Source organism: Citrobacter sp. RHBSTW-00881, assembly GCF_013728515.1.
Taxonomy (GTDB): domain Bacteria; phylum Pseudomonadota; class Gammaproteobacteria; order Enterobacterales; family Enterobacteriaceae; genus Citrobacter; species Citrobacter braakii.
Map to the genome: position 1 here is coordinate 3108434 of NZ_CP056269.1, position 114954 is coordinate 3223387.

General features: G+C 50.3%; 119 protein-coding genes, 1 tRNA gene and 1 pseudogene (2 of these 121 only partly in view). 43 read left to right on the forward strand and 78 right to left on the reverse strand.

The annotated features are described in order from the left end of the window. The 6 genes and pseudogenes from HV311_RS15060 to HV311_RS15085 form a co-directional block, all read right to left on the reverse strand. Positions 1 to 432, reverse strand: the 5' portion of a protein-coding gene (locus HV311_RS15060; protein WP_182279900.1) for a hypothetical protein. 183 nt of this gene lie to the left of the window's left edge; only the first 432 of its 615 coding nucleotides appear in the window; the start codon lies at positions 430 to 432; the stop codon falls past the left edge of the window. A gap of 71 nt (positions 433 to 503) precedes the next feature. Further along, positions 504 to 1154 (reverse strand): DUF3275 family protein, encoded by a 651-nt coding sequence (locus tag HV311_RS15065; protein WP_046481309.1) that lies wholly within the window; start codon positions 1152 to 1154, stop codon positions 504 to 506. Positions 1155 to 1229: 75 nt separating this feature from the next. Next, a complete protein-coding gene (locus HV311_RS15070) occupies positions 1230 to 1643 on the reverse strand; it encodes a DUF3577 domain-containing protein (protein ID WP_046481310.1) in 414 nt (137 codons plus the stop codon). A gap of 365 nt (positions 1644 to 2008) precedes the next feature. Next, positions 2009 to 2377, reverse strand: a complete 369-nt coding sequence (locus HV311_RS15075) for a DUF3085 domain-containing protein (RefSeq protein ID WP_049106069.1) — start codon at positions 2375 to 2377, stop codon at positions 2009 to 2011. 21 nt (positions 2378 to 2398) lie between these two features. Next, a complete protein-coding gene (locus tag HV311_RS15080) occupies positions 2399 to 2620 on the reverse strand; it encodes a hypothetical protein (protein ID WP_046481311.1) in 222 nt (73 codons plus the stop codon). A gap of 217 nt (positions 2621 to 2837) precedes the next feature. Then, positions 2838 to 3419: pseudogene (locus HV311_RS15085) on the reverse strand (phosphoadenosine phosphosulfate reductase domain-containing protein); the annotation flags it as partial. A 68-nt stretch (positions 3420 to 3487) separates the two neighbouring features. Here HV311_RS15085 and HV311_RS15090 point away from each other — a divergent pair. Beyond that, a complete protein-coding gene (locus HV311_RS15090; protein ID WP_064349473.1) occupies positions 3488 to 4468 on the forward strand; it encodes an IS5-like element IS5 family transposase in 981 nt (326 codons plus the stop codon). Positions 4469 to 4576: 108 nt separating this feature from the next. On the opposite strand, the gene HV311_RS15095 is transcribed toward HV311_RS15090, so the two are convergent. The 9 genes from HV311_RS15095 to HV311_RS15135 form a co-directional block, all read right to left on the reverse strand. Further along, positions 4577 to 5044 carry a phosphoadenosine phosphosulfate reductase domain-containing protein gene (locus HV311_RS15095; protein WP_191220133.1) on the reverse strand — a complete coding sequence of 156 codons (468 nt, stop codon included), beginning with the start codon at positions 5042 to 5044 and terminating at the stop codon, positions 4577 to 4579. Positions 5045 to 5189: 145 nt separating this feature from the next. Beyond that, a complete protein-coding gene (ssb, locus tag HV311_RS15100; RefSeq protein ID WP_046481313.1) occupies positions 5190 to 5588 on the reverse strand; it encodes a single-stranded DNA-binding protein in 399 nt (132 codons plus the stop codon). 20 nt (positions 5589 to 5608) lie between these two features. Then, entirely contained in the window at positions 5609 to 6100 is a 492-nt protein-coding gene (locus tag HV311_RS15105) for a DUF3158 family protein (protein WP_049106066.1), read from the reverse strand. Beyond that, entirely contained in the window at positions 6081 to 6899 is an 819-nt protein-coding gene (locus HV311_RS15110) for a PFL_4669 family integrating conjugative element protein (protein WP_046481314.1), read from the reverse strand. Before HV311_RS15110 ends, HV311_RS15105 begins: the two co-directional genes overlap by 20 nt. A 292-nt stretch (positions 6900 to 7191) precedes the next feature. Continuing rightward, positions 7192 to 7404, reverse strand: coding sequence for a TraR/DksA family transcriptional regulator (locus tag HV311_RS15115; protein WP_046498025.1), 213 nt, complete (start codon positions 7402 to 7404; stop codon positions 7192 to 7194). Then, on the reverse strand, positions 7394 to 7978 hold the full coding sequence (locus tag HV311_RS15120) for a DUF2857 domain-containing protein (protein WP_077259937.1): 585 nt from the start codon (positions 7976 to 7978) through the stop codon (positions 7394 to 7396). The genes HV311_RS15115 and HV311_RS15120 overlap by 11 nt, the downstream gene beginning before the upstream one ends. Next, complete coding sequence (locus HV311_RS15125) at positions 7975 to 9444, reverse strand: ParB family protein (RefSeq protein ID WP_052746915.1); 1470 nt, start codon at positions 9442 to 9444, stop codon at positions 7975 to 7977. The genes HV311_RS15120 and HV311_RS15125 overlap by 4 nt, the downstream gene beginning before the upstream one ends. A 40-nt stretch (positions 9445 to 9484) precedes the next feature. Next, positions 9485 to 9670, reverse strand: a complete 186-nt coding sequence (locus HV311_RS15130; protein WP_046481316.1) for an AlpA family transcriptional regulator — start codon at positions 9668 to 9670, stop codon at positions 9485 to 9487. A gap of 298 nt (positions 9671 to 9968) precedes the next feature. Further along, on the reverse strand, positions 9969 to 10676 hold the full coding sequence (locus HV311_RS15135) for a hypothetical protein (RefSeq protein WP_191220134.1): 708 nt from the start codon (positions 10674 to 10676) through the stop codon (positions 9969 to 9971). Between the two features lie 594 nt (positions 10677 to 11270). Between HV311_RS15135 and HV311_RS15140 the strand changes: the two genes are divergently transcribed. The 3 genes from HV311_RS15140 to HV311_RS15150 all read left to right on the forward strand — a co-directional run bounded on the left by HV311_RS15140 (position 11271) and on the right by HV311_RS15150 (position 15793). Further along, the gene (locus tag HV311_RS15140) at positions 11271 to 12854 is read left to right on the forward strand and encodes a GMC family oxidoreductase (RefSeq protein WP_182279898.1); all 1584 of its coding nucleotides are present in this window, start codon (positions 11271 to 11273) and stop codon (positions 12852 to 12854) included. Between the two features lie 17 nt (positions 12855 to 12871). After that, positions 12872 to 14305 (forward strand): aldehyde dehydrogenase family protein, encoded by a 1434-nt coding sequence (locus HV311_RS15145; protein WP_182279897.1) that lies wholly within the window; start codon positions 12872 to 12874, stop codon positions 14303 to 14305. 75 nt (positions 14306 to 14380) lie between these two features. Beyond that, entirely contained in the window at positions 14381 to 15793 is a 1413-nt protein-coding gene (locus HV311_RS15150; RefSeq protein ID WP_182279896.1) for a sugar porter family MFS transporter, read from the forward strand. A gap of 51 nt (positions 15794 to 15844) precedes the next feature. On the opposite strand, the gene HV311_RS15155 is transcribed toward HV311_RS15150, so the two are convergent. The 13 genes from HV311_RS15155 to yidA form a co-directional block, all read right to left on the reverse strand. Next, a complete protein-coding gene (locus tag HV311_RS15155) occupies positions 15845 to 16624 on the reverse strand; it encodes a YdcF family protein (protein ID WP_226991639.1) in 780 nt (259 codons plus the stop codon). 67 nt (positions 16625 to 16691) lie between these two features. Continuing rightward, positions 16692 to 18698 (reverse strand): transketolase, encoded by a 2007-nt coding sequence (gene tkt, locus HV311_RS15160; protein ID WP_182279895.1) that lies wholly within the window; start codon positions 18696 to 18698, stop codon positions 16692 to 16694. 18 nt (positions 18699 to 18716) lie between these two features. After that, entirely contained in the window at positions 18717 to 19667 is a 951-nt protein-coding gene (gene tal, locus HV311_RS15165) for a transaldolase (protein ID WP_182279894.1), read from the reverse strand. Positions 19668 to 19731: 64 nt separating this feature from the next. After that, a complete protein-coding gene (deoC, locus tag HV311_RS15170; protein WP_182279893.1) occupies positions 19732 to 20475 on the reverse strand; it encodes a deoxyribose-phosphate aldolase in 744 nt (247 codons plus the stop codon). A gap of 211 nt (positions 20476 to 20686) precedes the next feature. Then, entirely contained in the window at positions 20687 to 21505 is an 819-nt protein-coding gene (locus HV311_RS15175) for a GntR family transcriptional regulator (protein WP_046481323.1), read from the reverse strand. A 121-nt stretch (positions 21506 to 21626) separates the two neighbouring features. Further along, complete coding sequence (gene adhP / locus HV311_RS15180) at positions 21627 to 22637, reverse strand: alcohol dehydrogenase AdhP (protein ID WP_191220135.1); 1011 nt, start codon at positions 22635 to 22637, stop codon at positions 21627 to 21629. Between the two features lie 81 nt (positions 22638 to 22718). Continuing rightward, positions 22719 to 25148, reverse strand: coding sequence for a glycyl radical protein (locus HV311_RS15185; RefSeq protein ID WP_182280069.1), 2430 nt, complete (start codon positions 25146 to 25148; stop codon positions 22719 to 22721). A gap of 19 nt (positions 25149 to 25167) precedes the next feature. Continuing rightward, on the reverse strand, positions 25168 to 25998 hold the full coding sequence (locus tag HV311_RS15190) for a glycyl-radical enzyme activating protein (RefSeq protein ID WP_046498033.1): 831 nt from the start codon (positions 25996 to 25998) through the stop codon (positions 25168 to 25170). Positions 25999 to 26028: 30 nt separating this feature from the next. Continuing rightward, positions 26029 to 26886, reverse strand: a complete 858-nt coding sequence (locus tag HV311_RS15195; protein WP_046498035.1) for a PTS system mannose/fructose/sorbose family transporter subunit IID — start codon at positions 26884 to 26886, stop codon at positions 26029 to 26031. Positions 26887 to 26930: 44 nt separating this feature from the next. Then, positions 26931 to 27770, reverse strand: a complete 840-nt coding sequence (locus HV311_RS15200) for a PTS sugar transporter subunit IIC (protein ID WP_046481326.1) — start codon at positions 27768 to 27770, stop codon at positions 26931 to 26933. Positions 27771 to 27794: 24 nt separating this feature from the next. Next, positions 27795 to 28289, reverse strand: coding sequence for a PTS system mannose/fructose/N-acetylgalactosamine-transporter subunit IIB (locus tag HV311_RS15205; protein WP_046481327.1), 495 nt, complete (start codon positions 28287 to 28289; stop codon positions 27795 to 27797). A 13-nt stretch (positions 28290 to 28302) separates the two neighbouring features. Further along, positions 28303 to 28749: a PTS sugar transporter subunit IIA gene (locus HV311_RS15210; protein ID WP_046481328.1), complete on the reverse strand. Its 447-nt coding sequence runs from the start codon at positions 28747 to 28749 to the stop codon at positions 28303 to 28305. A 358-nt stretch (positions 28750 to 29107) separates the two neighbouring features. Beyond that, entirely contained in the window at positions 29108 to 29941 is an 834-nt protein-coding gene (gene yidA, locus HV311_RS15215) for a sugar-phosphatase (RefSeq protein WP_049106049.1), read from the reverse strand. Positions 29942 to 30088: 147 nt separating this feature from the next. Here yidA and HV311_RS15220 point away from each other — a divergent pair, with 147 nt between their 5' ends. From HV311_RS15220 to HV311_RS15230, 3 genes are all read left to right on the forward strand, one after another. Beyond that, entirely contained in the window at positions 30089 to 31648 is a 1560-nt protein-coding gene (locus HV311_RS15220) for an acyl CoA:acetate/3-ketoacid CoA transferase (protein ID WP_046481330.1), read from the forward strand. 1 nt (position 31649) lies between these two features. Next, positions 31650 to 32405, forward strand: a complete 756-nt coding sequence (locus HV311_RS15225) for an enoyl-CoA hydratase/isomerase family protein (RefSeq protein WP_046481331.1) — start codon at positions 31650 to 31652, stop codon at positions 32403 to 32405. 76 nt (positions 32406 to 32481) lie between these two features. Further along, positions 32482 to 33759, forward strand: coding sequence for an MFS transporter (locus HV311_RS15230; RefSeq protein WP_046481332.1), 1278 nt, complete (start codon positions 32482 to 32484; stop codon positions 33757 to 33759). A gap of 371 nt (positions 33760 to 34130) precedes the next feature. Here HV311_RS15230 and HV311_RS15235 read toward each other — a convergent pair whose 3' ends face one another. Next, a complete protein-coding gene (locus tag HV311_RS15235; protein WP_046481333.1) occupies positions 34131 to 35192 on the reverse strand; it encodes a glycoside hydrolase family 88 protein in 1062 nt (353 codons plus the stop codon). Between the two features lie 187 nt (positions 35193 to 35379). Here HV311_RS15235 and HV311_RS15240 point away from each other — a divergent pair, with 187 nt between their 5' ends. Both HV311_RS15240 and HV311_RS15245 read left to right on the forward strand, forming a co-directional pair. Beyond that, entirely contained in the window at positions 35380 to 36144 is a 765-nt protein-coding gene (locus HV311_RS15240) for a GntR family transcriptional regulator (RefSeq protein ID WP_046481334.1), read from the forward strand. Next, complete coding sequence (locus tag HV311_RS15245) at positions 36137 to 36994, forward strand: HAD-IIB family hydrolase (RefSeq protein ID WP_049106042.1); 858 nt, start codon at positions 36137 to 36139, stop codon at positions 36992 to 36994. Before HV311_RS15240 ends, HV311_RS15245 begins: the two co-directional genes overlap by 8 nt. A gap of 175 nt (positions 36995 to 37169) precedes the next feature. On the opposite strand, the gene HV311_RS15250 is transcribed toward HV311_RS15245, so the two are convergent. Together HV311_RS15250 and HV311_RS15255 are read right to left on the reverse strand one after the other, a co-directional pair. Beyond that, the gene (locus HV311_RS15250) at positions 37170 to 37391 is read right to left on the reverse strand and encodes a helix-turn-helix domain-containing protein (protein ID WP_052746916.1); all 222 of its coding nucleotides are present in this window, start codon (positions 37389 to 37391) and stop codon (positions 37170 to 37172) included. Continuing rightward, the gene (locus tag HV311_RS15255; RefSeq protein ID WP_046481335.1) at positions 37388 to 37849 is read right to left on the reverse strand and encodes a hypothetical protein; all 462 of its coding nucleotides are present in this window, start codon (positions 37847 to 37849) and stop codon (positions 37388 to 37390) included. Before HV311_RS15255 ends, HV311_RS15250 begins: the two co-directional genes overlap by 4 nt. 858 nt (positions 37850 to 38707) lie before the next feature. Here HV311_RS15255 and shiA point away from each other — a divergent pair. The 3 genes from shiA (at position 38708) to HV311_RS15270 (ending at position 43391) form a co-directional block, all read left to right on the forward strand. Then, positions 38708 to 40024 carry a shikimate transporter gene (gene shiA / locus HV311_RS15260; protein WP_016156198.1) on the forward strand — a complete coding sequence of 439 codons (1317 nt, stop codon included), beginning with the start codon at positions 38708 to 38710 and terminating at the stop codon, positions 40022 to 40024. 118 nt (positions 40025 to 40142) lie between these two features. Next, the gene (locus HV311_RS15265; protein WP_016152657.1) at positions 40143 to 41597 is read left to right on the forward strand and encodes an AMP nucleosidase; all 1455 of its coding nucleotides are present in this window, start codon (positions 40143 to 40145) and stop codon (positions 41595 to 41597) included. 15 nt (positions 41598 to 41612) lie between these two features. Further along, on the forward strand, positions 41613 to 43391 hold the full coding sequence (locus tag HV311_RS15270; RefSeq protein ID WP_191220136.1) for an aminopeptidase P family protein: 1779 nt from the start codon (positions 41613 to 41615) through the stop codon (positions 43389 to 43391). A gap of 55 nt (positions 43392 to 43446) precedes the next feature. On the opposite strand, the gene ptsG is transcribed toward HV311_RS15270, so the two are convergent. The 6 genes from ptsG to pabC form a co-directional block, all read right to left on the reverse strand. Beyond that, on the reverse strand, positions 43447 to 44880 hold the full coding sequence (ptsG, locus tag HV311_RS15275; protein ID WP_016152655.1) for a PTS glucose transporter subunit IIBC: 1434 nt from the start codon (positions 44878 to 44880) through the stop codon (positions 43447 to 43449). Between the two features lie 293 nt (positions 44881 to 45173). Then, entirely contained in the window at positions 45174 to 45971 is a 798-nt protein-coding gene (locus HV311_RS15280; RefSeq protein WP_016156196.1) for a metal-dependent hydrolase, read from the reverse strand. Between the two features lie 10 nt (positions 45972 to 45981). After that, positions 45982 to 46986, reverse strand: a complete 1005-nt coding sequence (holB, locus tag HV311_RS15285; protein ID WP_016152653.1) for a DNA polymerase III subunit delta' — start codon at positions 46984 to 46986, stop codon at positions 45982 to 45984. Beyond that, the gene (gene tmk, locus HV311_RS15290; protein WP_016156195.1) at positions 46983 to 47624 is read right to left on the reverse strand and encodes a dTMP kinase; all 642 of its coding nucleotides are present in this window, start codon (positions 47622 to 47624) and stop codon (positions 46983 to 46985) included. Before tmk ends, holB begins: the two co-directional genes overlap by 4 nt. Then, positions 47614 to 48636: a cell division protein YceG gene (yceG, locus tag HV311_RS15295; RefSeq protein ID WP_191220137.1), complete on the reverse strand. Its 1023-nt coding sequence runs from the start codon at positions 48634 to 48636 to the stop codon at positions 47614 to 47616. The genes tmk and yceG overlap by 11 nt, the downstream gene beginning before the upstream one ends. 1 nt (position 48637) lies before the next feature. Then, the gene (gene pabC / locus HV311_RS15300) at positions 48638 to 49447 is read right to left on the reverse strand and encodes an aminodeoxychorismate lyase (protein WP_191220138.1); all 810 of its coding nucleotides are present in this window, start codon (positions 49445 to 49447) and stop codon (positions 48638 to 48640) included. A gap of 540 nt (positions 49448 to 49987) precedes the next feature. On the opposite strand from pabC, the gene HV311_RS15305 reads away from it, so the two are divergent. The 7 genes from HV311_RS15305 to HV311_RS15335 all read left to right on the forward strand — a co-directional run bounded on the left by HV311_RS15305 (position 49988) and on the right by HV311_RS15335 (position 56796). Then, positions 49988 to 50563: a fimbrial protein gene (locus HV311_RS15305; protein WP_181598345.1), complete on the forward strand. Its 576-nt coding sequence runs from the start codon at positions 49988 to 49990 to the stop codon at positions 50561 to 50563. A gap of 111 nt (positions 50564 to 50674) precedes the next feature. Next, entirely contained in the window at positions 50675 to 51373 is a 699-nt protein-coding gene (locus HV311_RS15310; protein WP_181598346.1) for a fimbria/pilus periplasmic chaperone, read from the forward strand. Beyond that, positions 51370 to 53919, forward strand: a complete 2550-nt coding sequence (locus HV311_RS15315) for a fimbria/pilus outer membrane usher protein (protein WP_181598347.1) — start codon at positions 51370 to 51372, stop codon at positions 53917 to 53919. Before HV311_RS15310 ends, HV311_RS15315 begins: the two co-directional genes overlap by 4 nt. Then, positions 53919 to 54998, forward strand: coding sequence for a fimbrial protein (locus tag HV311_RS15320; protein ID WP_181626232.1), 1080 nt, complete (start codon positions 53919 to 53921; stop codon positions 54996 to 54998). The genes HV311_RS15315 and HV311_RS15320 overlap by 1 nt, the downstream gene beginning before the upstream one ends. A 14-nt stretch (positions 54999 to 55012) precedes the next feature. Continuing rightward, complete coding sequence (locus HV311_RS15325; protein WP_181626235.1) at positions 55013 to 55558, forward strand: fimbrial protein; 546 nt, start codon at positions 55013 to 55015, stop codon at positions 55556 to 55558. Between the two features lie 3 nt (positions 55559 to 55561). Further along, positions 55562 to 56086, forward strand: coding sequence for a fimbrial protein (locus tag HV311_RS15330; RefSeq protein WP_181598350.1), 525 nt, complete (start codon positions 55562 to 55564; stop codon positions 56084 to 56086). Between the two features lie 2 nt (positions 56087 to 56088). After that, complete coding sequence (locus tag HV311_RS15335) at positions 56089 to 56796, forward strand: fimbrial biogenesis chaperone (protein WP_191220139.1); 708 nt, start codon at positions 56089 to 56091, stop codon at positions 56794 to 56796. Positions 56797 to 56837: 41 nt separating this feature from the next. Here HV311_RS15335 and fabF read toward each other — a convergent pair whose 3' ends face one another. From fabF to yceD, 8 genes are all read right to left on the reverse strand, one after another. Beyond that, positions 56838 to 58079 (reverse strand): beta-ketoacyl-ACP synthase II, encoded by a 1242-nt coding sequence (gene fabF / locus HV311_RS15340; protein WP_016152642.1) that lies wholly within the window; start codon positions 58077 to 58079, stop codon positions 56838 to 56840. 85 nt (positions 58080 to 58164) lie between these two features. Continuing rightward, positions 58165 to 58401, reverse strand: coding sequence for an acyl carrier protein (gene acpP / locus HV311_RS15345; protein ID WP_000103754.1), 237 nt, complete (start codon positions 58399 to 58401; stop codon positions 58165 to 58167). A gap of 155 nt (positions 58402 to 58556) precedes the next feature. After that, positions 58557 to 59291: a 3-oxoacyl-ACP reductase FabG gene (fabG, locus tag HV311_RS15350; RefSeq protein ID WP_191220140.1), complete on the reverse strand. Its 735-nt coding sequence runs from the start codon at positions 59289 to 59291 to the stop codon at positions 58557 to 58559. A gap of 12 nt (positions 59292 to 59303) precedes the next feature. Further along, complete coding sequence (gene fabD / locus HV311_RS15355; protein WP_019076478.1) at positions 59304 to 60233, reverse strand: ACP S-malonyltransferase; 930 nt, start codon at positions 60231 to 60233, stop codon at positions 59304 to 59306. A 15-nt stretch (positions 60234 to 60248) separates the two neighbouring features. Then, positions 60249 to 61202: a beta-ketoacyl-ACP synthase III gene (gene fabH / locus HV311_RS15360; RefSeq protein WP_191220141.1), complete on the reverse strand. Its 954-nt coding sequence runs from the start codon at positions 61200 to 61202 to the stop codon at positions 60249 to 60251. A gap of 77 nt (positions 61203 to 61279) precedes the next feature. Beyond that, complete coding sequence (gene plsX, locus HV311_RS15365) at positions 61280 to 62359, reverse strand: phosphate acyltransferase PlsX (protein WP_071601761.1); 1080 nt, start codon at positions 62357 to 62359, stop codon at positions 61280 to 61282. A gap of 122 nt (positions 62360 to 62481) precedes the next feature. Next, complete coding sequence (rpmF, locus tag HV311_RS15370) at positions 62482 to 62655, reverse strand: 50S ribosomal protein L32 (protein WP_003036242.1); 174 nt, start codon at positions 62653 to 62655, stop codon at positions 62482 to 62484. A 16-nt stretch (positions 62656 to 62671) separates the two neighbouring features. Next, a complete protein-coding gene (gene yceD, locus HV311_RS15375; protein WP_003036239.1) occupies positions 62672 to 63193 on the reverse strand; it encodes a 23S rRNA accumulation protein YceD in 522 nt (173 codons plus the stop codon). A 197-nt stretch (positions 63194 to 63390) separates the two neighbouring features. Between yceD and HV311_RS15380 the strand changes: the two genes are divergently transcribed. Next, a complete protein-coding gene (locus HV311_RS15380; protein ID WP_016152637.1) occupies positions 63391 to 63975 on the forward strand; it encodes a Maf family protein in 585 nt (194 codons plus the stop codon). A 91-nt stretch (positions 63976 to 64066) separates the two neighbouring features. Here the strand turns inward: HV311_RS15380 and rluC are convergent, their stop codons facing one another. Then, the gene (gene rluC, locus HV311_RS15385) at positions 64067 to 65020 is read right to left on the reverse strand and encodes a 23S rRNA pseudouridine(955/2504/2580) synthase RluC (protein WP_049259723.1); all 954 of its coding nucleotides are present in this window, start codon (positions 65018 to 65020) and stop codon (positions 64067 to 64069) included. 698 nt (positions 65021 to 65718) lie between these two features. On the opposite strand from rluC, the gene rne reads away from it, so the two are divergent. Further along, positions 65719 to 68967: a ribonuclease E gene (gene rne, locus HV311_RS15390; protein WP_191220142.1), complete on the forward strand. Its 3249-nt coding sequence runs from the start codon at positions 65719 to 65721 to the stop codon at positions 68965 to 68967. A 242-nt stretch (positions 68968 to 69209) separates the two neighbouring features. On the opposite strand, the gene flgL is transcribed toward rne, so the two are convergent. From flgL to flgB, 11 genes are all read right to left on the reverse strand, one after another. Beyond that, positions 69210 to 70163 carry a flagellar hook-associated protein FlgL gene (gene flgL, locus HV311_RS15395; RefSeq protein ID WP_094761485.1) on the reverse strand — a complete coding sequence of 318 codons (954 nt, stop codon included), beginning with the start codon at positions 70161 to 70163 and terminating at the stop codon, positions 69210 to 69212. A gap of 14 nt (positions 70164 to 70177) precedes the next feature. Further along, positions 70178 to 71836 carry a flagellar hook-associated protein FlgK gene (flgK, locus tag HV311_RS15400; RefSeq protein ID WP_046274758.1) on the reverse strand — a complete coding sequence of 553 codons (1659 nt, stop codon included), beginning with the start codon at positions 71834 to 71836 and terminating at the stop codon, positions 70178 to 70180. A gap of 64 nt (positions 71837 to 71900) precedes the next feature. Next, a complete protein-coding gene (gene flgJ, locus HV311_RS15405; protein WP_016152632.1) occupies positions 71901 to 72851 on the reverse strand; it encodes a flagellar assembly peptidoglycan hydrolase FlgJ in 951 nt (316 codons plus the stop codon). After that, a complete protein-coding gene (locus HV311_RS15410) occupies positions 72851 to 73927 on the reverse strand; it encodes a flagellar basal body P-ring protein FlgI (RefSeq protein WP_019076467.1) in 1077 nt (358 codons plus the stop codon). Before HV311_RS15410 ends, flgJ begins: the two co-directional genes overlap by 1 nt. Positions 73928 to 73960: 33 nt before the next feature. Beyond that, on the reverse strand, positions 73961 to 74659 hold the full coding sequence (gene flgH, locus HV311_RS15415) for a flagellar basal body L-ring protein FlgH (protein WP_016152630.1): 699 nt from the start codon (positions 74657 to 74659) through the stop codon (positions 73961 to 73963). Between the two features lie 57 nt (positions 74660 to 74716). Next, positions 74717 to 75499 carry a flagellar basal-body rod protein FlgG gene (gene flgG / locus HV311_RS15420; RefSeq protein ID WP_003036202.1) on the reverse strand — a complete coding sequence of 261 codons (783 nt, stop codon included), beginning with the start codon at positions 75497 to 75499 and terminating at the stop codon, positions 74717 to 74719. Between the two features lie 13 nt (positions 75500 to 75512). Next, entirely contained in the window at positions 75513 to 76268 is a 756-nt protein-coding gene (locus tag HV311_RS15425) for a flagellar basal body rod protein FlgF (protein WP_016156188.1), read from the reverse strand. Positions 76269 to 76288: 20 nt separating this feature from the next. Continuing rightward, on the reverse strand, positions 76289 to 77542 hold the full coding sequence (gene flgE / locus HV311_RS15430) for a flagellar hook protein FlgE (protein WP_016152628.1): 1254 nt from the start codon (positions 77540 to 77542) through the stop codon (positions 76289 to 76291). Between the two features lie 26 nt (positions 77543 to 77568). Next, the gene (gene flgD / locus HV311_RS15435; protein ID WP_016152627.1) at positions 77569 to 78267 is read right to left on the reverse strand and encodes a flagellar hook assembly protein FlgD; all 699 of its coding nucleotides are present in this window, start codon (positions 78265 to 78267) and stop codon (positions 77569 to 77571) included. Positions 78268 to 78279: 12 nt separating this feature from the next. Continuing rightward, positions 78280 to 78684, reverse strand: a complete 405-nt coding sequence (gene flgC / locus HV311_RS15440; protein ID WP_006685091.1) for a flagellar basal body rod protein FlgC — start codon at positions 78682 to 78684, stop codon at positions 78280 to 78282. A 3-nt stretch (positions 78685 to 78687) separates the two neighbouring features. Then, a complete protein-coding gene (flgB, locus tag HV311_RS15445; protein ID WP_016152626.1) occupies positions 78688 to 79104 on the reverse strand; it encodes a flagellar basal body rod protein FlgB in 417 nt (138 codons plus the stop codon). A gap of 157 nt (positions 79105 to 79261) precedes the next feature. On the opposite strand from flgB, the gene flgA reads away from it, so the two are divergent. From flgA to flgN, 3 genes are all read left to right on the forward strand, one after another. Then, on the forward strand, positions 79262 to 79921 hold the full coding sequence (gene flgA / locus HV311_RS15450; protein WP_016156187.1) for a flagellar basal body P-ring formation chaperone FlgA: 660 nt from the start codon (positions 79262 to 79264) through the stop codon (positions 79919 to 79921). 93 nt (positions 79922 to 80014) lie between these two features. Further along, complete coding sequence (gene flgM / locus HV311_RS15455) at positions 80015 to 80308, forward strand: flagellar biosynthesis anti-sigma factor FlgM (RefSeq protein ID WP_016152624.1); 294 nt, start codon at positions 80015 to 80017, stop codon at positions 80306 to 80308. Positions 80309 to 80311: 3 nt separating this feature from the next. Continuing rightward, on the forward strand, positions 80312 to 80734 hold the full coding sequence (gene flgN, locus HV311_RS15460; protein WP_016152623.1) for a flagella biosynthesis chaperone FlgN: 423 nt from the start codon (positions 80312 to 80314) through the stop codon (positions 80732 to 80734). A gap of 84 nt (positions 80735 to 80818) precedes the next feature. Here the strand turns inward: flgN and murJ are convergent, their stop codons facing one another. The 4 genes from murJ to rimJ form a co-directional block, all read right to left on the reverse strand. Beyond that, positions 80819 to 82354 (reverse strand): murein biosynthesis integral membrane protein MurJ, encoded by a 1536-nt coding sequence (murJ, locus tag HV311_RS15465; protein WP_016152622.1) that lies wholly within the window; start codon positions 82352 to 82354, stop codon positions 80819 to 80821. A 223-nt stretch (positions 82355 to 82577) separates the two neighbouring features. Beyond that, positions 82578 to 83501: a Gfo/Idh/MocA family protein gene (locus HV311_RS15470; protein ID WP_191220143.1), complete on the reverse strand. Its 924-nt coding sequence runs from the start codon at positions 83499 to 83501 to the stop codon at positions 82578 to 82580. Between the two features lies 1 nt (position 83502). After that, entirely contained in the window at positions 83503 to 84150 is a 648-nt protein-coding gene (locus HV311_RS15475) for a YceH family protein (protein ID WP_131405800.1), read from the reverse strand. A 34-nt stretch (positions 84151 to 84184) separates the two neighbouring features. Next, positions 84185 to 84769, reverse strand: coding sequence for a ribosomal protein S5-alanine N-acetyltransferase (gene rimJ, locus HV311_RS15480; RefSeq protein ID WP_191220144.1), 585 nt, complete (start codon positions 84767 to 84769; stop codon positions 84185 to 84187). Positions 84770 to 85028: 259 nt separating this feature from the next. Between rimJ and mdtH the strand changes: the two genes are divergently transcribed. The 9 genes from mdtH (at position 85029) to HV311_RS15525 (ending at position 91774) form a co-directional block, all read left to right on the forward strand. Then, positions 85029 to 86237: a multidrug efflux MFS transporter MdtH gene (gene mdtH / locus HV311_RS15485; protein WP_191220145.1), complete on the forward strand. Its 1209-nt coding sequence runs from the start codon at positions 85029 to 85031 to the stop codon at positions 86235 to 86237. A gap of 114 nt (positions 86238 to 86351) precedes the next feature. Beyond that, positions 86352 to 86912 carry a lipoprotein gene (locus HV311_RS15490; protein ID WP_016152618.1) on the forward strand — a complete coding sequence of 187 codons (561 nt, stop codon included), beginning with the start codon at positions 86352 to 86354 and terminating at the stop codon, positions 86910 to 86912. 105 nt (positions 86913 to 87017) lie between these two features. Then, positions 87018 to 88064: a dihydroorotase gene (gene pyrC / locus HV311_RS15495; RefSeq protein ID WP_049259720.1), complete on the forward strand. Its 1047-nt coding sequence runs from the start codon at positions 87018 to 87020 to the stop codon at positions 88062 to 88064. Between the two features lie 65 nt (positions 88065 to 88129). Continuing rightward, the gene (dinI, locus tag HV311_RS15500) at positions 88130 to 88375 is read left to right on the forward strand and encodes a DNA damage-inducible protein I (RefSeq protein WP_003036157.1); all 246 of its coding nucleotides are present in this window, start codon (positions 88130 to 88132) and stop codon (positions 88373 to 88375) included. A 339-nt stretch (positions 88376 to 88714) separates the two neighbouring features. Next, a complete protein-coding gene (bssS, locus tag HV311_RS15505; protein ID WP_003036154.1) occupies positions 88715 to 88969 on the forward strand; it encodes a biofilm formation regulator BssS in 255 nt (84 codons plus the stop codon). Positions 88970 to 89083: 114 nt separating this feature from the next. Beyond that, the gene (solA, locus tag HV311_RS15510) at positions 89084 to 90202 is read left to right on the forward strand and encodes an N-methyl-L-tryptophan oxidase (RefSeq protein ID WP_191220146.1); all 1119 of its coding nucleotides are present in this window, start codon (positions 89084 to 89086) and stop codon (positions 90200 to 90202) included. Positions 90203 to 90254: 52 nt separating this feature from the next. Continuing rightward, on the forward strand, positions 90255 to 90368 hold the full coding sequence (locus HV311_RS15515; protein WP_003036148.1) for a YceO family protein: 114 nt from the start codon (positions 90255 to 90257) through the stop codon (positions 90366 to 90368). Positions 90369 to 90630: 262 nt separating this feature from the next. After that, a complete protein-coding gene (locus HV311_RS15520) occupies positions 90631 to 91197 on the forward strand; it encodes a cytochrome b (protein WP_131405797.1) in 567 nt (188 codons plus the stop codon). A gap of 1 nt (position 91198) precedes the next feature. Next, positions 91199 to 91774: a YceI family protein gene (locus HV311_RS15525; protein ID WP_191220147.1), complete on the forward strand. Its 576-nt coding sequence runs from the start codon at positions 91199 to 91201 to the stop codon at positions 91772 to 91774. Between the two features lie 46 nt (positions 91775 to 91820). On the opposite strand, the gene trhO is transcribed toward HV311_RS15525, so the two are convergent. Continuing rightward, positions 91821 to 92873 (reverse strand): oxygen-dependent tRNA uridine(34) hydroxylase TrhO, encoded by a 1053-nt coding sequence (gene trhO, locus HV311_RS15530; protein WP_016156181.1) that lies wholly within the window; start codon positions 92871 to 92873, stop codon positions 91821 to 91823. Between the two features lie 220 nt (positions 92874 to 93093). Between trhO and HV311_RS15535 the strand changes: the two genes are divergently transcribed. From HV311_RS15535 to HV311_RS15545, 3 genes are all read left to right on the forward strand, one after another. Then, positions 93094 to 94014 (forward strand): Kdo(2)-lipid IV(A) acyltransferase, encoded by a 921-nt coding sequence (locus HV311_RS15535; protein WP_191220148.1) that lies wholly within the window; start codon positions 93094 to 93096, stop codon positions 94012 to 94014. 155 nt (positions 94015 to 94169) lie between these two features. Next, positions 94170 to 95390 carry a multidrug efflux MFS transporter MdtG gene (gene mdtG / locus HV311_RS15540; protein ID WP_046274768.1) on the forward strand — a complete coding sequence of 407 codons (1221 nt, stop codon included), beginning with the start codon at positions 94170 to 94172 and terminating at the stop codon, positions 95388 to 95390. 81 nt (positions 95391 to 95471) lie between these two features. Then, positions 95472 to 95849, forward strand: coding sequence for a MysB family protein (locus HV311_RS15545; RefSeq protein ID WP_016152610.1), 378 nt, complete (start codon positions 95472 to 95474; stop codon positions 95847 to 95849). 1 nt (position 95850) lies between these two features. On the opposite strand, the gene HV311_RS15550 is transcribed toward HV311_RS15545, so the two are convergent. The 3 genes from HV311_RS15550 to mdoG all read right to left on the reverse strand — a co-directional run bounded on the left by HV311_RS15550 (position 95851) and on the right by mdoG (position 100210). Then, positions 95851 to 96054 carry a YceK/YidQ family lipoprotein gene (locus HV311_RS15550; RefSeq protein ID WP_153647167.1) on the reverse strand — a complete coding sequence of 68 codons (204 nt, stop codon included), beginning with the start codon at positions 96052 to 96054 and terminating at the stop codon, positions 95851 to 95853. A 99-nt stretch (positions 96055 to 96153) separates the two neighbouring features. After that, positions 96154 to 98682 carry a glucans biosynthesis glucosyltransferase MdoH gene (gene mdoH / locus HV311_RS15555; protein WP_019076449.1) on the reverse strand — a complete coding sequence of 843 codons (2529 nt, stop codon included), beginning with the start codon at positions 98680 to 98682 and terminating at the stop codon, positions 96154 to 96156. Next, positions 98675 to 100210 carry a glucans biosynthesis protein MdoG gene (gene mdoG / locus HV311_RS15560; RefSeq protein WP_085951042.1) on the reverse strand — a complete coding sequence of 512 codons (1536 nt, stop codon included), beginning with the start codon at positions 100208 to 100210 and terminating at the stop codon, positions 98675 to 98677. Before mdoG ends, mdoH begins: the two co-directional genes overlap by 8 nt. A 271-nt stretch (positions 100211 to 100481) precedes the next feature. Between mdoG and mdoC the strand changes: the two genes are divergently transcribed. After that, on the forward strand, positions 100482 to 101642 hold the full coding sequence (mdoC, locus tag HV311_RS15565; protein ID WP_191220149.1) for a glucans biosynthesis protein MdoC: 1161 nt from the start codon (positions 100482 to 100484) through the stop codon (positions 101640 to 101642). A 24-nt stretch (positions 101643 to 101666) separates the two neighbouring features. On the opposite strand, the gene HV311_RS15570 is transcribed toward mdoC, so the two are convergent. The 6 genes from HV311_RS15570 to csgB all read right to left on the reverse strand — a co-directional run bounded on the left by HV311_RS15570 (position 101667) and on the right by csgB (position 105544). Then, complete coding sequence (locus HV311_RS15570) at positions 101667 to 103106, reverse strand: phospholipase D family protein (RefSeq protein WP_275972525.1); 1440 nt, start codon at positions 103104 to 103106, stop codon at positions 101667 to 101669. Beyond that, a complete protein-coding gene (ymdB, locus tag HV311_RS15575) occupies positions 103090 to 103632 on the reverse strand; it encodes an O-acetyl-ADP-ribose deacetylase (RefSeq protein ID WP_137379501.1) in 543 nt (180 codons plus the stop codon). The genes HV311_RS15570 and ymdB overlap by 17 nt, the downstream gene beginning before the upstream one ends. Before the next feature lie 100 nt (positions 103633 to 103732). After that, on the reverse strand, positions 103733 to 104053 hold the full coding sequence (locus HV311_RS15580; protein ID WP_016152603.1) for a type 1 fimbrial protein: 321 nt from the start codon (positions 104051 to 104053) through the stop codon (positions 103733 to 103735). Positions 104054 to 104204: 151 nt separating this feature from the next. Next, complete coding sequence (gene csgC, locus HV311_RS15585) at positions 104205 to 104537, reverse strand: curli assembly chaperone CsgC (RefSeq protein ID WP_016152602.1); 333 nt, start codon at positions 104535 to 104537, stop codon at positions 104205 to 104207. A gap of 61 nt (positions 104538 to 104598) precedes the next feature. Then, positions 104599 to 105048, reverse strand: coding sequence for a curli major subunit CsgA (gene csgA, locus HV311_RS15590; RefSeq protein ID WP_016156176.1), 450 nt, complete (start codon positions 105046 to 105048; stop codon positions 104599 to 104601). A gap of 40 nt (positions 105049 to 105088) precedes the next feature. Continuing rightward, positions 105089 to 105544, reverse strand: a complete 456-nt coding sequence (gene csgB / locus HV311_RS15595; protein ID WP_019076446.1) for a curli minor subunit CsgB — start codon at positions 105542 to 105544, stop codon at positions 105089 to 105091. Between the two features lie 759 nt (positions 105545 to 106303). On the opposite strand from csgB, the gene csgD reads away from it, so the two are divergent. Genes csgD through csgG form a run of 4 tightly spaced genes read left to right on the forward strand, consistent with a single transcriptional unit; the run spans position 106304 to position 108649 of the window. Beyond that, positions 106304 to 106954, forward strand: a complete 651-nt coding sequence (gene csgD / locus HV311_RS15600) for a biofilm master transcriptional regulator CsgD (protein ID WP_003036091.1) — start codon at positions 106304 to 106306, stop codon at positions 106952 to 106954. Positions 106955 to 106958: 4 nt separating this feature from the next. Continuing rightward, entirely contained in the window at positions 106959 to 107351 is a 393-nt protein-coding gene (gene csgE / locus HV311_RS15605) for a curli production assembly/transport protein CsgE (protein ID WP_016152600.1), read from the forward strand. Positions 107352 to 107376: 25 nt separating this feature from the next. Then, positions 107377 to 107790, forward strand: a complete 414-nt coding sequence (csgF, locus tag HV311_RS15610) for a curli production assembly/transport protein CsgF (protein WP_016152599.1) — start codon at positions 107377 to 107379, stop codon at positions 107788 to 107790. A gap of 25 nt (positions 107791 to 107815) precedes the next feature. Further along, the gene (gene csgG, locus HV311_RS15615; protein WP_016152598.1) at positions 107816 to 108649 is read left to right on the forward strand and encodes a curli production assembly/transport protein CsgG; all 834 of its coding nucleotides are present in this window, start codon (positions 107816 to 107818) and stop codon (positions 108647 to 108649) included. Positions 108650 to 108697: 48 nt separating this feature from the next. On the opposite strand, the gene HV311_RS15620 is transcribed toward csgG, so the two are convergent. The 4 genes from HV311_RS15620 to ghrA form a co-directional block, all read right to left on the reverse strand. Beyond that, on the reverse strand, positions 108698 to 109180 hold the full coding sequence (locus tag HV311_RS15620; protein ID WP_141195425.1) for a DUF1097 domain-containing protein: 483 nt from the start codon (positions 109178 to 109180) through the stop codon (positions 108698 to 108700). A 101-nt stretch (positions 109181 to 109281) separates the two neighbouring features. After that, positions 109282 to 109836 (reverse strand): TorD/DmsD family molecular chaperone, encoded by a 555-nt coding sequence (locus tag HV311_RS15625; protein WP_016152596.1) that lies wholly within the window; start codon positions 109834 to 109836, stop codon positions 109282 to 109284. Positions 109837 to 109859: 23 nt separating this feature from the next. Then, on the reverse strand, positions 109860 to 110597 hold the full coding sequence (locus HV311_RS15630; protein WP_016156173.1) for a phosphatase: 738 nt from the start codon (positions 110595 to 110597) through the stop codon (positions 109860 to 109862). An 86-nt stretch (positions 110598 to 110683) separates the two neighbouring features. Further along, positions 110684 to 111622 carry a glyoxylate/hydroxypyruvate reductase GhrA gene (gene ghrA, locus HV311_RS15635; protein WP_181626248.1) on the reverse strand — a complete coding sequence of 313 codons (939 nt, stop codon included), beginning with the start codon at positions 111620 to 111622 and terminating at the stop codon, positions 110684 to 110686. Positions 111623 to 111857: 235 nt separating this feature from the next. Between ghrA and HV311_RS15640 the strand changes: the two genes are divergently transcribed. Both HV311_RS15640 and HV311_RS15645 read left to right on the forward strand, forming a co-directional pair. Continuing rightward, positions 111858 to 111945 (forward strand) — tRNA-Ser (locus HV311_RS15640). A gap of 624 nt (positions 111946 to 112569) precedes the next feature. After that, positions 112570 to 112938 carry a hypothetical protein gene (locus HV311_RS15645; protein ID WP_046274772.1) on the forward strand — a complete coding sequence of 123 codons (369 nt, stop codon included), beginning with the start codon at positions 112570 to 112572 and terminating at the stop codon, positions 112936 to 112938. A gap of 57 nt (positions 112939 to 112995) precedes the next feature. On the opposite strand, the gene phoH is transcribed toward HV311_RS15645, so the two are convergent. From phoH to efeB, 3 genes are all read right to left on the reverse strand, one after another. Next, positions 112996 to 113784 carry a phosphate starvation-inducible protein PhoH gene (gene phoH, locus HV311_RS15650; RefSeq protein ID WP_016152592.1) on the reverse strand — a complete coding sequence of 263 codons (789 nt, stop codon included), beginning with the start codon at positions 113782 to 113784 and terminating at the stop codon, positions 112996 to 112998. Beyond that, complete coding sequence (locus tag HV311_RS15655) at positions 113763 to 114059, reverse strand: hypothetical protein (protein WP_016152591.1); 297 nt, start codon at positions 114057 to 114059, stop codon at positions 113763 to 113765. Before HV311_RS15655 ends, phoH begins: the two co-directional genes overlap by 22 nt. A gap of 246 nt (positions 114060 to 114305) precedes the next feature. Next, positions 114306 to 114954: the 3' portion of an iron uptake transporter deferrochelatase/peroxidase subunit gene (gene efeB / locus HV311_RS15660; protein ID WP_191220150.1), read on the reverse strand. 635 nt of this gene lie beyond the right edge of the window; only the last 649 of its 1284 coding nucleotides appear in the window; the start codon falls outside the window, past its right edge; it ends in the stop codon at positions 114306 to 114308.

Here is a 114954-nt window from a genome sequence, read left to right on the forward strand (position 1 = left end):
ATCCCGCCAGTGTTCCAGTAAAGGCAGCGTGGTGGTTTCATTCAATAACGTCCAGACACGTTCACGCCAGTACGGATCATCACGCTTAAGCAGCAGGAATGCCTGACCATTCGCCCTGTCAGGTATCAGACAGCGCTTATCGAATAACCAGGCATGAACCAGCGTTCCGAAGCGAGTTTGCTGATGGCGGGAAGAACGTTTGTCGAAATTATCGTTATTGCCGGGGAAAAGAATGTGCTCGTTGATTGAAGCGTCTGTCAGGGTGAACTGCGTCAGCGCATCTTCGTTTTTCAGCGTCATACGGGCCAGCAGTTCCTGCACGGAAGTATCTCTGCCCCAGACGGAAAGAAAAAGCAAAGAGCGCCGCTCATCGCAGATATAACCATCAGACATAATATGAGGTACTTCGCTAAGCTGAAGCAGTGAGGGCATGGAAAACTCCTTAAATTAACGGGGCTTTCCCTGTCGGGAAAACCCGACAGTGGGGTAATAATCGGTGAAGATCAGTACTGCGCGGCAACAGCCGGTACGCCTGATTTGATAAAATGTTGCTCCTGCGCGGAAAAGTCGTAGCCCAGTTGTGTCAGGCGTGCTTTTTGTTGGCGCAGAATCTGACGAGGTACCGTAGCATCAAGTTTCACGATATTTGCCAGAGGCCAGAGTGGACCAAACAGCGTCTGATCACCGGACTCCTGCTCGGCGGGTGTCGGTAAGGTGAACTGCAGACGTTTTTTCCCCTTAGTTTCCGGGGCTTTTGCTGCTGGCGCTGATTTCGTTTTTTCCGGAAACGGTCGTTCTGATACAGGTTCTTTCGGTGTTTCTTCCTCCAACGGATCGTTAACCGGAGGAAGAAGCTTCCGCTCTTCATCCGGCGTCAGTTCAGTGTTGCTGGCAATATTCATAGCATCGAGACGGACGCGAATTTCAGAACCCGAGTTTGCTCCATAACTCCATGAATGCATGAAAATTCTGCCAATGACAAACTGACCTTCATAAGTCCCGGCGCTGTATTGTTCCAGCTCCCTGTCTTTGACCGAGAAACTACCAATGTCTGTTTCCAACAGTCCAACGTTAAAGGCACCATTGCGGCCATTAATTGTTCTCACAACCAGTTTTCCGGTCACAATAACCGGGGAGTGTTGAGCGGTATTCATTGTTCGATTCCTGATGAGGTATAAGATGGGATGGAGAATAAAAGCCACAAGGACTTCCATTCTCCGTGAATAATATCAGGCATCCACAGGCTGATTTTCAGCCGCGTTTTCCCGGTAAAATTCATGCCCGTCAATCTTCAGCGTGGTAATTTTAATCAGGCGACCTTTAATACCACAGCCGCACTGACCTTTTTTCTCACCCTTCTCATAGGTAAAACATTCGGGGTAAATATCGCCAACGCTGAAAGAAATCAGTACCTTCTGTTTTTTACTCAGCGCATCCTGACAGCTTTCCAGAAGTTCAACGGCTTTCTCGTTATAAACGCGCACATCAATATAAGTATATTCAGGAGAATCAGTTGTTCCCCGTAATGCGGCAATAGTACAGGCCAGAAAAGGATTCCCTTTTTTGGGTGTAACCTGACGCAGACGATTAACATAGCCAATACCACGAGTATGCAGGTCAAAATATTTACGTTCAGTATTCATGAGATATCTCCACAAAAAAATAAGCGGAGACAGTCCCAACGGGATTGTCTCCCGCAGGATGAGTGTATAAATGAATGGTCAATAATAACGACACTATACCGGAGGTACATTGCCTGTTTGCAGTCGTATCAGGCATTAAAGGGCAGGCATGACACTGAGACTCAGTGCGACAGCTTACAGCCTGGCTGTCAAAAGGCCCATCACAGGGATGGAAAGTGCAGGCTCAGTAAATAACAGGCCAGGTAGTTTCGCAAAGAGAAAACTGTTTTCATAATATAATTAAAAACAGCACCAGCCTGATGAAATCAGTATTTCATGAAATGTTCATTAAAAAAATCCTCTGCCATATGACAGAGGATTTGAGGTTAATAATTAACAGTATGGTATCTGAACTGAGTAGGTGTAAACGAAACTTCCAGGTCAGCGCTGTGACGGATAACCTCCTGAAGAACGTTATCCGTCACCGGCAATGTTTCACAAAAATCATCACCACCACAGACATCCCTGAGTTCATAGTACCAGTCGTCAAACTCAGCCAGGTCAGGATTGAAACCTTCTGCATAAGAAAGCGTTAATACTCTTCCAGTTTTTGGGTCAGACATACCGTTTTCCGGCATCATATACAGACCATGATCCTTAACAAGAAAAACAGCACATTGATTTTTCATCGCTTCCTGAATAACCGGAATTAACGTTTCAGCTTTAAAAATAACGCTACGGGCACCTTTCATCATAATCAGTTCCTTTGTTAGATTTCAGTCCGAGAAGACAAGATCCAGTTCATATATTTGTTGATGCAGCGTGGAACAGGATATTTCGGCAATACGTAATGTTTGCCCGGCAAGACCATGAACCAGACTGTCACTGTCCCAGCGGTACTTTTGCTCCAGTAACTTTATTCGCTGATGCAACTCATTCACATCATTCGCCAGCCGGGCAATATCCATTCGCAACTCTTCATTACCAGGGTAATTCATGATTTATTCTCCGGGAGGAATTTAACGACAGCACGGCATCAACCGGACACCTGTTTTCAGTCGCTGGCAGGTGTAAAGGGCTCGGGCGTCGCATAACTGCGGATAACTTTCAGCCCTGTTACCTGGGCGCCATAAAGGCAATCAAGCCTGTTCATTACACGCGAAGATGGAGGAAGCGAGCAGTGAAAACTCTGTTTTGCCCCATCAGAAATAATCGCTATTCACAGATACCGGTATAAATACCGTAGCAGGGCTGGCTGTCATTAATGGCCGCAATTTCATCGAATAACTTTCCACCGTGAAGGGAAAACGCCCATCGCCGATAGGTTTCAATACCGTGACTGTCCAGACTGATTTTGTTGATATCTTGTTCGGCTTTTAACGGGTCGCGGGTTGAAGGAAAAAAGGTGGAATTCCCGCGCGTGGAGCACGCAGCAACAATCCGCTCCCATTCTGCAACGCGCTGTATCTGCTCCGGGAAGCGCCGGAATATCACGCCCAGCTCTTTTTTCCGCGCATGAATACAGGGCATACAGCCGACGCGTGAACATCCCTGCTGATACAGCGGATTGGGCGGAATACCGTGACGTTTCGCCAGCGCAAAAACATCATCATGCGTCCACTGCAATAAAGGCCGGTAAACATGCAGGCCAGGCTGATTATCCGCATCCAACTCCAGTTCCGGCAAACGGGCACGTGACGCTGATTCCTGAGCTCGCACTCCTTGCCAGCTCACCACATCATCATACTGTCCCAGCAGCGGCTGAATTATCTGTTCATCAATCGGACGGTGCTTTAGGGAAGGTGCGAACAAGTCCCTGATATGAGATCATGTTTGTCATCTGGAGCCATGGAACAGGGTTCATCATGAGTCATCAACTTACCTTCGCCGACAGTGAATTCAGCAGTAAGCGCCGTCAGACCAGAAAAGAGATTTTCTTGTCCCGTATGGAGCAGATTCTGCCATGGCAAAACATGGTGGAAGTCATCGAGCCGTTTTACCCCAAGGCTGGTAATGGCCGGCGACCTTATCCGCTGGAAACCATGCTACGCATTCACTGCATGCAGCATTGGTACAACCTGAGCGATGGCGCGATGGAAGATGCTCTGTACGAAATCGCCTCCATGCGTCGGTTTGCCCGGTTATCCCTGGATAGCGCCTTGCCTGACCGCACCACCATCATGAATTTCCGCCACCTGCTGGAGCAGCATCAACTGGCCCGCCAATTGTTCAAGACCATCAATCGCTGGCTGGCCGAAGCAGGCGTCATGATGACTCAAGGCACCTTGGTCGATGCCACCATCATTGAGGCACCCAGCTCGACCAAGAACAAAGAGCAGCAACGCGATCCGGAGATGCATCAGACCAAGAAAGGCAATCAGTGGCACTTTGGCATGAAGGCCCACATTGGTGTCGATGCCAAGAGTGGCCTGACCCACAGCCTAGTCACCACCGCGGCCAACGAGCATGACCTCAATCAGCTGGGTAATCTGCTGCATGGAGAGGAGCAATTTGTCTCAGCCGATGCCGGCTACCAAGGGGCGCCACAGCGCGAGGAGCTGGCCGAGGTGGATGTGGACTGGCTGATCGCCGAGCGCCCCGGCAAGGTAAGAACCTTGAAACAGCATCCACGCAAGAACAAAACGGCCATCAACATCGAATACATGAAAGCCAGCATCCGTGCCAGGGTGGAGCACCCATTTCGCATCATCAAGCGACAGTTCGGCTTCGTGAAAGCCAGATACAAGGGGTTGCTGAAAAACGATAACCAACTGGCGATGTTATTCACGCTGGCCAACCTGTTTCGGGCGGACCAAATGATACGTCAGTGGGAGAGATCTCACTAAAAACTGGGGATAACGCCTTAAATGGCGAAGAAACGGTCTAAATAGGCTGATTCAAGGCATTTACGGGAGAAAAAATCGGCTCAAACATGAAGAAATGAAATGACTGAGTCAGCCGAGAAGAATTTCCCCGCTTATTCGCACCTTCCTTAGCTCAAACGTGCAGAACCGGGCGCGGGTGCTGGGAAAACGGCCTTTCCAGATACATAAATCCAGGAAGGGAATGCCACGGGGGTACATCTGTTCCAGCGTTTCAGCGACACGTTGTTCTGCACCCTGCGGCGTATAACCATATTTTTCAACAAGCTTAATGGGCCAGATATTCTGGATATAATTTCGCTTATTTATAATTCGCTGACTGAAATCTGCACGAACACGAATAACCGGTCCCAATTTCTGCTCCAGCAGGGAAATATATTCATACGTCAGGGGATGTTCGTGCCCGGTGTCAGCAAATATCACGACTGAATCAATATCCCACTCGCGGGATAATAACCAGAGTGCCAGTGAGTCTTTCCCACCCGACAAACTAATAACATGCCGGACTGCACCATCGGAAATTTTATTTTCTGGAAACATGACAGCAACCTCATTGTGATAAATGAAGTTGCTAATTAATGCTCAGATAAACCAACTGTCCTTACAGAAACAAATATGTATAAACAGAAGAATGACGCCATATTTCGACGTCATTCTTAATTATGACAACCAGCAGAAAAAGATATTACTCGCCCGCATTATCCGATGAATGATCACCCGGCGCTTTATCCGGTTCAGGTTTACCCAGCATCTGTAACATCCCGTTGATATCGACCACGATTTCAGTGGACTGGCGTTCTGCACCGATACTGTCCAGCCATTTCCTGACCTGTAATCGTCCCTCAAGATACACCTGGGTGCCCTTCTTAAGATGTGCGGCAGCTATTTCCGCAAGTTTGTTATACACTACAATCCGGTGCCACTGCGTCCGTTCTTTCGTTTCCCCGGTCTCTTTATCTTTCCATGAATCGCCCGTCGCCACGGAAAATACTGCCACAGGTTGTTTATCCGCAGTATAACGAACTTCCGGGTCTTGCCCTAAATATCCAATCAGGCAAACTTTATTCAGTCCTCTCTGGGCCATAATTTCATTTCTCCGGTTATTTATTTTGTTGCAGAGAAAACAGATGCTGAAATATTTCCCGCATCCATCATTTTTACTGAGCACTCACGTATCTGGCGCAGGATAAAAGTCAAAACAGACATCTGCATATTAAACACAATACGATCCCGCTCAATAGCAAGGAGTGCATCGCGCACCGTTTGTGGGACCGAGGGCTCCTGCACCAGTGCCTGCCATGCCGCAGTACCTGAACGATTATTCTGCTGGTTGCGCCAGCGCAGGAAATCTGCACCAGAACGGGCTGGCCCACGACATAACATTAAGGGTAAATACTGTAACGGCCAGCGCCACGCCCGGTGCAGTACAAGAGTCTGTATCTGGTGCAGGTTCGCCTTCGCGTCTGTCGCGTACCGCGCCAGCCTCTCCGGCTCTCTTACCCTTAAAAGATCCTTTGTACAGCTTTCGTAAGCAAGCCAGTCAGAACCCGTGAGCGCCCGATATTCCGTGACAGCATCAGGTCTCTGACTCATCATCTTCTGCCTCTGTTGCAGAATCCGACGAACGGGTTGATGCCGTTTCGGCGTCATCATGCGGATCTGGCGCAGTTACCGAAGTTTCGTCCACCTGAACAGGTACCGATGGTTGTTCATCAACAGCCTGGCGCAGCGGTGGTGCATACACTGAACGGCTGGAACCGCTGAATACCTCATCTGGCACCGGCCCGACCTGCTCTTCTGCTGCAATCGCTCTGGCATTATGATCACGGATATCCTGACGGGTGACCGGAATACGGCGGTATTTCTGGGCCAGTACCAGAATACTGCGAATCAGATTGCCGCCCTTCTGGCGCAGAGCGTTCATCTCCACACGATTAATCAGAGCCATATGCTGGGCCAGCAAAGCTTTACGCATCAGTTCATCAAAATCTGTCAGTAAATAGACTGCAATAAAGCCAAGTTGCGAGCTGGCAAAAACCGGGAATCGTGCAGGCTGGATACTGGCGCAACCCTCAACGGTCATCATTTCCGGTAACTGACTGAATACCACCTTCATGTTGTCGATAAGCGTGTTCATTTCAGCGCGGGCAAACAGAAGGCGTTCCTCCAGGCGCAGCATCCACAAATCGGCATAAGGGTTATCCGCCTGAGAATCCAGACGGATGATATTCATGATATTAAGGAAGCGTGGTATACCGATAATGCCGTGGATCTGCTCTGCGGGATCAGGTTGTCGGCCAGTCCAGGTTCGGGTCGCAAGGTGGGTATGCAGTTCGATAGTCACAGTGCTGCGTAAGGGGCCAGTGGTCAGCTGGACAGGGGTCATATCACTCATGGTGTTCACTCCGGCTGTGGTACGGGGAGTAATGAGAATGAAGCAGGACCATGTGGTGAACAACGAAAAACCAGAACCAGTAAACCGCAAGTATCTGAAGGCAACTTGGGAACATTACAATTGATTTTATCTACTGTTTCTCCGCATATTGATAGGGAAGCGCCCATCGATATTTGAGGTCAAATATCGATGGGCGCTTCCCTATCAATTATAGCTTTTTAATTGTCAATTTCTATAATATGAACTCACGCTTGTATACACCACAAAGATGTCATTTCCTGACAGGCTGATATCAGACGTGATATTTACGCTCGAGCTCTGTCTGGCACTCGATACACAACGATACTCCCGATATAAGTAATCGCCGTTTCTCTGGGATCGCCTCGCCACATTTACGACAGAAATACAATGATGAAGAGCCACTGGCAGCTATGCGTGAACGTGCGATCATGTTTTCAAGCTGCAGCTCATTAAATTCCTGGTCGCGATCTATCTCATCCATTATGTAATGCTCCCTGCGTCTCTTTTTCACACAACGTAATGCGGTTCCAGACAACAGTAAGTGAGAGGGAATCTCCCGCAGCCTCGCCGGAAAAAGATTCAGTTATATCCATCATCACATCCAGCGCATCCATAGACAGCAGGTTATCCGGGCGACGAGGTTTCCACAGCCGCCAGATCCTGGCATCCATATCCTCATCCGGTATTCGCGTTCTGCCTTGTGAAATACTAATTCCAATAAACCGGCGTCTTGCACTGATTTCAGCGGATGACAGGCCAAAAAAATCGCCGAGTAACTCAATCGAACCACCCAACGCGATAGCCCGGTTTATCCTTTGTTGTAGCTGAATTTCCTGCCTTGTCTGGGCAAGAAGCTGGCGCAGGACTTCATGATGAATAGTGACATTTAGAAACTGGGCAGAGGCACGACTCAGAATAAAAAGTTCATCCACAGATAAATTATTAATGGCTTCCAATTCGTTATAGGTAAAACCAAGCGATTCACAATGACGGATATTTCCTTCTTTCAACGCATGTAATGCATCTGTCAAAACGGCATAATTTAATGACGGGATCATAATAATTCTCCCTGACGTTGTTTATCGTATAAATGGCGGATATGGAGTGTTAGCTGGAAAATTTTGATCAATGTTTCCTCACTAATTCCCGCAGAAATATCAGGAGAGCCAGTTAACATTTTTCGCCAGATAACAGCACTACCAGGCAACTTCCCGGCAAGAAAAGATAATATTTGCCAGTAAATTTTACCTTCGTTTGACAACTCACCTTCCGGGGAAGCAATATCAAATATCCCATCAGAAGCAGGTGAAATAAGGAACTCCAGTCCGGCGTTACCTGCTAGTTCCCAGGCCATCTGATCAATTAGCGCCGATAACGCCTCCTGAGTATCAAATTGCCGATCCCTGCCAAGAAATAACTCATCAGTCGGTAGTGCAGAGGTAACCTGGTGATCAGATAAAAATCCCGGTTCAGAATAATGAGTGTTGGATGCAGGAGTAGTCACCCTATCAGAGCTAATTGTTTCCCTTTCTCCAAAATCAGAAAGTGACTGATCTGACGGAGTATCTGTTTCACTGTGATCCCGACCTTGAGAAGATTCTTCGGGCGATATTCTATCCCGGTATTTTTGCTCCACCCAGCGCTGTTCGCTGATATCGGGGAGTTCAGGAACAGGTTCACTACCAAGAATAGTATTACATTTTTGTGCTCTGGCATCGGTCACCAGTGCAACAGTATTATAATCAATATTCAGCGTCTGGCTTACCAGACCAGTCAGTTCATCCTGAATATGTTCAAGCGAGAAATCTGCTGTCGGTTCATTAAACGATGTCAATGCCATTGCAAAAATATCATCAAATAAAGGAACCTGATGTGCCGACGCCGGAAGAAATTCCTGGCAATATTTATCCCAGAACCGTTCCGTATTAGAGCGCAATGTCAGCAACCTCTCAGTATTCTTTCTTGACATCCCACTATAAAGTAGCTCAGGAATATAAGGAAGAAGATACTGGATAGTCGATGACATAATACTCAACTGGGTCTGTGAAACAGAATAACCGGCCTGACTCAGCATGCTAACCAAATCCCGCTGATAGCATTCACTATTTAATTTCTTGTATATTTCGACAGCATTTTGAACGCCAAGCGCCCGCTCAATAAAAGTCAGCGCCCCTCGCTTATCATTTTCTACAAGATGCCCCAACAGGCAATCAAGATTACCTTCTTCAATACTCCTGTCTGTATGCCATTCGCGATAATGGCAGATTATATTCCAGTATTTTTTGTCATGAGTTTCCAGCCAAAGCTCATTGAGTATCGCCAGACGCGTATTGCCGCCGCTGGCGATAATATAAAAATCCTCGCCAGGTCGACGGGTAATTTGTGGTAACTGTTCAAGTCCGCGATGACGGATAGATTCTTTAATTTCATCATAGTTCGGGTTACGGGTAATACGCGGATTTAAATCAAATGCCCGCAATTGTTCCAGTTCAACAGGCATAAGTATGCCCTGATCATTTTTCATTGATATGATCCTGAATAAGTCAATTAGTGATGGAAATAATTTAACGTTTATTTACTTTCGCATTAATCCAATCATCAATCTCGGATTCAAGCCATGCTACGCTGGCTGGGCCAATCTTGATGGACTTAGGGAATCCTTCTGTTTTCATGTAAGTGTAAACCTGAGAACGTTTCAGACCTGTTTTATCCATTACCTGTTTCAAACGCAAGAATCGGTAGGTTGTCATGATGTACCCCGTAGTGGTTTATCGGATAAGGTTACAACACCATGCTTTTCTTACGAAGAATAGCAGCAGCATCCGCATTACGGGTTCTCGTTACAGTAACGATGATTTATTAAAATGGGGCCCCCCTCTTTAAGGCTTTTTTTAGAGTATCACCACTTAACCGATCGGTAATGCCATCACACCTAGCCCATTCTTCAAAAATTGAGATTAACTTATAAGGATGATTGATTAATGTTCCCGTGATGTCATTGTGCTTACAGGCAAGCCATAGAAGTCGCGAGAGGGGGGTAGAAATTTGTTAAGAAGGCTTACTTACGATGGGGAAAAAAGTGTCTGTAAATTTTTCCAGATTATCTCTTTTCACCACAAAGTAGGCATCTCGCGGAAAATCATAAACAGGGAAATAATTTACCTCATTCATTATTAAACTATCCATATCAATCTCAGCACGATAACTGCCAACTTGATTCTCTGGAATGCAGTTTAATCTTTGAGAGATTCTTTGTCCTAAAGTTGTATATTCTAATATCTGAAAAATGTTAGTTTTATCTTTGACCAAAACACCACAGCACGTATTAAACTGTCCTTTTTCAGGGAGAGGAAACCCTAAAGATCGAGCCAGGAAATTTTGAGCGACCAAGCACTCATACCCTATTAATGGGGTATCCATGACATGGCAATGTGGGCGAATTATTTCATTTTCCGCTTTTAATTTCCAGCTCCACCCTGACTGTAAGCAATCATTACTTAGAAAACATAACTTGCTTATAATACCTTTCTTCTCCTCCACTAAGAAAAGTTTATTTTTTTCAGACTTAATTTTTTGGACTATAATCGGGGACTGAAAATATATTGATAGTGTTAGATACCCATAGAATGCATAGCGCCATACATCGCTACTGGTAATTGCAACACTACATTTTTTATTTATTATATTTGCGGCCTCATTTATTGTAACCCAAACTGGCATAGAGATATTTCTACTACAATATGGTAAAGCTTTCATTTTGTTTCCTCCTTTTATATTTAACAAACGCAAATAAAACAGATAACAGCACTTTAGGCCAATGAAAAACTAATTATAGGTATTAGACTTTTATTTCATTTGTAGCCACAAAACAATAAACTCATTAAAATCATAGAAATGCCAACTTAGATCTGGGTTGTTATATATATTCAAACTGGTAAGGTATTAATAAGTCTATTTTCTGATAAAATATTTTTATGACGAACACAAACACTCTTCAGAAAAGAGCTTTTTACTAATAAAAATTCATAAGTTAATTTAAAAAACTCTTATCTCTAAATGCCTCTGTTAAAGTCATATGGCAAACTAATCAAAAATGTGATCAAAGACTCATTTTGAGTGTGAAATCATTTATAAACGTAATTTTTTTGTCGTGATCCTCATCACAACAACAACACACAAATTTAATTAAACACATATATATCAATACGTTATTTATTTTACGTTATGAAAAACAAGCAATTGATCTCATAATGTTATTAGTTTATAACATCATATCATTGATTGTTAAGTTAGCTTAAGGCTTTCAGGTAGGCCAACTTATTCCCTGTTTCTTAATATGTTGGAGACTATATGGATTATGATTTTATTATCGTTGGAGCTGGCTCGGCAGGTTGCGTGTTGGCCAACCGATTGAGTGAAGATCCTGCGGTCAAGGTTCTGCTATTAGAAGCCGGTTCAAAAGATAATAATCTGATGATCCACATCCCCGGCGGCGTTGGGAAACTCTTTGGGCCAAAAGTTAACTGGCGTTTTCATACCGAGGAGCAGGAACATCTTGATAACCGTCGCATCTGGTATCCCCAGGGTAAAACGTTGGGCGGTTCCAGCTCCATCAACGCCATGATCTATATTCGTGGCCAGCGTGATGATTACAATCATTGGGCGTCACTGGGCAACGAAGGCTGGGATTATGACAGTGTACTGCCTTACTTCCGTAAAGCAGAAGATAACGAGCGTTTCTCTGACCATTACCACGGAACGGGCGGCCCGCTATGGGTATCCGATCAACCTACGCCACACGTGCTCTCTAAATCCTTTGTTCGCTCAATGCAGACATGGGGCCTGCCGTTTAACCATGATTTCAACGGCGATACCATGCACGGCTGCGGTTTCTATCAGGTCACCTGCCGAAGCGGACGTCGCCGTTCTGCAGCAGTGTCATACCTGAACCCTGTTAAGCAACGCAATAACCTCACAATAATGACTGGCGCGCGAGTCACACGCATTGTCACTCAAAACGGTCGCGCCACCGGGATTGAAGTTGCAGAGGGTAGGCAAAGGATTGTCTATCGTGCTACCACTGAAATCGTCCTCTCCTCGGGGGCAATCAATTCTCCGCGTTTATTGATGCTTTCAGGTATTGGTGACCCGCTAGATCTTCAAGCTGTTGGCATCCAGACGGTCCACGACCTGCCGGGTGTGGGTAAAAATCTTCAAGATCACCTATGCACTAATCTTCATGTGGGAATTAAGGACCCTATCAGCTATGACCGGCAGGACCGTTATCCACAGGCGCTGGGGCATGGTTTACAGTGGCTACTCTACAAAGGTGGCCCTGCAGCCGCTTGTATTGTTGAGGGCGGCGGGTTCGCTACGGTAGCAGGGGCAACGAGGCCGAATTTGCAAATTCATATGGCTCCCGCTTTTGTGGTTCGCGGTGGTCAAACGGCAATGCCCGGCCACGGTTTTACCATCAATTCAACGTATCTGCGCCCTCGCAGTCGTGGGTATGTAAAGCTGCGCTCATCAAACTTCATCGATGAACCGATGATTAATCCACGTTATCACAGCGATCCTCGCGACCGTGAAATGTCTCTGGAATCCATTAAGACTATCCGCGAGATCCTTTGCCAGCCTGATATCGCTAAATACATCGATAAAGAAGTACTGCCCGGGCCTCAGGCAAAAACAGATAAAGAAATAATGGATTACGTCAGGCAATACGCCTGCTGTGACTACCACCCCGTGGGCACTTGCAAAATGGGCCTCGATAACATGGCAGTGGTCGATTCCCGACTCAAGGTCAGAGGTCTTGAAGGGCTGCGTGTGGTGGATGCCTCCATCATGCCCAAGCTCATCAGTGGCAACACTAATGCTCCGGCCATGATGATTGGCGAGAAAGGAGCGGACATGATCAAACAGGATCATTGTTAATTTTGAATGAGGTCAACATGAGAAAGTACATACAACATTACCAGGGATTTGAAGCTACCGGTGCGCTGGAATACATTCAGCGTAAGAGTCCGGACGGGAAAACAGTTCACGCTGAATTTGTAGCTGGCACCCGTGAGCACGCTGAGCAGGCTATTGCATGCGCTGTTGAGGCTTTTACTGCCTGGTCAGAACTGCCTGGTACTCAGCGTGGCCTTATACTTAATCGCTGGGCCGATCGTGTAGAGGCGCATGCTGAGCAACTCGCCATCATTGATGCCGAAGAGGTACGAAAACCTATACGCCTCTCCCGTGGTGATATGAACGCCGCAGTATCCCTGATCCGTTATGCGGCATCTCTGGCAAGCCAGTTGGAAGGTGAAGCCTTTACGGATGCAGGCCCAGATAAAATGGGGATCACTATTCGCGAAGCGATTGGCGTTGTAGGCGCAATCCTGCCGTGGAACTTCCCGGGATTGATTTTTTGTCAGAAGGTTCCCTTCGCACTGGCTGCCGGATGCACGGTTGTGGTGAAACCGTCTGAGTTTACCTCAAGTTCTGCACTTGAACTGGCTAAACTGGCTGAAGAAAGCGGCGTACCTGCCGGTGTCATTACTGTAGTGACCGGTTACGGCGCTCCTGTGGCCGAAACTATCACCCGCCATCCGGACGTAAAACTCGTGACGTTTACCGGCTCAACGCAGACCGGACAAAAAATCATTGAAAGCTCTGCCAGCACCATTAAACCGTTATCTCTGGAACTGGGAGGAAAAGCAGCAAGTATTGTGTTTGAGGATGCTGATTTGCAAAAAGCAGCAGAGAAAGTTGCGTTCGCAGCCTTCTTTAACCAAGGAGAATGCTGCGTGGCCCAGTCGCGTCTTCTTGTCCAGCGTGGTGTGGCCGATCGATTCACAGAAATGGTTGTTGCTGAAACGCGGAAAATTATCAGCGGCGACCTGTTAAATCCAGAAACGGAAATCGGTTCGCTAATCCACAATGGCCATTTTGAGAAAGTGAAAGAAATGGTAGCGAAGGGCGAATCCCACGGTGCGCAGGTTATTACCGGTGGTAACGCCGACGCCAATGCGGAACAGGATTATTACCCCCCTACCATTCTGAACAATGTTGCGGCAAATAATCCGGCATTTCTCGAAGAAATTTTCGGACCAGTACTGACCGTAACGCCTTTTGATACCCTGGAAGAAGCGGCATATCTGGCGAACCTGCCGGGATATGGCCTGTCCAACAGCATCTGGTCGCAGGACATCACCACCTGTCTGCGTCTGGGTAAAAAGCTTCTCAGCGGTACTGTATATGTCAATACGGCTATTGATGGCCAGCCGCAGTTTGCATTTGGCGGTTATAACAAGAGCGGCTATGGCCGTGAAATGGGTAAGCATGGATTCGAAGAATTCACGCAGGTTAAAACCCTTTCAATCGATATCACACGTTAATTACCTGCCGTTAGACACTCCCCCGAATTCCGTCGGGGGATATAAAAAATAATCTCTGATCCTGAGGGGACTGCTATGAGTCAAACCCTGAGTAGTACAGTTGCGCCTAAAAATCGCTACGTGCAAATTACTGGCTTTCTTGCAGCATTAGGAGGCCTTTTATTCGGCCTTGATGTCGGCGTTATTGCCGGGGCTTTACCCTTTATAGAGAAGGAGTTTCTTGTTAGCGATCACACGCTTGAATGGATAGTCAGCGCATTGCTGGGCGGAGCGGCCATTGGCGCATTGCTTGCTGGTTGTTTCTCACCCGCTTTGGGTCGCAAAAAAGTATTGCTCTTCTCAGCAGTCATTTTTCTGCTCGGCGCTCTCTTCTGCGCGTTCGCCTGGTCTCCCGGTTCACTGATTTTAGCCCGATTCGTGCTAGGGCTCGCCGTCGGTGGGGCATCATTTACGGCTCCCGTGTACATATCAGAAGTCGCCCCCCGTCAGTATCGGGGCGCCATGATTTCCGTTTATCAGTTAATGGTCACCATCGGCATTCTCTGCGCATTTTTGTCTAATACCGCCCTGAGCTATTCTGGAAGCTGGCGATGGATGCTGGGTGTTATCGCTATCCCAGCAGCATTGTTCCTGATAGGCACCGCTCTATTACCTGAAAGTCCACGCTGGCTACTGATGCGCAAGCGAGAGGTAGAAGCGAAATTGATCCTGCTTAAGCTTCGCAACAGTGAGAGTATTGTTGCAGATGAAATCAGTGAAATTAACGAGCAACTACGCGTTCCACAGCAGGGCTGGTCGCTATTCAAGTCAAACAGCAATTTCCGCCGTTCGGTATGTCTGGGTATTCTGCTACAGGTCATGCAGCAGCTTACCGGAATCAATGTCATCATCTATTATGCACCGCGCGTATTCGAGCTTGCAGGATATAGCGACACCACCATGCAAATGTGGGGGACGGTCATTGTAGGTGTTACTAACGTGCTTGCAACGTTTATAGCGGTAGGTTTTATCGATCGCTGGGGCAGAAAACCTATTCTTTATATCGGTTTCCTGGTAATGGCAGCGGGTCTGGGTATTCTTGGTTATCTCTTTGAATCCGGTCACACTGTAAGCGGTGCAATTATCCTGAGTGCGCTGGAGCAAAAGGTGGCAGTGCTGAGCCTTCTGGGCTTTATTGTTGGTTTTGCCATGTCGGCAGGACCTTTGGTATGGACGCTTTGCGCCGAAATCCAACCTATAAAAGGCCGTGATTTTGGTATCACTATCTCAACGATTACCAACTGGGTAGTTAACATGATGGTTGGTGCAACCTTCCTGACCTTACTTAATACGCTGGGCGGCGGTCAGACATTTATGCTTTATGCCGCAATGAATCTGTTCTTTATCATTCTGGTGGCGCTCTATGTCCCGGAAACAAAAGGCGAGTCGCTGGAAAATATTGAAAAACGGTTACTCGATGGCGTTGCGCTAAGAAAGCTAGGACGTTAACCACACCACAGGCACGCTACGCTGACTGCGTGCCTGTGATTTTCCATGCGCTTAACGGACTATCCCAGCCAGATTAGTACAATACGTGAGTCGCTGCCACGCCTCTTCCACTGCGTCTGGAACCGTAACATGACCAATAAAACCGGCTCCTTTCGGCCCATATCCACCAGCATCATCACGCAATCGCTTCACTTCGCCCAGGGTCATGGATATATAGCGATTGAGATCCCAAACGCCTGGAAGCTGGCCCCCAGTAATCATATACCGCCCATTGACCTGTTTCAGTTTCGGCTTAAAGACCGGCCAGTTAATAAAATTTGCTGACAGATTTTGCTGTTGCCAGCAAAAGCGAAAAGACTCATAAGTACGCCGCTGCATCAATGGGTCCTGGACTAGTATGACATTCTGTGCCGTTAATTTTTCTTTCAAAATGAGATTACGTGTGAATAAAGCATTGAGGCCACAATTAGTTGATTTATCCTCAAGATAAATTTTATCCGCACCAATACCAAAAACCATCTTCGCAATGTCAGCCAGAATTTTAGCTTCACTGTCATTTAACGAATATTTCAATGAGGCTGAGATATAAGCATTGCATTTTACCGCCTCTTTCAGTAATTCGGTTGAATGCCCTATTCCGCCACTAAAGATCACCGGAATATCAGCATTAGCGGCAAAATTCACCGCACCAACAATATTAGGCATGATCGCATGACCAGCAAGAATAAGCATCTCGGGTTGAAGATTATCCTGGGAGGAAAAGTCATCAATGGAAAGCCAGTCAGAAATTGTATTCAAGTCCTTTACCGTAGGATCGGTTAGCTTCATCATTTATTTTCGCTCGAATCACTAATGCAGCCATAGTCTATGGCTGCATTATTATTGAATAGCTAATTCATTAATTCAGCAATGTTTTAGCCTGGGAATAAACATTCTCTACGGTAATATTGAAATGCTTATACAGCTGGTCGGCCGGTGCTGATTCACCAAAGGTGGTCATGCCAACAATAGCGCCGCTCAGGCCCACATATTTGAACCAGTAGTCCGCGATGCCCGCTTCCACTGCTACGCGAGCAGAGACTGCTTTCGGCAGCACGGCTTCACGGTAAGCCGCATCCTGCTTGTCGAATGCGTCGGTGGACGGCATGGAAACCACGCGCGCCTTCACGCCTTCGGCAGTCAGTTTTTCGTAAGCGGCAACTGCCAGCTCCACTTCAGAACCGGTGGCGATGAAGATTAGCTCCGGCTGCCCCGCACAATCTTTCAGCACGTAACCTCCGCGTACGATGTTTGCCAGTTGCTCTGGAGTACGATCCTGCTGCGCCAGGTTCTGACGGGACAAGATCAGCGCGGTCGGTCCGTCCTGACGCTCGACGCCATATTTCCAGGCCACCGCAGACTCCACCTGGTCACACGGACGCCATGTGGACATGTTAGGGGTCACACGCAGAGAAGCAACCTGCTCAACCGGCTGGTGAGTCGGGCCGTCTTCGCCCAGACCAATGGAGTCGTGGGTATACACCATCACCTGACGCTGCTTCATGAGAGCCGCCATACGCACCGCGTTACGCGCGTATTCCACAAACATCAGGAAGGTGGAGGTGTACGGCAGGAAGCCGCCGTGCAGCGCGATACCGTTAGCGATCGCAGTCATACCGAATTCACGCACGCCATAGTGGATGTAGTTACCGGCAGTGTCTTCGTTAATCGGCTTAGAACCGGACCACAGGGTCAGGTTGGACGGCGCCAGGTCAGCAGAACCGCCGAGGAATTCCGGCAGCAGCGGGCCAAACGCTTCAATCGCGTTCTGCGATGCTTTACGGCTGGCGATTTTCGCCGGATTCGCCTGCAGCTTAGCGATGAACTCATTCGCTTTCGCATCGAAGTCAGACGGCATATCGCCTTTCATACGACGGATGAATTCTGCCGCTTCCTGCGGGAAGGCTTTGGCGTAGGCCGCGAACTTCTCGTTCCAGGAGGCTTCTTTCGCCTGACCAGCTTCTTTCGCATCCCATTGAGCATAGATATCAGACGGGATTTCAAAGGGCGGGTGTTTCCAGCCCAAAACTTCGCGGGTCAGCGCGATTTCAGCATCACCCAGCGGTGCGCCGTGGGAGTCATGGGAGCCCTGTTTGTTCGGAGAACCGAAACCGATGATGGTTTTACACATCAGCAGGGACGGTTTGTCGGCAACTGCACGCGCTTCTTCCACCGCGCGTTTAATCGAGTCAGCATCGTGACCGTCAACGCCCCGAACAACGTGCCAGCCGTAGGCTTCAAAACGCTTCGCGGTGTCGTCGGTGAACCAGCCTTCAACGTGACCGTCAATGGAGATGCCGTTGTCGTCATAGAAAGCGACCAGTTTACCCAGTTTCAGGGTACCGGCCAGGGAGCATACCTCGTGAGAGATACCTTCCATCATGCAACCGTCGCCCATAAAGACGTACGTAAAGTGGTCAACAATGTCATGGCCCGGGCGGTTGAACTGCGCAGACAGGGTTTTCTCCGCAATAGCCATACCTACCGCATTGGCAATCCCCTGCCCCAGCGGTCCGGTGGTGGTTTCGACACCCGGGGTGTAACCCACTTCCGGGTGGCCCGGTGTTTTAGAATGCAACTGGCGGAAACTCTGCAAATCGTTCAGCGAAACATCGTAGCCCGTCAGATGCAACAGGCTGTAAATCAGCATCGAGCCGTGACCGTTGGAGAGAATAAAGCGGTCACGATCGGCCCATTCCGGGTTGTTCGGGTTATGGCGCAGGAAGTCCCGCCACAGGACCTCCGCAATATCCGCCATCCCCATCGGCGCACCGGGGTGACCAGAATTTGCCTTCTGCACCGCGTCCATGCTCAGCGCACGCAGCGCATTGGCGCACAGGCGGCGGGTATTATTTGTTGTGTTCATCAGGATATTCCCCACGCCTTACAGCATCTGTCGGATCTGGTTTTCCAGTTTGACCTGGTCGACCGCAAACAACCGGATACCTTCTGCCAGTTTTTCCACCGCCATCGGATCCTGATGGTGCTGCCAGAGGAATTCTGCCGGGGTCATCGGGCTGGGACGCGTTTCAGTGACGCAACCGGGTACCAGCTGGCGGGTCAACGCGCCTTCGCTGGCAGCCAGCTCATCAAGCAGCGGCGGAGAGATAGTCAAACGATCGCAGCCTGCCAGTGCCTGGATCTGCTCAATGCGGCGGAAGCTGGCACCCATCACGACGGTGTCGTAGCCGTGGGACTTGTAGTACTGATAAATCTGGCGTACGGAAACCACGCCTGGATCACTGTCCACCTGATACTCCGCCTGCGGCTGATTTTTCTGATACCAGTCGTAAATACGCCCGACAAACGGCGAGATTAAAAAGACGCCCGCTTCGGCACAGGCCCGTGCCTGAGCAAAAGAGAACAGCAGGGTCAGGTTGCAGTTGATGCCGCTCTGCTCCAGCTCTTCAGCAGCGCGAATGCCCTCCCAGGTGGCGGCAAGCTTGATTAAGATACGCTCTGGACCGACACCGTTCTTTTCGTACATCTGGATAAGTTTGCGCGCTTTCGACACGCACATCCCTCGATCCCAGGCAAATCGGGCATCGACTTCTGTCGAGATACGCCCCGGTACGTGGCGCAGAACTTCGGTACCGATATCCACTGCCACCTGATCGCAGGCGTTAATCAACTGAGTTTCCGCGCTGCCGCCCTGCTGGCGAGCTTTGTCGATAGCGTCGGCAATCAGCGCCTGATACTGCGGCAGCTGTGCGGCTTTGAGCACCAGAGAAGGGTTAGTCGTGGCATCCTGAGGGGCAAATTTTTTAATCGATTCAATATCACCGGTATCGGCGACAACCGTGGTGTATTTTTTCAGCTCGTCTAATTGGCTCATGATTATCGTCCTGGGTAAGAGGTAAAACAGGCCTGGGAATGCCAGCGGTATCCCAGGCGGGCAATTAGTAAGAACTTTTAGAATCGGCGCTGGTACTCTGAGCACTCAGACCCAGCACTTCCGGAGTAGAACGGTAGCCAATCCCCATCCGGTCGATGCCCATATCAATCAGTTGCAGGAAGTGTTCGCGGGTGCGAATGCAACCAGAGCCTTTGACCTTGCAGCGACCTTCGGCTGCCTTCATCATGACGGCAATAATTTCAGGCGTTGCCCCTTTGCTTTCCCCGCCGGTATAGAAGCCGGTTGAGGTTTTCACGAAATCAACCCCGGCACGGCAGGAGTATTCTGTCGCTTTTGCAACCTGCTCGGCGGTCAGCGCATCAGTTTCGAAAATGACTTTCACCAGCGAGCCGTGGCGATGAGCAACGTCTACAACCGCACGAATATCCTTTTCAAACTCTTCCCACATGCCGCTACGGATAAAGCCGTAGTTAGCGACAATATCCAGGTCTTCTACATCGCCCTGATTGCAGATAACCTCGGCCTGAGCCGCTTTGGATGCAGTTGAAGATGTACCAAATGGGAAATCGCAGACCACACAAATACCGGTTCCCGTGCCTTTACACATTTCGCGGGCAACATCCAGGTACGCAGGATTAATGCAAACCGTTTTGCATTTGTAATCAATCCCTTCCTGAATGTATTTGCGGACTTCTTGCAGGGTAAACTCAGGTTTCAGCACCGACTGGTCAATGTACTGGCCCAATTCAGCAGGGGTCATATCAGCAGCTTTTTTATTCGGTTTCATAGCATGGTTCCTTTTAAGTGCACGTTTGTCTCATTTGTATGATACATACTATGCAATAGAAACTACCCACTCTGGGTTGATCCAGATCAGATTTTTGCAACGATCCCGGTATAAAAGATTGAAAATGGAAGGCAGGCTGCATACTACGCAGAAGAGCTGGCGCAGAAATGAATTAAGTAGATAGGTTTTGGGTAAAAGGGCCAGAACGGCCCTAACGTTTTAGATGACGGGAAAAATCTATTCTCGACTTGCCCGCATTTTGATTGGCATTAAAAAGATCGATTCTGAAACTACATTTATCAGCCCGAGTTACTGATGTAGTGTATTCAAATACAAAACCCGTTTCGAGGAAGGAAATGCGCTCTATCTGATAGCCCGCCATTACTTTATCGTTGCATTGTAAATGGTGTGCAGCTGGTTTATTAATGATGATGGCATCTATATTTTCTGTAGCATGTGCGATATTCAGTCCAAACTGGTTTTTCAGCACATCATAAAGAGAACTTGCTTCAAAATCATGCAGCTCTATGCCCTGGCAGAGATTATAGGGAATCGCCGTCGTTTCAAGCAGTAACGGCGTGTCGTCACCATAGCGAACACGCTTGAGCAGAAAGATTTTCCGCTGCCCTTCTGGAAGGTTCAATTTGGTTGCGATGACTTCATCAGCCTCAATAATCGCGGATTGCAACACTACCGAGTGGGGTTTAATTCCCTGCTCGCGCATACTATCGGAAAAATTATACAGCGAGTTTAATTTGCGATTAATTTTCTTATCCGCAATAAATGAACCTTTGCCACGCTGACGAACGATAAGCCCCTCTTCCAGGAGCTCATTCATTGCCAGCCTGACAGTGGTTCGGCTAATTTTCAAAATATCACATAGTTCGTTTTCAGTTACCATTTTGTCATTCACCCGGAATACACCGAGTCGAACCTGATGCCTGATAAAAGAGGCTAACTGAGAGTACATTGACGTTCCGGCATCATCATTGAAGCGAAAGTTCTCTTTGATATAGAGTCCCGTGTCCATAGATTTCCTGTAATGTTAAAAATATGCTTTATATGTATCATACAATACATAGTGCAAGCAGGAAACCGGAACGGCGAAAAGGAGGAGTTTCCTCCTCCTGTGTCACAGTATCGGCCCAAGGTTAACGACGCAGATCGATAACCATGCGACCGCGAATTTTTCCCTGCTCCATCTCGCTAAAGATAGCATTGATATCGTCCAGTGGACGTAATGCCACTTTCGGTACAACTTTACCTTCTGCTGCAAACTGGAAAGCCTCAGTCAAATCCTGGCGAGTACCAACCAGGGAGCCGACAACCTGAATACCATCCAGCACCAGCCGGGGAATATCCAGATTCATTGCCTCAGGTGGTAATCCCACCGCAACCACACGGCCACCGGCGCGTACCGCATCAACCGCAGAGTTGAACGCAGCTTTCGCCACTGCGGTGACTACCGCCGCATGAGCGCCACCAGTTTTCTCCTGCACTATTTTAGCCGCATCTTCGCTGCGTGAATTGATAGTCAGATCGGCGCCCATCTCCGCCGCCAGTCTCAGTTGCTCATCGTTGACATCCAGCGCAACAACTTTAGCGTTGAAGACATTCTTCGCATATTGCAGAGCCAGGTTGCCCAACCCACCAAGACCGTAAATTGCGATCCACTGGCCGGGTTTGATATTCGATACCTTGACCGCTTTGTAAGTAGTAACGCCTGCACAGGTGATACTGCTGGCAGCAGCCGAGTCGAGCCCGTCCGGCACTTTAACCGAATAGTCGGCGGTGACAATACATTCTTCTGCCATACCGTCATCAACGCTGTACCCGGCATTTTTCACAGAACGGCAGAGCGTTTCATTGCCGCTGGTACAATACTCACAATGGCCGCATCCCTCGAAGAACCATGCAACGCTCGCGCGCTCGCCAGGCTTTAGAGATGTGACTCCCGGGCCGACTTCTTTCACAATCCCAACACCTTCATGGCCGAGGATCACCCCGGTCTTGTCGCCAAAATCACCGTTTTTTACATGCAGATCGGTATGACACACACCACAGCACTCCATTTTAAGTAGAGCCTCACCATGTCTCAGTGGACGCAGCGTTTTTTCGGTGACATTTACCTGATGGTCATGAGTGACGACAGCAGCCTTCATTTTTTTTCCTTAACAATCTATTGAATGAAAAACCGGGAATTTCACCCGGTTTAATTGATCTTCAAACCTGGCACTAATCCCTTAACGCCACTGGTTTGTCGTTCGCGCAATAATGGCGTCCTGAGCTTCCGGCATTAAAGAGATGTACTGGGCGCAATAACCTGCCACCCGGACAATCAGATCGGCATAGTTTTCCGGGTGCGCTTTAGCGTCTAATAACGTCTTGCTATCAATAACGTTAAACTGGCAGTGGTAAATGCCTTTCATCACCAGCGCCCTGAGGAACGAGACGAATTTATCCAGATTTTCCTCACCCGCCAGCGAACCCGGCGAAAAGCGCATATTTAATAACTGCCCAGCGGCAACTTTAACGTTCGGCAGTTTCGCCACAGAATTGATAACCGCTGTCGGCCCCTGAGTGTCCGTTCCCTGAGTTGGCGAACAGCCCTCATTTAACGGCGTCTTCGCCCGTCGACCATCCGGCGTTGCACCGACATCAAACCCGTTGGGGATATAGGAAGTGATATTACTTGTCGACATCGTATAGCAGCTCACTTCCGGCCCTTTCCCGGTTCGTTCCGTCGTGTACTGAGGCAGAAGTTTGATATAGGAATCAAAAACATCCTTAACGATCATATCGACATAATCATCATCATTACCAAACTTAGGTACTTTCTTCACGAGTCGCAAAATGCGTTCGGCATCATCCCCCTGCCAGTCCGCATTCATGGCTGCCATTATTTCGTCCAGGGAAACGGTTTTCTCTTCAAATACCAGTTTTTTGATAACCGCCAGGGAATTGCCGACTACACTTGGACCGATGTTAGATTGGGAAATAACATCATATTTGCAGCCGCCATCCTTAAGCGCTTTACCCAGCTTCAGGCAGTTGTCAATAAAGCAGGAGGCAAACGGCGATGTATCATAAACGGCCAGCGAACGGTCGCAGATTGCATCGCACTCCACAGCTAAATCCGAATAGTATTTCAACAACGTTTCCCATGCGGACCACAGCTGTTCGTAATACTGGTAGTTTGTTTTATTGCCTTCTTTGCCGTTTACGCTAATCAGCTGTATCCCAGAAGCCGGATCCATACCATTATTAAGTACCAGCTCCAGCATTTTGCCCCAGTTAACATAGGTCATGCCGGTGGCCCGATGGCCATATTTACCCGGTACACCGGTTTCAACGCATCCAATGGCGCAATAGTCCAGGGCATCTTCGGTTGGTATCCCCAGGTCTTCGAGCCCTTTCACCGCCACTTCATCATTGAACATCGACGGCATACCGCAACCGGTTCTGATCAGTCGGGCTGCGAGTTTTAATAGCCCCTTCGGCGTATCCTGGTTAAAGCGCATCGAGAAGTTTGGCTCTGCCATCGCCGTCAGGTTCATGGCTTCAATACATAAATAAGAAAGCGCATTGGTCCCATCCTGTCCATCGCGTTTTCTGCCGCCGACCATCAGGTTTGAATAAAGAGGATAACCTTGCGAAAACTTCGTGTGTCCATAAGGACGAACCTTGTTATTACCACTGTTCATCAGGAATAGATGGGTCAGGATTTCGAGTGCCTTCTCCTGAGTTAAGGTACGGTCAGCAATATCTTTTAAATAGAGCGGGATCATATATTGATCAAAACGACCATAGCAGAACGAGTGACCGTTGCTCTCAATCATTTGCAGAATATGTACCAGATAGCAGGCCTGACAACCCTCATAGAAGTGCTCAACCGGCTTTTCAAGTAAGGTTTCGCACATTCCGGCGATCGCGATAAGTTCCTTCTCACGCCGAGAATCAGGCTCAATTTCGGCCTCTTGGGAAGCAAGTCGTCCGTATCTTTTAATAAATTCAAGACTTGCTTCAAGCGTAATTATGGCCGCCTCATAGAATTGCCTTTGCTGCACATCTTCCGGGGCCAGTTGACGTAATTTTTCTGCTGCTTGGTCGATTAAACCGCGAAAGCCATATTTAAAAATCATTTCATGGTCGGGAACAATATGCCCATCGCCGGACATCGAGATTCCCCCTCGATGTAAAACCCCCTGTTTTTCTGCCAGGACGATGTTCTGCGGCGAAGTCCTTTTGACTTCATCGGCATGCGTTTTCCCTAACCAATAATCCTGAATGCTACGTAATTTCTCTTTAACATCTTCAGTGATATAGAAGATATCACCAGTGCGTTTATCAAATTGATCCAGTTCATCAATTACCCACTGGTATGAGTATTCAGGGAAAATCGGCGCAGCAAAATTGGCGCTCGCCTGATTACCGAAAATCAGACTATCCTTTTCAAAATAAATCGACATATTCTTTAAGGTATGCGCAAACGCTTTTGCTTTACGCAAAATATATGCTTCACCTTCTGTCTGCTTAAATGACTCAGTATAGAGTATGGCCCTTTCGCTACAGATGCTGGCGCGCCTTGTTTGCATCTTATGTCTTAACCGATTAATTCTCGCCAGATCTATATCATCATGATTGATTACTTTAAATTCCAGGAAGTCTTTCATAATTTCTCCCATGACTTTGTCATTCAACGTATACATTTAAATTTTTGCTACAGGCATAGTCATAAATATCCTTTATCAGCATTTCATCGCAGACGGCATCATCTGATATTGGATTGACAAGACCTAACCTAGTGTATTTACCAGCGCCAAGATTATGATATCTAAGAATATCAAGGCGTTTAATCGAGCTTCCCAGTTCTGCAATAAAATCAATTCTCTTGATTACATCAGAGTAATCGTCGTTATGCCCTGGAATTATTACCAAACGAATAATAACATCAGTCCCCGCATCAGCAATTAACCGCAAGTTTTCAATGACATGGTGATTACCAACACCGGTACACTTCTCATGAATACGGTTATCAAATGCTTTTATATCATACAGAAACAAATCAAATTCTTTGGCTAACCCCAACGCATGTTCTCTTGAGTAATGGCCCGCAGTGTCTAAAGCAACATGTACCCCGGCGGCACGTAGTTTTCTGGCTAACTCTATAACAAAAGGATAAAACAGCGCAGGCTCGCCACCGGACAAGGTTACACCGCCACCAGAGGCATCAAAGAAAACCTTATCTCTCAGTAATTTTTCCAAAAGAGTATCAACAGTAATCTCATATCCCACCGTTTCAAACGCGTCGGGGTATATCAGTTCACACTCCTCTTTTGTTTGAAAAGTCCCATGGCAGCGTTCTTTAAAGAACATGGTCTTAATATTTGGATACATCAACTCGGGGTTAGAACACCAAAGGCAACGTAAATTACAACCAACAAAGAAAACCGTTGATCTTAATCCAGGTCCATCTTTCGTCGCATATCCCTGTATTGTCGATATTAATGCTTTAGTTTCCATGTTTACCAACCGAGTTGATTTATGTGTCATTTAATAAGATATTTTCGGGTCAAAAATGCCCAGTAGCACGCCAGCGAAGGCAATCAACACCAGCAATCCCATAACTTTTGTCGGCCCCATTTTGCGCTTGGTCATTAACCACCAGCAGAGTAGAACTGTCAACGCGGTTAATATTTTGGGGAAAATCGAGTCCAGCGTGTGCTGAAGATTAACAATAGTGCCGCCGCTATCATTTAGCATCACAAAAGAGGTCTGGATATTGACCCATAGCGCCGCCACCGCACCAATAACAATTGTACCTAGCATCGCTATCGATTCGCGAATGGCGCTGGCTTTATTACCGACGATAAAATCAACAGCTTTCCAGCCCAGCTTGTAACCTTTATAATACAAATAGCGCATACCGAAAATTGCAATCAGGTTCCACATCACGATATAGAATATTGCTCCCAGCGGCGAGCCACCGGTAGATAATCCCAGACCGATCCCCAGTAAAATAGGAATGAGCGTCCCGATAATCAGCGAGTCACCGATCCCGGCGATAGGCCCCATCAGCCCGGCACGAATACCTGCAATCATATCGTTATCAATTTTTTCGCCGTTAGCTCTGGCTTCTTCCAGACCCACGGTCACCCCTACGATTACCGTCCCTAACTGCGGTTCGGTATTAAAGAACGTAGAGTAAGTGTTAAGCGCGTTCTTTTTATCCTCATCATTATCATAAAGTTCATTTATAATAGGATTCATTGCCGTCATATAGCCCAGTGTTTGCATCAACTCCAGCGAGTAGCAAACCTGGTGACCGTAAAACCATAACCAGAATGATTTATTTAGCGTTTTAGCCGATAATTTTCTTTGTGATTGAGATATCTCATCAACTTCTGTCATTGAATATGAGACACCCTTTGTTTGTTCAACCGTCAGGCTCATGATTAGATATCCTCTTCATCCATAGCAGCCGCACCCGCTGTCGGTTCACTATTCATTCGCGACATACGTATTTTGTAATTCATTACGCCGAGGAATCCGCCAATAATCGTCGCGCCAATCAGATTAACGCCCATCATTGCTGCCAAAGTAAACCCCATCAGAAACGTAAGAATATCAACGTAGCTTTCAACAATTTGTTTTAGCAGCAGACCGATCCCCACTGCAGGTAAAAGGCTGCCAACGGTAAACAGTGTTTTCATCGTAATACCGTCCATGGGTAGACTGACCTTGATAAAATCCACCATACTTGATCCCATCAGGGTCATAAAAACTGTCGGGATAAAACTAGTTATGATATGGCTTATCCAAGGTAAACCCATATCAATAAAACTTAACCGATGAAATTGATGATTATTGACCGCCCGCAACCCCATATGCTGCCATATAAGGTTAATCATCACTGTACCGTAATAAAGCACAGTACCAACTGTACCCACAGCCGCACCAAAAGCCACTGCCATCTGGATGGCGTTAGGTGAACTAGGATCAATACCTAAATTATGTATGGCAATAATTGAAAGAGGAATGCCGATATAGCTAATGGCGCGTGAGTCAGCAGCGACTGCCCCGCCGGGTGTGATCAAGGCGATATAGACAACCTGAATAGCAGCACCGACAATGATACCGGTTTTAAGGTCGCCCAGAATTAAACCACATAATAAGCCACCGACCAGTGGTCGACCCAGCGTATAGTTACCAATGGTTGTCCCTGCCATCCCCGGCATGCTCGAAAGACATGCCAGAAAACCAAGGATACAGGCTTGGGTAAGATTAATGTCCATGATTAGCAAGTCCTATTTTATTTATTAATAACCAAACTTACTACGATACTTATCCCAGAAACCGATGGATTCCTCTTTGATTAATGCAAACTCAACTTTGAATCCAGCGTTGTGCATTTTTTCAATGGCGGCAGCTTCATCGGCGGTCAGGGATTGATTTTTTCCGACATTAGTCGTGCCGGGCCGCTCGTTACATGGGCCAACAACGATATTTTTCATTCCATCAGGATCAAAGCCATCGTCAACCAGCATTTGCGCCATAAGGATAGGCTCTTTAGTAATCAAGAAGTAATTATCCTTACTCGCGACGACTTTTTCTTTTTTTGCTTTCCATTCCTCATATGTCCAGACAAAAGTTTTTCGGTTACTGGCACCGATGAGGGCATTCTTTAGTACCGGCGTATTAGCAGCGGCATCATTGACCAGAACAATCCCCGTACAGGGGTATTGTACCGTCCATGCAATACATGTTTGACCGTGTATCATCCGGTCATCAATTCTTATAAATGTGATAGCCATTGAGAAGTCCTCGTTAAATTGTTTCAGCAGCTTTACAGCATTTTGTTAAATCTTCGGCAGTGACATCGATTAATGACACCGTGTCTTTTAAATTAGCCAACAATTCCTGCACCAATTCATGAGTCGTCACTTCATCTTTCAGAAAAGCCGCCCCCAATACCATGGGCATATTGGCACCACCAAAAATGGTGGCGTTGCTCAGTAAATTTCTTTCATCAAGATGGCAGATAGTATTAACCAGCGGTGAACCGCCGATAATATCGCCAAATAGCAAAATATCATCACCAGCCGTTATATGTGCAGTTTTCTCAGCGAGTTCACTTTTGAATTGATCTGAGGCCATGCCATCTTTCAGGCTCACGCTAATAATATCCTCGCGCTCTGAACCAACCATCATATCCAGAACGCTGTGTATACCCTGCGCATAATGGCCATGGCTGACTATCAAAATGTACTTCATCTACTTTTCTCCTCAATCGTAAAAATTAATCACAAGAAGCACTTGTGCAGATGTGCTATACCTTCTGGATTAATCACAAGCATCATTCATCACATAAGTACCATTTGTATGATACATTTTAAGCAGATTAAAGAATCCTATTCAGTGATGTAAGTCGCAGAAATTCGCACTGAACAAAATGGCTTTCGAGAAGTGGAGACAAGGAGATAAAATTGATGTCGGCAGAGGGAAAATGAACCGTAAGTAACGACGGTCTGCAGAAAAAATCCTGCAGTCTGTACAAGATAAATGCGGCGCGTTAAATCGCCGCATACAGTGCTCGCGATGGTACCAGGCTGCGTTATCACAGGGAAGTCTGCTATACGACCTTCAGGTGTGTGGTCAGCGCATAACGCTCAATAGCTAACGCGACACCATCACTGTCGTTATCAAATGTAACGATGTTGGCTGCTTGAGCAGCTGCCGGAACAGCATTCCCCATCGCCACTCCAAACCCTGCACGCTCAAGCATGGAGACATCATTCTCATGATCGCCCAGGCACATCACCTGTTCCATTTTTATCTGGCAATAATTAGCCACCCACTCAACCGCGTTCCCTTTACTTGCCTTTGTGTTCAGAACTTCAAAGAAGAATGGTGAGCTTTTTACCATGGTAAAGCGCGTGTACAGCTGTTGAGGTATTCGTTGCAATGCCTCTGACAAAAGTTCGGGCTCGTCTATCAGCATTATCTTTGAAAAACGCAGAAATTTGTTCATCTCACTGACCGGGCAATATTCCAACGGCATATTTGTCAAAAAGGCTTCGCGAACCGTATAAGGGCTGATATCTCGATTCGGCGTGTAGATCTTCTCTGCCGTTACCGCATGGCAGTGCGCGCCAAGCTGTTGAGCCAATGTGGCAATCTGGCAATAGTCCTCAATGGAAAGCGTATGTGAATTGACAATGCTCCCACTGTCAGCCTCATGAATCAGTGCGCCATTATTGCTGATGCAAAAGTTACCCGGTCGATCCAGGCCTAATTCCTTTACGTAAGGAGCAATTCCCGGCCAGGGTCTTCCAGATGCTATGACAAAACGAATCCCTCGCTCTACTGCGGCCTGAATACTTTTCAGGGTTCTATGGGAAATAACGTGTTGACTGGTCAGTAAGGTTCCATCCATATCCGACGCGATGAGAGTGACAGGCTTCATACGCTTACCTCTTTAGTGTGTTTTCTTATCTGTTTTGCCCTGGCCGACGATTGTGAGGTACTTCACAGATGCATCAACTGGCATAAAAACGTTCTTCATGTATCTATGTCATATGTGTATAACATTAATACACCTAAGGAGACTACTATGTCAAAAATCAAGATTTGCACATCCGATGAGGCTGTATCGAAGATCCCTTGTGGAGCCACCATTCTGGTGGATGGTTCCGGAGGTGGAGTCAATGAGCCGGGACATATTCTTGCAGCACTGAAACAGCACTTTGCCACGAATAACACTCCGCGCGAGCTTACCGTCGTTCACCCAAGCGGTATGGGTGACGGTCATGGTGGTGGTATCGATTATCTTGCCAATCCGCAGATGGTGCGCAAAGTCATCGGTGGTCACTGGAGCTGGTGTCGTCAGATGCAGGATCTTGCCGTCAACAATGAGATCGAAGCCTGGTGCCTTCCACAAGGCGTCATGTCGCACCTGCTGCGTGTTATCGCTGGCAATGGGCCAGGGCTGATTAGTCGCGTCGGTCTCGGTACATTTGTCGATCCGCGAATTGATGGCGGTAAGATCAACCAGCGAGCCACCGGTGAACATGTTCGCCTGATGTCACTCGAAGACGAGGATTTCCTGTTTTTTAAAGCCTTCCCTATTGATGTCGCCATTATCCGTGGCAGCGTTGCCGACGAAGATGGCAATCTAACCATGGAAGATGAGGGACTGTATGCGGAAACGCTTTCTGCCGCACAAGCGGCGAAAAACTCCGGCGGCATAGTTATTGCTCAGGTGAAATACCTGGCCGGACGCGGAAGTCTGGACCCACGGACAGTCAAAGTGCCAGGTGTGCTGATCGACGCGGTTGTCGTCCACGATGCGCAACGTCTCTCTTTCGCCACTGAAGCCGACCCAAGTCTGACAGGCACGTTGAAAATCCCCGGCGGTAGCCTGCCGGTGTTGCCGATGAATGCCAGAAAAGTCATTGCTCGCAGAGCGGCTCAGGAACTTCGTCCTGGCGACGTCGTTAACCTTGGCTATGGAATGCCGGATGGCGTCGCGTCGGTTCTTGCGGAACAAGGACTTGGTGACTCTGTCACCTTTACCCTGGAACAGGGTCACATTGGTGGCATACCGGCAACTGGATCCGACTTCGGCATGGTTCGCAACCAACAGGCGATGCTGGATGCAGGTTATCAGTTCGACTGGTACGACGGCGGCGGTCTGGATATCGCGATCCTCTCATTTGCAGAAGTAGATCAGAACGGCAACGTAAACGTCAGTAAGTTTGGTGGTCGCGTCGCCGGAATTGGCGGGTTTGTAAATATTTCCCAAGGTGCAAAACGAGTGGTATTCGTCGGTACCTTCAAAGCCGGTAAACAGCAGCAGCAGTTCGGAACCCATGGCGTCACTATCGAAACGGAAGGTCACGCACGCAAGTTCGTGGATACCCTTGAGCAAATCTCCTTTAGCGCGGTTTACGCACGTAAACGTAACCAACCGGTGAGCTATGTCACAGAGCGTTGCGTTTTTGAGCTAAGCGATAAAGGTATTGTGCTCACTGAAATCGCACCAGGTGTTGACCTGGAAAAAGACATCCTGACGCAGATGGATTTCCGTCCACTTATCTCAGCAGAGCTGCGCAAAATGTCTCCACATTTATTTGAATCGCTAACTCGCGAAAAATCGGCTGTGGAGGCCTGAAATGAGCGTATTAAACATAGACCGTGCTGGTCACTGTTTCACACTGACCCTCAATCGCCCGGAAAAACGCAACGCGTTAAGTAAAGCCTTACTTCAGGAATTGCGCGATGCGTTACGTACTCTGCGCGATGAACCCGAGCTTAAAATATTGCTTATTCGCGGTGCAGGTGACAAGGCATTTAGCGCGGGGGCAGATATTAAAGAACAGATCGGATTTACCCCTGCACAAGCCTACGACCATATGCGCTGGGGACAACAGATCTTCGATGAAATCGAATTTTTCCCGATGCCAACCATCGCAGTAGTTGATGGCTTTGCCCTCGGCGGCGGGCTTGAACTGGCATTAGCCTGCGATATGCGCTTCGCCTCAACGCGTGCCAGCTTCGGTAACCCGGAAATTAATCTTGGCAACCATCCTGGCTGGGGTGGCACACAGCGCCTCCCGCGTCTCGTAGGTCAATCTCTGGCGAGAGAAATTATGTTTAGCGGGCTGCCAGTCACTGCCGAGCGGGCCTTACAGATAGGCCTCATCAACCAGCTATTTTCTCACGAACATCTGGATGATGGCGTAAATCAATATGTCGCTGCGGTGTGTCAGCACTATTCACCCGCACTGCGTACCCTGAAGGAAGTTGTTCAGGCGGCGGATAGCAGCGACCTTGAACAAGGCCAGCAGATCGAAGCCAGCGGCGTTAGCCGCCTCTGGGGAGCTGCAGCGCAAAAAGAGGCACAGAACGCTTTCTTTAATAAATCCTGATTGCTTCAAACCTTCACCCATTGCCGGGTGAAGGCTAAAAAACTAAAATCTACCCATCTATTTCAGAGGTACTGATATGGAAAGCTCCGTGCTATCCCCTCGCCGCTGGTGGTTTATTATGCCAGTGGTATTTATTACATACAGTTTAGCCTTCCTTGATAAAGCAAATTATAGTTTCGCCGCTGCGGCGGGGATTAATGACGACCTGGGTATTAGTAAGGGTCTGTCATCTTTAATTGGCGCTTTATTTTTCTTAGGTTATTTTTTATTTCAGGTTCCAGGCGGTATTCTGGCCGAACGAACCAGCGTGCGAAAACTATTAGCTTTTAGCCTGGTCGTCTGGGGGATTTGCGCGACGGCAACCGGGATGGTGCATAGTATTCCGGCGCTGATTGCCATTCGTTTTGCACTTGGCGTAGTGGAAGCGGTTGTCATGCCCTCTTTGCTGGTACTGACCGCCCGCTGGTTTAGCAAAAAAGAGCGATCGAAAGCGAATACTATCTTCCTGCTTGGCAACCCGATAACTATTCTGTGGATGTCTATTCTTTCAGGCTACCTGATTGATAACTGGGGCTGGCGACATATGTTTATCGTACAGGGCGCGCCCGCTATCGCCTGGGCGGTAGCCTGGTACCTGTTGATTCGCGATCGCCCGGCGGATGTTTCATGGTTAAATAAGGATGAGAAACAGGCTATTGAACAAACGTTACAGGCTGAGCAACAGCAAAAACCAGCGATGACCGGTTACGGGATGGTTTTCCGTTCAGCAAACGTCATCAAGCTGGCTGGCTGGTTATTCCTGCAAAGTATCGGCTATTACGGCTTCCTGATGTGGTTGCCGTCGATTATCCGTGCCTCATCGACGTCAATGTCTCATACCGGTTGGCTGGCTTCGCTGCCTTACGGTCTGGCCGTAGTCTTTATGCTGCTTGCCGCTTGGTTAAGCGATAAATATCAGCAGCGCGTGCCGTTTATCGTCTGGCCGATTGCTGTTGCCGCAGCTTGTTTTGCTATTTTGTCCGCGACTGGCACCGAACATTTTTGGCTCTCTTATTCGCTGCTGACTATTGCTGGCATTTGTATGTATATTCCGTTTGGCTCGTTCTTCGCCTCGATTGCCGATGTCCTGCCAAGCTCAATGGTTGGTGGCGCGACAGGTTTGATTAACTGCTGCGGTTCACTCGGAGCATTCCTCGGCGCTTATCTTGTGGGATACCTGAATGCATTAACTGATTCAACAACCACTTCTTACATTCTGATGGCAGTGTGTCTGCTTGGTTGTGCAATCTTAGGTAAGTCTATTCGTATGCCTACAACGCAAAAAACTGCTTCTGCGAAGCAATTTTCTGTATAAGAAAAGACTCACAAGCTCTGATATGAGTTGACACTTTTCAACCTTAAAACGCCTGATGAATTTCATCGGGCGTTTTAGATTTCTACTGCTCCTGACGACCTAATGCTAACCTACCCGCTGCGTTTTTATCATCGTATCGCCGATACTTAGCATCCATCATCTCCGACCGCTTTAAAATTCCAGGCTTTGACTTATGATTCGGTGAATCGGTTTCCAGGTATCTAATTAGTCAGTCGAGGAGAAAGTGGTAGATTGGACATGTTAAGAAAAAAGAGGGGGAGTAAAATATTCTATATGTTTTTCAGGACGATTCAGACGAAAAAAAAGGCCTGATTCACAGACCTTCCCGTTAAATATTGGCGACTTAAATATTACAGACTCTTCAATTCCATCAACGCTTTGATGAAGTAATAATCCCCGTATCCAGTAGCCTGATCAATACCCAGACCATGCGGTAGATCGGCAGTCGAATGCGCCAGCAATCCTTCATGTTCTTCCAGTAAACAATGCTCACTAAGCGCCTTCAGCATCAGGGTCGCAGCCGACTTATACAGCTCTTTACCTGTCAGCTTATACAGTCTGAGCAACCCATACGCACTAATCGCACCTGCTGACGCATCCTTGGGGGAATTAGCATCGGCATCATAATCCCACTGTGGAATATGGTCGGAAGGCATGTTTTCGATAATGAAATGCGCCACTTTCTCCGACGCTGCCAGATAAGTAGCATCATCCAGTTCAGCCGCGAGCATGGCGAGACCAGCGACTGCCCACCCCTGCCCTCTAGCCCAACTTGTATCTGCGCGCAACCCTTGATAAGTATCGCCGCGCACCCCGTTTCCGTTCTCATCAAAATGGAAAACATGATATACGGAGCCGTTTGCTCGCTGATGGTGGGAAAGCGCCTTTTGCGTATGAATGCGTACCACGTTAAGCAATTCAGGATCAGCTCCCTGCTTAACCGCCCAGACCAATAGTGGCAAGTTCATCAGAGTGTCAATGAGGACGCTATTAGACCACTCCTGACCACCGAAGAATCCCCAACCAGGAATAAATCCGCCCTGGGGGTTAAACTGACCCGCAAGACTGTGCGCAGCCTGAATAGCCGCCTGCTTCCACTCATCATTCCCCGTCAACCGCCAGCCTGTGATAGCACTGGGATAGAACATAAAGCCTAAGTCATGGTTACAGGTGTCCTGCGCACGCGGCAATAAACGTTGGGTGAAATGCGTTGCCCGTTCTAACAATTTCGGATCCTGTGTGTGTTGCCAACTCAACCACAGCACGCCCGTCCAGAAACCACCAGTCCATACTCCATCCGGCGTAAAACCATATTTCTCCTGCTCTGTCACATGCGGAAAGTCAGTAAATTTTTCTGCATTACGCAGTGCCTTACGTGCACAAGCGTTGATAGCCGTGTCTAACCAGTCCATTTTTTTCCTCTCGTATCAATAAGAATGCGATAACTCAAATCAAATGTATTGATGTTATGACATTGAGTCAAACAAAGAGAAAAAAAATGTGATCCAAGTACTTCTTACGCTAATTTCATTTTTTCTCCGGTTGAATGTGCTATACATATAACATTAGTGTATTGGAGAATAATGTTGAGGACTTACTTTGTCGTTACCAAATGAATTTGAAGGTAATTACTCTCTGCTGGATGTTGCAAGCCCGGTTCCGCTCTTCCATCAACTGCGCGATCTGTTGGAGAGTTGGTTCCAACAAGCCTTCACCGTTGACGATGACCTTCCAACGGAAAAAGAGATCACTGAGAAATTTGGCGTCAGCCGTATCACTGTCAGACGTGCCCTGGATGAGATGATTAGCGAAAATATTGTTGTACGGCCAAAATCACGTGGTCGTCTGCGATTGCGAAAATTACCGCCAGTTCAGCGTTTAAATCGTCTGCGAGGCTTCTTTACCGACGATCTTCTGGCTGCAGGCATGAAACCCTCAACTAAAACCATCAATTTCAGTCGAGTTGTCAATGAACGTGTTAACGCTGAGCTAAAATTATCCCCTAGCGCGGAGTGCTTCTGCATTGAGCGATTGCATTACGCTGCTGAGCAACCCATCGCTCATCAGATCTCCTGGATCCCGGTAGATTTATTGCCTGAACTTGAAACTTATGACTTGTCTCAATCGTTGATGGCCTTGTTCGATAAATCACTTCCTCATCCAATTTACAAAGGCGAGCAGCAGTTGCTGGTGAGGAACTCAACTATCGAGGAGTCCCAGCATCTTGGTTTGTCTGTCGGCACAGCCATCATCTCAGTCTCGCGAGTAGCATTCATGGATAACAACCAGGCAGCTGAGTACTTCGTTGCAACCATGAATCCAAAGTTTTATCAGTTTTCCATGACGGTATATGCCGATGAATAAGATGAAAAAAACCCTCTATGTCAGCGATCTTGACGGAACACTACTTAATACTGAAGGTAAACTCTCAGACTATACCAGAGATGCTATCGGCAATTTTGCCAAAAACGGAGTCTTATTCACCTGCGCGACAGGCAGAACATTAAGCTCCGTAAAAATGCTAATGGGAGATGTTAAATTTTCCTGCCCCGCAATTTTAAGCGATGGGTTGCTAACGTTCGATATGCAGAATGAAAGAATTATTCAGGCCTCTGTTCTTCCCAATCAACTTATCAGACAGGTAGAGGAAAAACTGAATAAGCTCGATAAAGATGGTTTTCTGTATTGCATCAAAGGTAATCAGTACGCCCTTTTTTATACCTCAGAAAGCAACGCCTTAAGTCAGCGTTTTATCAAGAGCAAAGCACCATTTTTAAAAGATAATATTTTTAAAATAGATAGTTTTTCAGCCCTCCCGCAAGAATATCTCCCATTATATTTTGTCGTCTATGATGAGTATGACAATCTGACGCTGTTGCAAAAAGCGGTTAATACAATTCAGAATGTTCATTGCTTGTTAAATCGTGATGTCTATCACGAGCAAAATAACATCTATTTTATGAACATCCTTACCGATTCCACCTCTAAACACTCGGCAATTCATAGCCTTAAAAAGTATTTAGGTGTCGATGAAGTTGTGGCCTTTGGCGATAACTATAACGATTTGCCTATGCTGGCAAGCGCAGACAGATGTTATGTTCCAGAGAACGGCATCCCGGAAGCAAAAAAGATAGCTACACAAGTAATCGCTTCATGCGATCTTGATTCTGTCGTTAAATTTATTGAAGAAGAAACAAATTCGCAATGTGGTTAACGACCAGAGGAAACACAAAGCGGTATGTTTTTCTGCCTTTTAATTACTCTATTATGTTGCGTCTTGTGATTCTTTCTCGCTATAAATTTTCTGAGCATAATTTTATTCAGTGAATTGTTTCTTCTCCTGAACATCAACTCGTGATGATTAGCTGATGTTCGGGAGATACATTTCCTTATCTATGTACCTGCTTTTGATACCGAGATGGCCAGATTTTCTCAGGTAAAACACCTAACCTATCTGCAATTAATTTTTCACCTTTAGGCCAATGACGTGTAAGTGCATTCGCCAGCGTGGAGGACGCTAATCCCGACTGACGTGAAAGCGCCGCTAAAGATGTACCACGTTTTTTCAACCCGGCAATAATATCTGCCGGATGCCAGTCATGTTGCATCATGCAGGCACCTCACTGATAAATTTTACGCCATCGTCAGTGCGCATCCATCGCGGTGATTTGAGCCCCTCGGTAAAGGACCAGACCAACTCGCATAACAAACCGACCAGGGTTTGCTCCGATTTTGGATCCATAGTGCGTTCCATCAGAAGTTGGAGTAATGCGAGGCAGTATTCGCACAACAAATCAGGCTCAGGATCAAAGAGCAAAGGTGCAGAAGAACAAGTATCAACAGTCAGGCTCTCGGCCAAGTGTGGTGGGATACTATCGTTCAGCGTTAACTGCAGCAAGGAAAGGCTGGCACGAAGCCGCCCGCAGAGTGCCAGTCGCAATGCCGAATCATCGCTTTCAATTAGGGTTTCGGCGAAGCTTTCGCAGTAATCGGCCAATACGGTGAAATCTGTGTTCGCGCTGAAGGGAACGGTAAGTAACGGGTGTGCTTGAGCGAGGATTGTAGCCATAAGGCTGCCTCCAGTGAGTAGAAATTGACGCCCACCACTGGAGAGGTCAATCCCACTGGTGGTGGAACCGGACGAGGTTGACCTTACCGGCCTCACTGACACCGGCGCGTCTTGCGACGCCCCCGCCCGGCCCACCATTGAGGTGTAGCCAAGCGCACGACACAAAAAAAAGCGCAAACGCGCCTGTGTCGTCAGTGAGGTAGTTTCAGGAGGTCAAGCCCGGCACCTGATTTTGCAGGTGCGTTAGTAGGATACTGCGGTTGATGAAAAGCGGCAAGGATTCAGATGAAGATGGCTAGCGACAAATTGAAATAATTAGGTCGTCGCATCAATACGTAGGGATTAACCATTCATGTGAAAAGGACATAACAACGCTTACTTTTTCCAACCTAAAGAGACAAGGATTGAGATCAACGGACAAGGCATTCGAGCAGTTCGCAGCCAAAAACGGTTGGGGCCCTTCAGAGCAAATGAGTTGGCGAGTTTTGCTAAGAGGTAGATGGATTAGTTGGACCTATAACGCCAACACCTAGCCGTTTCCACTTCAACTAAATTGGTGGTCATTTTGGTGGTCTTGACAACCCAAAATTTTAGGTTTAGCTTACCAATCAGCCAGTTAATGGCAAAGGCGATCCCAGTCAGAGGAGCCAAATTTAGAGAAGCCCGCTTTTAAGCGGGCTTTTTGCTTTTCTGTTTTTCATTCGTCTTATTTTTCATGTAACCCTCTGGTGAGGGAGATAATCGTTTTCTCTTCCCGTCTGTCGCGGTAATCTCATAACGGTCATTAATATATCGACTGCAATGTGTGTAGCCCAATTCAAATACTAATAACTAAAAGACAGTACAGACAGGATAACTATGGATTCCACTCTCACCTCCGCGGGTCCCCAAGAGGACGTCTCTTCGCTTCATCGTGCCCGACGCGCTGCGCTTGGTAGCTTCGCTGGCGCCGTGGTCGACTGGTATGATTTTCTGCTTTATGGCATCACCGCCGCACTGGTCTTTAATCGCGAGTTCTTCCCGCAGGTTAGCCCGGCAATGGGAACACTTGCCGCATTTGCCACCTTTGGCGTCGGATTTTTGTTCCGTCCGTTAGGCGGGGTTATCTTCGGCCACTTTGGCGATCGCCTTGGCCGTAAACGCATGCTGATGCTCACCGTCTGGATGATGGGGATTGCCACTGCGCTGATAGGGATTATTCCTTCTTTTGACACTATTGGCTGGTGGGCCCCTGTGCTGCTGGTGACGCTGCGCGCCATTCAGGGATTCGCCGTTGGTGGTGAATGGGGCGGCGCGGCGTTGCTCTCGGTCGAAAGCGCGCCGAAAAATAAAAAAGCCTTCTACAGCAGTGGCGTTCAGGTCGGTTACGGCGTCGGACTGCTGCTTTCTACCGGTCTGGTCTCACTGATTAGCTCGCAAACTACCGATGAGCAGTTCCTGAGCTGGGGCTGGCGTATTCCGTTCCTGTTCAGCATCGTACTGGTTTTGGGCGCGTTGTGGATGCGCAACAGAATGGATGAATCAGCCGAATTCGAACAGCAGCAACAGGCAGCGCAACCAGAGAAAAAGCGGTTACCGGTGGTCGAGGCGTTAATCCGCCATCCGGGCGCATTCTTAAAAATTATCGGCTTGCGCTTATGTGAACTGCTGACGATGTATATCGTCACCGCGTTTGCCCTTAATTACTCTACACAGAACCTGGGCCTACCCCGCGAGCTGTTTCTGAATATCGGTTTGTTAGTGGGAGGACTGAGTTGTCTCACCATCCCCTGCTTTGCCTGGCTTGCCGACCGCTTTGGTCGACGGCGCGTGTACATTACCGGTGCACTGGTCGGTACGCTGAGCGCCTTCCCGTTCTTTATGGCGCTGGAAGCACAGTCTATTTTCTGGATCGTGTTCTTCGCGATTATGTTGGCCAATATTGCGCACGATATGGTGGTCTGCGTACAACAGCCTATGTTTACCGGTTTGTTTGGCGCAAGTTATCGCTACAGCGGCGCAGGCGTTGGCTATCAGGTGGCAAGTGTGGTTGGCGGTGGTTTTACCCCCTTCATTGCTGCGGCACTGGTGACATTCTCTGGAGGAGACTGGCACAGCGTGGCCATTTATCTGATGGCCGGGTGTCTTATTTCCGCCGCCACTGCATTGCTGATGCGGGATAAGCAGCACAGTTAAGCCCTGATGCGAAGGTCATTCGGCCTTCGCACAATCTTCCTCAACGTCTGACTTTTGTTTCATATTCCTGTGACATACTATCGGGAGAGCAGTACATCTGTGGAACAAGGAGACAGACATGAACAATAAGGGCTCCAGCCTGACCCCAACTCAGGCACTGGATAAACTGGACGCGCTGTACGAGCAGTCGGTTAAAGCACTGCGTAGCGCCATTGGTAAGTACATTGAAACAGGGACGCTCCCTGACATAATCGCCCGCCATAATGGTCTTTTTGTTTACCCATCGCTTTGTGTCACCTGGGATGGCAGCGCCACCAATCCCCCGAAAACCCGCGCCTATGGCCGTTTTACCCATGCGGGCAGCTATACCACTACGATCACCCGTCCGTCGCTTTTTCGTCCCTATCTTGAAGAACAACTCACGCTGCTGTATCAGGATTATGATGCGCATATCTCCGTCGAACCGTCGCAGCATGAAATCCCTTATCCCTATGTGATCGACGGTTCTGAACTGACGCTCGACCGCTCGATGAGCGCCGGGTTAACGCGCCATTTCCCCACAACCGAGTTGTCACAGATCGGCGACGAAACAGCCGACGGTACCTATCATCCGGCGGAATTCTCCCCGCTGTCGCACTTCGACGCCCGACGAGTAGATTTTTCGCTCGCACGACTGCGTCACTACACGGGAACGCCGGTTGAACATTTCCAGCCATTTGTGCTGTTCACCAACTACACCCGCTATGTCGATGAGTTCGTGCGCTGGGGCTGCAGCCAGATCCTCGATCCGAACAGCCCCTATATCGCGCTGTCATGCGCAGGCGGGATCTGGATCACCGCTGAAACGGAAGCTCCGGAAGAGGCCATCTCCGATCTCGCCTGGAAGAAACATCAGATGCCCGCCTGGCATCTAATCACCGCCGACGGTCAGGGGATCACGCTGGTCAATATCGGCGTTGGCCCGTCTAACGCTAAAACCATTTGTGATCATCTGGCCGTACTGCGCCCTGACGTCTGGCTGATGATTGGACACTGTGGCGGCCTGCGTGAAAGCCAGGCGATTGGCGACTATGTTCTGGCCCACGCTTATCTGCGTGACGACCATGTGCTGGATGCCGTGCTACCACCGGATATTCCGATTCCGAGCATTGCGGAAGTACAACGCGCACTGTATGACGCCACCAAAGAAGTCAGCGGCATGCCCGGCGAAGAAGTTAAACAGCGCCTGCGTACCGGTACCGTCGTCACCACCGACGATCGCAACTGGGAGTTACGCTATTCCGCTTCTGCGCTGCGTTTTAACCTCAGTCGCGCGGTGGCTATTGATATGGAAAGCGCCACTATCGCCGCCCAGGGCTACCGCTTCCGCGTCCCTTACGGCACGCTGCTGTGCGTTTCCGATAAACCGCTGCACGGCGAGATCAAACTGCCTGGTCAGGCCAACCGTTTTTATGAAGGTGCCATTTCCGAGCACCTGCAAATAGGTATCCGGGCAATCGATCGTCTGCGTGCTGAAGGCGATCGACTGCACTCCCGTAAATTACGTACGTTCAACGAACCGCCGTTCCGTTAAGGCCTGAAGGTAACTATGCACAACTCAACTCCTCTTTCCGCTCTGCGCAACCTGCTGTTAGCGCAAGGGCTGGATGGCATGATTGTTCCGCGCGCCGACGCTCACCAAAGCGAAGATTGTACACCGCATGACAATAAGCTGGCCTGGCTGACCGGTTTTAGCGGCTCCGCTGGTCTCGCGTTGGTCCTACGCGACCGCGCATTAATATTTGTCGATGGACGCTATCAGGTCCAGGTGCGCAATGAAGTCTCGCTGGATGATTTTGAAATTCACCATTTACATGACGAACAGCTGGCCGACTATTTGCAGTCTCACGTTGCTGCGGGCGCGCGTATCGGTTTTGAACCGTTGCTGATGGTCAACAGCCAGTTTGAAGCACTGTCGGCGACCCATTGCGAGCTGGTGCCTCTTGAGCAAGATCCTTTCGACCAGGTATGGCTTGACCGCCCGGCAGCACCCTGCGGCATCATTCATGAAATGCCCATTGAAATCAGCGGGGAAAGCAGCACACAAAAACGTGCCCGCGTCGTGGATCTGCTCACGCAACAACAGGCCGACGTTCTGGCGATCACGCTGCCGGATAACATTGCCTGGCTGCTGAATGTGCGCGGTTCCGATCTGCCAATGGTGCCAGTGCCGTTTTCGTTCGCCCTGCTCCATCGCAGCGGCGAGCTGGAATGGTTTGTGGATAGCAACAAAACCCAGCAGCTCCCTGCTGCACTGCTGAATACGCTCACGCTGGCCCCACAAGAGAGTTTTCTTGCCCGCTGCCAGCAGTTGGCCAAAGGGAAACGCTTTTTGGTCGATAAAGACTACGCCCCGGTCGCGCTGCGTTTTGCCATTATAGAACACGGTGGCGAAGTCTTATGGGCACCCGATCCCATCACCTTGATGAAAGCGCACAAGAATGACGTTGAACTGGCGGGTTATCGGGAATGCCATGAACAAGATGGCGCGGCCTGGGTTAACTTTCTGGCATGGCTTACGCATGAAGTTCCCTTGCGCGAAGCGGCAGGCAATCCGGTCACTGAGCTGGAAGCGCAGGCCAGGCAACTGGAATTTCGCCAGCAGCAGCCGGGATTTATCGAGCAAAGCTTCAACACGATTTCGGCCTCAGCCAGCAATGCCGCAATGTGCCATTACCATTCCAGCGAAAAAACCAATACGCCCATTACCTCTCAGGCCATGTATCTGAATGATTCCGGCGGCCAGTACCATAATGGTACGACGGATACAACGCGCACCCTCGCGTTTGGTCCACAGGATCCGCAGCGTCGTCTGCATTACACCGCTGTGTTGAAAGGCTTTTTGTCGCTTATCTCGCTGCAATTTCCCAGCGGCACTCAGGGTCATCAACTGGATGCCTTTAGCCGTCGGGCGCTGTGGGATCTGGGTCTGGATTTTGATCACGGTACGGGACACGGCGTAGGCCATCAGCTCCTGATCCATGAACAGCCCCATCGCATTGCCAAAAAAGTAAACCCCTGGCCTCTGGTTGCGGGCAATATCATTACCATCGAGCCGGGTTATTATCTGGCCGGAGAATATGGGATCCGTATTGAGAATCAGGTGGAGATTATCAACAGTCGTCCTGGCTTCTGTCGCTTCTCAACGCTGACGCTGGTGCCAATTGATTTAAGTCTGGTTGAACTGCATCTGCTAAGTGAGGCTGAAAAGCAGTGGATTGATGATTACCACCAGCAGGTCAGAGAGACGTTATCCCCACGCGTGAACGCAGAGGCTCGTCCGTGGTTGTTCGCCGCCACTGCGCCGATTCGCGTTCAGGCCAATTAATGCATTAAAAAAGGCAGCCCGCAGGCTGCCTTAATTCTCCCCAACTTTTTACTGCTTAGCTGTGACGGATGTACTCATCCATTTCAGTTTTCAGGTTATCGGACTTAGTACCGAAGATAGCCTGAACACCGGAACCCGCCACTACAACGCCCGCCGCACCCAGTTTCTTCAGGCCAGCCTGATCCACTTTGGCAACGTCAGCGACGCTGACACGCAGACGAGTGATGCACGCATCGAGGTTAGTGATGTTTTCTTTACCGCCGAATGCCGCAACCAGGGCCGGAGCCATTTCGCCGGACGCACCCGCTTTGGTGTCTTCGGTAGCATCTTCACGACCCGGAGTTTTCAGGTCCAGCGCTTTGATCAGCACACGGAAGATGGTGTAGTAAACAATCGCATAACCGATACCGACAATCGGGAACAGCCACAGTTTGCTGCTGTTACCGGACAGAACGATAAAGTCGATCAAACCGTGGGAGAACGACGTACCGTCACGCATACCCAGCAGGATACAGATCGGGAATGCCAGACCAGCCAGAATTGCGTGGATGATGTACAGGATCGGTGCCACGAACATGAACGAGAACTCGATCGGTTCGGTAATACCGGTCAGGAACGAGGTCAGCGCCGCGGAGATCATGATACCGCCCACTTTCGCGCGGTTTTCTGGTTTAGCAGAGTGCCAGATAGCGATAGCGGCAGCCGGCAGACCGTACATTTTGAACAGGAAGCCACCAGACAGTTTGCCCGCAGTCGGGTCACCCGCCATATAGCGAGGGATATCGCCGTGGAATACCTGGCCCGCAGCGTTGGTGTATTCACCGATCTGCATCTGGAATGGAACGTTCCAGATATGGTGCAGACCAAACGGCACCAGGCAGCGTTCAATGAAGCCATAGATACCGAACGCTACGACCGGGTTCTGGTATGCAGCCCACTGGGAAAACGTCTGAATAGCAGTCCCGATCGGCGGCCAAATGAAGGACAGAACCACACCGGTGAAGATAGCGGCCAGACCAGAAATGATAGGAACGAAGCGCTTACCCGCAAAGAAGCCAAGATACTCAGGCAATTTGATACGGTAGAAACGGTTGAACATATACGCTGCAATCGCACCGGAGATAATCCCCCCGAGAACACCCGTATCAGCAAGGTGTTTAGCTGCGATCTCTTCAGCAGGTAAATGCAGAACCAGCGGCGCAACAACAGCCATGGTCTTAACCATAATGCCGTAGGCAACAACGGATGCCAGTGCAGATACGCCGTCGTTATTGGTGAAGCCTAACGCGACACCGATGGCAAAAATCAGCGGCATGTTTGCAAAAACAGAACCGCCTGCTTCTGCCATTACGTGCGATACAACGGCTGGCAGCCAGCTGAAGTTAGCGGAACCGACACCCAGCAGGATACCTGCAATCGGGAGTACGGATACCGGCAGCATCAGCGATTTACCGACCTTTTGCAGGTTAGCAAATGCATTCTTAAACATAATTGAGAGTGCTCCTGAGTATTTGTGCTTTTCTACGTTCTCACGCATTAGCGAGGGGGGAGAACCTCGCCGTGTACAGGGCATCTAAGTACCCTTTATTTATTACACAGAGTAAAATAATTCAGTTTGTTTTTGTTTGACGGCTATCACAATTCAGTCGTGGATGGCCGTAAAATCCGCACATTCCGATAAAATGCGTATCTGAATGTGTCAAACCGGTTATTCACCGCCCATTTTGAGGCGGTGAACTTTACTCGCTTTGCTTATTAATTACGAGCTTTAAAAAAAGTCAGTTAACGAACGGATTGCAGGCGAGAAGCGTCGATGTGAAACAGGCGGGCAAAGTTATCAGTGGTTGCCTGCGCCAGTTCTTCAACGGCAACACCTTTCACTACGGCCATATACTCCGCAACGTCACGGGTCATGGCAGGCTGGTTCTCTTTTCCACGATGCGGTACAGGCGCAAGGTAGGGAGAATCCGTCTCAACCAGCAACCTATCCAGAGGAACATAGCGGGCGGCATCACGGAGCTGATCTGCGTTACGGAACGTGACGATGCCGGAAAACGAGATATAAAATCCGAGGTCCAGCAATTTGCCCGCCGTTTCTCTGTCTTCTGTAAAACAGTGTAGTACGCCACCACAATCCGTCACTTTTTCTTCGCGCAGAATAGACAGCGTATCGGCTCGCGCATCGCGGGTATGCACGATAACTGGCTTTTGTAACTCACGGCCAATCTGAATATGATGGATAAAAGATTCCTGCTGGCGCACCTTTGTTTCCGGCGTATAGAAATAGTCCAGCCCGGTTTCCCCCATCGCCACAACGCCCTCTTCGGCGGCAAAACGGCGCAGGTCTTCAACATCATAGGCTTCATCCTGATTTAACGGATGCACGCCGCAGGAGAACACCACATTGTCACGTTCACCGACCAGTTCGCGCATACTGCGGTATCCTGGCAGAGTGGTCGCGACGGCAAGACAGAATTTCACATCGCGTGCGGCCGCTTTCGCCAGCACGTCATCCACGTCCTTATGCAGAGATTGATAATCCAGGCCATCAAGATGGCAGTGTGAGTCGACTAAAAACATAATGTCTCTCTCAAAGATGGGGAACAGGCAGTACGGTGCCTGGTTGCAGGTAATGCTCAATACGCAGGATAAGATCGGTTAACACCAGTTCACGGTTTACGCCTGTTACGTTCAGCAACTGCTGACGGCAATGACAAACGTCACCGAGTATTGCCTGTATCCGGGCGACGGATAACCGTTCTGCGATAGAAGATATCAGGTCCAGCGCATCAGGATTGGTTAAATGGGAAACCCCATACGGACGCTTCAAGGCATCCGTCAACAACGTTGCCAGCCAGTGTAAACGGGCGGCGGCCTGATCGTGGTTTAACGCCGCGAGCAGGATATACCAGTCACCTGCGTTTAATGTGTTTGCCAGTGCCGCACAAAAATCTGTGCGATGCGCCCAGCTTTCAGCCTGTAACAACGAGAGTGCCGCACCAGGCGAACCCGCGCTCAGGCGTAATGCGCTCAACAGCGCTTCTGGAGATGCGGTCACTTCGCGGGCGAGCCAGGAGATAGCGTACGACTCAGCCGGCGGCGCAAGATGGTGTAACCGGCAGCGGCTGCGCAATGTCGCCAGCAATCGCGCAGGCTCTGTGCTGGCGAGGAAAAACCAGGTTTGTGCCGGCGGTTCTTCCAGCGTTTTTAGCAGGGCATTGGCAGCGGCATCAGTTAACTGGGCGGCATCAGGGATCCACACCACTTTCGCACCGCCAAGGCGTGAATGCTCGTACAGCTTTTCACTCACTTCACGTACCGCATCAACCCCCAGCGTACTTTTGCCTTTTTCCGGCAGCAGCGAATAGTAATCAGGATGCGTCCCCGCCTGCATCAGCTGACAGCCCCGGCAGTGTCCGCAGCTTTTATGCCCTTCCGGCTGCTGGCACATTAAATAGCGACTGAGCGCGTAAATCAGCGCGTCGTCACCCATTCCGGGTAATGCCTGAATCAGTAACGCATGGTGACCACGACCCGCCTGGTAGCTGGCTACCAGTTTTTCAAAATCTGGCCGTAACCATGGGTACCATTTCATGCGCCCTGCTCCTGCACCCACTGGGTGATGGTATTGCGGATATCAGCCATCACAGCTTCCAGCGGCTGCGTAGCGTCGATGGTACGAATGCTGGCATCTTTGGCAGCCAGTTCAAGATAGCGCGCGCGGGTGCGATTAAAGAAATCGAAAGATTCCTGCTCAATACGATCCAGCTCGCCGCGCGCACGGGCACGCTTCAATCCGACTTCTGGAGTCACGTCCAGATAGAGCGTCAGGTCCGGGCGAAAATCACCGAGCACCGCATCGCGCAGGGTTGCCAGCATGTTTTGATCGATGCCGCGTCCGCCCCCCTGATACGCCTGGGTCGACAAATCGTGACGGTCGCCAATTACCCATGCGCCTTTTGCCAGCGCAGGTTTAATAACGGTTTCGACCAGCTGTACGCGCGCGGCGTAAAACATCAGAACTTCAGCTTTGTCAGTGATGACCTCGTCACCCACCGACTTAATGTCCAGCACCAGACTTCTTAGTTTCTCAGCGAGCTGAGTTCCCCCCGGTTCTCGGGTAAAAACCATGTCACGAATACCGAGTTGCTCAAGTGTCTCTACCACCACGTTACGCGCAGTGGTTTTTCCGGCGCCTTCCAGGCCCTCGATGACGATATAGTTACTGCCCATTTTTTTCCTTAAGCACTTTCAGGTAATCCTGCACGGACCGGTTGTGGCTGGCAAGATTGGTGTTAAACGTGTGACCGCCTTTACCGTCAGCCACGAAATAGATGTACGGCGTTTTTGCCGGATGCGCCGCGGCCTGCAATGAGGCCTCTCCCGGCATGGCAATCGGGCCAGGCGGCAAGCCCGTAATGGTATAGGTGTTATAGGCGGTCGGGGTATCTAAATCCACACGCGACAACTTGCCATTATACCGTGACCCCATCCCGTAAATCACCGTCGGATCGGTCTGTAAACGCATGCCAATCCGTAAGCGGTTAATAAAGACGGAAGCCACCTGGTCACGCTCGCTGGCAACCGCAGTCTCTTTTTCGATAATAGAGGCCATGGTTACCAGCTGATTTTTGTCCTGATAAGGCAGGCCTTCAGCGCGCCCTTCCCAGACCGAGTCTACCGCTTTAACCATTTTCTGATGCGCGCGTTTTAGCAACGCCACGTCGGTTGTATTGGCGGTATACATCCAGGTATCTGGCCAGAACCAGCCTTCTACCCATTGCGGGTTCTCCAGCTTCAGCGCCTGAGCAACGGTCTCGTAATTATCATCGCTCAGCGTATGTTTGATGTACGGGGCGTCGCGCAGCTGCTTGAGGTAGTCGCTCAGACGCATCCCTTCAACCAGACGTAACGGGAACTGCGCCTCTTTACCGCTTTCCAGCAGTTGCAACATATCCCGTACTGTCATGTCGGGCGTAAAACGGTAGGTTCCGGCTTTAAAATGCGACAGTTCGGGTTCCACACGCAGCAGCCACTGGAACACACGCGGACGATTGATGATTTTTTCGCGATAAAGTTGCTCGCCCAGCACCAGACGCCCGGTGCCTGCCTTCAGGGAAAAAATAGCCTCTTCTTTGATGAGTAGCGTACTGTTCGCCAGTTGGCGAACTTTCCACGCGCCGAACCCGGCAGCGATACCCATCACTACCAGCAACAATAATAAAACGCCTAACAATTTCTTCATGCTAATCAGACAACTCACACAGTGGGGCTAAATATTGGTAAAGTTCGCGCGACGGCCAGCGTTGGCCCTCAAATTTTTGCACCGGAACAATCGGCATCAGTGCATTGCAGATAAAAACTTCGTCCGCATCGACCAGCGTCTCAAGGCGAGCGGCAACTTCCGCCACCCGATATGGCGAAGTGGCGAGCTGCCTGATAATGTGCTGGCGCATAATACCGTTAACGCCCGCCTGATCAAGACACGGGGTAAACACATCCATTCCCCGGCGCCAGAATAAATTCGCGGCACAGCATTCCGTAAGCCACCCTTCGCTGTCAAGGACCAGCGCCTCATCGGCGTTTGTCTGCTCAAGATGAGCGCGGATCAGCACCTGCTCCAGTCGATTAAGGTGTTTCAGGCCAGCAAGTAACGGATTTCGTCCTAATCGCACGGAGCTTTGCGACAGAGTTATTCCGTGCTGACGCCAGGTGGCATAATGCGTCGGAGCAGGGGTTCCGCTAACAATTCGCGTAGGGGTATGGCATCCCGCCAGGCCGTAGCCCCGTGATCCGGCTCCGCGGGTTAGGATGACCTTGACCACTCCGGTATTATCAGCCCTGGCAATCGTCTGCATCTCCTGGCGCAAATCAGACCATGCCGTAAAAGGGATCATCAGTACGTCGCACGTTTTCTGCAGCCTTTGCAGATGCATTTCCAGCAACTGAACACGCCCGTTCACCACGCGAGCCGTGGTGAAGCACCCGTCACCAAACTGAATGCTCCTATCAGTTACAGCAAGATTTTCAGCAGGCTGGCCGTTAATTACAAACATGCTTTCTCCTCGTTCTCTTCGTCAAGAGTGCCTTTCATGACCATTTTATGCAAGCATCGCCTGGTCCATTGCGCACCGTGACTGACCTAATAGGAAAGACTGATTTTGGCATGCAAGAACCATAAATATACATTCACAAAAATTATGAACATTAAAAAATCCCCTTTATATTTCTCCCTGTCTCGCTGAAAATCATAAAGCAAAACGACTCTCTATTTAAATCAAACACCCCAGATCCCCGCTTTTTATTTGAATGAAAACAAGGCATTCCAAATCACATTTGCAGAACCAATTAATAATTAAAATTAATCCAAACAACTAATAATCAAACAACAAGATATAATCACGACAAATACAATCCAAGTCATTAACATTCAGAAAGAAAAAAACAAATTGAAAACAAAAAAACAAGTCACTATAGTATTACCGAAGCAGCACGATATATAATATTATCATTAGCACCTACCATGCCTATATGTAAGCCATGTATTGTTATGCTCAAAACCGAACCTATTACTCCACTCGATAAGGATTAGTCAAATGGAAATGAAACATTTAAATAGTTTATTAGGTATCGCTTTAATTGGTTCTGCGTCACTAGCAAATGCTTCGGTTACTGAAGTAAATGCCGGAACCATTAATTTTAATGGTAAAGTTGTCTCTCCACCTTGCGTAGTAGCACAGAGCGATAATAGCAAAAACGTTACACTGAATGACGTTGCAAAAAACCAGTTCTATGGCTCTGGCGCTTCAATTGCCTCTGTAGGACAGGTCGGCAGCCAACCGGCTGAGTTTACGATTCATCTGGAGCAGTGTGATACCAGTCAGGCGCAAGATGTAACCTTTAAATTTAAAGGCGAGACTGATACCAGTAATAGCGAGGTGCTGAAAAATATCGCGGCCAGCGATGCAGCAACTGGCGTCGGCGTGGCGCTCTTCGAAAACGATGGCACAACTCCCGTTAAAATTAACGAAAGCACTACAACCCCGCTCATTATTCCAGTGGGAGCAGCAACTGGCGAGCAAACCTTTAAAGCCGACTATATTGCAACGGAATCAACGGTAAGTATCGGAGATGTATTAGCTACCGCGACTTTCGACGTAACGTTTAACTAACTCCCCCCCCCTTCATGACAGAGCATCAGAGGGCCACTTGTTGCGAAGGGGGATTTATTTCATCACCCTCAACTGTTAAGTAACGGATTACATATATTAAGGCACAGGACTATGCTTATTTTACATCGCCTTCTCATTTTCCTATTTATTTTGTTCTCTCTCCCAAATGCCAGTTCAGCGGATACATCACTCGTCGGCGGCATTGGGTTAAATAGTTCACGAATTGTCATCGCGTCGGGTGAAAAACAAACAATGCTCGGAGTGCGTAATACCAGCCCCAAACAACACTTCCTGGTGCAATCCTTTATTGAAGACTTTTCCAGAAATAAAGTTAATGATTTTATTATCACACCGCCTTTATTTGTTATGAATCCGCAAGATGAAAACAGTTTACGCATCATTTATACCGGGAAAAAACTCCCGGACGATCGCGAAACGCTTTACTGGATTAATGTAAAAGCGATTCCCTCCTCTGAAAGCGAAAAACAGGGAAACTCACTGAAAATTGCCATTCAGAACCGTATTCGTCTGCTAGTTCGTCCACATGATCTGTCAGTGAAGTTTAGCGATGCGCCGGGGATGTTGCAGTTCCGCCGCGACAACGCTGACCTAATCATCAATAATCCGACACCGTATTACCTTAGCCTGGTCAATGTTCAGGTCGGCGCCGCAAAACTGCCCAGTAATACCATTGAACCGTTTAAAGAGACCTATCTGCCACTCCCCGTCGGGGCAAAAGGGGCAGTTTCTTTCCAGACTGTGAATGATTACGGTTCCTATACGCCTGTTATCACAAGGGCGATGAAATGAAAATTCATCGTAATGCCGCCTTTTTATGCGGTTGCCATCTCTCTGCTATCGCTTTGCTCTGCGCAAGCGATAGCGCAGGGGCGGATAAACTCCATTTTGATCCGGCATTTTTATCTAACGACCCCTCTGCCGTCGCGGCGCTCGACCTTTTTGAACAAGGCGCAACGCAACCCCCTGGAAAATACCACGTTGAGTTGTGGCTTAATAATGAGCATACCGGCACCCAGGATATCGCGTTTGAGCTTAACAACGGCACGTTAGAGCCCTGCTTTAGCGACGCTGAATTTAAAATGTTAGGTATCAAACCTCCCCCCGGGAAAAAACCGGTCGCAGAGGGCTCATGCCAGGTTATCACTCATCAAATCGATGGTACGACAGTGAATTACGACACTCGCCGCCAGGTGCTCAAAATCACCGTGCCACAGATTTTGATACAGCAAAACGCCCGTGGTTATATTGACCCTGCGGAGTGGGATGACGGTATCACCGCGCTTCGGTTTAACTACCAGTATAGCGGCAGCACCGGTAGCGGCGGGATGTCCGGTGACGATAACTTCCTCAATCTGCAAAGTGGCCTCAATTTAGGCCCCTGGCGCCTGCGCGACTACTCCACCTGGAACAACCAAAACAGCAGCAGCAACTCCTCTGGCGGTAATTTTCAGCATATCAGCACCACGTTAACACGCAGTATTAACGCGCTACGCAGCACACTGATGCTGGGCGACACCTGGACCTCTGGCGAGCTTTTTGACAGCATTAACTTACGCGGTGCACAACTGGAATCTGAAAATGGCATGTATCCAGACAGCTTGCAGGGCTTTGCACCGACCATTCATGGTACGGCCAGAAGTAATGCCCAGGTCAGCGTAAAACAAAACGGTTATGTTATTTACCAAACTTATGTTCCACCGGGTGCTTTTGTGATTAACGATCTCTATCCGGCGGCATCTAGCGGCGATCTGGAAGTAACTATCAAAGAGTCGGATAACAGCCAAAGCAGCTTTATCGTCCCTTACGCCGCCGTTCCAATGCTGCAGCGCGAAGGGAGAGTCAACTACAACATTGCGGTCGGTCAGTACCAGTCGAACGACAACCATCAGGATAATCCGGAGGTGGCGCAGGCCCAGTTATTCTGGGGGCTTCCCTATAACACCACGCTGTATGGCGGCATGCAGTGGTCAGACAAATATCGTTCACAGGCGCTCGGTCTGGGTATGAATATGGGAAGTTTAGGCGCTATCTCTGTGGACGTGACTCACGCCGATAGCACCCTGATCGATGACTCCAGACACAGTGGTGAATCGTATCGTTTCCTTTACTCCAAAACGCTAGAGCAGACCAATACCCACATTCAGTTGGCGGGATACCGATATTCCACACGCGGCTTCTATACCCTACAGGACACGACATGGAACAGAATGTCGGGGGATAAAGCATCATGGAATGAAGACGACGACCGCACCGTACTCAACACCTGGAACCTGGGCCAGAATAAACGCTCGCAGTTTCAGTTCACACTTTCCCAATCACTGGCCGAATGGGGATCCGTGTTCGTGAGTGCGGATAATCAGGATTACTGGAACTCCAGTGCGTCAACCCGCAATATCCAGACCGGTTACAACGGTACGCTCGACAAGCTGACCTACAGCGTAACCTACAGCTATAACAAGATAAGCGGCAGCAGCAACGACCGTATCCTGTTCATTAACCTCTCTGTCCCATTGAGTGCATTTTTACCCGCTTCGGATGATTACAGCAGCGCCCGCAACCTCGCCTGGGTTAGCTATAGCAACAATACGGACAGTAATGGTAACAGTAGCAACAGCCTGGGGCTCTCCGGCACGCTGCTCAAAGACAGTAACCTGAACTACAACATCAGACAGAACGTCAGCAACCAGAACACCAGCTACGGTGGTAATGCCAGTCTGGGCTACCGTGGTGCCAGAGCACAAACCAACCTCGCGTATAGCTACGACACTCACGGCAATCAGCTCAGCTATGGAATTCAGGGCAGTGCCCTGGTACACGCTAACGGCATCACCTTAAGCCAGGAACTCGGCGATACCAACGTGCTTATCAAAGCGCCAGGGGCGGAGGGTGTGGCACTGGAAAATGCCACGGGAATTAAAACTGACTCCCGCGGTTATACGGTGATCCCCTGGGCGACCGCCTGGCGACAGAACCGTATCGCCCTGCGCGCTTCGGATATCAACGATGACGTAGAGATCACCCACAACGTCCAGTATGTCGTTCCCACCAAAGGAGCCATCGTGCGCGCCGAATTCAACGCCAAAGTGGGCGCGCGCGCGCTGATCACCCTAACTCACAACGGCAAACCGATTCCCTTCGGTGCCACGGTAACTGGCGAAGAAAACGACAACACCAGTATTGTTGGCGATGACGGGCAAGTCTTTATGAGCGGCCTTGCCGCGCAGGGAATACTGAAAGCAAGCTGGGGTAAAAACACCAACCAGCGCTGCCAGGCAAATTATCAGCTATCAGCCAACGATACGCCGTTGTTACAACTACAGGTGGAGTGTCAGTAATGAAGAGAATCTTAAAAGCCACCCTTCCCTGCCTGGCGCTTATCATGAGCGTTGGCTTTTCCCACAGCGTACTCGCCTACACCGGCTGGTGTGCTGCGGGTTCTGATACCAGAACACCGGGAATAGGAACCGCTCACCAGTATATTTTCTCACTCAATACAACGGTCAGCGATGTCACGAAGATCACCCCTGGACAAACAATCCGCAAGGACTGGGATGAGGGAGGGACATACGTCGGCTGGTGCGACAACGAACCTGGCGTAAAAACCGAAACCTGGTTTAAAGCCAACCCAGGCCCACAGCTTACAAGTGAAGCTCCTGGCAATGCCCGTTTCTATTACATCCCAGGTACCGATAACACGCTTTCTGTCCAAACACACATATATATTGTTGGCCATGGTGAGCTGCGCGTGCCGCTGAATGATGCCAGCAATTTGGCGCCTGACGATCATTCCAAACCCGGTTCCCACTGGAGCAGCGGGGGTGAGGGATATATTATAGTGCGGATAGAAAAAGAACTCGCCTCGTCTCGTATCGTCATCCCACCAACAGTTGTCGCTGAGCTGTGGGGTTCACATACCAAAGGCTCTTACGGCCCCTCTCCTATGGTACAAGTTATTGTCTCGGGTTCAATCATCGTGCCGCAGTCTTGTACTATCAACGCCGGATCAACGCTGTCGATAGATCTGGGTAATGCATGGGCGGGAGACTTTAAAGTACCGGGGGCAAAACCCGACACCTATGAACCCAAAGTGATCACCGTGAAAGCCCACTGTGACAATGTTCACGCAACAGAGCAGCTCAGTCTCGGGATGGAAGCCACTGCCGCCGCAGGTGGCTATGGCGCGATTAAAACCACTAACGACAATATCGGCATCATGCTCTCGGCGCAATCAGCCCAGAGCCCGGAAACGCAGCTCCTGACAAGCGACCCCTCGATACGCGTGCCTTTCCTGTTAGATACGCACAACGGCGAAGCAACAATCACGCTGAAATCATGGCCAGTAAAAGTATCGTCGGAGGATCCCGCCCCTGGCAGCTATTCAGCCACAGCGTTACTGGATGTGTATGTGCCATAAGGAGGGATATTTAAATGCGAATACCTATTTATAACTTACTGATTGCGCTGACCTTTACCTCATGCTGTCAGGCTGACACTCAAGCTGGCAGTAGTGCCCTCTATTTCACAGGAAACATTCTGGCGCGCTCCTGCGATGTCAAAACAAGCGACTACAACAGAGTGATTAATCTGGGCGAGCATGAAAGAAAATTATTCACTCATACCGGAGATGTTTCACCCTCCGTCCCCCTGAATATCACGCTTGAGAACTGCCAGCTTAACCCAAACTCGACTAACGCCATCAGCATGATCCTCGGAGGAACCGGGGACTCGGCAGATACGGAGCTATTGCAGATAACGACCAAAGATGGCAGCAGAACCGCCAGCGGTGTTGCCATTGAAATTCTCGATAACAGCGATCAGCGCATCGCACTGAACAGTGATGTGGTTAAAGTCCCTATGCAGAAGGGTGATACACCGCTGCCTACCCTGAAACTTCGCTATCGTGCGACCCAGGACCAGGTTACGCCTGGAGAGGCGAACGCTATCTTGTGGGTGACTTTGCGTTATGAGGAGTAAAAAATGAAGTACGCACTTTGCCTGTTTTGGCTAAGCCTCTCTTTCAGTTCTTATGCTGTTGAAACGGACTCATTTCAGTTACAGCTCATCGGCAGGATCACTGACAGCACCTGTGAGGTCGCACTGGCAGACAAAACCAAAGACGTCCCGATGGGGACGCATCTGGTGCTAAATTTTGATCACGTCAACGATGTTAGCCCCCCCGTAGAATTTACCGTCCAGCTTGAAAACTGTGGCCCAGATATGAGAGAAGTCCAGATAGCGTTTACCGGCACCGGGGCATCCAGGGATAGCGCTCTGTTGGCGCTGGACGACTTCTCTATCAGCCAGCTGGCAATCCGCATTCTGGATAAGAGCAAGACACCTATCAACTTAAATGACAACACAAATGGCGGCCAGCTTTACTCTCTGATACCGGACGCCGACACCCAAACACTCCAGTTTTATGCACAGTACGTCGCACTTAGCGTCCCGTTAGAGCCTGGTGAAGCGAACGCCAGCGCTAAGCTTTCACTGACATGGCCATAATCATGAAGAAGTTGCTCTGGGTACTAACGACTCTGCTACTGTTCCCCTATCACGCGAACTGCGGCCTGGTGGTTGGAGGCACACGTTTTATCTTCCCGCAGGAGGATAAAACGCTGGTCGTCGCGCTGCGAAATACTGAAAAAGAACCTTTTCTGGTACAAAGCAAAATTGTCAGTGATAACGGATTCAGCACTTCCGGGCAGCTGAGCCCTACCACCGAGCCGCAAAAATCACCGTTTATTGCTACACCACCGCTAGTAGTAGTTAATGGTGGAGACGAGCAGCAGATTAAAATCATTTATGTGGATGATTCGCTGCCAGGCGATCGGGAAAGTTTATTCTGGCTCTCTGTGGCAGCCATTCCACCGACAGACAGCAGCGAAGGGTTGGTGTCTCCGGTAAAAATCGCCGTAAGTCAGCAGATAAAAATACTCTGGCGACCGACGGGAATGCCGACGACACCGGTGTCGAAGCGTAAACCGTTAACGTGGCAACGCCATAACAAACGTGTGACCGTCAGCAACGATTCACCCTGGTACGTGACGCTATCGGCATTACAGATCAATGGTAAAATGTATCAGGGGGGAATGGTGCCGCCGTTTAGTCAGCGAGCCAATGACTGGTGTCCTGAAAAAGGGAAGTGTGAAATTTCCTGGCAAAAGCTGGGGGACAGAGGAGAAGTAATACAAAGGATGAACATGTCGCTTTAATCTGATGCCGGACATAAAATGTCCAGCATCATCGTTTATAACTAAACGCGTTTAAAGATCAAAGAGCCGTTGGTGCCGCCAAAGCCGAAGGAGTTACACAGTGCGTACTCCAGACCACTAACCTGACGCGCTTCGTGAGGTACGAAGTCCAGGTCACAACCTTCATCCGGGTTATCCAGGTTGATGGTTGGCGGAATAGCCTGATCGCGCAGCGCCAGGATAGAGAAAATAGACTCTACCGCGCCCGCCGCACCCAACAGGTGTCCGGTCATGGATTTAGTGGAGCTTACCATCACACGGCTTGCCGCATCGCCAAAGACAGATTTCACTGCCTGGGTTTCGGCTTTATCGCCAGCAGGAGTAGACGTGCCATGCGCGTTGACATAGCCGATCTGACCCGCTTCGATAGCCGCATCGCGTAGTGCGTTGACCATTGCCAGCGCAGCGCCCGCACCGTTTTCAGGTGGTGACGTCATGTGGTAAGCATCGCTGCTCATGCCAAAACCAACGACTTCAGCATAGATTTTTGCACCGCGCGCTTTCGCATGCTCGTACTCTTCCAGTACCACCATGCCTGCGCCGTCGCCCAGCACAAAGCCATCACGTTCTTTATCCCACGGACGGCTTGCCGCTTGCGGGTTATCATTACGTGTAGACAGCGCACGTGCCGCGCCAAAACCACCCACGCCCAGCGGGGTACTGGCTTTTTCTGCACCACCCGCAACCATCGCGTCTGCATCGCCGTATGCAATGATACGTGCTGCATGACCAATGTTATGCACACCTGAGGTACAGGCGGTCGCAATGGAGATGCTTGGCCCTTGCAGGCCGTACATGATGGTCAGGTGACCTGCCACCATGTTAACAATCGTTGACGGAACGAAGAACGGGCTGATCTTACGTGGACCGCCATTCACCAAAGAGGTGTGGTTTTCTTCGATCAATCCGAGACCGCCAATACCAGAGCCGATAGCGGCGCCAATACGGTGAGCGTTCTCTTCCGTAATTTCGAGACCAGAATCCTGCATGGCCTGAACGCCAGCGACAATTCCATATTGAATGAAAGCATCCATCTTACGCTGTTCTTTGCGCGAGATAATGTCTTCACAGTTAAAATCCTTTACTAAGCCAGCAAATTTCGTTGCATAGGCGCTAGTATCGAAATGGTCGATCAGGCTGATGCCACTCTGACCGGCAAGGAGAGCTTTCCAGGTAGACTCTACGGTATTGCCGACAGGAGACAACATGCCCAGTCCGGTCACAACTACACGACGCTTAGACACGGTTGTCCTCCAGGGAGGGAAAATAATTCAAGTGGGATAAAAAGATAAAACTCAGGCGGTCGAATGACCGCCTGGAGATGTTCACTTACGCCTGGTGGCCGTTGATGTAATCAATGGCAGCCTGAACGGTAGTGATTTTCTCAGCTTCTTCGTCCGGAATCTCAGTATCAAACTCTTCTTCCAGAGCCATTACCAGCTCAACGGTGTCAAGAGAATCTGCGCCCAGGTCTTCAACGAAGGAAGCATTGTTGGTTACTTCTTCCTGCTTAACGCCCAGCTGTTCGCCGATAATTTTCTTAACGCGTTCTTCGATAGTGCTCATACTCTTAAATTTCCTATCAAAACTCGCTTTCGCGATGGTTTTCGTAGTGTATAAAATGTTGAAAAATTTGCAACTAAATCCCGGCAGGTCTTACCACGATTTTACGTTATTTTGAGGGCATTCACCCTAATAACGCAAATTTTTTTATCTCGTGGTTAAACCATGTACATCCCGCCGTTGACGTGCAAAGTCTCACCTGTGATGTAACTTGCTTCGTCAGAAGCTAAAAATGCAACCGCACTGGCGATTTCCTGAGCGCCGCCAAGGCGACCCGCAGGAACCTGCGCCAGAATACCCGCACGCTGATCATCAGACAGCGCACGCGTCATGTCCGTTTCAATAAAGCCCGGAGCAACAACGTTTACAGTAATGCCACGAGACGCAACTTCGCGCGCCAGTGATTTACTGAAGCCGATCAGACCCGCTTTCGCCGCAGCGTAGTTAGCCTGACCCGCATTTCCCATGGTACCAACCACAGAACCGATAGTGATAATACGCCCATGACGCTTTTTCATCATAGCTCGCATTACCGCTTTTGACAGACGGAAAACAGATGACAGGTTGGTTTCGATGATATCGTTCCACTCGTCATCTTTCATGCGCATTAACAGGTTATCACGAGTAATCCCGGCATTATTGACCAGGATATCGACTTCACCAAATTCTGCGCGAATATTTCCCAGAACAGATTCGATAGATGCCGGATCGGTCACATTCAACATCAGACCTTTACCATTTGCACCTAAGTAATCGCTAATGGCCTGCGCACCGCTTTCGCTGGTTGCAGTACCGATAACTTTCGCGCCACGGGCAACGAGTATTTCAGCAATTGCGCGGCCAATGCCACGGCTTGCACCGGTAACCAGCGCGACTTTTCCTTCAAAACTCATGGTCTTCCTCTTTTATTGCTCTAGCGCCGCAGAAAATGCCGCCGGCTCATTCAGTGCCGAAGCAGTCAGGGTGTCAACAATACGTTTCGTCAAACCGGTCAGAACTTTGCCCGGACCAACTTCATACAGGTGCTCTACGCCCTGGGACGCCATGAATTCAACGGTTTTAGTCCATTGAACCGGGCTGTACAGCTGGCGAACCAGCGCATCGCGAATAGCGTCTGCATCTGTTTCGCACTTCACGTCGACGTTGTTCACAACCGGAACAGTCGGCGCGTTAAAAGTGATTTTTTGCAGTTCAACAGCCAGTTTCTCAGCAGCAGGCTTCATCAGCGCGCAGTGAGAAGGAACGCTGACCGGCAGTGGCAGAGCACGCTTAGCGCCAGCCGCTTTACAGGCTGCGCCGGCACGTTCTACGGCTTCTTTGTGCCCGGCAATAACCACCTGACCTGGTGAGTTAAAGTTTACCGGTGAAACCACCTGGCCTTCGGCAGACTCTTCACACGCTTTAGCGATAGCAGCGTCGTCCAGACCGATAATAGCAGACATGCCGCCAGTGCCTTCCGGTACCGCTTCCTGCATGAATTTGCCACGCAGTTCAACCAGACGTACGGCATCGGCAAAACCGATAACACCCGCACACACCAGCGCAGAGTATTCGCCCAGGCTGTGACCAGCCATCAGCGCAGGTGTTTTACCACCCTGCTGCTGCCATACGCGATAAAGCGCAACAGAGGCAGTCAACAGTGCTGGCTGCGTCTGCCAGGTTTTATTCAGCTCTTCGGCCGGTCCCTGCTGAGTCAACGCCCACAGATCATAGCCCAGCGCAGCTGATGCTTCAGCAAAAGTTTCTTCAACAATTGGGTAGTTTGCTGCCATTTCAGACAACATCCCAACGGTCTGGGAACCCTGCCCCGGGAACACAAATGCAAATTGCGTCATGTTTAAATCCTTATACTAGAAACGAATCAGCGCAGAGCCCCAGGTGAATCCACCCCCAAAGGCTTCAAGCAATATCAACTGACCAGCTTTAATACGCCCGTCGCGGACGGCTTCGTCCAGCGCGCACGGTACGGAAGCCGCGGAGGTATTGCCATGTCTGTCGAGCGTCACGACAACATTATCCATCGACATACCCAGCTTTTTCGCGGTTGCGCTAATAATGCGGAGGTTTGCCTGATGCGGTACCAGCCAGTCCAGTGCAGAACGATCGAGTTTATTTGCTTCCAGCGTTTCATCAACGATGTGTGCAAGCTCGGTCACCGCGACTTTAAATACTTCGTTACCCGCCATCGTCAGGTGGATCGGGTTTTCCGGGTTCACGCGATCGGCATTAGGCAGTGTCAACAGTTCGCCATAGCGACCATCAGCGTGCAGATGCGTAGAAAGAATGCCGGGCTCTTCTGATGCGCTCAGTACAACCGCACCTGCGCCATCACCGAAAATAATGATCGTCCCGCGATCGGTTGGATCACAGGTACGAGCGAGGACATCTGAGCCAACCACCAGAGCATGCTTCACTGCGCCAGACTTAACGTACTGGTCGGCAACGCTCAGGGCGTAGGTGAAACCGGCACAAGCGGCTGCAACGTCAAACGCCGGACAGCCTTTGATCCCCAGCATACTTTGGATCTGGCATGCCGCACTTGGAAATGCGTGTGTGGATGATGTGGTGGCAACCACAATCAGACCAATTTGTTCTTTGTCGATGCCCGCCATTTCAATTGCACGGTTTGCGGCGGCAAAGCCCATCGTCGCAACTGTTTCATTTGGCGCTGCAATATGGCGTTCACGGATACCTGTGCGAGTGACGATCCACTCATCAGATGTCTCAACCATTTTTTCCAAATCGGCGTTAGTACGCACTTGTTCAGGCAGATAGCTGCCAGTACCAATAATCTTCGTATACATGTACGCTCAGTCACTTTTTGGTTATATACCGCCACGAGCAAATCGCTGATACGTTGGCAGCATTCACAAACGCACCGTTATCTGTGTGCTCGCGAGTTTGCGTTTTCGCCACCGTCCAGCAGTTCGAATCCAGCTGGGTATACAGATTCCAGGCGAGCGGCAATTCGCTGAGGAACTTGTCGCTGCACCGCCTGCACTGCCTGTTCAATCGCGACTTCAAATGCTCGCTGATTGGCCGCACCATGACTCTTAATCACCGTGCCGCGCAATCCTAACAGACAGGCGCCATTATACTGGTCGGGGTTGAGGTGACTAAATCGCCTTGTCAGGCTTTTTTGTAACCAACGTTTTAATAACAGCAGCCACCACGACCGTTTTTTGCCCTCACCCTGAGACTTCAGCAGTGAAAGGAACATTCTGACAACACCTTCCATCGTCTTTAATGTGACATTACCTGTAAAGCCGTCACAGACCAACACATCAGTTTTGCCAGTCAGTAACTCATTGGCTTCAAGATAGCCGATATAATTGATAGAAGGGATTGTTTTTAGCACTGCAGAAGCATCCCGAATACTGTCGAGACCCTTGGTTTCTTCTTCACCGATATTGAGCAACGCAACACGGGGATTGGCAATTCCAACCACCTCTTCTGCCAGCACGGAACCCATGACGGCAAATTGCACCAACATCGTGCTATCACAATCCACGTTGGCGCCCAAATCCAGCACCACCGTTTTGCCCTTTTGCTGATGGGGTAAAACCGTCACCAGCGCAGGACGCTCAATCCCCTCAAGGGGTTTGAGCAATAACTTCGCAAGTCCCATTAGCGCGCCTGTATTACCGGCGCTCACACAGGCTTCCGCTCGTCCTTCTTTCACGAGCTCCAGGGCAACGCGCATTGAGCTTCCACGACTGGCGCGAATAGCTTGCGAGGGCCGGGCATCACTGGCAATAACTGACTGAGCAGGGATAATCTGCAGACGTGAACGTTGTTCGAAGTCAGCTTTGGCAAGTAATGGCGTGATTGTATCGGGATCCCCGACTAAAAGAAGTGTGAGTTGCGAATTAGAATTCAGTGCCTGCAATGCTGCAGGCACTGTCACGGTAGGGCCAAAATCTCCCCCCATGACATCTAACGCCAGGGTTAGACGTGTCAAGGTATCGTCGCTGCCCGGTTAGGTGTTTCCCCAGTTACCCGGGGAAAGCCTCACTAAGCTTCATCACGCGTGTGCTCTTTGTCTTTCTCACCGTAGTAGGAAAGTCATTGAGTCATGCGTGATTACTTAGCGATTACCTTACGGCCACGGTAAAAACCGTCGGCAGTGATGTGGTGACGCAGGTGTTGTTCACCAGAAGTTTTGTCTACAGACAGGCTGGTGACTGCGGTCAGAGCGTCATGAGAACGACGCATGCCACGTTTGGAACGGGTTGGTTTATTCTGTTGTACGGCCATGGACCTTACTCCTCAATTACTTACGCTTTAAGCTGGCTAATACGGCAAATGGGTTTGGTTTTTGCGCTTCATCAGGCAATTCGCCAAAGACCATGTCCGCCTCGGACACTTCACAGTGTTCAGAATCATGCACCGGAACTACCGGCAAGGAGAGGATAATCTCATCTTCAACCATTGCAAGCAGATCGATTTCACCGAATTCGTTAACCTCAATCGGCTCATACGCTTCCGGGAGTGCTTCAGCCTGCTCGTCAGAACGGACAGGACTAAAACAATATGTTGTGTGAACATGAAGTGGGAACGGTTTCCCGCAACGCTGACATTCGAGCGTAACCGACACCTTTGCATCACCGGTTATAACGGCAAGGCGCTGGTTATCGATAGCGAACGACATGGAGCATTCCACATCACTGTCCACACTGACTACAGAATCGGCGACACGCTCAACCAGATCAGAAGTATAGATACCTTCATAATCGAGGCGTTTCTGAGCCGTACGAACCGGATCAAGAGTCAGGGGTAATTTTACCTTTTGCATAGGGCGCGCATATTAACTTTGTAACGTCATATAGTCAAAGAAAAAGGCAGCCTGTGGTTGCCTTTTGCCAATAATTCGCACACATTGCGGGTCATCGACTTAAAATCGCTCAACACAAGCCATTACAGCCAGCTTGTAGGACGAAGTCCATAGTTTAAAATGGCTCTCATCAATACGCTATATGCGAGGGAAAAAATATGCCTCAACTTATTCTTGCTTCTACCTCTCCCTGGCGTCGCGCTTTACTAGAAAAACTGGCAATCCCGTTCGAATGCGCAGCACCAGAGGTTGATGAAACGCCGTTACCGGGCGAAGCCCCCCGGCACTTAGTCTTGCGACTGGCGCAGAAAAAAGCGCAATCTCTCGCCCACCGTTATCCATCGCACCTTATTATTGGTTCCGATCAAATTTGTGTTCTCGATGGTGAAATAACCGGCAAACCGTTAACAGAAGAAAATGCACGCCAGCAGTTACTCAAAGCCCGTGGCAATATTGTGACGTTTTATACCGGACTGGCGCTGTATAATTCTGCGACCGGACATTTACAAACTGAAGTTGAACCGTTCGACGTCCATTTTCGTCATTTAAGCGAAACGGAAATTGAAGATTACGTGCGCAAAGAGCGCCCGCTGCATTGTGCCGGTAGTTTTAAAAGCGAAGGATTGGGCATTGCACTTTTTGAGCGCCTGGAAGGTCGCGACCCAAATACCTTAATCGGTTTGCCGCTAATCGCACTGTGTCAAATGCTGCGACGAGAAGATATGAACCCGCTAAAAGCCTGACGGGTTGACGGTTGTACAGGCCTAATCCTGTAGGCCTGATAGGCACAGCGCCTTCAGGCCTACAGGTAATGCGCGATAATATCAATGCGCATCAGCCTTTACTGCGTAACACCTCGAGGCAGCGCTTCAACTGCTTATCCATTGGCGCTTCAATACGCATTACTTCACCCGTCCCCGGATGAGTAAATTTCAACGCTGCGGCGTGCAAAAAGAGCCTGCTCAGTCCGGTATCCGCCAGTTGCTTATCGAACTCACGATCGCCATAGCGGTCGTCAAAGGCAATCGGATGTCCGGCATATTGTGTATGCACGCGAATCTGGTGCGTGCGTCCAGTCACGGGACTGCAGCGCACAAGCGTAGCAAACGCGTAACGCTCTTCCACTTTAAAGCGTGTTTCCGATGGTTTGCCTTCCTGATTCACCCGCACGATACGCTCGCCGCTTTGCAGAATGTTCTTTAACAGCGGGGCCTGCACGGTTTTGACATGGGACTGCCACTGGCCGCGTACCAACGCGAGGTAGTCTTTCTGCATGCCTTTTTCACGCAGTTGTTCATGCAACGAACGCAAGGCAGATCGTTTTTTGGCCACCAGCAGCACGCCGGAGGTATCCCGGTCGAGGCGATGCACCAGTTCAAGGAAACGCGCTTCCGGGCGCAGCGCACGTAAGCCTTCAATGACGCCAAAGCTTAACCCGCTTCCACCATGCACGGCCGTACCTGAAGGCTTGTTAAGCACCAGAATGTGGTCATCTTCATATAAAATGACATCGGTCAGTGCCGCGACCTTCTGCAAATTCGGTGAAATGGCCTCTTCTTCACGTTCAGCGACACGTACAGGTGGAATACGCACAATGTCCCCGTCTTCAAGTTTGTACTCGGGTTTAATGCGTTTTTTGTTCACCCGCACTTCGCCTTTACGCAAAATGCGATAAATCATACTTTTCGGCACACCCTTGAGCTGGGTGCGCAAAAAGTTGTCGATGCGTTGCCCTGCTTCGTCGGCAGTAATGGCAACTGTTTTTACGGCTGGAGTCTCTGTTTTCATGGGGGCCGATTTTAAATAGCCATCAAGATTCGCGCCACACATTTTTCTATGCTTATATTAACTGCTATACCTTATTACTTAAGTTTGACATAGCCGATTTGGTGGTTATTAAAGCAATCACTACGCGGAAGTGAAAAAACTGTGAGTAACCGGGTGATAAATGGCAAAAGTCATCTTGCTATAACAAGGTTAGCAGTGGAATAATGAGGTTGTTTCCGTGTTGAATCTTGTTAAAACAAGACCTTTTCCGGAATGACCCAATTTTGCCCGACCGATCATCAACGCAGCAATGGCGTAAGACGTATTGATCTTTCAGGCAGTTAGCGGGCTGCGGGTTGCAGTCCTTACCGGTAAGTGCTCTATAGATTTCGCGTTGTAGGAAGGCGGCAAGTCTGGGAACCCCAGGTGCTTACTCCTGTAAGTGGTTGGGGTAAGAAGATGAAGCCAACGCACCCACAGCGTGAAAGACGATAAGCACAATGGAAGCTTCTCTGGAGAGTAACACCCAGACTGTTCCCCTGATAATTGCGCTGTGTTTCCGTATGAAATACAGGCAACCGACACTCTGCGCCTCTTTGAGCTGACGATAACCGTGAGGTTGGCGACGCGAATAGACACGAGGCCATCGGTTCACACCCGGAAAGGCATTACTCTGCCCGCAGCTTAGTCGTCAATGTAAGAATAATGAGTAAGTTACGATGAAAAGAATGTTAATAAACGCGACTCAGCAGGAAGAGTTGCGTGTCGCCCTTGTAGATGGGCAGCGTCTGTACGATCTGGATATCGAAAGTCCTGGACACGAACAGAAAAAAGCCAACATCTATAAAGGCAAAATTACCCGTATTGAACCGAGTCTGGAAGCTGCTTTTGTTGATTACGGCGCTGAACGTCACGGTTTCCTCCCGTTAAAAGAAATTGCCCGCGAATACTTCCCCGCTAGCTACAACTCCCATGGTCGTCCCAACATTAAAGACGTGTTGCGCGAAGGTCAGGAAGTCATTGTTCAGATCGATAAAGAAGAACGCGGCAATAAAGGCGCTGCGCTGACCACCTTTATCAGCCTGGCAGGTAGTTATCTGGTTCTGATGCCGAACAACCCGCGCGCGGGCGGCATCTCCCGTCGCATTGAAGGCGACGACCGTACCGAATTAAAAGAAGCGCTGGCAAGCCTGGAACTGCCTGATGGCATGGGGCTTATCGTGCGTACCGCAGGTGTCGGCAAATCTGCCGAAGCGCTGCAGTGGGACCTGAGTTTCCGCCTGAAGCACTGGGAAGCGATTCAAAAAGCCGCTGACAGCCGCCCTGCTCCGTTCCTGATCCATCAGGAAAGCAACGTTATCGTTCGCGCATTCCGTGACTATTTACGTCAGGACATCGGCGAAATCCTCATCGACAACCCGAAAGTTATGGAGATGGCGCGTCAGCACATCGCCGCGCTGGGTCGTCCGGATTTCAGCAGCAAAATCAAACTGTACACCGGTGAAATCCCGCTGTTCAGCCACTATCAAATCGAATCTCAAATTGAGTCCGCGTTCCAGCGCGAAGTGCGTCTGCCGTCCGGCGGCTCAATCGTTATCGACAGCACAGAAGCGCTGACCGCTATCGATATCAACTCCGCACGCGCGACCCGCGGCGGCGACATCGAAGAAACTGCGTTCAACACCAACCTTGAAGCAGCCGATGAAATTGCTCGTCAGCTGCGTCTGCGCGACCTCGGCGGCCTGATTGTAATCGACTTCATTGATATGACGCCGGTTCGTCACCAGCGTGCGGTTGAAAACCGTCTGCGTGAAGCCGTGCGCCAGGACAGAGCGCGTATTCAGATCAGCCATATTTCTCGCTTCGGCCTGCTGGAGATGTCCCGCCAGCGTCTGAGCCCGTCGCTGGGTGAATCCAGTCATCACGTATGTCCACGCTGCTCCGGCACGGGTACCGTACGTGATAACGAATCACTGTCGCTGTCTATTCTGCGTCTGATCGAAGAAGAAGCGCTGAAAGAAAATACGCAGGAAGTTCACGCTATTGTTCCTGTGCCGATCGCATCCTACCTGCTCAACGAAAAACGTACCGCGGTAAATGCTATCGAGACGCGTCAGAATGGCGTGCGCTGTGTGATTGTGCCAAACGATCAGATGGAAACCCCGCATTACTCCGTGCTGCGCGTACGCAAAGGGGAAGAAACACCAACCCTGAGCTACCTGCTGCCGAAACTGCATGAAGAAGCGATGGCATTGCCGACGGAAGAAGAGTTCGTCGAGCGTAAACAGCCAGAGCAGCCGGCATTGGCCACCTTTGCTATGCCAGAGGTGCCGCCAGCCCCTGCTTTGCAGGAACCTACTGTGAAGGCCGCCGCGCCTAAAGCCGCAGCAGCGACCGCGACCGTCGCCGCACAGCCAGGTTTGATTAGCCGTTTCTTCGGCGCACTGAAGTCCATCTTCAGCGGTAGCGAAGAAGTGAAACCGGTTGAACAACCTGCACCGAAAGCTGAAGAGAAAACCGACCGCCAGCAGGATCGTCGTAAACCGCGTCAGAACAATCGTCGCGACCGTAACGATCGTCGTGATAATCGCGACAACCGTGGCGAGCGTGATAACCGTAACGAGCGTTCAGAAAGCGGCGAAAACCGTGAAGATAACCGCCGTAACCGCCGTCAGTCGCAGCAGCAAAATGCGGAAGCGCGCGATAACCGCCAGCAGTCTACTGAGGTCGCCGACAAAGCGAAATCCGGTGATGACCAGCAGGCTCCGCGTCGCGAGCGCAACCGCCGTCGCAACGATGATAAGCGTCAGGCGCAGCAGGAAGTTAAAGAGCTGAACCTGGCAGAACAACCTGCGCAGGATACCGAGCAGGAAGAGCGCGTTCGTCAGCCTCAGACTCGCCGTAAACAGCGTCAGCTGACTCAGAAAGTTCGTTACACAGACAGCCCGGCTGTTGAAGCCGAAGTCGCTACTGCCGAGGTGGTCACTGAAACGGCTGTCGCTCAACCAACTGAACAGCCCGTACCGGCACAGCGTACTGAACTGGCGAAAGTTGATCTGCCTGCCGTCGTTGCGACTGAGCAGGAAGACAACAGCGAAGCGCGTGACTCTAATGGTATGCCGCGTCGTTCCCGTCGCTCACCTCGCCATCTGCGCGTCAGTGGACAACGCCGTCGTCGCTATCGTGACGAGCGTTACCCGGTTCAGTCGCCGATGCCGTTAACGGTTGCCTGCGCATCTCCAGAATTAGCGTCCGGTAAAGTCTGGATCCGCTACCCTGTTGCTCGTCCTCAGGATCAGCAGGTTGCAGAGCAGCACGAGCAGGAAACGGTTCAGGGGCAAACAGCACCTGTCGCCGTAGAGCCTCAGGTTGCTGCAGCTGTCGTTGAGCATATTGTGAACGCCCCTGCTTCGGTTGAAACCGTACAGCCAGAGGTGGTCATTGCTGAACCTCAGGCTACCGTCGTTGAAACCACCCATCCGGAAGTCATCGCTACTCCGGTCGAGGAACAACCGCAAATTATCGCTGAATCTGACGCGCCTGTTGCTGAGGATACCGCGGCGAAAGCCGAACCTGTCGCTGAAATAGTGGCTGCGCCGGTTGTCGAAGAATCTGCGGAGGTTGTTATTTCTCAGCCTGAAGTGGCTGAAGAGATTGCCGAGGTTGTGGAAACAGCGCCAGTGGTTGAAGAAGTTGCCGCGCCGCAAGAGGTTGTTGCCGCACCGGTCGTCGAAGACGCAGTCGTTAAGGCTGAAGTTGTCGCAACCCGCGTTGACGCAGAACATCTTCACAGCCATGCGGCCGCACCGATGACCCGTGCTCCGGCACCAGAGTATGTGCCTGAAGCGCCGCGTCATAGCGACTGGCAACGCCCGGAATTCACCTTTGAAGGTAAAGGTGCCGCAGGTGGACACAGCGCCACGCACCAGGCGACTGCGCCAGCAACGCGCCCGCAGCCCGTTGAGTAAGTAATAATCAACATCAAAGCCGACCTTCGGGTCGGCTTTTTTTTATCTCTGCTCTACACACTGACAAACTGAGAAGGCGTGGTTACGCTGGCAATCTTTAGCGGTGCGATTGCGTGGGAAATAAGATTAACGGGGAATCTGTCGCTGAGAAAATAACAGTGGCCTAAAAAAATGCCCGCTCCGGGGTGTTAAAGGAGCGGGCAGACAAACATATCCAGTTTCATGATATGTTCAAAAAGGTGTTACCGGTTCAGTTGAAATAGCGACATTCCCTGCATATCGGTAAACGTTTTGTACGATGCCTGCAGTGCGGCCTGCTGCATCACGTAGGACGAAATCGCTGCGTTCCAGTCAACATCCACCAGATTGCTCATCTGCTGAGTCTGGCCCAATGCGCGATCGGCGCCCAGTGAATCCAGTGAACTTAACTCGCTGAGCTGAGTCCCTAATTCTGCACGAACAGAAAGCACGTTATTCAATGAATTTTTCAGGCCACGACTGGTTTTATCAATGGCTGCAGCGGCGGTAGCTTTTGCCGCGTCATTGCCCTCAATCGGGGTTTTGAGCGCATCAATAGCGGTATCCAGCATTTTGAACAGGTTCTTTTCCTGAGTACCGCCGCCTGGTTCCGGTACGGCATTACTGGTCAGATTAACAAATACTTTATCGCCAGTATGACCAATAACCATAGTACGGGAGGCATCGACCTGCTGGGTCACATTTGTTGTACCGCCGCTGTAAGCGCCATCTGCCTGAGCAAACGGTGCAGATTCTGTTTTATATCCGCCAAAAATATAGCGCCCATTACCGTCGGTGCTGTTCGCCAGGTTCATCAGTTGATCGCGGATCCCCTGCAGGTCGGTGGCCAGCGATGCACGGTCGTCATCGCTTAACGTGCCATTCGCAGCATAGACAATTTTTTCCTGCGCGGTCTGAATTGCCGTCGTTACCTGACTCAGTACGTTCTCTTCCAACGACACTTTTTGCGTCGCAAATGAACGCGCCAGCGTATATTGGCTGTTCTGCGCCTGAGCTTGAGAAAGCACCACGGCCTGCGAGGCAGCGATCGGATCGTCAGATGGGTTGATCACACGTTTTCCCGTTGACATCTGCTCGCCGAACTTCATCCATTCAGCCTGAGAGTTAGTGATGCCACGCATATTCTGCTGGTACATCATCTGGGTGCTGATACGCATTGTGTCCCTCTCCCTTAGCGAATATTAATCAGTGCATCAAACAGCGCATTTGCGGTTTGCAGCACTTGCGCGTTAGCCAGGTAATACTGTTGGTAGCGCTGTAAGTTACCGTATTCTTCGTCGAGGTTGACGCCGGAAATAGACTGCTGCTGCTTATAAAGCTGCGTTACCACGTTGTTCTGGGTAATGGCGCTGGTTTTCAGCGTCGCGGTTTTGTTCCCGACATCGCTTACCAGCGTGGCATAAGCATCGTTGAAGGTCTTATTACCCACGGTAGCTTTGGTCTGCAGATCCAGCAGTTTCTGACCGTTACGGTTATCGCTTTTTCCCTTATCAATATCCGGGTCCGGATCATTTTTTGAGACCTGGGCCATGGCGATTTTCGACTCATCGGTCACCATGACTTTCATATCAACAACGGCGTTACTGACAGGTTTCACTGTGAAGCTGTCATTTGCTTTTGCGCCAGCATTTACGGTGATTTCCATCCCGTCAAAGGACATCTTCCCACCGGTAACGGTAGCTTTGAAGCTGGTATTATCCGCCAGGCGAGTAACCTGCCAGTCCGTCCCGTCATAAACGATTTTATAATCGGTCGCCTGTACAGCAGAGCTGTCGGTAATCTTCGCGCTTAACGATCCTGTTCCTGTATTTTTAGCGTTGTTGAATACTGCCGGGCTACCGATAGCAAAGAAATCCTTACCCTGATCGCCGTTCGCGTCAAAACCCTCTTTATGCTGGGTGTTAAACGCATCGGCGAACGCCAACGCCAGTTGGCCCAGCGTGTTACGCGTCTGGTCAAGCTCTTGAGAACGGAAGGTCAACAGCCCGCCCAATGAACCGGTATTCAACAGTTTTTCGGGAATTTCAACCTCGCCGGCAACCCCGTCGACGTAGGCCACTGTGGTTCGATTGGGATCGTCACTGGAGGGCACAGCCGCCAGCTGGCGTGCATTGCTGCCCTGCACCAGTGAATAGCCGTTCGCCATGGTTATGTTGTAAGTCCCACCGTCCTGAACGCTGACTTCTACACCGACAATCTGGTTCAGTTCACTGACCAGTTGGTCGCGCTGGTCAAGTAAATCGTTAGGCGATGCGCCCGCGCCGACGCCGGTCAGACGGGAAATCTGATCGTTGAGGCTGGCAATCTGTTTTGAATAGTTGTTGATCTGGTCAACGCTGGCCTTGATCGCAGTATTAACCTGCTTGTCTTGATCGCGCAGATACTGGTCAGTTGTTCTGAACTGGTTGACTAAACCATCAGCTTTACCGATCAGCGCCTGGCGCGCCGCCGGGTCTTCCGCGTTACTGACAAGCGTTTGCAGGCTGGTAAAAAAGTCCTGCATTGAGGTCGAAATGGAACTGGTTTTGCTGGAGAGCAGATTGTCGATTTTCGACATTTGTTCATAGCGCGTTGTCAGGCCGCTGCTTTGGTTCTGCGCGGCACGTAACTGATTCGTGATAAAGGAGTCATACTCGCGCTGTACGCCAGAAACATAGACGCCATTGCCAACCCAGCCCCCCGCACCCAGCGTGCTGTTCGCTTGCGCCATAATTGTCGTTTGACGGGTGTATCCGGCAACGTTATAGCTGGAGATGTTATTACTGGCAGAATTCAACGCGGCCTGCGCTGCGGCGAGTCCACTCATCGCGTTATTAATCAAGCTGGACATGGAGGTTCCTTGTAATCCTTCAATACTCGTTATTATCGGCAGCAGGTTGGTAGACTTGAGCTATTTAAAAGAGATTATCGATATTCGTACTGTAGGTTTTGCTCACTTTTTCGCTCATCGATTTCAACTGCTGGATCATGCTGGTTAATTTACGCGCATAGTTAGGGTCAGTCGCGTAACCGGCATTCTGCAAAGCCTGTGCCCCCTGCTCGGCGGTAGCAGCGGCGGTTACCGCCGCATAGCGCGGGTTACGCGATATCAGACCGACATAATCCGACAATGCCTCAAGGTAAGAGCTATAGACGCGGAATCGGGCTTTCACCTTTTTCGCCTCGCCGTTTTCATATTCGGTGGTGGTGATTTCGGTGGTTGGACCTTTCCAGCTTCCCGAAGCCTTCACGCCAAAAATGTTAAAGCTCGGTTCACCGTTCTCACGGCGGATTTGTCGCTGGCCCCATCCGGACTCCAGCGCAGCCTGCGCCAGAATCAGATGATGCGGAACCCCGCTTTGCTGACTTGCCAGCTTAGCCGGCAGCGATAGCTGGGCGAGGAAGTCTTTGCTGTCACCTGACAGCGGCTCATCATTGCTTTCCGTCGCGCGGGGAATGGCTTTACGGACCAGTTGCGTCAGCGCCTGGTTTTGATAGCTGGTCACCGTTTCCAGGGAGAACTTCATTGGCACCTGCGGCGCATCGTCTGCGGGTTGCGCCTGCCCTTCAGTCATCTGCTTAACCATCATTTCAGCCAGTCCCAGACCTTTACCTGCGGTCATCTGCTGCGCAATTTGTTGGTCATACATGCTGGTATACAAACGTGTTGAATCACTGCTAAAAACGCCATCTTTCGGCAGCGCTTCACGCATGCTTTTCAGCATCATTTGTACGAACATCCCTTCAACCTGACGGGCAACCGGGCGGATATTCGCCGCCGGGTCCTGACCCGCTTTCGCTTTCAGTTCGTTCAGTGATTGCGCATCCCAGGCGGCACTGGTCAGCAGTTTGCTGTCACCAATCATTAGATGATTTCCAGTTTGGCGCGTAAGCATCCCGCGCTCTGCATCGATTGCAGAATGGACATCAGATCCATCGGCGTTGCCCCTAGCGCATTAAGCGCACGCACAACATTGTTCAGGTTGGCGCTGGAACGCACGCTTTGCAGCGAACCGCCGCTCTGGCGCAGATCGATCTGGGTTTGAGGCGTCACCACGGTCTGTCCACCGCCAAACGGTGTATCCGGCTGGCTGACGTTCGCCTGGCGGTTTACTGTTATCGACAAGTTGCCTTGCGCGACGGCACAGCTATCCAGTGTGACTTCACGGTTCATGACAACGGATCCGGTGCGCGAGTTGATAATCACTTTCGCATCCTGCGGCGTGACGTTCACCTCCATATTCTGGATGTCAGCCAGGAAACGCACCTGCGAGCTGTTGCCGCTTGGCACGCGTACCTGAATCGTCCGGGCGTCCAGCGCAGTGGCGCTACCAAAGCCGCGCGAACGGTTAATGGTGTCGGTTATCTGCTGCGCCATAGTGAAATCTTCATTATTGAGCTGCAGATTAATGGTGTTACCGCCGCCGAACTGGCTGGGTAATTCACGTTCGATGGTCGCGCCGTTGGTAATACGTCCGCCATTGAGCTGGTTTACCTGCACGCTGCTGCCACCCGCAGCCGCGCCTGCACCGCCTACCAGAATATTCCCCTGCGCCAGCGCATATACCTGGCTATCGACCCCTTTCAGCGGGGTCATCAGCAACGTTCCGCCGCGCAGGCTTTTGGCGTTCCCCATGGAAGAGACCACCACGTCAATGGTTTGCCCCTGACGACCAAAGGCCGGGAATTGCGCGGTCACCATCACCGCCGCCACGTTTTTCAGTTGCATATTGGTGCCGGTTGGCACGGTAATTCCCAACTGCGAAAGCATGTTGTTGAGCGTTTGCGTAGTAAACGGCGTCTGGGTGGTCTGGTCACCCGTGCCATCCAAACCGACCACCAGCCCATAACCGATCAACGAGTTTTCCCGCACGCCCTGAACGCTGGTCAGGTCACGAATACGGTCGGCATGCGCAAAGGTGGTTATCAGCACCAGTACCATTCCAACTAAAGATTTAAACACTGGCTACCTCGCTTACATCGGCGACAAGTTAAGGAAGAAACGCTGCAACCAGCCCATATTCTGCGCTTCATTGATGTAGCCGTTGCCGACATACTCAATACGTGCGTCCGCAACCTGAGTTGACGGTACGGAGTTGCTGCCACTGATGGTGCGCGGGTTAACGACCCCGGAGAAGCGAATGAATTCAGTGCCCTGATTAATGGCGATCTGTTTTTCACCCACAACATGTAAGTTGCCATTCACCAGTACCTGATCGACCGTTACGGTCAGCGTACCGCTGAAGGTATTGCTGGCGTTCGCGCCGCCTTTACCGTTAAAGGTGTTACCGCCTGAAGCTTCTACGTCAGCACGCTCGTTGCCAAACAGTCCTTGCAAATAACGCGGTACGGTATCAAAACCAAAGTTGGTCTTGCCGTCGCGGCTAGCATTAGCCGAAGAACTTTTGCTCGCGCTGACGTTTTCCTGCAATACGATGGTCAACGTATCGCCAATATTGCGCGGACGGCGGTCTTCGAATAACGGCTGATAACCGTAGTTAATCGGTTGGGCCGACTGGAAGATTGATCCATTCGCCACCGGCGTCGGGCCAGGAACAGGCTGGGCAGACGTTGCGCCCTGCACGAGGGGCGTGGCCGGGATCCAGGCGCATCCTGTCAGTGAAACCACCAACAGGGCTAAAATTGGGTATGGGTGAAGCGCGTATTTTCGCATTGCGGTCATCTTCAAAATCAGTGTGCCGGTGAGGCTTTCACCCCACCGGGCCACACTTTAGAGTTGCGTCAGTTTTTGCAGCATCTGATCGGTGGTCGATACCGCTTTACTGTTGATTTCGTAAGCGCGCTGAACCTGGATCATGTTTACCAGCTCTTCCGCCACGTTGACGTTAGAGGTTTCAACATAGCCCTGGTACAGCAGACCCGCGCCGTTCAGCCCCGGAGTGCTCTCATTCGGCGCACCGGATGACTGCGTTTCGGTGTACAGATTCTCACCAATGCTTTCCAGACCGGTATCGTTCATAAAAGTAGTCAGGTTAAGCTGCCCAACCTGAACCGGTGCTGCCTGGCCCTGCTGGGTTACGCTGACGATACCGTCGCGTCCAATGGTGATACTGAGCGAGTTAGCCGGGATGGTGATAGCCGGCTGAACCTGAAAACCACCCGCTGTCACCAGTTGACCGTTCTGATCCACCTGGAAAGAACCGTCACGGGTGTAGGCGGACGTGCCATCAGGCAGCATGACCTGGAAAAAGCCCTGCCCTTTAATCGCCACATCTTTACTGTTGTTGGTCTGCGACAGGTTCCCCTGGCTGTGTAAACGCTCGGTCGCGACCGGGCGCACACCGGTACCAATCTGCAAACCAGACGGCAGTGTGGTTTGTTCAGAAGACTGTGCGCCAGGCTGGCGAATCGTCTGGTACAACAGATCTTCAAACACGGCACGTTGACGCTTAAATCCGTTGGTGCTGACGTTTGCCAGGTTGTTGGCAATCACATCCATGTTGGTTTGCTGCGCATCCAGGCCGGTTTTGGCGATCCATAATGAACTGATCATAAAATGTCCTGTATTAACTCATCGACAGCAGTTGGTTGGCGCGACCCGCGTTATCATCCACGCTACTGATAATCTTCATTTGCATTTCGAAACGACGGGCGTTGGCGATCATGTCACTCATCGCGGCTACCGGCTTAACGTTACTGCCTTCCAGTACACCCGACATAACGCGAATGCTGGGGTCAGCCTGTAACGTAGCGCCACGGGTAGCCTGCGCGGCCTGGGTCAGACGGAACATACCGTCATCGCCACGTTGCACTTCACTCCCCGTGGCCTTCACCAGTTTCAGTCGCCCAACTGGCGCAACGGTGTTAGCCGGATCGCCAGGGTTGAGCGCCGAGATCGTGCCGTCTGCCGCAATGGTGACTTCTGAACCTTCCGGTACGGCTATTGGTCCGGCTTCGCCAATCACCGGGTGTCCCTGAATGGTCAGTTCCCCCGTAGGGCTTACCTGAATGGCGCCATTTCGGGTATATCCTTCGCTACCGTCAGCGGTCTGCACAGCCAACCAGCCATCCTGTTGCAGCGCCACGTCCAGCGGACGTGAGGTATAGTCCATCTGACCCGGCGTCATATCGGCCCCCGGCGTGGAGGCCACCACCAGCGTACGCGTCGGTAAAGACAATCCTTCAACGGGAACCGCGCGCAGCGCATTGAGCTGCGCACGAAAACCCGGCGTTGAGGCGTTTGCCAGGTTGCTGGCCGTCACCGCTTGTTGATTCAGCGTCTGACTGGCCGCGCCCATGGCGGTATAAATTGCGTGATCCATTAAGCCATCCCGTCAGGCGCTTAGCGCAGGTTGACCAGCGTGTTGAGGATCTGGTCCTGGGTTTTGATAGTCTGCGCGTTCGACTGATAGTTACGCTGGGCGACGATCATATTCACCAGTTCTTTACTCAAATCCACGTTTGATGCTTCCAGCGCGCCGTTGGTCAGCTTGCCGAAGTTACCCTCGCCTGCGGTACCCAGCAGCGCCACGCCGGAAGACTGAGTAGCTGCCCAGACGTTGTCACCCTGAGAAGCCAGACCTTCGTTGTTGGCAAAGTTTGCCAGCACGATCTGCCCCAGAACCTGTTGCTGTTCGTTGGAGTAGTTACCGACCACAGTACCGTCATTGTTAATCTGGTAGCTCACCAGGTCGCCCGGCTTATAGCCATTCTGATTCGTGGCAACGATGTTGTTGGCGCCAGTGTTCTGCTGCATGGAGTTCAGGAAGCTCAGGGAGAAATTTGCCGCATCAGCACCGTTAATCTGTCCGGTTGTGATGTTGATTTCCTTTGGCCAGACGGTAGGAGGCGTTGGTACCGCCTCGGCGGCTGTGGCGCTAATCCCTAAGAACACACCATTTTCATTAAAGCGCATAAACCCTGCTGATTTTGCAGCGGCTCCGGTTGAAGCATCCTGTGTGTGAACTTCCCAGGTGTTGCTCTGCGCATTTTTGACATAAAAAATATTCATGTCATGGGCGTTACCCTGGCTATCGAAAACGGTAACGGTGCCTTTCTTGTTGTAGGAATCCGCATCGCTGGGATTAAACGGGGTCTTCGTTGGCACCTTGTCAGTGGAGTTCAGGTTGATCTGCATTGACGCAGTCGTGGTGGTTTTAGCCGCCATCAGCGTATTCGGGATAGTGATCGGCGCCGGGTTAGCACCTTGCTGTATCGTTGGCGGTGTACCGGTAGCCGGATAGCCCGTCAGCTGTAGCCCCTGCATGTTGACGATATTGCGGTTTTCATCGAGCTTGAACTGACCGTTACGGCTGTAGAAAACGGAACCGTTGCTGTCTACCATGCGGAAAAAACCGTTCTGGCTGATAGCGACATCCAGCCCGCGACCGGTGTTGGTCGTGGTACCGTCGGTAAAGTCCTGGGTAATGCCCGCAACTTTAACGCCCAGACCCACTTTAGAACCGGCGAACATATCGGCAAAAGAGGCCGTACCGGATTTAAAACCGTAGGTGGCGGAGTTGGCGATGTTGTTACCAATGACATCGAGGTTGGTCGCTGCAGCGTTCAGACCGCTGACCGCTTGTGAAAAGGCCATGACTTACTCCTGATAAGTGTGAAGGCTTAAATGATCTGCCGTACTTCGTCGAGGGTGGTGGTTCCATAGGTGCCCAGATCCAGCGTATTACCGCCGTTACTGCGAATAACGCCCTGCACCAGCGCAAACTGAAGCGGCTGAGCCACCAGTTGTGTTCCGCCATTACTGGCAGCAATTGACACGTTGTAAGAACCGCTTGGCGCATCCGTGCCATCGGTCATGGTGCCGTCCCAGGTAAAGGTATGAACGCCCGCTTTCAACCCACCAATATCAATGGTGCGTACCACCTTGCCGTCTTTATCGGTAATGGTTGCGGTAACCTTATCTGCCGGTTGCTGCAGTTCAACGCCAAACGGCGTGGTGGTGGTTTTTGCGCCCTCTTCCGTACCTTTACCGGTCAGGATGGTGGTGCCTGGGATCATGACACCGTGGCCAATCAACGTACTGGCCTGCAGCGACTGACTGTTGTCGATCTGCCCGGAGATCGATCCCAGCGTGGTGTTCAGTTTCTCAATTCCGCTCACGGTACTGATTTGCGCCAACTGGGTGGTCAGTTCGTTGTTTTGCAGCGGGTTGGTTGGATCCTGGTTTTTCAGCTGTGCAACCAGCAGCGTAAGGAAGCTGCTTTGCAGGTCCGCGGCGTTGCTGCCCGTCAGCGAACTCTTCCCCGTTGCGTCATTCACACCCGTCGTGCTCGGGTCATTCATTTTTACAGCAATAGACATGTGCGCCTCCTTTTACTGGCCTAGCGTCAGCGTTTTGAGCATCAAGCTTTTCACCGTATTGAGCACTTCAACGTTTGCCTGGTAGCTACGCGAGGCTGACATGGTGTTGACCATTTCGCCGACGACGTCCACATTCGGCATTTTTACGTAACCGTTCGCATCGGCCAGCGGATTACCGGGTTCATAAACCAACTTATCCGGCGCCTGGCTTTCAATGACGTCAGCGACTTTTACGCCACCGGTTGCCGCACCTGGCGCGGCATCAACCTGAAAAACAACCTGCTTCGCGCGATACGGCTGACCGTCAGGTCCGGTGACGCTATCCGCATTCGCCATGTTGCTGGCTGCCACGTTCAGGCGCTTAGACTGAGCCGTCAGCGCAGAGCCTGCGATATCAAAAATATTTAACAGCGCCACGAATTAGTTCCCTCCTTGCAGCACGTTCATCATGCCTTTGATTTGTCCACCCAACGCGGTCAGCCCCATTTGATACTTGAGGCTGTTGTCTGCAAATTGCGTACGCTCCCGGTCCATATCTACCGTGTTGCCATCGAGAGACGGCTGATCAGGAATGCGGTAGAGCAGTTCCGTAGAAGGAGCGGAAACGGTCTGGGCCGGAATGTGTTGTGCAGAGGTCAGCGTCAACGAGACACCGCCGGTTTCTTCCCGTCCCCGCACCATGACTTTTTTTAATTCACTGGCGAAATCCAGGTCGCGCGCCTGATACCCCGGCGTGTCGGCATTGGCTATGTTGGCCGCCAATACTTCCTGGCGTTGGGCGCGCAAATTCAGCGCTTCCTGTTGAAAACGTAAGGCGGCGTCGAGCTTATCGAGCATATCTCCTCCGCAAATGACAAAATTCAGCCGACAGCTTAAATCCCATTACGCGCGCGTTATCGCCGGAATAAACGCAAAATGCGTCGCTATTTGTTGCGTTGATGACTGCGTCACACAGGTAGAATCCTGTCACTACCTGAAAAAGCGCGAGGTTTTGATGCAAACGTTTAAACGTGGAGTCGTCGTGGCAGCACTGCTGTTCAGTCCTATGACGCTGGCGCAAGACCTGAATTCACAGCTGACGGCATGGTTTTCCCAGCGACTGGCCGGATTTAGCGATGAGGTCGTCGTTACTATCCGAACGTCGCCAAACTTATTGCCGAGCTGCGAACAACCAGCATTAAGCGTGTCCGGGAGTGCAAAATTGTGGGGTAATGTGAACGTGCTGGCGCGCTGCGCCAACGAGAAACGTTATCTGCAGGTGAACGTGCAGGCCACGGGAAACTACGTTGTTGCCGCCGCGCCCGTCGCTCGGGGTAGCGCCCTGACTTCGGCCAGCGTAACGCTGAAACGAGGTCGACTGGACCAACTCCCTCCGCGCGCCGTGCTGGATATGAATCAGGTGCAGGATGCCGTAAGCCTGCGCGATCTGGTCCCTGGTCAGCCGATACAGCTTTCCATGTTGCGCCAGGCATGGCGAATCAAGGCCGGTCAGCGCGTCCTGGTTATCGCCAACGGAGATGGCTTTCGGGTGAATGCCGAAGGTAAAGCGCTGAACAATGCCGCCGTCGCCCAGAATGCCCGAGTACGGATGATTTCAGGCCAGGTGGTGAGCGGTGTCGTCGATTCTGATGGGAATATTCTTATTAACCTATAATAGGTTAAAGATTTTTTAGCGTGTGCCGATAGATAAACAACCAATGATTACAGCGGGCCGCTATAGCGTAACCCCTCGATGAGGATAAACAAAATGAGCATTGATCGTACCTCACCATTGAAGCCAGTAAGTACCGTTCAGCCACGAGAAACCAGCGATGCGCCGGTACAAAAAACGCGGAAGGAAAAAACCACCGCCACCACCAGCACCAGCGTCATGCTGAGCGACGCCCAGGCCAAACTGATGCAGCCCGGCACCAATGACATCAATATGGAACGCGTGGAAGCACTGAAAACCGCGATCCGTAATGGCGAGCTGAAAATGGACACCGGAAAAATTGCCGACTCGCTGATCCGCGAGGCGCAGAGCTACTTACAGAGTAAATAAAGTATGACTCGTTTGTCAGAAATACTTGACCAGATGACGACCGTCCTCAATGACCTGAAAACGGTAATGGATGCTGAACAGCAGCAGCTTTCCGCAGGATATATTAACGGCAGCCAGCTACAGCGTATTACAGAAGAAAAAAGCTCTTTGCTGGCAACCCTTGATTATCTTGAGCAGCAGCGCCGTCTGGAGCATGACGCCACACGCAGCGCCAATGATGAAATTGCCGAGCGTTGGCAGACCATTACCCGGAAAACACAGGACCTACGCGAACTCAACCAGCACAACGGTTGGCTGCTGGAAGGGCAGATCGAGCGCAATCAACAAGCGATTCAAGTGCTGAAACCGCACCAGGAACCGGCGCTGTATGGCGCAAACGGTCAAACCTCTGCTGCGCACCGCGGCGGGAAAAAATTCTCTATCTGATGCTAGCCTGATAACGTTTTGCTTATCAGGCCTACGCGTTTGTAGGCCGGATACGGCGTCATGCCGCCATCCGGCATTAATCTGTTACGCCGTCCGGCGCACAAACTCTTTCACTTTAAAGCCCAGCACCGCGAGCGCAGCGAAGTAAGCAGCAATACCTGCCACCACAACGGCCATCAGACGCAGCAGACGCCATAACATCGTTCCCTGCGACCAGTCCGGCATGATGTATAGCATCCCAACCAGTGCCGCCGACATCACCAGCACAGAAATCACCAGTCGCGCCAGGAACCAGGCCCAACCCGGTTGTGGGGTAAAAATTTTCTGTTTCCGCAGTTGCCAGTACAGCAGTGAAGCGTTCAGACACGCCGCCAGACCAATCGACAGCGACAGCCCGGCATGTTTCAGCGGCCCAATAAATGCCAGGTTCATTACCTGGGTCATAATCAGCGTGACAATGGCAATCTTGACTGGCGTTTTAATATCCTGGCGCGAATAAAAACCAGGGGCCAACACTTTCACCACGATCAAGCCAATCAAACCTACCGAGTATGCCACCAGCGCGCGCTGCGTCATCGCTGCGTCAAAGGCGGTAAATTTACCGTACTGGAACAGAGAAACCGTCAGCGGTTTGGCCAGAATCCCCAACGCCACGGCGCTCGGTAATGCCAACAGAAAACACAAACGCAGGCCCCAATCCATCAGACGGCAATACTCATCATGATTACCGCTGGAAAAACTTTTGGACAGCGAGGGCAGCAGGATAGTCCCCAACGCGACGCCAAGTACGCCAGACGGAAACTCCATCAGACGGTCAGCATAATACATCCATGACACTGAGCCAGAGGCCAGAAACGAAGCGAAAATCGTATTGATGATCAGTGAAATCTGGCTGACAGATACCCCAAGGATCGCCGGGCCCATTTGCTTGACGACGCGCATCGCCCCCGCATCACGGAAGTTCACGCGCGGCAGCACCAGCATGCCAATTTTCTTCAGGTGCGGAAGCTGATAAATCAGCTGTAGCACGCCGCCAACGGTAACGGCCCACGCCAGCGCCAGCACCGGAGGGTGAAAATAAGGCGCAGCAAACAGCGCGAAACCGATCATGCTGATATTCAGAAAGGTCGGCGCAAACGCCGGAATGGAAAAGCGATTCCAGGTATTCAGGATCGCACCCACCAGCGAAGCCAGTGAGATCAGCAGAATATACGGAAAGGTGATCCGTAGCAGTTGAGTGGTCAGCGCAAATTTGTCCGCGGTGTCGGCAAACCCAGGCGCGGTGACTAAAATCACCCACGGGGCAGCCAGCATCCCGGCGACCGTCACCACGGCCAGCGCCAGAGTCAACAGCCCGGAAACGTAAGAGACAAAGACGCGGGTCGCATCCTCACCCTGCTTACTTTTATATTCGGCAAGAATAGGCACAAACGCCTGCGAAAAAGCGCCCTCAGCAAAGATTCGGCGCAGCAGGTTAGGAAGTTTGAACGCCACAAAAAAGGCATCAGTCGCCATCCCTGCGCCAAAGATTCTGGCGACAATCGCATCACGCGCAAAACCCAGCACACGTGAAAACATCGTCATCGAGCTGACGGCTGCCAGCGACTTTAATAAATTCATCTATGTTGTATTCCAGACTCTGAGGCAAAACCCCGACAAACCTGCCCGTAGGTCGGATAAGGCATGATCGCCGCCATCCGGCACTTTTGCTGTGCCTGATGGCGACGCCGTAGCGTCTTATCAGGCCGACAAACCAGCCTATGGTTGAAAAGAGGTGTTATTTTTGAGTTGGCATATAGTACCTGGATTACAATGAATTACTACCGCCAGATGTTACAGGGGGTTATTCAGCCATTGCCTCCCGCCACAGCTTTTCGACAACGCGCTGGGCCAGGAGCGCCTGCTCACCTGCCGTCTGGGGAACCGTCTGATTTTGCACGCACTCAATGAAATGACGTGCGCATCCGGCAAAACCACGCTGTTCCAGGGTAGTTTGCCAGCCTGCTACCGGCTTGTGCACCACTCCTTGCCCGCGCTCTTCCCGCCATTCCCGCATATCCGTGACGTCAATCAGGCCACCATCCGTCACCGCCTGCACGCTCTCGCGCTGGCTACCGGCGCGGCGGTGCATACTGGTCGTTACCTGCATTTGCCCGGCAGAAAAATGGTGCTCCGCATAGAGCATCGCGCCGGATTCATTGGTTAACAGCGTACCGTTATTTAACTGCACTTTCTCTCCCGCCAGCCACAATGCGGTATCGACAACGTGCAGATAGTCGTCCAGCAGAGTGAAGCGCAGATCGTGCGGCCCGACGCTGTCCGTCCGGTGCTTATCCATGCGTACGGACGCCGCATTGCCCAACTGGGATTTGAGATCCTGATACAGCGGCGCAAATCGACGGTTAAACCCCACCATCAGCGTCAGCTTTTTCCTCTCGGCCAGCTCCACCAATTGTTCAGCCTCGCGCAGGTTTTCCGCCAGCGGTTTATCCACGCACACGTGAACCCCGGCATTCAGCAGTTCGCTGACCACCGCATAGTGCGTTGCGGTACTGGAATGGACGAAAACCGCATCGCAGGTTTGCGCCAGATTAACCAGTGAATCAACGTAGGGTATCCGCCAGGTATCACAGATACGCTGCGCTTTTTCCCGCGAAGGTGAAAATGCCCCTTCCAGCGTCCAGTCTGCACTAGCGCCCAGCACGGGCAGCCAGGCCTTTTGCGCAATCCCGCCGAGCCCGACAACGCCGATACGTAATTTATTCACATTAGTCTCCCAGGTGCGCCAGCAAGGAATCAAGCCGCTGCTTAAGCTCCGCGACGTCTGTTTCCAGCGCGTCAACGCGCGCCTGTAGATCGCCCGAAGCTGCCGGAAGTTCATCTGCCGTTGTCATCGCTTCATCAACGTCACCGCAAAACAGGTGCATATAACGGCTTTCACGTTTGCCCGGCTCACGCGCCAGGCGAACGACATAAGGACCATCTTCCCGGGTTGCCAGTTTCTCCAGTGTCGACTCTACTTCGGCCATGTCGCTGAATTCGTACATCCGGGAGGCGCGGCTACGTAGCTCACCTGGTGTTTGAGCGCCACGCAGCAACAGCGTGGTAATGAGCGCAACTTCCCCCGCGCTGAGCTTAAGATTGCCAAATTCAGAGTTGCAGAAACGCTGTTCATATTTCGTGACGCGATTACCAAAGCCACTCACCGTACGCAGGAAATGCCGTTTCACCAGGTTATCAAGCTGATCCTGCACGTCAGATTCCGACAGGTTCATCACGGGTTCACGATTCGTTTTTTGATTGCAGGCGGTTACGACTCCGTTTACGGAGAGCGGATACTGTTCAGGCGTAGTCACTTGTTTTTCTAATAAACAGCCAATCACCCGTGCTTCGGTGGCGGTTAATTCGTATTTCATCGTCTTCTCCATTAATCATGGCTGCATCTGAAACTTAGCGGCCGGGGGTCCATTCTGATGTGGTCAACGCCGTCAGCACGTGATCGCGCCACTGCCCGTCAATCAGCAGGTAGTTTTTGGCATACCCTTCTTTTTCAAAACCCAGTCGCGCCAGCAGGTCACCGCTGCGTTTATTATGTGGCATGTAGTTAGCCATAATGCGGTGAATATGCTGCGTGCGCTGCATATAGCGGATGGCCGAGGTTAAGGCTTCATACATCAGCCCCTGCCCCTGCCACTTCTGCGCAATGGAGTAACCGAGATAACAGGCGTGGAAAGATCCCCGCACGACGTTCGAGAAGTTCGCGACGCCAATAATCTCTTTTTCTTCCGGATCGAGCAGCGCAAAGTAATAAGCGGTGCCCTGTTTATGAAACTCAGAGATCATGCTCAGACGTGCCTGCCAGCCTGACGGATAACAGTGGCTTTCATCGCGAATAGGCTCCCAGGGTTTTAAGAAATGACGATTTTCTGCGTAATAATCTGCCAGACGCCAGGCATCACGCTCATGCACTAAACGCACGACCAGGCGGTCCGTGGTTAAGCGCACTTTTGGCACGTTACTGCGATAGCCAAACATTCTATACCTACTCCTTCCCGTAACGTCTTCAATACGCTATTCGCATTACTATACCTGCGCAAATACGCCCTGTGAAAAGAGCAAAATGCCATTTTTTGAATTATTCACACATTTTGATGAAAACTCTCTATCAAGACGGACTTTTGATAAAAAAATATTGTCCCGCGAAGGGTGGGAAAAGCGATGACGACACCGCAGAATAGGAGGTGCTTATCTTTTAAACTCTATCCAGAGTGACGAGTTTTTCCCTGGAGGGGAAATGTCGCAAGTCTCGCAGGCAAGGAACCTGGGTAAATACTTCCTTCTTATCGATAACATGCTGGTCGTGCTGGGTTTCTTCGTCGTTTTCCCGCTGATCTCAATTCGTTTTGTCGATCAAATGGGCTGGGCTGCCGTGATGGTCGGTATCGCGCTTGGATTACGTCAATTTATCCAGCAAGGTTTAGGTATCTTCGGCGGTGCTATTGCTGACCGTTTCGGGGCAAAACCGATGATCGTCACCGGCATGCTGATGCGCGCTGCCGGATTCGCCACCATGGGCATTGCCCATGAACCGTGGCTGCTGTGGTTTTCCTGCTTTCTTTCCGGGCTGGGCGGCACGTTGTTCGACCCTCCCCGCTCGGCGCTGGTGGTCAAACTGATCCGTCCGGAAAAGCGCGGGCGTTTTTTCTCTATTCTGATGATGCAGGATAGCGCCGGGGCCGTGGTTGGCGCGTTGCTCGGCAGTTGGTTATTGCAATACGATTTCCGTCTGGTGTGTGCCACCGGCGCAATTTTGTTCGTTCTGTGCGCGGCGTTTAACGCCTGGCTACTTCCGGCATGGAAGCTGTCAACGGTGAAAATTCCTGTGCGCGAAGGAATGAGCCATGTGATGCATGACAAGCGCTTTGTCACTTATGTGCTGACGCTGGCGGGCTATTACATGCTGGCGGTACAAGTGATGCTGATGCTGCCAATAATGGTGAACGACATCGCTGGGTCACCGGCCGCAGTGAAATGGATGTATGCCATCGAGGCGTGCCTCTCTTTAACGTTGCTCTACCCGATTGCCCGCTGGAGTGAAAAACGCTTTCGCCTTGAGCATCGCCTGATGGCCGGTCTGCTGGTGATGTCTGTAAGCATGATGCCCATCGGCCTGGTCGGGAATTTGCAGCAGCTGTTCACCCTGATTTGCACGTTCTATATTGGCTCAATCATCGCAGAACCGGCGCGTGAAACCCTGAGCGCCTCGCTGGCAAATGCACGTGCCCGGGGAAGCTATATGGGTTTCAGTCGACTGGGACTCGCCATCGGCGGCGCCATTGGTTATATCGGCGGCGGCTGGCTGTTTGACATGGGTAAAACCCTGGCACAACCTGAGCTGCCCTGGATGATGCTCGGTATTATCGGCTTCATCACTTTCCTGGCGCTGGGCTGGCAATTCAGTCTCAAACGCCCAACGCGTGGTATGCTGGAGCCTGACGCCTGATAGCCAATCTGGCGTACGCGCATTTTTCAGTTTTTTCTGCTGTTACCCGCAGCGCTGGTGCTCGATGATGCTTTGTGTCACGATTACACCACAAGCATCATGTTGAGGAACCCCATGAAAAAGTTTTTTTTTGCCGCTGCACTAATTGTCAGCGGCCTGTTGGTTGGTTGTAATCAACTCACGCAATACACGGTTAGCGAGCAAGAGATTAATCAGGCCCTGGCGAAGAATAATAACTTTTCTAAAGATATCGGTTTGCCTGGCGTCGCTGAAGCACATATCGTACTGAACAATCTCGCCAGCCAGATAGGCCGTGAAGAACCCAATAAAGTGACGCTGACCGGAGACGCCAACCTGGACATGAACTCCCTGTTTGGCAGTCAGAAAGCAACCATGAAGTTGAAGCTAAAAGCCTTACCGGTTTTCAATAAAGAAAAAGGCGCGATTTATCTGCAAGAAATGGAAGTCGTGGACGCTACCGTCACGCCGGAAAAAATGCAGTCGGTACTGCAAACGCTGATGCCTTATTTAAATCAGTCGCTGCGCAACTATTTCAACCAGCAGCCGGCATACATTCTACGGGATGACAGCAGCCAGGGGGAAGCGCTGGCGAAAAAACTGGCGAAAGGCATTGAGGTGAAACCGGGAGAAATCATTATCCCGTTCACCGACTAATATGACAGAGGGCGCCGATGCGCCCTTTTTTTTCGTGCAAACGAAAACGTTTCCGCTTATCCTTTGTTTCCGGCAAAAAAGACTATCCTCAGCCGGAGCATATTGATGACTGCACCATCCCAGGTTTTAAAGATCCGCCGCCCAGACGACTGGCATCTTCACTTTCGCGATGGCGACATGTTAAAAACTGTCGTGCCCTATACCAGCGAAGTTTATGGCCGCGCCATTGTCATGCCGAACCTGGCTCCGCCCGTCACCACGGTTGACGCGGCTATCGCTTACCGCCAGCGAATTCTTGACGCGGTTCCTGCCGGACACGACTTCACGCCATTAATGACCTGCTACTTAACGGATACGCTGGATCCCAATGAGCTGGAACGTGGATTCAACGAAGGCGTGTTCACCGCCGCAAAACTCTATCCGGCCAATGCCACCACCAACTCGACGCATGGCGTAACCTCTATTGATGCCATCATGCCAGTGCTGGAACGGATGGAAAAATTGGGTATGCCTCTGCTGGTGCACGGCGAAGTGACGCATGCGGATATCGATATTTTCGATCGCGAGGCGCGCTTTATTGAGACGGTAATGGAACCACTGCGTCAGCGTTTAACTGCGCTGAAAGTGGTGTTCGAACATATCACGACTAAAGATGCTGCCGAATACGTGCGCGACGGCAATGACCTTCTGGCGGCGACCATTACGCCGCAGCACCTGATGTTTAACCGCAACCACATGCTGGTCGGCGGGATTCGCCCTCATCTGTACTGCCTGCCGATCCTCAAACGTAACGTCCATCAACAGGCGCTGCGTGAGCTGGTCGCCAGCGGGTTTAACCGCGCCTTCCTCGGTACCGACTCAGCGCCGCATGCGCGTCATCGTAAAGAGTCAAGCTGTGGCTGTGCGGGCTGCTTTAATGCGCCGACCGCACTGGGCAGTTATGCCACCGTGTTTGAAGAGATGAATGCACTGGACCATTTTGAAGCCTTCTGCTCACTCAATGGCCCACAGTTCTACGGTTTGCCGGTGAATGAAACCTTTATTGAGCTGGAACGCGTGGAGCACCAGGTCCCGGAGAGCATTGCGCTGCAAGATGATACGCTGGTGCCTTTCCTGGGTGGCGAAACGGTACACTGGTCCGTGAAAAGCTAAAAAAAGTGTAGCCAACTGGCGAGAATAACTGTATAAATAAACAGTATATTCCACAGGGGGCTACTATGCGTATTGAAGTCACTATTGCCAAAACTTCACCTTTACCTGCTGGTGCAATTGACGCGCTGGCAGGTGAACTCTCCCGCCGTATTCAGCACCATTTTCCGGATAACGAAGGTAACGTTACCGTCCGTTATGCCGGCGCAAACAATCTGTCGGTTATTGGTGCCACCAAAGAGGATAAAGAACGCATCAGCGAGATCCTCCAGGAGACCTGGGAAAGCGCGGATGACTGGTTCATCAATGAATAAATAATGATATGCAGTGATGTTTGTTTGCCGGGTCGCCCCGGCTTTTTTATACACACCATCTTTTAATCAATAGTTCATTCCTTCTGGCAAACTGATATTTTAATAATAAATTCCTGTCTATCTTTTAACCACAACACCAAAATAATTGTGCAACATGCTTAAAAAAAATGAATAACATGTCGGTTTGTTAGTCAGATAACGCTGAAAACGAAAATTTTATGTGCTTACCTCTTTAAATTTTCAATGAATACCCTTATTTATTGATATACTGAAGTTGCTTCAGAAAAAACGCATTGAACCTCGAAAACCGTTGTCTAGTAACACGAATTAGGGGGCATGATGGAAAAGAATAATGAAGTCATTCAGACTCATCCGTTAGTAGGATGGGACATCAGCACTGTTGATAGCTACGATGCGCTGATGCTGCGTTTGCACTACCAGACCCCGAATCGTCCAGACCCGGATGGGACTGAAGTTGGTCAAACGCTCTGGTTAACCACTGATGTTGCCAGGCAATTTATTTCGATATTAGAAGCAGGAATCGCTAAAATTGAATCCGGCGATTACCAGGTAAATGAGTATCAGCGACATTAAATCTGATACATCCAACCATCAAAAGGCACCTTTCCGGTGCCTTTCTTATTTCCAGGTTGAATATTCCGGGTCACTTATTTACCCTGCTACTATCGCGATTGCAGAGAGAAGCGGATGAAATACGACTTAATCATAATTGGCAGCGGTTCCGTGGGCGCCGCAGCCGGATACTATGCCACTCGCACCGGTCTGAAGGTTCTGATGATCGATGCGCATATGCCACCGCATCAGCAGGGCAGCCACCACGGCGACACTCGATTAATTCGTCATGCCTATGGCGAAGGTGAAAAATATGTTCCGCTGGTGCTGCGTGCGCAAACATTATGGGATGAATTATCCACCCAAAATGAAGAGCCGATTTTTGTGCGCTCTGGTGTCATCAACCTTGGTCCGGCAGATTCAACCTTCTTAGCGACCGCGGCGCAAAGCGCAAAACAGTGGCAACTCAATGTTGAACAACTGGATGCAGCAGCCATTATGGCGCGCTGGCCAGAGATTCGCGTACCTGAAAACTATATCGGTCTGTTTGAAGCGGAATCTGGTTTTTTACGTAGTGAGTTAGCGATTAAAACCTGGATCCGTCTGGCGGAAGAAGCAGGCTGTGCGCAGCTATTTAAATGCCCGGTCAGCGCAATTCGTCATAGTGATGATGGCGTCACGGTAGAAACCGCCGATGGTGACTATCACGCGCAAAAAGCGGTGATCAGCGCCGGAACCTGGGTACAGGCATTAGTCCCAGAACTACCGATACAACCGGTACGCAAAGTGTTCGCCTGGTATCAAGCCGATGGGCGTTACAGCGTTAAGAATAACTTCCCTGCCTTCACCGGGGAGCTACCAAATGGCGATCAATTCTACGGTTTCCCGGCAGAAAATGACGAGCTAAAAATTGGTAAGCACAATGGCGGACAGGTAATTCATTCGGCAGAAGAGCGCAAGCCGTTTGCCGCTGTAGCCAGCGATGGTTCTGAAGCCTTCCCATTCCTGCGCACAATACTGCCAGGCGTGGGTTGCTGTCTGCACGGTGCGTCCTGCACCTATGATAACTCACCAGATGAAGACTTTATTATTGATACTCTACCGGAGCATGACAACACGCTGATCATCACCGGGCTGAGCGGACATGGCTTTAAGTTTGCCTCCGTCCTCGGAGAGATTGCGGCTGACTTCGCCCAGGACAAACCGTCTGACTTTGACCTGACGCCCTTCAGGCTAAGTCGTTTTAAGCGATAATAAATGAATGGCCTCGTTGGTGAGGCCATTTTTAATGACAGGAATAACGTTGATGCGCCGCATCTTTCACTATCTGGTTAATAATATTCGCGAGCATCTTATGCTCTACATTATTTTATGGTCGCTGCTGGCAATTATGGATGTGATATATATTATGTTTTTCTGAACCCGCAACGCTGACACTAATTGACATAAACTGATATTATCTTAATTTTCATTGCAATTAACTGAACAAGAAAAATACCTCAAACACCCAGAAACCAAGGCTTCATGTCATCCACACCCACTAATTCCTTGATGATTACTTCATAATTCAATCAATTTTATTGAATCAAAAACAAATATCACCATTATTGTTATTTATTAGTTGCATTAATGTCTTTTACGCGCCATTTTCATTCACTTCTGAAATATCTAACGGTGCACTTATGCAATTCAATAATACTCCACAACGCTATGGCGTGGTGTCTGCCGCTTTACACTGGCTGATTGCGATTGCTGTATATGGCATGTTTGCGCTGGGATTGTGGATGGTCACGCTTAGCTATTACGACGGCTGGTATCACCAGGCCCCTGAACTGCATAAAAGCATCGGCGTTGTGCTCATGATGGGGCTGGTTATTCGCATCGTCTGGCGGTTGATCTCCCCTCCTCCTCCTGCGCTGGCAAGTTATTCCCGTTTCACCCGCATCGCGGCGGCACTGGGTCACCTCGCGCTATACACATTGCTCTTTTCAATTGTCATCAGCGGGTATTTGATTTCCACCGCTGATGGCAAAGCGATAAGCGTATTTGGTTGGTTCGACATTCCTGCCACCCTTGCCAATGCGGGCGCTCAGGCCGACCTCGCCGGTAGTCTGCACCTGTGGCTTGCGTGGACCGTGGTGGTTTTATCGCTTCTGCACGGACTGATGGCCCTGAAACATCACTTTATCGATAACGACGATACCCTGAATCGCATGTTGGGAAAATCGTCATCTGACTATGGAGCTTAAAATGAAAAAAAACCTGCTGGGACTTACACTCGCCTCTCTGTTATTCACCACCGGGTCAGCCGTGGCGGCAGATTACAAAATTGACAAAGAAGGACAGCATGCCTTTGTTAATTTCCGTATTCAGCACCTGGGTTACAGCTGGCTGTACGGCACATTTAAAGATTTCGACGGGACTTTTACCTTTGATGAGAAAAATCCCGCAGCCGATAAGGTTAACGTCACCATCAAAACCAACAGCGTTGACACCAATCACGCCGAACGCGACAAGCACCTGCGCAGCGCAGATTTCCTTAACGTGGCCAAATTCCCGCAGGCGACCTTTAGCTCTACCAGCGTGAAGAAAGAGGGGAACGACCTGGATATCACCGGTAATCTGACCCTGAACGGCGTCACCAAACCGGTTACGCTGGATGCGAAGCTGATCGGTCAGGGCGGCGATCCGTGGGGTGGCACGCGTGCGGGTTTTGAAGCACAAGGTAAAATTAAGCTGAAGGACTTCAACATCACCACCGATCTCGGCCCGGCGTCTCAGGAAGTCGATCTGATCATCTCAGTGGAAGGTGTCCAACAGAAGTAACGTATGAGTTGCCGGATGGGGCTAAAGCCGCCATCCGGCATGATGACTATTGCGCAGGGTCCGGAATACCCAGTTTGGTATTCAGGCGACCGCGTGACTTATTAAATATTTTGTTGCCATTTTCACGTCCGGCGCGCAGACGACGTTGCTCTTCTTCCGGCAACTTACTCTCTTCGCTACACAACTCGCTACAGCAGCCGTTATACTTCTGCGCGCAGGCCGGACACTGGATAAACAACAGATGGCAGCCATCATTTTTGCAATTAGTATGGCTGTCGCACGCCGTTCCGCACTGATGACAATGCGCAATAACATCTTCAGAAATCCTTTCGCCCATACGCTCATCAAAAACGAAGTTTTTACCGACAAAACGCACAGGAAGCCCCTGTTCACGCGCCTTGCGGGCATATTCAATAATACCGCCCTCAATGTGCCAGACTTTGCTAAATCCGTTGTGTTTCATCCAGGCGCTGGCTTTCTCACAACGGATCCCGCCCGTGCAATACATAACGATTTTTTTATCTTTATGCGCCTGCATCATTTCAACGGCTTTCGGTAACTGGTCGCGGAACGTGTCTGCCGGGATTTCTAGCGCATTCTCGAAATGGCCCACTTCGTATTCATAGTGGTTGCGCATATCAATGAATACCGCGTCAGGATCGTCCAGCATGGCGTTTACTTCCGCCGCCTTCAGGTAATCACCTACGTTGCTGGCGTCAAATTGCGGATCGTCAATACCATCCGCCACGATGCGTTCACGCACTTTCATGCGCAGCACCCAGAACGATTTACCATCATCATCCAGCGCGATATTCAGACGTAACCCGGCGAATGCGGGATCAAACGCATAAAGCTGCTGGCGGAATGCCTCGACGTTGCTTTGCGGTACGCTGATTTGCGCATTGATTCCTTCATGGGCAAGATAAACGCGCCCGAAGACGCTCAATGCAGTGAACATCTGGTACAGCGCATCACGCGTGTGCTGAGGATTGGCGATGGTGAAATATTTATAGAATGAGATCGTCGTGCGCGGCTCGGTCTCAGCCAACATTTTGGCTTTGAGCGCATCGTTCGAAATGCGGTTGTGTAACACTGGCATGGTGTACGTATCCTGCAAATAGGGAGAAAATGAAAATCGGCGGCATAATAAAGCAAACACCGCCAATTTACATCCACACATTTTACGCTACATTTCTTACTCCAATATAAAAGTGCAACAACAATTGCTGGTTTAATCACCGTTCTCCCGTCACAAATTTTTGATATGCGCGAAAAAATGCGACAATACAGGCAATTGGTCGTTTGAAGACAGGATAGACATGACGAATTTACCCAAGTTTTCGGCTGCGTTACTGCATCCACGTTATTGGTTAACCTGGCTGGGCATTGGCATCCTTTGGTTAATCGTGCAGTTACCCTACCCGGTTCTTTACAAGTTGGGCTGCGCATTAGGTCGTCTGGCATTACGTTTGATGAAACGTCGGGCAAAAATTGTTTCCCGTAATCTGGAACTGTGCTTCCCGCAAATGAGCGAGCAGGAACGCCAGCAGATGATCATCAAGAACTTCGAGTCCGTGGGCATGGGCGTGATGGAAACCGGAATGGCCTGGTTTTGGTCTGACAAGCGCATTTCACGCTGGACGGAAGTTATCGGGATGGAACATATCCGCGACGTTCAGGCGCAAAAGCGGGGAATTTTGTTAGTGGGTCTGCACTTTCTGACCCTTGAACTGGGTGCGCGTCAGTTTGGTTTGCAGGAGCCGGGGATAGGCGTATATCGCCCTAACGACAACCCACTGCTCGACTGGCTACAAACCTGGGGCCGTATGCGCTCTAATAAATCCATGCTCGATCGTAAAGACCTGAAAGGAATGATTAAAGCGTTGAAAAAAGGCGAAGTGGTCTGGTACGCGCCGGATCATGACTACGGTCCCCGCGCCAGCGTATTTGTCCCGCTTTTTGCTGTTGAACAGGCCGCAACAACCTCCGGGACCTGGATGCTTTCACGCATGTCGAATGCCTGCCTGGTACCGTTTGTTCCCCGCCGCAAACCTGACGGTAAAGGTTATCAATTGATTATGCTGTCTCCGGAGTGTTCACCGCCGTTAGACAACGCGGAGACTACGGCAGCGTGGATGAATAAGGTTGTTGAGCAATGCATCATGATGGCCCCAGAGCAGTACATGTGGCTACACCGTCGTTTCAAGACGCGTCCTGAAGGTTCACCTTCCCTGTACTAAAGCACGGTTGCAGTCCTGTGGACTGCAACACCTTCCCTGCCCGCTTTAGGTTTAACTGCTATCCGCATTGCAGCAACTATCAACCAGGCGCATAATTAGCCTGCTTCCTTATATTCAATCGATAGCGCAAACAGCGCGCCACACTGCGGAACGCTATGTCACCCTCAGATGCTCCCATAAACTGGAAACGTAACCTCACCGTTGCCTGGTTGGGTTGTTTTTTAACCGGTGCAGCATTTAGCCTGGTTATGCCCTTTTTGCCCCTCTATGTCGAGAGTCTCGGCGTCACGGGTCATAGCGCCCTGAATATGTGGTCAGGTCTGGTCTTCAGCATCACTTTTCTCTTTTCCGCCATCGCCTCTCCTTTCTGGGGTGGCCTTGCCGATCGCAAAGGGCGAAAAATCATGCTGCTGCGTTCCGCATTGGGTATGGCTATTGTGATGCTGCTGATGGGGCTGGCGCAAAATATCTGGCAGTTCCTGGTCCTGCGCGCTCTGTTGGGTCTGCTCGGCGGTTTCATTCCCAACGCCAATGCGCTGATCGCCACCCAGGTTCCGCGCAATAAAAGCGGCTGGGCGCTGGGAACGCTTTCCACCGGCGGCGTCAGCGGCGCACTGCTTGGACCGTTGGCTGGCGGGCTGCTCGCTGATCAGTACGGACTACGCCCGGTATTTTTCATCACCGCCAGCGTACTGCTGGTCTGTTTTATCCTGACGCTATTTTTTATTCGCGAACGTTTCCAACCGGTGAGCAAGAAAGAGATGCTGCACATTCGCGAAGTCGTGGCCTCGTTAAAAAATCCCAAACTGGTGCTGAGCCTGTTTGTCACAACGCTGATAATCCAGGTGGCAACCGGGTCCATCGCGCCAATTCTGACGCTCTACGTTCGAGAGCTGGCTGGCAACGTCAGTAACATCGCCTTTATCAGCGGGATGATTGCTTCCGTACCAGGCGTGGCTGCGTTAATCAGCGCCCCGCGACTTGGCAAATTAGGTGATCGAATTGGCCCGGAGAAGATCCTGATTGTTGCTCTGGTCATCTCCGTGCTACTGCTTATTCCAATGTCGTTTGTACAATCGCCCTGGCAACTTGCCGTTCTACGCTTTTTATTGGGGGCCGCTGATGGGGCTCTGCTCCCGGCTGTACAAACGCTGCTGGTCTATAACTCAACCAATCAGATAGCCGGGCGTATTTTCAGTTATAACCAGTCATTTCGCGATATCGGTAACGTAACGGGGCCGTTAATGGGGGCGGCAATTTCCGCCAACTACGGTTTTCGCGCCGTCTTCTGCGTGACCGCGGGCGTCGTACTGTTTAACGCTTTCTACTCGTGGAATAGTCTGCGCCGTCGCCGGAGCACTGAGGCTACGGGATGATTTTTGTGCATTCATACTTGCAATATCGGAGAATCAACTATTATTTCCCTGAATACTTCATTAAATCAAAGGGAGACTCTGATGACCATGTATGCCACGCTGGAAGAAGCCATTGATGCCGCTCGTGAAGAATTTCTGGCTGATAACCCTGACCTTGAGCCCGACGAAGCCAGCGTTCAACAGCTAAGCGTACAAAAATACGTGCTACAGGATGGTGACATTATGTGGCAGGCGGAATTCTTTGCTGATGAGGATGAGGGCGAGGGTGAATGCCTGCCAATGCTGAGTGGTGAAGCGGCCCAAAGCGTTTTTGATGGCGACTATGATGAAATTGAAATCCGTCAGGAGTGGCAGGAAGAAAACACGCTTCACGAATGGGATGAAGGTGAATTCCAGCTGGAACCTCCCCTGGATACCGAAGAGGGTCAGACCGCGGCCGATGAATGGGATGAGCGATAGCTTACTCGTAAGGTCCGTGGTGAATGTCGAGCGGGAGCAGCAAAGTATCAAACACCAGCGAAAATGGCAGGTCGAGGATGGTGACGTAGCGCCACGCGGAGTCCCGGACATCCCATTGCACGCCAGGATAGTATTGGTTTCCGTGCCCTTGCCCTGGGATAGTTCGGCTAATAATACTGCCGCATCCGCTCAGCAAGCACACCATGATTGCCACTGCCAATATTCGCACCTGATACCTCACAGCTCTTTTATTTAGTATAAAAAAATACCGGCACCAGGCCGGTATTTTCACGTTACATAACGCTTACTTTTTCCTGAGCGCCAGCGGATTCAGGGTCAGTCCCTGGTAGTAATTCACCCACGAAGAATACTTATCAGGTGAATTCCAGACGCGATAGTGCAAACGCGCCATCGTCACCGGATCGCTCAACAGCACCAGACGGCGGTCACGGTTTAGTTTCTCCGGCGTTTCGTTCAGCGCCTGCTCCACATGGCGGTCACGGGCAATCTCAAGCACGTTACTCGCGCGGTGACGTGCAGTCGCCATTGCCGTTGCCAGTGCGTTAAATGACGGGTTAAACACCGCATGCATAAAGCCGTCGTCCAGCGTACGATTGCGGTTCATCACCAGATAGGTATCCGTATCAACCAGCACCTGCGGCGGAGAATACTCTTCCGGGATCAGGAACAGCTTCCAGCGCTTGGTACGTAACCCAACCGTGGAACGGCTGGAAATCACGGAAACAAACGGCGACAGGATCAGCGAGAAGACAATCGGCGCCAGCCAGAACAGGAAACGCAGATCCAGCCAGGCCATACCTACCGCCCACACCAGCCCCAGCAGTAACTGAGAACCGTGACGCATAAATGCTTCACCCCACGGGGTGGAATCGTCATCACGCTGCGGTGAATTCCACACCACTTCCCAACCGAGGAAGGCGCTCACGACGAAGACGGTATGGAACAGCATACGTACCGGCGCCAGCAGCACGGAGAACAGAACCTCCAGCAGCAGCGACAGCGTGACGCGGATAAACCCGCCGTACTCTTTCGTCCCTTTACACCAGATGAGCAAAATACTCAGCAGCTTCGGCAGGAACAGCAGCACCATCGTAGAAGCAAACAGCGCGATCGCCAGTTCAGGACGCCACTGCGGCCATACCGGAAACAGCTGGCGCGGTTGCAGGAAGTACTGTGGTTCCGTCAACGCATGCACCACCTGCAATGCGGTCGATAACGCGAGGAACATAAACCACAGCGGCGCGGAAAGATAGGACATAACGCCGGTCAGGAACACCGCACGGTGAACCGGGTGCATCCCCTTCACCAGGAACAGACGGAAGTTCATCAGGTTGCCATGACACCAGCGACGGTCACGCTTGAGTTCATCCAGCAGGTTCGGCGGTAGCTCTTCATAAGAGCCCGGCAGATCGTAAGCAATCCACACGCCCCAGCCGGCACGACGCATCAACGCCGCTTCGACGAAGTCATGGGAGAGAATCGAACCCGCAAACGAGCCTTCGCCCGGTAACGGCGCAAGCGCACAGTGTTCGATAAACGGCTTCACGCGAATAATCGCGTTATGCCCCCAGTAGTGCGATTCCCCCAATTGCCAGAAGTGAAGTCCAGCGGTAAACAACGGACCATAAACACGGGTCGCAAACTGCTGACAGCGTGCATACAGCGTATCCATACCGGAAGCCTTCGGTGAAGACTGGATAATCCCGGCATTTGGATTCGCTTCCATCAGGCGCACCAGCCCGCTCAGACAGTCACCGCTCATCACGGAGTCAGCGTCCAGCACCACCATGTAGCTGTACTGATTTCCCCAGCGACGGCAGAAGTCATCAATATTGCCGCTTTTACGCTTCACGCGACGACGACGACGACGGTAGAAAATCTGCCCTTCGCCTTGCACTTCGGCAATCAGCTCCATCCACGCTTTTTGTTCTGCTACGCAGATATCGGGGTTGTAGCTGTCGCTCAGGATGTAAACATCAAAATGCTCGGCGTTGCCCGTCGCTTTGACCGACTCCCACGTGGCGCGAAGTCCCGCGAATACGCGGTCAACGTCCTCGTTACAGATCGGCATAATCAACGCGGTCCGGTGCTCGGGATTTAACGGTTCGTCCCCAACCGTTGAGGCGGAGATACTGTACTTATCTCGCCCAATCAACAGTTGCAGGAAGCCCATCAGCGCGGTCCAGAATCCTGCTGAAACCCAACAGAAAAGCACGGCAAACAAAATGAGAATGCCGGTCTGGAGCATGTAGGGCAGCAGTTGCATAAAGGAGACCCATAAATCCTGCCCCATCATGTCAACAGGATTAATGAATGCCCAACCCTGATACGGAAGGATCGTCTTCATATACCAGGTTGCGACGACCGTTTGCGCCAGCGTTAAGATCAACAACGTATAGCGGCGGATGGTGCCAACCGTACGCCATTTTTGCTCGCTCTCCTGTTCTTCTTTCGTCAAACGCGAAAGATAACGCGGAGTCACATCGCGCCCGCGCAGGCGATCCCAAAAGCGGCCAACCGGGTTGGTACGCCAGGGATCGGGGAACATAGAGGTACGCGTTGCTTTTGGCATCGCCTGCAGCTGATCGCGCCCCTCATCGTCCTTAACCAACTGCTCTTTGGCCAGAGAATCAGGCCACGCCTGCTCCAGGCGAGCTTTCACCGAACCCTGCGGTGAATCATCTTCGCGCGAGTACGTACGATGCTCGGCATCCAGCGCCTGATGAACGGCGCGGATGTCAGTTTTCGGCAGTGCCGCTTTTTCGATATCCGAAAGCGGCATTGCGTCAATATACTCAGTTGTCTTATTCATTGGCAGGTAACTGGTAGCTCCAGGTTTCACTCAGCGTCTGATCGGCATTGACCAAGGCAGCACGCATTTCAGTGGTTTTCTTCACGTCTTTCACTTTCACGCGCAATACCAAACGCCAACCTTTAGTTACCGGGTTGTAGCGCACAGTACTTTCAACGATCTCGCCGTTGTCGCCAATACTGGTTTGTGCGGTAACCGGGGTATCCTGCGGCAGCTTTTTCATATCCGTGCCGGTAAAGTCCACCACAAACGCGATGGTGCCATCAGGCTGACGAATGAGGTTAGACTGTTTTACATCACCGGTAGAACGACGAGTCTGCTGGACCCAGGCGCTATCAGGGGCATGAAGCTTGTCTTCGTCACGCGTGAACGTCAGGGTGTACTTGAAGTTCATCTCTTTGCCGGCTTCAGGCAGTTGATCCGGCGTCCAGTACGCAACGATGTTATCGTTCGTTTCATCGTTAGTTGGGATTTCAACTAACTCAATCTTACCTTTACCCCAATCACCTTTTGGCGTGATCCAGGCGCTTGGGCGCAGATCGTAACGATCGTCGATATCTTCAAAACGCGAGAACTGACGGCCACGCTGCAGCAAGCCGAAACCTTGCGGGTTTTCCATCGCAAAACTGCTCACCGCCAGATGTTTCGGGTTATTCAGCGGACGCCAAATCCACTCGCCGTTGCCAGCGTGGATCGACAAACCGTTAGAGTCATGCAGTTCCGGACGATAGTTGGTCGCCGGAGAAGGCTGGTTTGGTCCGTACAGGAACATACTGGTTAACGGTGCCACGCCCAGCTTGCCCACTTTGTCGCGCAGATAAACTTTGGACTGAACATCGACTACCGTGTCACGACCCGGAATGATGACAAAGCGATACGCTCCGGTTGCGCGCGGAGAATCCAGCAAGGCATAAATGGTCAAACGTTTGTCAGTCGGTTTCGGACGCTCGATCCAAAACTCACGGAAGCGGGGAAATTCTTCGCCAGAAGGCAGAGCGGTATCAATCGCGAGACCGCGCGCAGACAGACCGTAGACCTGCCCTGCCCCCAGAACACGGAAATAGCTGGCACCGAGCATGCTGACGATTTCGTCGTTTTTATCTTTGCTGTTGATCGGATACAGCACTTTGAACCCGGCGAAACCGAGATCTTTTACCGTGTCTTTATCATGCTGAACATCGCCAAAATTAAAATAATCCGGGCTGTATTTGATTCTTTTCACCGCTGTAGCGGTAACTTCGTTGATTTTGACCGGCGTGTCGAAGTACATACCCTGGTGGTAGAACTCGAGCTTAAATGGGGTCTTGAGATTACTCCAGTAGGCTTTATCGCGGTTAAACTGGATCTGCTGATAATCCGCATATTTCATGTCGCGGAAAACGGAGGGCAAGTTACTTTTTGGCGCCTCATAGCCTTTACCGGCTAAAGATTGAGCTTGTTTTGCAACATCATCGATGCTGAACGCCCAGCTCGATGATGTGTACAGCGTTAACATAACTGCTGCACCCAACCAACGCATTTTCATCATTTGTAGTTTATGTTTCATAATTAGTAAGCACTTCCCCCTTTGTGTGCTTATATTGATCCGATCCATTTTAATGGATAATCGGGTATTCCGACAACTGAATCCCTGTATTGTTCGCGCGCTGGCTCATGGTTTAATCAGGTTCAACTACCTGTTTTCACTTTGCGTGCTTATCCTGGAGACAGGTTGTTGGACTTCGTGTAGGGTTGCCCTCGAATGTAACCATTATTCGTCTTAGGGATAAGACGAAAAGTCTGAGAATACATAACTGTCTATGAGCTCTGTATCACCACCACGCGAATATTTTCTTGACTCCATCCGTGCCTGGCTAATGTTGTTAGGGATCCCATTCCATATTTCATTGATTTACTCGACCCACACCTGGCACGTGAACAGCGCGGAACCGTCGTGGTGGTTGACCCTGTTTAACGACTTTATCCATGCTTTTCGCATGCAAGTCTTCTTTGTCATTTCGGGTTATTTTTCCTACATGCTATTTTTGCGCTATCCGCTAAAGCGCTGGTGGAAGGTGCGTGTAGAACGCGTGGGGATCCCGATGCTGACCGCGATTCCATTACTTACGCTGCCGCAATTTATCATGCTGCAATACGTAAAGGGAAAAGCAGACAGTTGGCATACTCTCAGCGGCTACGATAAATACAATGCGCTGGCCTGGGAGCTAATTTCCCATCTGTGGTTTTTACTGGTTCTGGTCGTATTAACGACCGTGAGCATGTGGGTGTTCACCCAGATGAAAAACAGACTGACGCGTAGTGACGCCGCCAGCGCCCCGGCGGTGTCGATGACTAAATTATCGCTGATCTTCATCTTGTTAGGTGTCGGTTACGCTGCCGTCAGAAGGACAATTTTCATCCTCTACCCTTCGATTCTCAGCGATGGCATGTTCAATTTTATCGTTATGCAAACGCTGTTCTATGCGCCGTTCTTTATCCTCGGCGCACTGGCGTTTATCAACCCGAATCTGAAAGCGCTGTTTACCACACCGTCACGCGGTTGCACACTCGGTGCTGCATTCGCATTTGTGGCATACCTGCTCAATCAGCGTTATGGCAACGGCGATGCCTGGATGTATGAAACCGAATATGTCATTACCATGGTCATGGGACTGTGGATGGTGAACGTCGTCTTTTCGTTGGGTCACCGTTTGCTTAATTTCCAGTCTGCCCGCGTGACCTATTTTGTCAACGCGTCGCTGTTTATCTATCTGGTGCACCACCCGTTAACGCTGTTTTTTGGCGCTTACATCACACCGCATATCACGTCGAATCTGCTGGGTTTTCTCTGCGGTCTGCTGTTTGTGGTTGGGATTGCGGTAATACTGTACGAAATCCATTTACGCATACCGGTGCTGAAGTTTCTCTTTTCGGGTAAACTGCCCGTTAAGCAGGATAAAAACAAGGCCGTAGCCGGCTAGTTTTTCCCTCAATCATTGTGTGGTTCAAAGCAGCCATTCAATGGGTAACACGGACGCCAGCTTTACCAGAACCCGCTTCCAGAATCCTGTGGCGGGTTCTTTTTTCAGGACCTGTTCACTGCCAGACAGTCGGTCGACCCAATTAATTCTCCCCCAACGGTCAAGGCGTAGCTGCCAGGCCATATCACGCTGGCTTTGCATAAACCGTTTATGAATCAATTCGGCCAGCACTTCACTCTCAATCACAAATCCCATTTCCGTATTGAGCAGCGTCGAACGAGGATCAAAATTAAGCGAGCCGATAAACACTTTGCGATCATCAATACTGAACGTTTTCGCATGCAGGCTGGACCCTGAATTCCCGGTTAATCCACGATCGTGAACGACCGAGACGCGATCGCGGGTCGGTTTAAGTTCGTATAATTCTACACCGTAGCGCAGCAGTTTTTTTCGCCAGCGCGCATAGCCCGCATGGACGATCGCCACATCATTCGCCGCCAGTGAATTGGTTAAAATGGCAATCTTGACGCCTTTTCTTACCAGTCTCAGGAGCTGCGCCACACCGGCACGCGTCGGCACAAAGTAGGCAGAAATAATATCAATACGTTCGGTCGGCGAGCCCATTACGTCAAACAAACGCTGCGGTAATAGCGAGTGGCGCGGCGCTTTCCCTTCTCCTTTTGCAGGATCATCGCTCAGCAAACGCGTTTTAGCCCAAATCAGCGGCAGCGATCTTTGATCGAGACTGGACATAAACTGGCTGGTTTCCAGCTTATGCAGATAGCGGCGGGTAATATCATCGTTATACCAGGATTCGGGTAGCTCAATACGCTGCACAGAATCTGGCTCGGACATCTCAAGCACATTTTGTAACGTTGAAACCGAGCGGCAGTGCCAGTAACGCTCAAAATCATCTGCCACATCTTTGACAACCGGCCCGATAGCCATGACGTCCAGGTCGGAAAAAAGCGGTTGCTCACCCGCGCCAAAATAGGCATCGCCAATATTACGTCCACCAACGAGAGTCACCACTCCGTCAGCGGTATAACTTTTATTGTGCATGCGCCGATTAAGCCGGGCAAAATCGGTTAAATAGCCCAGCGCTCGCAGGATGCGAAAGGAAAACGGATTGAAGAGGCGAACTTCTATATTGGGGTGCTTATCCAGCAGACGCAGCGTGTCGTCCAGACCCGGCGTGTTGTTATCATCCAGCAGTAAACGCACCCGTACGCCTCGCTTCGCTGCGGCCAGCAGAACGGAAAATAACAATAGCCCGGACATGTCGTTTTCCCAGATGTAATACTGCACATCCAGGGTACGTTCCGCCATTTCCGTTAACCGATAGCGAGCAGCAAACGCATCCAGGCTGTCATCCAACGCAAGAATGCCGCATTCTCCCGGGTGGTCTTGGCAAAGGGGCGTGATGGCACGCTCAAGTCGCGTCATATCAGTCCGTGTGATCATCACCTTGTTGTGTTAGCAATCTCTTATAAAGTTGAGCGTTTTCGTCATCAAAGCACACGAAGTATATCTGATCAGGAAGTGCGCGGCGGGTAATAAATTTCAGCACCGTTTTCACCGCTATTTCTGCCGCTGGGGCGCGTGGGTAGCCATAAGCCCCAGTGCTAATCGCCGGAAAAGCAATGGAGTGATAACCATTGGCCAGGGCCAGTTGCAGGGTGTTTAAGTAAGCTTCTTCGAGGCGTTCGGCCTCATGATGACCTCCCCCTTGCCAGACCGGTCCTACGGTATGAATGACCGCTTTTGCCGCAAGCGCCCCCGCCAGAGTGATCACCGCATGCCCTGTCGGGCATTCTCCTTGTTGCTGGATAACCTGTTTGCAGGCCTCCAGCAATGCTGGTCCGGCAGCGCGATGGATTGCGCCATCGACGCCACCGCCTCCCAGTAGCGATGAATTCGCCGCATTGACAATCACATCAACAGCGACAGTCGTAATATCGCCATGTAACACATGAACACGTGATTGCATAAGTTCCCCCTGACAAAACACCATTCGTTAAGTGTACAGCAGGGTTTTCCCTTAAATCTCTCTTTTTAACCGTAAGTGTGCATATCTACGCCACAGCGAGTCATTTATATTCAATATTAAGAATCGCCATGTTTTTCTGTTCATTGAGGTAGTGCATTTTGACTGTGGCAATTTCCTGCACATTCTGAGGGGCTGTCGCGAGCTGTTGCGGGTTGTAAAGACTATTCTGGTTGGTGCCGTTGCGGATACATGACAATTCAATTTGCTGCTGCTGTCTGTTAACGTCGCAAGGTGATTCAACTATCGCTCCGCGAAAATGAATAACCCCGCCGGTTGTGATTTGCTGCGCAATTGCAGGGAGGGTTAAAAGAGAAAAAGCACATAAACTGGTACTTAAAATACGCTTTAATAATGTACACATAAGGGTTCCTCAATGATTAGCCATCTTTGAGGGATCGAAATGATCCTTCACCGCTACGATTAACGATCAAATACAAACGCTCACACGCTTCTATATTCATAGAACAGCAGCGCATTCCCAGCCACACCCTTAATGCAAATACAGCAAAAAATTATGGGTGACTGTTTGAGTCAGGCCATTGTTGCGACAGATGCAGAGACTGCCCATCTGAAACGGTAACGATAATTTTGACCGAGTCCTCAGATGAAATATTAAAGCTCAGTTTGGTTAATTCAATCGGTCGATTAGCAGGGACCGAAAGGCTTATTTTCTGCTGCGACTGGCTTTGTCCCCCCTGCCCTTTACGTATGGCAAGGACTTGTACCTCACATACACACGGTTGGGTTAACGTCACCTGAGGAATAATGGTGTACATATCACCTTGCTGAGTTGTATTGAATGTTATTTGATTTGCCAGCGCGGCAATGAGTAATAGCGTATGCATCATATTCTCCCGAAAAAAAAACAGGGCTCACGCCCTGTTTATTATCAGTCAGAAAACTGAATTAGTGTTGGTTAGCTGTAGCGTTGTTGCCAAAGCCAACTTGCTGAATCAGCACATTGGAGTCAGAAGCGGTCTGATTAACCAACGCACCGTTACGGCCACCGAACTGGGTTACACTAATATCAGCATTTTTAGCATTCCACTGATCGATAGTGGCATTGTTCTGGAAGCCAGTCTGTTTCAGGCTAATGGTACTGTCATCAGCGCCCTGACCAACTACAGCCCCGTTACCACGCCCCTGTTGTGTGATGGTGACATCTGATTTACGCGCATCACTTTGCAGAGCATTCGCAGCGTTGTTTGACCCATATTGGTAGATACTCAGTGAAGAGTCTGGGCCATAATTACTACCGCCACCATGATGATTGCCGCCCCATTGCGGAACAACACCAGCCAGAGCACTGCCAGAAACTACGATTGCTGCGAATGCTGCCACTTTTAAAAGTTTCATGGTAAACCCCCATCGGATTGATTTAATCGTCGTTAATGGATTAGCGTTGAGTAACGCGAATTGCCATTTGCGACTGTCTCTGCACCACAACTGCTGTTTTTTGTGTACCGTACTGAGTAATATTGGCTTTATTACCAGAACCTTTCTGGATAATTACCGCCGTATTACCGTATGAACCTTGTTTAATACTCGCGTCATTGGAACTACCCGTTTGATCAATATATGCAAAGTTATATGATCCCGTCTGGTCTGTTTTCGCTCGGTTACCAGAACCTTCTTGCGAAATAACCGACAATAACTTCGAGCCCCCCTGTCGAGTATTTGCACTGTTCGCAGTGCCAACCTGACCAATAATGGCTGCCTGATTAAATGAAGACTTACTTAATTCATTTACCGCAAAGTTATATTCTGAGTTAGCTAAATCATAACTTGTAGCGGATGCAATCCCAGGCACACCCAGCATTGTAAACATCATAAATAACAACTTGTTTTTCATGTTGTCACCCTGGACCTGGTCGTACATAAGGTTAAATTATTTACCACTCAAATTATTGTTAACGTGACTTACATTTGTTAACGCCACGTTACGATGAAGAGTATGTCCGTTGAAACATTTTAAATAACTCACCCACCAGTTGTATTTTTATATCCAGATTCACCCCAAAGTACTAATTAACAGCAATTAACACCGTTATAGCTCTGGATTTTATTTCTTTTGTAACCCGATGAGTGAATTTCTATGCAGTAACAAAAAAACGCGTTTCCCGCGTTTTCTGGGCCTTGCAGACGGTAGTGGGATTGTCCTCGGTACAAGTCGTGACAAGTGTCATTTTTTTCTATCTAAAATTGTTCAACTTAAAGTGAGACCATAAAATCAAAATTCATTAGAAATCTAAAACCATCTAATTATAATTTTATCTCTTAAAATTCAATAAGATATTATAATTTGTATGATTTTTTAAATCTATGCAGTAACGCTAAAATGTACAACTTTACTATCAAATCTAAACTCCACAAAAACGCAAAAATCACATTTTAATATATAAATTTACATTATGTAACATGTTTAACACTTGCTTTAAGATTTGTAATAGCTAGATTGAAATCAGTTGAAGTCCATTTGTTTTAATATTTTCACCCCGTTGGGTCGAAGTTTTATTTCTACACAGCAGTGCAACATCTGTCAGTACTTCTGGTGCCTCTATTTTAGTAGAGGCAACTGTCAGGTGTGCGACTAAAAAAGTGGAGTTTCATCATGTTTAATGAAGTCCATAGTATTCATGGTCATACATTATTGTTGATCACTAAACCATCCCTGCAGGCAACTGCGTTATTACAGCATTTAAAGCAATCGCTGGCGTTAACCGGAAAACTACATAATATTCAACGTTCTCTGGATGATATATCCTCCAGCTGCATTGTTTTACTGGATATGATGGAGGCAGATAAAAAACTGATCCATTACTGGCAAGATAATTTGAGCAGAAAAAACAACAATATAAAAACTTTATTGTTGAATACTCCAGATGATTATCCTTACCGGGATATTGAAAACTGGCCGCATATCAATGGCGTATTTTACGCAACTGAAGATGAGCAGCGTGTAGTCAGCGGTTTGCAGGGTGTGTTGCGGGGCGAATGCTACTTTTCGCAAAAGCTTGCCAGCTACCTGATCACGCATTCCGGGAACTACCGCTATAACAGCACGGAGTCGGCATTACTTACGCACCGTGAAAAAGAGATCCTTAATAAACTGCGTATCGGCGCCTCAAATATTGAAATCGCGCGTTCACTATTTATTAGTGAAAATACGGTGAAAACACATCTTTATAATCTTTTCAAAAAGATAGCTGTCAAAAATCGTACGCAGGCGGTCTCGTGGGCCAATGATAACCTCAGGCGATAAAGCCATGAAACGCTATTTGACCTGGATTGTGGCAGCAAATTTGTTCCTTGCTGCCGGGAATCTACACGCGGCTGTAGAGGTGGAGGTTCCCGGACTGTTAACCGACCACACTGTCTCTTCCATTGGCCATGATTTTTACCGGGCCTTTAGTGACAAGTGGGAAAGTAAGTACACAGGAAACTTAACCATTAATGAAAGACCCAGTGCACGTTGGGGAAGTTGGATCACCATAACGGTCAATCAGGACGTTATCTTCCAGACTTTTTTATTCCCGACGAAAAGAGACTTCGACAAAATTGTGGTCTTTGCATTGGCAGAAACAGAGGAAGCATTAAATCGTCGGCAAATAGATCAAACACTATTAAGCACGAGCGATTTAGCGCGCGATGAATTCTAAAACATGATTTTGTCCGGAGGCTTTCATGCGTGTCAAACATGCAGTGGTTTTGCTCATGCTGATTTCACCATTAAGTTGGGCCGGAAATATGACGTTCCAGTTCCGCAATCCTAACTTTGGTGGTAACCCAAATAACGGCTCTTTTTTACTGAACAGCGCCCAGGCGCAAAACTCGTATAAAGATCCGAGTGCCGGCGACTACGGGATTGAAACCCCAACAGCGCTGGATAACTTTACCCAGGCGATACAGTCACAAATACTCGGTGGCTTACTTACCAATATTAATACCGGTAAGCCGGGAAGGATGGTAACCAGCGATTTTATCGTTGATATCGCCAACCGGGATGGACAACTGCAACTGAATGTCACGGACAGGAAAACGGGGAGAACGTCGACTATTGAAGTGTCGGGTTTACAAAATCAGTCGACCGATTTCTAAATTATAGCCACGAAAGGAAAAAATCATGCAGCGCTTACTTATCATGGTGGCAGTAATTTTACTCAGCGGATGTTTAACAGCCCCGCCGCAAGAAGCCGCTAAGCCGACATTAATGCCCCGAGCCCAAAGCTATAAAGACTTGACGCACCTGCCCATGCCTACAGGTAAGATATTTGTCTCGGTATACAATATTCAGGATGAGACTGGCCAGTTTAAACCTTATCCGGCAAGTAACTTCTCAACCGCCGTCCCGCAAAGCGCCACGGCGATGCTTGTCACCGCATTGAAGGATTCTCGTTGGTTCGTCCCGCTGGAACGTCAGGGGTTGCAGAACTTGCTTAACGAACGAAAAATCATTCGTGCAGCTCAGGAAAACGGCACAGTTGCCATTAATAACCGCATCCCTCTGCAGTCTCTGACCGCGGCAAACATCATGGTAGAAGGGTCAATTATTGGTTATGAAAGCAACGTTAAATCGGGTGGCGTTGGTGCGCGCTATTTCGGTATTGGCGCCGATACGCAGTACCAGCTCGACCAGATAGCGGTCAACCTGCGTGTGGTTAACGTTAGTACCGGTGAAATCCTCTCATCGGTGAATACCAGCAAAACTATCTTGTCTTATGAAGTGCAGGCTGGGGTATTCCGCTTCATTGACTACCAGCGACTGTTGGAAGGTGAAATTGGCTACACCTCTAACGAACCGGTTATGCTTTGTCTGATGTCAGCAATTGAAACCGGTGTTATCTTCCTGATTAATGACGGGATTGATCGCGGATTGTGGGATTTGCAGGATAAGAAACAAGTTGATAATGACATCCTGGTTAAATACCGCCATTTGTCGGTACCTCCGGAATCCTGAGTGGTCTGATACAGCATAAAAAGCGTGAGGAAAACCCTCACGCTTTTTTTATTTACTGGTCAGCGTCGACGATAGCCGATTCTCACGACGAGATGCCAGCCACAATCCGCTGTTTTTCATCGCATAGCCGAATACCAGCCCCAGCGCCAGAGAAGGCACGACCAACTGCCAGTCACCCTGCCCTGCAAACGTTGCGCAGGCGCCAATAAAGGTGCCCGGCACAAATGAAAGCAACCATTGCTTTGCCTGAATACACATGAGAAACGCGACAATTCCCGTCATGACATAACCAATAATGTCCATATGCGGGGCAAGCGCGCTACCGTTAATAATCACCAACGCCCACACCACACCGCTTAGCAGCGTACACGCCGAGATCCACAGCCCTTTCAGCCCACCCTGTGGACAGGCAAAATAGGCCGTGCAGCCCAGAAAGCCAGCCCAACTGAGTAAACCAAGAGCTACGGCCACCCATCCCCAAATCCCAGAGAGAATGCCCGTTGTGATTGCAATTGAGAGAAGTATGTTCATGCCGCGTATCTTAGCAGAAAAACGGCATGGGAATGAGATCGTGCACACAATTCATGCAATGATGTAATTTGAGTTGCAGTTTAATGAGATCTAAATCACATTTATTCTTCAGTATCTTCCTGCAATTCGTCCCACATCGCGCCAATGGCATCACGCGTTAACGGTGCCATGGTACGCCAGAACTGTGTGTTTGCGTGCGCTTCAACTTTGCCAAGGAACGTGCCACACCAGGGCAACAGGTATTCCACAAACAAGGTTTCGAGTGCTTCACTTTCATCTTCCGCAGACTGGTCTTCAAGCCATGAAGCCGCCAGCAACAGCGTGCCAATATGATCTGCAGGCGTATCTGCCAGCGGCATTCCGCGGGCAGAAAGAAAAGCACGAACATCGGATTCTTTCGCCCCTTCTACCCAGGCGCTACGATAAGGCGGCACCGCACACTCGTCGCCGACAAACAGCGCGTTGTAATCCGCAGCCAACTGAGGCATATCGCAGCTTTTCTGCAGACGCGTGAGCAGTTCGTCCTGTTCCAGCGGCCAGTTGGCGGACAGTTTACCTTCACTAATCAGGGTAAACAGGGGAACCAGTAAAGGGTCCTGCGGTTGGCGGTAAAACAGCGAGCCCAGTACACGACACAGGATAGAAAACTCGTTCATTGATATATTCCAGTTAGTAACAATTACAGTTCAGCAAATTCCGCGATCGGCTCCATGCCTCGCGATTCCAGAAACGCCAGCAGGCGTTTAGGGGTGACGTTTAAAATTCTGTCTTCCGGGAAATTTACATCATCCAGAATTTTACGGCATTCACCAAATTCACCCAGTGTGAAAGCGGTATGTGAATCCGACCCTAACGCCACCCAGCCTCCGGCATCACGCACCGCCGCAGCGACCGCGCGACAATTGTCCTCACTCCCCTTACGCGAATGCAAAAACGAGGAGTTATTGATTTCCAGCGCGACCTGGTATTTTGCCGCCGCCTGCGCAATCGCTGTGATATCAACGGGATATTTGGGATTCCCCGGATGGCTGATGATGTGCACGTGACCACTGGCCATCGTGGCTATCATTGCCTGGGTATTGGTGTCTTTATCATGAGGTGCAAAAACTGGCTCATGGAAGCCCGCGATGATGAGATCCAGGGAGGTAAACATCGGACCTGAACAGTCGATTTCGCCTTCAATATTCTTAATATTCGCCTCGATACCGCGCAGGATCCCTACGCCATCCACGATACGAGGCCAAATGCGCATATTAATAAAGTGCCAGTGATGAGGCGCATCCGCCATGTCCGGTCCATGATCGGTTATGGCAAACAGCTTGATGCCTTTTCGATGGGCTTCAGCGATATAATCACTTAAGGTGCTGTAGGCGTGGGTACTGGCGACGGTATGCATATGCAGGTCAACGGGATACATAACTCTCTCCTGTAGTCATTTTCCGTCAAGGATAGCAGGTATCGTCGCCATTTATTAGCTGAAACCCGGCACTTGCCGGGTTACCATCAATATCCCCGAACGCGATCGACCTGACCCGTTACGGATTTCCCACTTTCCAGGTCCAAAATCGTACGGGAGATGTAGTCCACCGCCTCTGCCGGGCGTGTTACCGCGGCGATATGCGGCGTCATTGCCACACGCGGATGTTTCCATAGCGGGCTGGTTTCCGGCAGCGGTTCACGGCTATAGACATCCAGCATGGCACCTTTCACTTTGCCGCTGTCCAGCGATGCCAGAAGATCGTCTTCATTGAGATGAACGCCGCGCGCCAGGTTGAGCACGTAAGCGCCATCCTGCAATTGGCTGAGTAAATCAGCGTTAATAATGCCTACGGTTTCTGCCGTATTAGGCAGGAGGTTGATCAGCACGCGAGTTTGACTCAAAAACGCGCTCAGTTCCTCGGTACCGGCGAAGCTTTCCACACCAGACCAGGATTTACGCGTACGACTCCAGCAGCGTAGCGGGAACGCCCATGCTTGCAGACTTTCTGCAACTTTTGCACCTAAAACACCAGCGCCCATGATCCCGACGCTAAACTCATCGCGAGTATATTCTGGCAACGGTTGCCATTTCGCCTGGTTTTTTAATGCCTGGTAGTCATCAAAGCGACGAAACCAGTGCAATACCTGACTAACCGCATATTCCTGCATTTGCAGGCCCATCCCCGTATCTTCCAGACGGAAAAGCGGGATCGACGCATCCAACATTTCCGGATGAGCGTTTAGTTTACTGAGAATAGAATCGACGCCCGCACCCAGCGCAAATACGGCTTTTAATTTTCGTCCGGCGAGCATTTCAACCGGAGGATGCCAGACCAGCGCGTAGTCAGCATGCGCATTATCACCTGCCTTCCACTCACGGACCCGCGCGCCAGGTATGGCCTTTGTCAGCGCATTAAGCCACCAGGTCGTATCGAATGTTGGGTGATAGAAAATTATATCCATAGCGTCTCCTGAACATTGTTATGCGGAACGTACTCGCACTTATAATCATCATTTTTTGAGGGAACATCAGAGTAGCAAATTTTAGGGTGCTGGCAAAAAAAACAATTCCCGCTTATTTAAACTGCATATTGATTGAAGTTTGTGTAAATGCACGTTTTTTTCAAAAAGTTGATTGACGCCGGAGCGGTATTTCCCTAAATTAGCGCCCGTTCCGGTAGCACAGGAACAACAATATGGTGAGGTGTCCGAGTGGCTGAAGGAGCACGCCTGGAAAGTGTGTATACGGCAACGTATCGGGGGTTCGAATCCCCCCCTCACCGCCATATTTGAGAAAGAGCTCGTACGTAAGTACGGGCTTTTTTTTCGCATGTTGCACGCCTGCGGGGGGATGAGAAGCCCCGACCGGGGGTCGACAACTGGCGCAGCCAGTTGGACAGACTGAGCGCGCAGCGAACAGGCTGCCCGAAGGGCGAGCGAAGCGAGTCAATCCCCCCCTCACCGCCATATTCGAGAAAGAGCTCGTACGTAAGTACGGGCTTTTTTTTCGCATGTTGCACGCCTGCGGGGGGATGAGAAGCCCCGACCGGGGGGCGACACAAAATTGCCGGGAGCAATTTTGAACAGCGCATGCGCTGGCCCCGTAGGGGCGAGGCCCAAGGATGGGCCGAGTAGCAGCGCAGCCAGTTGGACAGACTGAGCGCGCAGCGAACAGGCTGCCCGAAGGGCGAGCGAAGCGAGTCAATCCCCCCCTCACCGCCATATTCGAGAAAGAGCTCGTACGCAAGTACGGGCTTTTTTTTTCGCATGTGACCCGTCCTGAATAGCGTTAACCTGTAGGTCTGATAAGCATCGCGCTATCAAGCATCATCCCCCGCCCCGTTGCACATTATCTAAACCACTCTTATGCTGTAACTACCGCTTTCTCAAGCAATCAGGAAAATAACGGCATGTTAAACATAGAAGGAACTTTGCTTGATGAGATCATGTCGCAGGCAGACGAAGCAGGATTTATTCCGTTGAAGGTTTTCTCGCGAAAAATCCTCAAACGTACACCGAATGAAATAAATACGTTTTTCGATCCTGACAGCCGATTCTACGAAGAGTATCAGCGAACGGTTATTTGCAACGTCAGGCATAACGTCACCATTAAAAAAACCTACACCAGCAATGGGATCTTACGAAAAGAGACTACGGTAGGTGGGATTTATAAGGATGACCTGCTGACCTTTCTGGCACAAGCGCTAAAGAAAATAGACGAAAATAACCAGTTGTTTGACCAGGCCTGCGCCAACTACTGGAGCAGCAAAAGAAAGTAATCTGCTGACATCAAATAACAAAGCCCGGTTTCCCGGGCCTTGAAGACGGAGTACTTATCAGTTGTAAGCATTGAGCGTCCGCTGACAGAGTGCCGAACGGACGCAATCGTCTTTATTGAAACGAACAATTCCAACCATATCATCTTCTTCGAAACGGGCCAGCGCATCGCTTAGCCCTGAGCGAACGTGGGCGGGTAGATCGCACTGGGTCACATCCCCGTTCACAATCACCGTCACATTCTCCCCGAGGCGAGTCAAAAACATCTTCATCTGTGCTGCAGTAACATTCTGAGCCTCGTCAAGAATGACCACTGCATTTTCAAATGTGCGTCCACGCATATAAGCGAATGGCGCGATTTCCACCTTACCAATCTCAGGCCGCAGGCAATATTGCATGAAGGAGGCGCCCAGACGTTTCACCAGCACGTCATACACTGGACGAAAATAAGGCGCAAACTTCTCGGAAACATCTCCAGGTAAGAAGCCGAGGTCTTCATCAGCTTGCAGAACTGGACGGGTTACAATGATCCTGTCCACGTCTTTGTGGATCAGGGCCTCTGCTGCTTTTGCCGCGCTGATCCAGGTTTTACCACACCCGGCTTCACCGGTAGCGAAGATCAGCTGTTTACTCTCGATAGCATTCAGGTACTGGGCCTGAGCTTCATTCCGCGCCGTGATTGGCGTGGCGTCGCGACTATCACGCGCCATACCAATCGCTTCTACGCCGCCCATCTGCACAAGCGAGGTGACCGATTCATCTTCACGTTGTTTATGGCTACGCGAATCCCGCCTCAGCACACGTTTTGCTTCACGACGAGCTTTGATCACTGCTTTTTGTCTTCCCATGGATAGCACCTTGAGTTGTAGGTATACATCACACGCGCCGTTGGCGGCACGATTATGCGCACGAACATCTGAGGGTTGGCTTCCTTGTAAGCCATTGCTTGCTTTCGGATAAGACGCCACACACGGCTACGCGCACCGTACAAGGTGTCAGTTACGAAGATAAGAAGTGAAAGGGAGAGAGATTTAGCGGTGACGAGGTGGCTACCGGAAGAGAAACGTCCGCGTAACGTACTGCAGCTACTGTGAAAAATGTGTCCAATACAGGACTTTTCCATCGCGATCTCCATAGTGAACGACTATCACCGCCGGGAACTACCGCTGTTTCTTATAATTACATCATAATCTTTCGTTAATGCAACAATATTTTTACTTGCTGTTAACTTAAATTCTATCTAATCACCAGAGACAGTCTCTTGCAGAGAGATGACAAAATTATTTCAGTCTCGTACCGATCATAAAAAATAATTTGTTCATTCATACAGATGTCAGGAAAAGCCCCGCTGTACAACGGGGCGTGATCATCAGGCTTCGAGGAGAGACTGTCCCAGATATTGATCTGCGGTTTTGACACCCGGCAAAGCAAAGAAGTAGCCCCCACCAATTGGTTTGACATACTCTTCCAGCGCTTCACCGTTGAGGCGTTTCTGCACAGTCAAAAAGCCTTTTTCCATATCGTGTTGATAGCAGACAAACAACAGTCCCATATCCAGTTGACCGGATGGGGTCACACCGAGCGAATAGCTGTAGCCACGGCGCATCATCAGGCTGGACTCGGTCTCTTTCGTGCGCGGATTCGCCAGGCGGATATGACTGTCGAGCGCAATCACCTCACCTTCGGGATCGCTGGCATAGTCAGGCACATCGTGCTCGTGCTGCATACCCAGCGGCGCGCCGGTGTGTTTATCTCGACCAAATATCGTTTGCTGCTCTTTCAGCGGCGTACGATCCCAGAACTCGACGCGAAACTGAATGAGCCTGACGGCCTGATAGCTACCACCTTGCGCCCAGACAGGTTCGCCCTGCCCGTCCGTAACCCACACCACGTCTTGCATCAACTTCGCATCCGTCGCGTCCGGATTCGCGGTGCCGTCCTTAAAGCCAAGCAAGTTGACCGGGGTCTCTTTGCCTTTGCTGCGCGCGGCATGGTCGGAAATAAACCCTTCACGTTTC

Coding starts and splice junctions, on each gene's coding strand:
- HV311_RS15325 (WP_181626235.1), top strand. CDS start 55,013: ATGCGAATACCTATTTATAACTTACTGATTGCGCTGACCTTTACCTCA.
- csgG (WP_016152598.1), top strand. CDS start 107,816: ATGCAGCGCTTACTTATCATGGTGGCAGTAATTTTACTCAGCGGATGT.
- yceD (WP_003036239.1), bottom strand. CDS start 63,193: ATGCAAAAGGTAAAATTACCCCTGACTCTTGATCCGGTTCGTACGGCT.
- flgG (WP_003036202.1), bottom strand. CDS start 75,499: ATGATCAGTTCATTATGGATCGCCAAAACCGGCCTGGATGCGCAGCAA.
- bssS (WP_003036154.1), top strand. CDS start 88,715: ATGGAAAAGAATAATGAAGTCATTCAGACTCATCCGTTAGTAGGATGG.
- HV311_RS15490 (WP_016152618.1), top strand. CDS start 86,352: ATGAAAAAGTTTTTTTTTGCCGCTGCACTAATTGTCAGCGGCCTGTTG.
- flgD (WP_016152627.1), bottom strand. CDS start 78,267: ATGTCTATTGCTGTAAAAATGAATGACCCGAGCACGACGGGTGTGAAT.
- HV311_RS15095 (WP_191220133.1), bottom strand. CDS start 5,044: ATGTTTCCAGAAAATAAAATTTCCGATGGTGCAGTCCGGCATGTTATT.
- csgE (WP_016152600.1), top strand. CDS start 106,959: ATGAAACGCTATTTGACCTGGATTGTGGCAGCAAATTTGTTCCTTGCT.
- flgA (WP_016156187.1), top strand. CDS start 79,262: ATGCAAACGTTTAAACGTGGAGTCGTCGTGGCAGCACTGCTGTTCAGT.
- holB (WP_016152653.1), bottom strand. CDS start 46,986: ATGAAATGGTACCCATGGTTACGGCCAGATTTTGAAAAACTGGTAGCC.
- HV311_RS15175 (WP_046481323.1), bottom strand. CDS start 21,505: ATGGACACGGGACTCTATATCAAAGAGAACTTTCGCTTCAATGATGAT.
- HV311_RS15135 (WP_191220134.1), bottom strand. CDS start 10,676: ATGAAAGCTTTACCATATTGTAGTAGAAATATCTCTATGCCAGTTTGG.
- pabC (WP_191220138.1), bottom strand. CDS start 49,447: ATGTTTGTAATTAACGGCCAGCCTGCTGAAAATCTTGCTGTAACTGAT.
- flgM (WP_016152624.1), top strand. CDS start 80,015: ATGAGCATTGATCGTACCTCACCATTGAAGCCAGTAAGTACCGTTCAG.
- HV311_RS15570 (WP_275972525.1), bottom strand. CDS start 103,106: ATGATCACACGGACTGATATGACGCGACTTGAGCGTGCCATCACGCCC.
- HV311_RS15535 (WP_191220148.1), top strand. CDS start 93,094: ATGACGAATTTACCCAAGTTTTCGGCTGCGTTACTGCATCCACGTTAT.
- HV311_RS15425 (WP_016156188.1), bottom strand. CDS start 76,268: ATGGATCACGCAATTTATACCGCCATGGGCGCGGCCAGTCAGACGCTG.
- ssb (WP_046481313.1), bottom strand. CDS start 5,588: ATGGCCCAGAGAGGACTGAATAAAGTTTGCCTGATTGGATATTTAGGG.
- HV311_RS15130 (WP_046481316.1), bottom strand. CDS start 9,670: ATGACAACCTACCGATTCTTGCGTTTGAAACAGGTAATGGATAAAACA.
- HV311_RS15335 (WP_191220139.1), top strand. CDS start 56,089: ATGAAGAAGTTGCTCTGGGTACTAACGACTCTGCTACTGTTCCCCTAT.
- HV311_RS15200 (WP_046481326.1), bottom strand. CDS start 27,770: ATGGACATTAATCTTACCCAAGCCTGTATCCTTGGTTTTCTGGCATGT.
- csgF (WP_016152599.1), top strand. CDS start 107,377: ATGCGTGTCAAACATGCAGTGGTTTTGCTCATGCTGATTTCACCATTA.
- HV311_RS15225 (WP_046481331.1), top strand. CDS start 31,650: ATGAGCGTATTAAACATAGACCGTGCTGGTCACTGTTTCACACTGACC.
- HV311_RS15190 (WP_046498033.1), bottom strand. CDS start 25,998: ATGGAAACTAAAGCATTAATATCGACAATACAGGGATATGCGACGAAA.
- HV311_RS15630 (WP_016156173.1), bottom strand. CDS start 110,597: ATGTATCCCGTTGACCTGCATATGCATACCGTCGCCAGTACCCACGCC.
- HV311_RS15545 (WP_016152610.1), top strand. CDS start 95,472: ATGACCATGTATGCCACGCTGGAAGAAGCCATTGATGCCGCTCGTGAA.
- rluC (WP_049259723.1), bottom strand. CDS start 65,020: ATGAAAACAGAGACTCCAGCCGTAAAAACAGTTGCCATTACTGCCGAC.
- murJ (WP_016152622.1), bottom strand. CDS start 82,354: ATGAATTTATTAAAGTCGCTGGCAGCCGTCAGCTCGATGACGATGTTT.
- phoH (WP_016152592.1), bottom strand. CDS start 113,784: ATGGGAAGACAAAAAGCAGTGATCAAAGCTCGTCGTGAAGCAAAACGT.
- solA (WP_191220146.1), top strand. CDS start 89,084: ATGAAATACGACTTAATCATAATTGGCAGCGGTTCCGTGGGCGCCGCA.
- HV311_RS15220 (WP_046481330.1), top strand. CDS start 30,089: ATGTCAAAAATCAAGATTTGCACATCCGATGAGGCTGTATCGAAGATC.
- acpP (WP_000103754.1), bottom strand. CDS start 58,401: ATGAGCACTATCGAAGAACGCGTTAAGAAAATTATCGGCGAACAGCTG.
- mdtG (WP_046274768.1), top strand. CDS start 94,170: ATGTCACCCTCAGATGCTCCCATAAACTGGAAACGTAACCTCACCGTT.
- HV311_RS15230 (WP_046481332.1), top strand. CDS start 32,482: ATGGAAAGCTCCGTGCTATCCCCTCGCCGCTGGTGGTTTATTATGCCA.
- fabH (WP_191220141.1), bottom strand. CDS start 61,202: ATGTATACGAAGATTATTGGTACTGGCAGCTATCTGCCTGAACAAGTG.
- HV311_RS15310 (WP_181598346.1), top strand. CDS start 50,675: ATGCTTATTTTACATCGCCTTCTCATTTTCCTATTTATTTTGTTCTCT.
- HV311_RS15195 (WP_046498035.1), bottom strand. CDS start 26,886: ATGACAGAAGTTGATGAGATATCTCAATCACAAAGAAAATTATCGGCT.
- HV311_RS15235 (WP_046481333.1), bottom strand. CDS start 35,192: ATGGACTGGTTAGACACGGCTATCAACGCTTGTGCACGTAAGGCACTG.
- HV311_RS15105 (WP_049106066.1), bottom strand. CDS start 6,100: ATGATGAGTCAGAGACCTGATGCTGTCACGGAATATCGGGCGCTCACG.
- flgJ (WP_016152632.1), bottom strand. CDS start 72,851: ATGATTGGTGACAGCAAACTGCTGACCAGTGCCGCCTGGGATGCGCAA.
- HV311_RS15625 (WP_016152596.1), bottom strand. CDS start 109,836: ATGAACGAGTTTTCTATCCTGTGTCGTGTACTGGGCTCGCTGTTTTAC.
- dinI (WP_003036157.1), top strand. CDS start 88,130: ATGCGTATTGAAGTCACTATTGCCAAAACTTCACCTTTACCTGCTGGT.
- flgL (WP_094761485.1), bottom strand. CDS start 70,163: ATGCGTATCAGCACCCAGATGATGTACCAGCAGAATATGCGTGGCATC.
- csgB (WP_019076446.1), bottom strand. CDS start 105,544: ATGAAAAACAAGTTGTTATTTATGATGTTTACAATGCTGGGTGTGCCT.
- HV311_RS15210 (WP_046481328.1), bottom strand. CDS start 28,749: ATGAAGTACATTTTGATAGTCAGCCATGGCCATTATGCGCAGGGTATA.
- rne (WP_191220142.1), top strand. CDS start 65,719: ATGAAAAGAATGTTAATAAACGCGACTCAGCAGGAAGAGTTGCGTGTC.
- HV311_RS15120 (WP_077259937.1), bottom strand. CDS start 7,978: ATGATCCCGTCATTAAATTATGCCGTTTTGACAGATGCATTACATGCG.
- yceG (WP_191220137.1), bottom strand. CDS start 48,636: ATGAAGAAATTGTTAGGCGTTTTATTATTGTTGCTGGTAGTGATGGGT.
- HV311_RS15645 (WP_046274772.1), top strand. CDS start 112,570: ATGTTAAACATAGAAGGAACTTTGCTTGATGAGATCATGTCGCAGGCA.
- HV311_RS15410 (WP_019076467.1), bottom strand. CDS start 73,927: ATGGTACTGGTGCTGATAACCACCTTTGCGCATGCCGACCGTATTCGT.
- flgB (WP_016152626.1), bottom strand. CDS start 79,104: ATGCTCGATAAGCTCGACGCCGCCTTACGTTTTCAACAGGAAGCGCTG.
- HV311_RS15315 (WP_181598347.1), top strand. CDS start 51,370: ATGAAAATTCATCGTAATGCCGCCTTTTTATGCGGTTGCCATCTCTCT.
- flgE (WP_016152628.1), bottom strand. CDS start 77,542: ATGGCCTTTTCACAAGCGGTCAGCGGTCTGAACGCTGCAGCGACCAAC.
- ymdB (WP_137379501.1), bottom strand. CDS start 103,632: ATGCAATCACGTGTTCATGTGTTACATGGCGATATTACGACTGTCGCT.
- HV311_RS15065 (WP_046481309.1), bottom strand. CDS start 1,154: ATGAATACCGCTCAACACTCCCCGGTTATTGTGACCGGAAAACTGGTT.
- HV311_RS15515 (WP_003036148.1), top strand. CDS start 90,255: ATGCGCCGCATCTTTCACTATCTGGTTAATAATATTCGCGAGCATCTT.
- HV311_RS15280 (WP_016156196.1), bottom strand. CDS start 45,971: ATGTTTTTAGTCGACTCACACTGCCATCTTGATGGCCTGGATTATCAA.
- HV311_RS15620 (WP_141195425.1), bottom strand. CDS start 109,180: ATGAACATACTTCTCTCAATTGCAATCACAACGGGCATTCTCTCTGGG.
- HV311_RS15525 (WP_191220147.1), top strand. CDS start 91,199: ATGAAAAAAAACCTGCTGGGACTTACACTCGCCTCTCTGTTATTCACC.
- deoC (WP_182279893.1), bottom strand. CDS start 20,475: ATGAAACCGAATAAAAAAGCTGCTGATATGACCCCTGCTGAATTGGGC.
- HV311_RS15205 (WP_046481327.1), bottom strand. CDS start 28,289: ATGGCTATCACATTTATAAGAATTGATGACCGGATGATACACGGTCAA.
- rpmF (WP_003036242.1), bottom strand. CDS start 62,655: ATGGCCGTACAACAGAATAAACCAACCCGTTCCAAACGTGGCATGCGT.
- HV311_RS15245 (WP_049106042.1), top strand. CDS start 36,137: ATGAATAAGATGAAAAAAACCCTCTATGTCAGCGATCTTGACGGAACA.
- tmk (WP_016156195.1), bottom strand. CDS start 47,624: ATGGGCAGTAACTATATCGTCATCGAGGGCCTGGAAGGCGCCGGAAAA.
- shiA (WP_016156198.1), top strand. CDS start 38,708: ATGGATTCCACTCTCACCTCCGCGGGTCCCCAAGAGGACGTCTCTTCG.
- flgN (WP_016152623.1), top strand. CDS start 80,312: ATGACTCGTTTGTCAGAAATACTTGACCAGATGACGACCGTCCTCAAT.
- HV311_RS15110 (WP_046481314.1), bottom strand. CDS start 6,899: ATGAGTGATATGACCCCTGTCCAGCTGACCACTGGCCCCTTACGCAGC.
- csgD (WP_003036091.1), top strand. CDS start 106,304: ATGTTTAATGAAGTCCATAGTATTCATGGTCATACATTATTGTTGATC.
- HV311_RS15080 (WP_046481311.1), bottom strand. CDS start 2,620: ATGAATTACCCTGGTAATGAAGAGTTGCGAATGGATATTGCCCGGCTG.
- HV311_RS15255 (WP_046481335.1), bottom strand. CDS start 37,849: ATGGCTACAATCCTCGCTCAAGCACACCCGTTACTTACCGTTCCCTTC.
- csgC (WP_016152602.1), bottom strand. CDS start 104,537: ATGCATACGCTATTACTCATTGCCGCGCTGGCAAATCAAATAACATTC.
- fabD (WP_019076478.1), bottom strand. CDS start 60,233: ATGACGCAATTTGCATTTGTGTTCCCGGGGCAGGGTTCCCAGACCGTT.
- rimJ (WP_191220144.1), bottom strand. CDS start 84,769: ATGTTTGGCTATCGCAGTAACGTGCCAAAAGTGCGCTTAACCACGGAC.
- flgK (WP_046274758.1), bottom strand. CDS start 71,836: ATGTCCAGCTTGATTAATAACGCGATGAGTGGACTCGCCGCAGCGCAG.
- HV311_RS15580 (WP_016152603.1), bottom strand. CDS start 104,053: ATGTGTACATTATTAAAGCGTATTTTAAGTACCAGTTTATGTGCTTTT.
- HV311_RS15475 (WP_131405800.1), bottom strand. CDS start 84,150: ATGAAATACGAATTAACCGCCACCGAAGCACGGGTGATTGGCTGTTTA.
- HV311_RS15070 (WP_046481310.1), bottom strand. CDS start 1,643: ATGAATACTGAACGTAAATATTTTGACCTGCATACTCGTGGTATTGGC.
- HV311_RS15270 (WP_191220136.1), top strand. CDS start 41,613: ATGCACAACTCAACTCCTCTTTCCGCTCTGCGCAACCTGCTGTTAGCG.
- flgH (WP_016152630.1), bottom strand. CDS start 74,659: ATGCGAAAATACGCGCTTCACCCATACCCAATTTTAGCCCTGTTGGTG.
- pyrC (WP_049259720.1), top strand. CDS start 87,018: ATGACTGCACCATCCCAGGTTTTAAAGATCCGCCGCCCAGACGACTGG.
- mdoG (WP_085951042.1), bottom strand. CDS start 100,210: ATGATGAAAATGCGTTGGTTGGGTGCAGCAGTTATGTTAACGCTGTAC.
- HV311_RS15320 (WP_181626232.1), top strand. CDS start 53,919: ATGAAGAGAATCTTAAAAGCCACCCTTCCCTGCCTGGCGCTTATCATG.
- HV311_RS15075 (WP_049106069.1), bottom strand. CDS start 2,377: ATGATGAAAGGTGCCCGTAGCGTTATTTTTAAAGCTGAAACGTTAATT.
- HV311_RS15550 (WP_153647167.1), bottom strand. CDS start 96,054: ATGGTGTGCTTGCTGAGCGGATGCGGCAGTATTATTAGCCGAACTATC.
- HV311_RS15520 (WP_131405797.1), top strand. CDS start 90,631: ATGCAATTCAATAATACTCCACAACGCTATGGCGTGGTGTCTGCCGCT.
- ghrA (WP_181626248.1), bottom strand. CDS start 111,622: ATGGATATAATTTTCTATCACCCAACATTCGATACGACCTGGTGGCTT.
- csgA (WP_016156176.1), bottom strand. CDS start 105,048: ATGAAACTTTTAAAAGTGGCAGCATTCGCAGCAATCGTAGTTTCTGGC.
- HV311_RS15145 (WP_182279897.1), top strand. CDS start 12,872: ATGAGAAAGTACATACAACATTACCAGGGATTTGAAGCTACCGGTGCG.
- HV311_RS15090 (WP_064349473.1), top strand. CDS start 3,488: ATGAGTCATCAACTTACCTTCGCCGACAGTGAATTCAGCAGTAAGCGC.
- tkt (WP_182279895.1), bottom strand. CDS start 18,698: ATGAACACAACAAATAATACCCGCCGCCTGTGCGCCAATGCGCTGCGT.
- ptsG (WP_016152655.1), bottom strand. CDS start 44,880: ATGTTTAAGAATGCATTTGCTAACCTGCAAAAGGTCGGTAAATCGCTG.
- adhP (WP_191220135.1), bottom strand. CDS start 22,637: ATGAAGGCTGCTGTCGTCACTCATGACCATCAGGTAAATGTCACCGAA.
- mdoC (WP_191220149.1), top strand. CDS start 100,482: ATGAGCTCTGTATCACCACCACGCGAATATTTTCTTGACTCCATCCGT.
- HV311_RS15655 (WP_016152591.1), bottom strand. CDS start 114,059: ATGGAAAAGTCCTGTATTGGACACATTTTTCACAGTAGCTGCAGTACG.
- fabG (WP_191220140.1), bottom strand. CDS start 59,291: ATGAGTTTTGAAGGAAAAGTCGCGCTGGTTACCGGTGCAAGCCGTGGC.
- HV311_RS15265 (WP_016152657.1), top strand. CDS start 40,143: ATGAACAATAAGGGCTCCAGCCTGACCCCAACTCAGGCACTGGATAAA.
- HV311_RS15155 (WP_226991639.1), bottom strand. CDS start 16,624: ATGATGAAGCTAACCGATCCTACGGTAAAGGACTTGAATACAATTTCT.
- HV311_RS15140 (WP_182279898.1), top strand. CDS start 11,271: ATGGATTATGATTTTATTATCGTTGGAGCTGGCTCGGCAGGTTGCGTG.
- HV311_RS15125 (WP_052746915.1), bottom strand. CDS start 9,444: ATGAAAAATGATCAGGGCATACTTATGCCTGTTGAACTGGAACAATTG.
- yidA (WP_049106049.1), bottom strand. CDS start 29,941: ATGAAGCCTGTCACTCTCATCGCGTCGGATATGGATGGAACCTTACTG.
- HV311_RS15185 (WP_182280069.1), bottom strand. CDS start 25,148: ATGAAAGACTTCCTGGAATTTAAAGTAATCAATCATGATGATATAGAT.
- HV311_RS15330 (WP_181598350.1), top strand. CDS start 55,562: ATGAAGTACGCACTTTGCCTGTTTTGGCTAAGCCTCTCTTTCAGTTCT.
- mdoH (WP_019076449.1), bottom strand. CDS start 98,682: ATGAATAAGACAACTGAGTATATTGACGCAATGCCGCTTTCGGATATC.
- HV311_RS15250 (WP_052746916.1), bottom strand. CDS start 37,391: ATGATGCAACATGACTGGCATCCGGCAGATATTATTGCCGGGTTGAAA.
- tal (WP_182279894.1), bottom strand. CDS start 19,667: ATGAGCCAATTAGACGAGCTGAAAAAATACACCACGGTTGTCGCCGAT.
- mdtH (WP_191220145.1), top strand. CDS start 85,029: ATGTCGCAAGTCTCGCAGGCAAGGAACCTGGGTAAATACTTCCTTCTT.
- trhO (WP_016156181.1), bottom strand. CDS start 92,873: ATGCCAGTGTTACACAACCGCATTTCGAACGATGCGCTCAAAGCCAAA.
- HV311_RS15150 (WP_182279896.1), top strand. CDS start 14,381: ATGAGTCAAACCCTGAGTAGTACAGTTGCGCCTAAAAATCGCTACGTG.
- HV311_RS15380 (WP_016152637.1), top strand. CDS start 63,391: ATGCCTCAACTTATTCTTGCTTCTACCTCTCCCTGGCGTCGCGCTTTA.
- HV311_RS15305 (WP_181598345.1), top strand. CDS start 49,988: ATGGAAATGAAACATTTAAATAGTTTATTAGGTATCGCTTTAATTGGT.